Genomic DNA, 99525 nt, shown 5'->3' on the forward strand with positions numbered 1-99525 from the left:
CTGTGTGTTGTGTGTTGTTTTTCAGAGGATGGAACCTTTAACTCCTTCAACAGGTATTTATTTTTGACCTTGGGGAGTTTTGTTTAGGTGCCTCTCTGTTGTTCGTTAATGAGAGCTACAAAGTCAAATCTAATCATTCCGGATTGAACTGAAAATTTTTTGGAAGATGATTTTTTGTACTTTATCTACTCTCAGATTGACCCTCTTGCTTCTTTCTGTTTTAAAGTAATGAGGAGAAATACACACAATACTTTTAACCAAACAATTTCAGTGTAGTCAAGAGCTTGGTTAAAATCTTTGGGCGCTAGATTTTTTTGATGTTAGGATCTACGACTAGAAAGTGAAGCAAAAGTGCTGTAAATGTGAAAAAGGTAAGACCAAGGATTGCTTTTCTACGTGAGAAGGCAGGATTAACCCAATTGGAGTTGTCACGTCTTGTAGGCGTGACGGAAAGCACGATCCAAAATTGGGAGAGTGGCAGAACAGGAACAGAACAAATAGAACGAATTATTAAGTTTTGCAAAGCTTTGAATTGCCAAGTAGAAGATTTGATTGATTCTGAGGACGAATCACCACAAGAGGCAGCCGTAAAGCCTGGTTCCCTAAAAGACATACACAATATTTTGGGAACCGATGAACCTTCATCTACTACTAATACCAACTCAGAAAATTCTCAAAAGCGGCGAGTTAATCATTAGTCATTGGTTAGTGGTTAGTAGGGGAGCCAGTGCGTTGTGGTGAGCCCAGCGCTCTTAGTAGGGTAACACGAGCGCAATTATGGTGTACAAATTTGAGGGTAAAAGTCAACAGTAGGTAAAGGAAATGTAAGGAATTACACTTAAAGAAACACGAAGATAACGGTATATTTTGGCAGAAGGAGAACAAAGAGGACGAGAAATGTAAGCTTGCCAGCTTAATCCTTCGTCTATTAACTCGACGGGTGGGGTAATTACCTCAATAAGTGCGATCGCATGTCGAATCCCTCCCGCTAGTATAATTGGAAAATCTCGGTGTAGACGGGCTTTGCGTGACTTCAAGGTAGAGTAGCGTTGCTTGATTTTACTAGTATGGTCTGGATGCTTGGTTGGAAGCGCTTGAAAGTTAACTGTCACTGATCGCTGACAGGCAAGTATTTAAACAACTCATCCAATATTTGATTTGCTCCTACAATACCCCTTGTGTCCCATCTTTGTGAAGGCACAAGATAAACTCGATTGTTTTTGACTGCCTTTAGGCGACTAAATATGGGATGTTGAAGAAAAAAGCTTAGTGGTTTTCGTTCAACATTAATAATAAATTAAGATGTCAGCATCGTATTCATCGACGGTTTCAATGCTAAAGGTCTTGCCAGCAGGTGGAAGTTTATAGTCTAGCTGCGTATCAACTAAAACATCAGCAGTTGCATCATATTTTCTTGCAGGTGTATAAACAAGACCACTAGCATAATAAATCACGGAAACTTCTATTTGTTCCAACTGGTTTCCTAAGCCTTGCTTCAAGTCTTCAATTCTGTTTTGGTATTGACTTAAAACTTCCTCTGCTTTTGCTTCTTCACCAAGTACTTTGGCTACATAACGAAGATTTTCCTTAAAGAAAGCTTCATTCCTTGGCAGCTCAAGATTCGGAGGAGGCACTGGGACAGTGGGTGCGATCACTGTCAACAACTGATACGGATTGTCTTCTGTTGCTAAAATCAAGTCCGGCTTGAGCAGCAAAACTTTCTCTAACGAAGGCTGCTGTGCATTCCCAATACTGTTAGCTTCTTTAATATCATCAAGTGATACACCATGAATCACTTCTTTTCCATTGATGTGATCAAACGACGCAAAACCAACTGGTTTGATGCCGAGAACAACCAGGGAATCGAGTGTGGCGTGAGGATCTAGTACAACAATACGCTGTGGTTTTAGTGGGACACAGGTTTTGCCAAACTTATGTTTAATTATTCGACATTCTATAGTTGCACCTTGCTGCTGGATTAAAGTAAGATTATTCTCGATGGAAGGTTTGGCACAATTTGTAACCAAAGGCAATATCAAAGCTATTAATAGAAATAGCTTTATCCAACGAGATACTGAGTTGCTCATGATTTTTTAGGTTAATTGCACCCCTGCTACTAACTCTAAAGTGCATTGCGTGTAGTGGCGGGAATTTTCGCAATGGCTACTTCTTTTAATCCTTCAGGAATTTTTTCATAGGGAATGTTGCCTGTTTTGCTGTGGCTATATTGTTGGGCAAATTGTAGGAGTACCAGGGCAGATTCTGGAGAGATGGTGCTAAAGAGGTAGGTGGGTTTACGGGGGGCAGAGAAGGCGACAACGCAGGCACGACCGCAATCCCAGAGGCAACCGACGGGTTGAGTTTGGATGTTGTTAAGTTCGGGATGGGTGGACTGATAGGTTTGGAGTTGTTGGAGGAGAATGGCACCGTCGGCAGGTTGCCCTTCAGGGTGATCTTCAGAAAAACAGCAAGATTGACAGATAAAAAGAGTCGGTTTAGTCATGAGATTAAGGAAGGCTAACGAGATATTTTTCCAAATCATCCAATACTTTATTCGCTCCTAGAATACCTCTTGTATCCCATTTTTCCAAATCCACAAGATAAACTCGGTTGTTTTGGAATACTTTCAGACGACTAAATAGGGGATGTTGAAGAAAAAAGCTGAGTGGTTTTCGTTCAATATTGATGATGAATAAAACATCAGTGTTGTAGTCTTCAATAGTTTCGATACTGGAGGTCTTACCAGGAACTGCACGTCTGTAGCGTAGTCCCGTATCAATTAGAACGTCAGCACTTGCATCACCGTTTTTCATAGGCATATAAACATAACCACTAGCATAATAAATCACGGAAATTGCTATTTGTTCCAACTGGTTTCCTAAGCGTTTCTTAAAGTCTTCAATTCGTCTGTAGTATCGACTTAAAACTTCCTCTGCTTTTGCTTCTTCACCAAGTACTTTGGCTACATATCGAAGATCCTGCTTAAATAATGCTTCATTCACTGACTGATCATGGGGTACTGGAACAGTGGGTGCGATCGCAGATAATAATTTATATGGATGGTGCTTTGTTGCTAAAATCAAATCCGGTTTGAGTACAAAAATTTTTTCTAATGAAGGCTGATCTGACTTCCCAACATTCGTAACTCCTTTAACGTCATCAAGTGAGACGCTACCAATAATTTCTTTTCCCCCCACGTTATCAGCTGTGTAACCGATTGGCTTGATACCGAGAGCGATTAGAGGATCGAGGTTTCTGTCAGGGCTTAATGCAACAATCCGTTGTGGTTTCATTGGGACGCAGGTTTCGCCAAATTCATGCTGAATGACTCGACACTCAACAGAAGGCTTCAAACAGGGATGAGATTTTTGACTGACAAATTGATAGCAAGTTGTCGTTAAAAACATTGCAGCAATTGCAATTGCCAGTAGTAAATGGCGTACCCGAAATCGCATTCTCAGAACTGCCATGACACCGTTCCTCGAACGGTAAACGGCTCTCCTGGAGAAATACCCAGATCGCCATTACCCGTTTCAAAATAGTCCACATTAAATAAGTTATTGAAGTTCAGCGCGGCTCTGAATTGCCCACGCTTGTAAAAGATGGCAGCATCCGTGCGAAGATAGCTGGGTAAAGTAAACGAATTGTCTAAATCTCCTTGGCGATCGCCCACATAGAAAAAGCCCAAACCAAACCCAAGCCCTTGTAGCTCACCTTTCTGAATTTCATAGCTGCTCCAGAGATTGAAACTGTGCTGAGGAACATTATTGATCCGGTTACCCACTGGAAAGGTATTATCTTGCGTAATCTGCGCGTCAGTATAGGCATAGCCTGCAATGATATTCCATCCGGGTAAGATTTCTCCAGAAACAAATAGCTCTACTCCGCGACTATTTTGCTCCCCTGTCTGAATTTCAAAGTTAGGATCATCTGGGTCAGCCGTGTTCACATTCGTGCGGGTGAGATCGTATAGTGCCAACGTGGTCGAGAGTTTGTCGTTAATATCTGCTTTCACCCCTATTTCGTATTGGGTACCGCGTCCTGGCTCAAATGGCTCGTTATTACGGGATCTACCAATGGTGGGAGTAAAGGAGCGACTGTAGCTGGCGTAGAGAGAAATTGGCTTAATGGGTTGATAGACAATGCCCAGACGGGGACTAAAAGCACTTCCTGATTGAGGGGTTTCAGTACCAGCAAGCAGATCTTTGTCAGTTTGCTCAAAGGCATCGAATCGACCGCCCAGTAGCAACTTGAGGTTTTCTGCAATAGTGATTTGATCTTGGATATAAATCCCCAGTGAATCAGTCAATGTAGCGAATTCGCCAGGTGTAAAAAATGGCTCAAACCTTTCCGAACTGTAAACTGGGTCAAAAATATCAATGGGTCTTCCTCGAAAACCCCCATTGCTAGAGAACCTGTCTTCAACTCGTCTCAAATCGGCACCCAGTAGAAGCTGATGCTGAATATCTCCTGTGGAGAACCGACCGACAACATTTGTGACGAGATCGAAGGATTGGCTCCTGGCATCAGAACGCTCGTCAATAAGAGTCTGTGCCGTTCTCAGATCGGGGTCAAGGCTAACAAAACCCCCGCCTCTGATTCGATAGGTGAAGTCTATAAAATTAAAAGCATTTCTCAACGACCAGTTTTCATTAAAGCGATGCTCCAGGTCATATCCAACTGTAAAAACCTCTGGACTGTACTCACTGCCTTCTTGTGCAAAATTACGATTGCGGGGAATTTCTCCATTTGGGTTCGGCAATATTGATCCTCTGAGGGGGAGACCAGAAGAAGTAGGCTGATTGATCCTGACATACTCCGCATTCAACGATAAATCGGTGTTTTCGCCAAGTTCAAAGCTCAAGACACCTGCAACGGCTGACGTTTCAGCCCCAATACGCTCAACAAAGGTGCCAGCATTTTCATAGGCGGCATTCAATCGGTAAAGTATTGTCCTGGAGTCATTCAAGGGACCTGTTAAATCGATCGCCCCTCCGTAAAAGTTATAGCTACCAACAGACGCTTCAACTGAGTAGAAGGGATCGCGGAGGGGTTGCTTAGTGACAATATTAATCGTACCGCCAGGATCGCCCGTACCAAAAAGAACTGAAGCAGGTCCTCTCAGAACTTCGACCCGTTCAATGTTGGAGAAAATTCCTGTCGCTTCATTATACAATCCTAGTGACAATCCATTTCTGGTGATGTTTGTTCCGTTTTCCCCAACCCCAAATCCTCGAATCGTTGCCCCAGTAAATGACGGGGTGGAGTCAGGGTTAGTTTGAACTACACCAGGAGCATTTCGCAGGGCTTCATTTAAGGTGTTAACTTGTTGTTCCTCTAGCACCTGTTGAGGGATGACTTGAATAGAAGCAGGAATATCGCGCAAGGGCGTATCGGTTCTAGTTCCGACTGAGGTATTCGGCACGCGATACCCATCTTGTTCTCCCGTTACTACCAACTCAATCGGCTCATCTTGCTGTGTTGTCGGCTCCTCTTGCGGTGTCTCACCTGGCTTTTCTTCGGTTTGCGGTGTTTCGGGTTGTTGGGGTGGCTGCGTTACTGTTGCCTGTGAAGCTATACCAAAAACTAGCCCGACATTATCATCAAATAGCTCAACCGCGGGCAAAGCCTTTTCACCCACCACTGTCACTCGCACAGTGTTCGCATCAATATTTGTAACTGTGATTTGAGTAATTCCCGCAATTGGTTTTTCTGATTTAAACGTGAACGCTTCACCCGACGGTAAACGTAACTGCGCTCCAGGTATATCTGCAATAAAATTATTCCCCGTACTGCGATTTGTGACTTGCAGTTGAGTCCCAAGGGTTGTTTCTAAAATTACCTCCACACCCTGCTCGGTGGGATTAGCTTTTACTCCCGTAATTAGCACAATACCCTCTTGATTCTGAGTATCGCTTGGTGCGGATTGTTCTACCAACATTTGAGCATTTGTCGCAGGAAGGACAATTTCGTTTAGTTGGGGAATGTTTTTGTTAACTTCTGGAACATCCTCTCCTTTGGCAGCAGTGCTGAACAAAAAAGCGATCGCGCTTGTTAGCAGCAGGCTTTGAAACAATTTATCTAATTTCATTTATCCACCTACACTCCCTCACACCACTTGCAGTATTAAGAAAATTTCTTAACTAATCTGACGGTGTATGTATCATAGGGGATTCAGATTTTCTATTTGAACGCTAGAGGGATTTTTTCTGAACGCTAGAGGGATTTTTGACGATGTTGAAAATATTGTTTGGGATTCAAACCAAATTTTTTACGGAAAGCTGAGGCAAAGTAACTACGACTATCAAAACCTACCCTTAATGCCACTTCTTCAACTTTCATTTCTCCTAATGCTAAAAGTTGTCGTGCTTTTTCTAGGCGATAGTCGTGCAAATATTTGAACGCAGATGTCCCGAAAACTTGGCGAAACCCGCGCTTCAATTTGAATTCATTTAGCCCTACTTCTCGTGCTAACTCTATTAGGCTGGGTGGATTCTCTAAATTACTCAGCAAAATATCCTTAGCTTGGTAAATTCTGTCAACATCTCTCAACTTCCTCCCTGGAAAACCATGATCGTGTATTTCCTGCTCTTGAAATTGCTGGAAATAAAGCGTAATCAATTCCATTGCCTGACTTTCCAGATACATTCGCTTCATCAAGCCTTGATAGGGACATTGTAGAATATTACACAACACTAGCCACATTTGCTGTGTGATTTCCCCTTGACGATAATAAGGCTGCACCTTACTATCAGTTACTGCTTGACGCAGGAAGATTGGTACTTGTTCTAAATCTTCTTCGCCAAAACTTTGAAAAAATTCCTGTGGTTCAATTTCCAAATAAATTCTTGAAAATTTCTCTCCTGCTTTCCACCATTCAGTTTCTTTGATGTCGTAGTGACATTCTGAATAGTACTTTCCTACTGGTTCGTCATCTCATCAGTTAAACCGTGGCGCTGGATTCTCACTTTTCCAGAGAGAAAAAAACTTAACCCAAATAGATAATCATCCGACCTATCGCGAATCCACACAAGATCATCAAATATCTCTATCTCGTATACACAAACAGATAATCCACCGCGCAACTGTACACACCAGTCATAGGAATTGCAAATATCTGGAATCTTCCCTTGATAGATAGCTTCAAAACCCTTTGATTGATAAAAAGTTTGTTGGCACAGTTCATCCCAATGTGCTGGTGTAAAAATGTTTGTCATAGTTTAATGATAATTAATTTCATTATCTAGCTAATATATGGTTAGGACAAAGGCACTTTATTGCAATTATCTAGAATGCAAAGCCCATAATGGGTAGGATGCTCATGGTTGCCTCTTGTATCCTGATTGTGAAAATGTGACAGTCATTAGCGATCGCATAGATGCTAGAAATGGCGACAAGATAAAACGATGTCATCTTTAAATAAGAAAGATTCTTAATTATCTCATGAAGTTGACTGTGATAAAACTCTGCAAAACGGCACTATCCGCCAAAAATATTCTTTTTCCCTGACAAGCACTCACTGGGCGTAATGCCAAATTTTCTTGTGAAAATGGCAGCAAAACTTCCTGGTTGGGAATAATCTATCAGACAATTTTGCTCAAATAGAATATAAATAGTATATTAAATATACCTTTTTAGACTAAAGGCTGTAATGCTCTTGCTCTTATGGATTTGAATTTGATGAGGGAAAAAGTAGCTCAAATAAAGTAAAACACAGTATTGATTTCATTGAGGCACAAGAGCTATGGCTAGATACTAACAGGGTAGAAATTGCTGCTCGTGTTGTTGAGGAGCCTAGATTTCTCGTAATTGGGCAGATAAACCAAAAGCATTGGGCTGCCGTCATCACATATAGATCAGAGCGAATGCGAATTATTTCAGTACGCCGAGCAAGAGATGAAGAGGTAAAATTATATGAAGGCTGAAGAGTTTGATGAAAAATTTGATGCAGGCGAGGACGTTACTGCGTACCTGGATCTGAACACGATTCGTCGTCCAGGTTATGAGCAACGACGGGTAAACGTTGATTTTCCAATATGGATGATTGAAGCACTTGACCGAGAAGCTGCGCGAATAGGTGTAACCCGACAATCAATCATAAAAGTATGGATTGCCGAGCGACTTGAGCAGCACGGCTAAACCTTGGCATTATGCTTGTAAAATATTCTTTTTTCCTGACAAGCATTCACTGGGTGTAATGCCAAACTTCCTTTTAAAAACAGTAGTAAAACTTCCTGGCTGAGAATAACCGCTCAAATTTGCAACTTCAGCTTCCCAAAGCGCAAAAGTTGATTTGCTTGTTCCATGCATTTATCAGTGAGATAACCAAAGACAGTTGTCCCAAATAATTCTGGAAATCCATAACGCAAAGTGCGTAAGCGTTGCTCCTCTGAAAGAGGCTCGCTCACCCCGACAATTTGTGCCAATTCTAGCAATGAGGGCGGAGTCTCCAAATGTGCCAATAAAATTTCCCTGGCATGATGAATACGAGCAATAGTTTGAGCCTTCAGTCGTGGAGATGGTTGCAGTCCGCACAATTGTGGTGCGTTACGGCTAATTCTCCCACATTCTTAAACTCTCAAGTCCTTGCATAGCCGTAACACAACGCCAGGTGACGGCAGTCGCCCCAAGTCAGGGAACCCTTACTTTCGCTTATCTACTACCAACGGATACGCCGTACCTACGCTCTTGCGCGTAGCGACTTGGTGGAAGTAGCTGCTTTGCATCTACCGTGTCTACGTGTCTACGACAGTCGCTACAACGCGCTTAACCCGACGCCAGGTGCTACAACGGGGGGAACCCCCAAGGGCGCACTGCCTCCCCAACGCACTGGCTCCCCTACTGGACTACTGGAATGACATTGTGAATTAGCTAAAGATTTAATAAAGGATAGTGATGACATCAACAAAAGCAGTGCAGTAATTGGAATCAATGCGATCGCTTACTATGCCCAGATGATTTTTACAGAGACTGCTACTAGGTTTCTATTTTTACTTCTAAAAACAATCAGCAAGCAAGCACAAACAATGAGTAAATTTATATAATTTTCAGGGAATTCTCAGACTACAAGCTTATTATCTAAACTATTCGGGAGCAAATTCCTTAACTATGTGCCGTCTACTCGCCTACTTTGGTTCACCCGTATCTTTGGAACCTCTGTTATATAAACCAGAACACTCGCTCATTATCCAGAGCTATCAACCCCGCGAGATGCTTTCTGGGGTAGTAAATGCTGATGGTTTTGGTGTCGGCTGGTATCATCTACAAAAAGATATTGAACCTTTTATTTACAAAAACACATTACCAATTTGGAATGATATTAACCTGCCCAGTCTGAGCCGCTATGTGGAGTCGAAATGCATACTTGCTTATATTCGCAGTGCTACACCAGGTCAAGCTTTAGATTTTAGTAATTCTCAGCCATTTCAGTATCAAAACCTATTGTTCATTCACAATGGTCGTATCAACAAATTTCGGCAAACATTATATCGCCCAATTCGCAATCAGTTAAACGATGAAATTTATCAATGGCTTGGTGGAACCACTGATTCCGAACATATTTTTGCTCTAGTGTTGTCTCAGTGGCAAGCTAACCCTGGCAAAAGCCTGGAACAGGCTTTACACGCAACATTGCTGCAACTGACAGAAATGGCACAAAGTTATCAAACCTATGTTTATGCCAATTTAGTTATCAGCGATGGCGATCGCCTCGTCGCTTCTCGCTTTGGTACAAAGTCACCAGTTCCTTCTCTTTATTGGACAGCTAACGATTCAAATTTCCCCAATGCTGCCATTATTGCATCAGAACCTCTGTTTGCGGGAAATTGGAATTCTTGTCCAGAAAATAGCATTATTAGTATAGGAAAAGACTGTGATATCCGAATTGAACAAATCTGATCTAAAAAAAATATTTACTCGTGCCTTTATTCAGTGCCGCACCAAAACTCTTAGCTTGTTCGAGACAATGGACGAAGCAACCTTCTGTTGTCAGCCCCATCATGACTTTAGCCCTGTTGGTTGGCACTTAGGACATATTGTTTACACAGAGTCTTTATGGATACTAGAACGCAGTGCTGGATTGCCCTGTATGTTTCCACAATATCGGAAGCTATTTGCAGCTGATGGTTTACCGAAATCAGAACGTGTCAAATTACCTAATCTAGAGGAAATTCGTTATTACTTAGACACAGTTAGAGACAAAGTGTTAAATTACCTGGAAATAGCTGATTTAGAAGCAGAAGAAAGTCTTTGGCGATTTTTGCTTCAGCATGAAAGCCAGCATAGTGAGATTATTTGCTTTGTGCTGGAAATGTGCAAGAGGCAACAATCAAGTATCAAACAATTTCCCTACACCCCTACACTCTTATACCCTTGCACCCCTCCCGTTGAGATGATCCAAATTCCCAGTGGTGAATTTGAGATGGGTAACGACTCGCCAGATGCATTAGATAATGAGCGTCCTGCACATCGTGTATATCTCGACACTTATTTAATTGACCGTTACCCTGTGACTTGCGCGCACTATCAAGTATTCATGGAAGCAGGAGGTTACAATAATCCACAATGGTGGTCAAAAGCTGGTTGGGAATGGTTGCAAACACAGAAAGTAATGCAGCCTCTTTATTGGTGTGACAATCCAGCCTTTGATAGTCATCCAGTTTGTGGTGTTAGTTGTTACGAAGCACAAGCCTACTCACAATTTGTCGGTAAGCGTTTACCCACAGAAGCTGAATGGGAGAAAGCTGTAGTTTGGGATGCAAAAGCTAACCATCGTCGCACCTATCCTTGGGGGGATGAAGAACCAAAACCTAAATATTGCAATCATGATACAGAAATTGGTAAAACTACGTCAGTGGATGCTTATCCTAGTGGACAAAGCGCCTATGGTTTGTACGATACTTTAGGTAATGTCTGGGAGTGGACAGCTACCTGGTTTGATGGCTACGAAGGCTTTCAGTATTACCCTTACATTGGTTACTCGCAAGTTTATTTTGACCATCAGCATCACGTTTTAAAAGGTGGTAGTTGGGCAACCCGTCCCTGGGCGCTACGAGGTAGCTTTCGTAACTGGTATCATCCTGGTGTGCGCCAAATTTTGGCAGGGTTTCGCTGTGCCAAAAATGGGGAATAGGGGATAGGGAAGATGGGGAGAACCACTAACTACTGTATGGGCGAGTTTAGAAGATAAATTGTCGGTTTTAACCCAAAGATCATCAATAAAACCCGCACGGCAGTCGCTACAACGCGCTTAACCCGACGCCAGGTGCTACAACGCGCTTAACCCGCAAGGGCGCACTGGCTCCGCAACACACTGGCTCCGCAACACACTGGCTCCGCAACACACTGGCTCCGCAACGCGCTGCCTCCCCTACTAACTACTAACTACTAATCACTAACTATCAATCTACTAACCAGCAGAAATCACAAATCTTTGCCTATTTAATTGGAAGATCCGAAAAGATAAGTATAGCGCTGAATAAATCTAGCTCAGGCGTGATGTTATCAAATATGGCTTTATGTTTCACTATTTCTGGTTTGAGGTTTGCAATCCTTAAGCATCCTGCCAAACCAAGCTAACGGAGGAGTAATGACAAGATCTCAACCTGGCAACAGCGGTATTAGTTCTCAACACAGCATAGAAAACCGCTTACAAATACAACGTTTGCTAGAACCAACTTTGATTATTTCTTCTGGTGTTGGAAGTGATGTGGTTCAAGGATTAGCTCAGACACCTAAAACTATACCACCACGTTATTTCTACGACGATCGCGGTTCTGAGTTATTTGAGCAAATCTGTGAATTACCAGAATATTATCTGACTCGAACAGAGACAAAAATTTTACAAAATTGTGCCTGCGAAATTGCTGCAATAACTGGTGCTTGTGAAATAGTTGAACTAGGTAGTGGTAGCTCAACTAAAACTCGTCTTTTGTTAGATGCTTACCAACAGCAAGGATTACCTCTGCGCTATCTTCCCATTGATGTGAGTGCAGGTATGCTGGAAAGCAGTGCCATACAACTGCTAGGTGATTATCCTTCACTCCAAGTTTATGCATTAGCAGGAACCTATGAGTTGGCGCTTTCTCAACTCGAACCCAGACAATTACCAACTCGGATGATTTGTTTTATCGGTAGTACTTTAGGTAATCTGCATCCTCAAGAGTGTAATGTTTTCTTGTCTCAAATCACAGCAGCCTTGCAGGCAGGAGAGTATTTCCTGTTGGGAATAGACTTGCAAAAGCCAAAACATATTTTAGAGGCTGCTTATAACGACGCTCAAGGAGTGACGGCTGCTTTTAACCTGAATATGCTTGAGCATCTAAATTGGCGATTTGCAGGCAATTTTGATCCGACGCAGTTTACCCACTGGGCATTTTATAACGAAACTGCACATCAAATTGAGATGCATCTAAAAAGTGAGCGATCGCAAACTGTCGAATTAAGTGCTCTCAAACTCAAAGTAAATTTTGAATCAGACGAAACTATCCGTACTGAAATTTCCCGCAAATTCAACCTCAACTCTATTCAACAGGATCTGAAAGCTAAAGGCTTGATTCCACGAAAAGTGTGGACTGACGAAAATCAATGGTTTGGGTTGTTATTGTGTCAATTTCATCCTGCGTAATTGCCTGAGTAGAGACGCGATGTATTGCGTCTCTACATTAGGATTAATACTGAAATTCAGCACAACACCCAAAATTCTGCAAGAATGTCATCATAGTTAAGGTAAGAACATACTGGAGATAAAACCACGGTTTACGCACGTCCTTTAGCACGGTTAATCGAGCAATTGCAACGCTTGCCAGGAGTTGGCCCTAAAACTGCCCAAAGGCTGGCGCTGCACATCTTGAAACGTCCAGAAACAGAAGTACAGGCTTTGGCACAAGCTTTAATAGAAGCCAAAAAACAAATAGGCTTGTGTAAAGAGTGCTTTCATCTTTCTGCTGAACCTGTTTGTGAAATTTGCCGCAACCCCAGCCGTGATAACAAAACTATTTGTGTCGTGGCAGATTCTCGTGATGTAATTGCCTTAGAAAAAACCAGAGAGTACAAAGGCAAGTATCATGTATTAGGTGGAGTAATTTCTCCCATAGATGGCATAGGGCCAGAACAAATCACTGTCCAGCCTCTGATACAACGAGTCAGTCAGCAAAAGCCACAAGAAGTAATTTTGGCAATTAGTCCCAGCGTAGAAGGGGAGACAACAACACTATACATCGGTCAGTTACTCAAGCCATTTACCAAGGTGACGCGGATTGCTTTTGGTTTACCTGTAGGTGGAGATTTGGAGTACGCCGACGAGGTAACGCTAGCACGAGCTTTGGAAGGAAGGCGAGAGTTGGATTAGGTTTTGGTCATTGGTTAAGAATCAAAAACCAATGACTAGAATTGTCTTCGGTAGGATAGGCTTTAATTCATCAGCCACAAGACAAACCATCTTTTGTTTTGGCTAGAACAGGATTTCTCATGTAGCTTCCGGCAAGTATTTAAACAAGTCATCCAATATCTTATTAGCTCCTGATATACCGAAGCCTCGCCAATTTTCTTGACTGACAACATAAGCTCGATTGTTTTTGACTACTTTTAGACTGCTAAACATGGGGTTTTGGAAATAAAAGCTTGGCGATCGCTTGTCAACATCAACAATAAATAGGACATCAGCATCGTATTTGTTGATGGTTTCAATACTGAGATTCCACTCGCCACGAGGTACAAATTTATGACGTAGCCCAATATCAGTTAAAACATGAGAAATGGTATCGCTTTTAGCAATTGTCCAAATATAACCCTCACCATAAAAAATTACGGAAACCTCTATTTGCTGTAACTGGTTTCCTAAACGTTTCTTCAATTCTTCAGTTCGTTTTTGGTATTTATTTAAAACTTCCTCTGCTTTTATTTCTTGACCAATTAATTTGGCAATATATCGAAGATTTTCTTTAAAGTAAGTTTTGTTTTCCCAATCTATAGCTGGGATGTCAGCATCATTCGGGACTGAAACAGTAGGTGCGATCGCTGATAATAACTTATATTTTTGATGAGCGTTGCCGAAATCTGAGGATAAAATCAAATCGGGTTTGAGCATCAAAATTTTTTCTAATGAAGGCTGCAATGAGTCCCCGACATTCTTAGTTCCTTTAACCTCTTCAAAAGATACACCAAAAAGACCTTCTTTTCCTCCGCTATTGTAGGATGCAAAACCGATGGGCTTGATACCGAGAGCGAGCAAGGGATCGAGTGTTTCGCGAGGAGCTAATGCAATAATACGCTGTGGTTTAAGTGGAACACAGGTTTCGCCAAATTTGTGCTGAATGACTCGACACTCAACAGCAGGCTTCAAGGAGAGATGAGATGTTTGGATGACAGGTTGGTAACAAGCTGTAATTACAAGTAAAGAAAAAGCCATTAGTAAAAATGGCTTAATTAGACGGTATGACTGTTTTTTCATTACGCTCGTTTTTCGGTTGCAGATAAAATCAAACTGTTTGGGGCATGATGTGAACTGATGCTTAATCTGACTGCCCAAAAGTTAAAATGTCCAACCAATTGAGCCAATGATTGTAAACGGCGCACCCCTCTGAACGAACCTTCCGGCGGAATAGTTGACATAGTCTATATCAAACAGGTTGCGAATGTTAATCGCTGCATCAAACCCGTCTCGACGATAGTAAAGTGCTGCATCGGTACGTAAGTAACTGGGTAGTTCAAACGAATTTGCCAGATCGCCCTGTCGATCGCCAATATAAAACAATCCTAAACCAAACCCTAAGCCTCTTAAATTGCCTTTCTGAATTTCATAAGTTGTCCAAAGGCTGGCTTGATTAAATGGTACACTCTCCAATTGATTGCCAACAGGAATAGTGTTATCTTCGGTGACTTCTGCATCGGTATAGGCATAAGAGGCAATAATTTTCCAACCGGGCAAAATCTCACCTGCAACATCCAACTCAATTCCTTGACTCCTAACTTCTCCAGTCTGAATAGAGAAGCTAGGATCGTTGGGATCGGGAGTAGTCACATTTGTTTTGGTGATATGATAAGCGGCTAGGGTTGCCGAAAGCTTTCGGTCTAAAAAGTCTGTTTTTACACCAACTTCATATTGAGTTCCCCTGCTTGGTTCAAATCCTCTCCCATCTGGATTTTTTAAATATCCAGGGCTTAGTTTGAAGGAGCGACTGTAGCTAGCGTAGAGAGAAACAGTGTCACTGGGTTGATACACTAAACCAATCCGGGGGCTGAAGGCACCATTATCTTCTACTTGCTCATCAATATCATTACCTAGTATTTCATACTCAGAAGATACCCAATCATAGCGGCCACCAATTAGTAGCTTCAAGTTATCGCTAAAAGCAATTTGATCTTGAAGGTAGAATCCGTAATTTTTACTCCAATCATCAGCTGCAAAACCTGGTAAATATTCAGGTTTCGGAATATCGTAGTTTGGGTTAAAAATATCTAAATCAGGTACTGTGGTGGCACCATCAGATCGAAATCCACCTTCAAGGTAGTTAACATCAAAGCCTGCTAAAAGTTGGTGGGAAATTGATCCAGTATTAAACTTTCCAAGCAAGTCAATCTGCCCAAAATAGTTGTCTGCATAAGAGCTAGATTCTTCAGCAAATGCGTCTGTTAAAATGCGCTCATCAACGACTGTGCCAAAAATGACTCGATTTAGAACCCTCTGATTCAGAACAATTGCCAGATTATTACGAATTTGCCAATTTTCACTAAATCTGTGGTTTAAAGTGTAGCCGATTCTGTTGGTTGTGATATCTGATAAGACTAAATCAGGATAAGCAGGATAAAAATTTCGAGGCGGTAAGCTACCATCGCTAAGTAACGGAACTTCAAATTGTGGTGCATCTGCAAAATATCTAACATATTCATAAGATAAATTCAGATCTGTCCGATCTCCTAATTTCAGGGTAATTGAAGGCGCAATTGTAGTTGTACTTGAGTTAAAGAAATCCTGATAACCTCCAGCACCCCGATAGCTGGCGATAAATCGATACAACACATTGCCATCTGTTGTCAATGGGCCAGAAAAGTCAATACTTGGTTGATAGAATCCATAGTTACCTGCTTCAAATGCGACATTATAAAAAGGTGTACTTAGGGGCTTCTTGGTGACAATATTAATAACTCCACCAGGTTCCTGACTGCTGAATAGAACTGAGGCTGGGCCTTTGAGTACTTCTACCTGCTCAATTGTCCCAATTGATGACACGGAATAGTAATCATAATCTCGAAAACCGTTTCGTAAACTTCCTGAATCAAATGAATTAAATCCTCTGATGATGTTAGCTCCACCAGGCGCGCCATAATTGCTTGAACCATCAAGAACACCACTAACGGTTTCCACTGCCTCAAACACTGTTTGGGCATTGCGATCGCGCAATACTTCCTGGGGTACAATCTGAATCGACTGGGGAATATCTCGAATCGGTGTATCCGTCAGCGTCGCAGTACTCGCATTCGGCACCCGGTACCCATCTTGCTCACCCGTCACCACCAACTCAATTGGCTCATCTTCCTGCGCTGCTTCTGTTGGCGGTGTCTCAGTTGGCTTTTCTTCGGCTTGGGGTGTTTCTGGTTGCTGGGGTGGCTGCGTTGCCGTTGGCTGTGAAGTTATTCCAAAAACCAGCCCGACATTATCATCAAATAACTCAACTGTGGGCAAAGCCGTTTCACCTATCACTGTCACTCGGACAGTATTTGTATCAACATTCGCAACTGTTATCTCAGTAATTCCCGCAATGGGTTTCTCCGAGCGAAACGTGAAAGCCTCTCCCGATGGTAAACGCAATTGCCCGCCAGATATCTCTGCAATAAAATTATTACCTGTACTGCGATTTGTGACTTGTAGTTGCTCTCCAAGAGTTGTCTCTAAAATCACCTCTACACCTTTGTCTGTGGGATTTGCTTTCACTCCCGTGATTGCTATAATTTCAGCCTTTGGTGATTGAGAAAGTAAATCCTTGACGCTAGTAGCAGGAAACTCGGTTTCACTGACTCTTTTAATTCTCGTTACAACTGTGTTCTGCTTTTTTCCTAATTCTAATGCTTGCACAGGTTGAGCAAATATAGCAGTGATGATTCCTACTGTACTCACCACCAACGAAAGATAAGCGTTGAGCGATCGCCAACTTTTCATACCACTCCCCACACAATTAACAATATTATTTATTGCGTATATTTCTTGATTGCATAAACCAGAGTGTAGAAGAGTATAGTTAGTCAAGTCTATCCTCAAACGGCATCACAGTCCCGATACGGACTTTTTACCCAACAAACATTCTCTGGGCGTAATGCCATATCTGCGCTTAAAGGCTGCGGCAAAGTGTCCGAGGTGAGTATAACCTACAAGATTTGCAACCTCGGCAACTGTCATATTAGTTCCGCGCAAAAATTGCTCGGCTTTCTCCATCCGCTTTTGAGTGAGATAACCGAATACAGTTGTGCTAAATAACTCTCGAAATCCTCGGCGGAGAGTTCTATCACTCACCCCCACCAATGCAGCTAATTCTATTAACGAGGGAGGATTTTCTAAGCGAGAAAGAATAATTTGTTTGGCATGATGAATCCGAGCAACAGTATCCGATTTTAATGGTGATGCTTGGGGAAAATCTCCACCCGTGAGGATAGGAGATATTTGTAAAGCGATTAACTCTAGCACTTTCGCTTGTAAATAAATTCGTTTTGTGATTCCTTGATAGGGACAATTAAAGATTTGTTGTGTCAAAAATCGCACTGATGGAGTCATTTCTGGATAAATTAGAGTTTGCCAATCATTATCCTTTGCCAATAACTTTAACTCTGGGGGAATGCCTCCATCTTTGTCAGGGAAAAAAATTGCCAATAAATCGGGTGACATCTCAATGTCAATGCCAACCATCCGGGGAGATTGAAAAGACTTTACCTTCATCTTCCGTTGGATTCCACCCCCAGAAATAAACGTATTTTTTTCCCCAATCCATCCACAATCATCATCTTTAATGATCCCAGAAAGCAATACACCAAGTTGCAAGGGATGATTGGAAGATGGACGTTTGAGTAGATAATCATCACGTAACTCACAATCAACAATCGTCAGCCAAAGTTCAGGATGCAGTTCAATCTCTTTACGATAGCCACTTCCCAAGAAACTAGGCATTTCAGAATAGGATTCAAACGGTTCTATAAATGAAGGTTGCAGACTATTCTGTGCTGCTTCATGCCAAAGTTCCTCATCTTCGCGTAATGTGAGTGCGATCGTCATAGCTGGTGCTTGCTAGCTTTAGACTTAATGATACTATTTCTCAATTAAAAACGGAAGACTGCTTTGATGTATTGATAACTTTTAGGTGATTTCAAGTAACGTATAATTTAAGTTCTCGAATGGAGCGCTTAGGGCTTTAGTTCTGACATTGATACGAGTTTGGTAATAAATGCTAAAGTTGCATGAATGCGATCGCTTCTGAGATAACTTTGCTTATTGTGCCCATAATTTGGAGACGTATACCCTGCCTTTGGTAAGCTACCGTGTATACACAAGTCTATTTTTCTCATCACCATGCTCTGTATGGTGATGAAAATTGGAAGGCTCTGCCTGAAAAGGAGGCGGAGCCTCAATGATGGTTTCCCAGGCTCCAGCCTGGGAAAGAGAAAAATTTTGCCTAACCACTTATATGTTCAGATATAGTTTTAGTGTGTGTTGACCAGATATTTGAAAAGGTCGTCAATTACTGCATCAGTTCCAAGCATATTTGACGCAGCCCATGACATAAAATCAACATAATAAACGTGATTTTCCTGTACAGCTTTCAGGGTTTTCCAAAGAGGCTCTTGTTGTTTTTTTTCAAGGAATTCCTTGCCAATTTTGGAAAAAGTTGTCACAAATAAAATATCGCCATCTGCTTTTTTTAATTCCTCTAGGGAAATAGGGAAAGCTCCATAGGGCGCGTCAACATTTTGTGAGGCTGGACGTTGTAAATGAACATCACTGATAATTGAGCCAGCATAAGAGTTTTTGGCATCAATGTTTATTTGGTTGCGCCCGATATATATAAAAGATATTTTTTTGTCTTGATAGCGATTACCTAATGCTTGTTTTAGTTCTTCTATGCGCTGATAATAGTGTTGCCAAAGTGCTTTTTCAGTTTCTTGCTTTCCTAATACTTCAGCCACAAAACTCAGGTGCTTTTCCCAGGTGGAGTAATCAAGCTCACCTAAGACAGTAGGAGCAATTTTGGATAATAAAGGATAAATTGGTTTGAACCAATCTACACCAATAATTAAATCTGGTTTAAGTAGTAATGTTGCTTCTAAATTCGGTTGAGAAATACCGATGAGTTTTATTCCCTCTGTTTTTTCTTGAAGGTATGTCAAAGAGTTGTTTTCTATCTGAACTTCGTTGGTAGTACCGATGGGTTTAACACCAAGTGCCAATACATTGCCTAAAGTAGCTAAAGATAAAGTGACAACACGCTGAGGGTTAATAGGAACACAAGTTTTCCCCATTGTATGTTTAACCATGCGACATTGTGCGGCTGGTAATCTAGAGGGAGAGGATATATTTTGGGATGTGTGATGACTATAGGCTGTAACTAAAGTAAATCCGAAAATACCCAATATTAGCCAACGCAAAAAATATTGCATGATTTCTCAATTATTAAAACTGCCAGGAAACTGTTCCTAAAACCGTAAAAGGTTGCCCATAGTTAACACGAGTAGCACTAGATCCATTTTCAAAATAGCTTATGTCAAATAGGTTTCTAAAGTTGAGTCCTACTCTAAATCTATCTCGGTTATAGAAAATAGCTGCATCAGTCCGAAGATAGCTAGGTATATCATAAGTATTGTCCAAATCTCCAGCGCGATCGCCGACAAAAAACAAACCTAAACCAAAGCCTAAACCTTGTAATTCACCCATTTGAATTTCGTAGGTTGTCCATAAGTTAAAAGAATGATATGGGGTATTGGGCAATTGGTTTCCAACTTCAAAAGTATTATCTTCAGTAATGCGGGCATCGGTATAGGCGTAGCCTGCAAAAATATTCCATCCTGGCAAAATTTGACCCGTCAAACTCAGTTCAATACCTTGGCTATTTTGCTCACCAGTTTGGATTTGAAACCCTGGATTATCCGGATCTTCTGTTAAGACATTAGTACGAGTTAAATTATAGAATGCCAGTGTTGCTGAAAGGCGATCGCTTAAATCTGCTTTCACCCCAACCTCATACTGTCTACCGCGTTCTGGCTCAATGTTATTGTCCAGACTGCCGCCAAAAAGAAATACACCGCTGCCAGGAGTAAATGAACTGACATAGCTGGCATACAGCGAAATAGCAGGGATAGGTTGATAAACAATTCCAAACCGAGGGCTAAATGCACTATCAGACAAGTTGCTTTCTGTGTTAGCAGAGAAATCTTCCGATTTTTGATCAAAAGCATCAAATCTCACACCCAGTAGCACCTTGAAGTTATCTGTCAATGAAATTTGATCTTGCAAATAAATTCCTAATGAGTTGGTGAGTGTTGTGTTAATAAATTCATCACCAAGCTCACCTGGTAATTGACCGTAAACAGGATTGAAGATATCAAGTGGTGCAGCCGTAGCACTTCTAAAACTTGGCACTTTGTTCTCATAACTATTCAAATCAACCCCAAATAGTAGTTGATGCCCAATTGAACCAGTAGAAAACTTGCCAACAACATTTGTACTTAGATTATAAGACGTGCTTTCAAAGTCGAATTCTCGGTAGGAACGATTCAGGGTACGGCTATCTGCTTGCAATGCTCCGGGAAGCGTTCTTTTGTCACTGTAATCACGAAAATTGTAGAGAAAAGCACTACGTAATGACCAATTATCGCTAAATTTGTGTTCTAGTTGGTATCCCAGCCTTGTCAATGATGCGTTTATTTCATCGGATGGTTCACCAACGTTGCGATGACGGGGAATTTTACCATTGGGGTTAGATAGTACAGAGCCAACGACGGGTACGAAAGGTGTGAATCCAGAATCTCTTGTATAGATATAGTCTCCGTCTAAAGTCAAGTTAGTTCTTTCACTGATCGCCACACTGACGACAGGTGATATATTGAAGTGTTCACTATTGTAGAAATCAATAAAACTACCTGAATTTCTGTAGGCTGTATTGAAGCGATACAATACAGTTTTTGAGTCATTTAACGGCCCTGATAAGTCAATTGCGCCTCTGTAGAAACTATAATTACCAACAGTTGCATCAATAGCATAAAAAGGTTCACTCAAAGGACGTTTAGTAATTATGTTGATGCTTCCGCCTGGATTACCTAAGCCAAATAGCACGGATGCTGGGCCTTTGAGAACTTCAACTCGTTCAACACTGGAAAGTTCAACAGATTCTCCAGCCCCCGCGTCAACTTGTCCATTTCTGAGCAAGTTATTATTCAATGCCTCAAATCCACGAATTCTATAGGTAAGGGAAGGGCCAGAGTTAAAATCTTGAGTGACACCGGGAACGTTTCTCAGGGCATCATCTAAGCGGTTAATTTGTTGATCGCGCAGTACTTGTTGTGGTACTACCTGAATCGATTGGGGAACATCACGCAAAGGTGTATCAGTTCTTGTTCCCGTTGTTGACTCTTGTACGTTATACCCATCTTGTTCTCCTGTCACCACTAACTCAATTGGCTCATCTTCCTGGGCTATTGTTTCCTCTGGTTGTGGTGTTTCTTGCTGTTCTGGTGGCTGCATTGCTGTTGCAGCAGAAGTAATCTCAAAAACCAGCCCTACCTTGTCATCAAATAACTCAACCGTTGGCAAAGCTTTCTCACCTACCACCTTTACGCGAACAGTATTTACATCAGTATTTGTAACTGCTATTTCAGTAATTCCCGTAAGTGGTTTTTCGGAACGAAATGTGAAAGCATCACCCGATGGTAAACGCAACTGTGCGTTAGGAATATCAGCAATAAAATTATTACCAGTACTGCGATTTATGACTTGCAGTTGTTGCCCTTGATCTGTTTCTAAAATTACCTCCACACCCTTGTCGGTAGGATTGGCTTTTACTCCTGTGATTTGGATGATTGCTGGGGTAGTTGTCTGTTGAGCAAACAGATCTACCACACGCTTAGAAACCTTCTCTAAATCTCCCACCCGACGGATGGGAATTTGCTTTTGTTGTAATCGTGCTGGTGTGGCAACAGTTGACGGCTCCGCGCGTTGGCATTCTCCGCTGCAGGCATCGATTGTAACCACACTGGCATTCTCTGCCCATACCGCTTGCACACCTAGAAGACAAAACATACTTGTTAGAAAAAGCGATCGCTGCCACAAATTCAACACTGCTCACACCAAAGTTGATATTAATTGTCAACAAACATACTTAATTTCTTGGTGTGATTTGAAGACTTTTTTATCACTAGAGGGATTTTTTTTTATCGCTGGAAGGATTTTTTCTGCTGCATTTGATATTGCTTTGGACAAAGACCAAATTTTTTCTTAAAGGCTGTGGCAAAGTAGCTATGGCTAACAAACCCAACAATGTTAGCAATTTCTGACACTTTCAAATCTCCAGTTTCTAGGAGTTCACGGGCTTGTTCTAGGCGATAGTGATGTAAATAATTAAAAGCGGTTGTGCCAAATACCTGACGAAATCCTTGTTTAAGCAAATAATCGTTTAAACCCACTGCCCTTGACAGTTCCATAAAAGAAGGCGGATTATTCAATCGTTTTAGCAAAATATCTCTGGCATGGTAAATTCTTTCTACTACATCTGGCTTCAAAGTGTGTAGGTGGTTATTACCATCCTTTATTTCTATCTCCTGTGCAACCAACAACCCCATTAATTCTAAAGCTTTACCCTCCAAATACAGGCGCTTGGCAATTCCCTGATAAGGACACTGAATAATTTGCTTTGCAACAGTTCGCATTGCAGGTGTTGCAGTTCCACAGCGGCAGTAATATGTTTGATGAGATTGCCGAATCCACGGTTGCAGTGCCTGGGGTAATTGTCCTTCTGGATTGGCAGCAAAAGAATATAGTAATTTAGGCTGCATATAGATACTTATCTCCAGAAAGGAGTTTTGATCTGAACAATAACTGGTTTGCTTTGGATCTAGTCCACTCCCTAAGAAACTATATTCACCCCCGCTAACAGTTCTGTATTTATCATGATGCTCCCCAGAAAAATGAAAGTGATACTCTAACAACTCATGTTCCTGTTCTGGCTGTATGATGATCATGCGAGTGCGCATTTGTACATTTCCAATGATCAACTCCAACCCTTGACGCAACTCGATTCTTCGCCAGTAACCTTGTCCCAGCCGTCGCGGATATTTGTATACTACGTCCAACTCATCATTTGGATCTGGGTGTTGGGAAGGTTCCACCATCTCATGAAATAGTTCATCAAAAGCTTGCTGGGAAAGGGTGATTGTCATAGCGATCGCTTGAGAGAGATCAAAAGTTTAACTCTTAATAAGAAATCATCTCATTAAAATTAGTTGGTTTGGGCATTGGCGAAGCCTCTGGGGAGGAGAATCGCTTCTGTGGTTTATGACTTTGCCAAGAGTTGCCCTTGTCTATTAATCTTTTAAGTTAACTTATAGTTAGTCAGCTAATTAAAATGATTCAAGACTGTGGTTACGTTACGCCCCTTTGTCAATCGTCAAGCTTTAGAACAACTTACCAATATTTTTCCAGAGTTAGATCTAGCTTCTGTAGAAAGTTGTCTAGCTTTTCTCTCTACTACTATTGATGTTTACACAGCTTTAGATGTTCACTTTGCTCGCTATGGTCTTTCGATGGGAAAATTTACTTTACTAATGCAGTTGTTTATCACTGACGAAAAAGGGTTAACACCATCCGAATGTGCAGAACGTGCAGGTGTAACAAGAGCTACGATCACAGGACTTTTAGATGGATTAGAACGAGATGGATTAGTTCAACGTCAGCCTTACCCAGATGATCGGCGGATGTTGAGCGTACAGTTAACAGACAAAGGACGGCAATTACTCTCCCAAATGTTACCAGATCACTTTTGCCGTACCACTGGTTTAATGGCGAATCTGACTGACAAAGAGAAAAAGACGCTGATTGAACTATTAGGGAAGTTAAAGTCTGGAACTCCTGCAATGCTTGAACCGTAACTAGTAGAAGGCAGAAAGAAGGCAGAAGGCAGTAGACGCAAAGCGGCTTCTGTAAGTAGGTAAGAAAGTTTCTCATACGTTATGGTGAGGCAGTGCGCCCTTGCAGGTTCCCCGACTTGTAGACGCCCGGTAGACGCGGAGCGGCTACTTAAATTAGCTTATTTATTGCCAAAGAGTCTGGCTTATTGTAATTTTAATTAGTTGCCTAACTATAAGCCAACTAATTACAACTAGCAAAATAAAATCACTATGAAAAAGCTAAGTGTCAAGCAGAAAAACTGGTTGCTGTCCTTTCATGTTGCCTTTGGAGGGATTTGGTTTGGAACAGCTTTATGTATGATTGCGATCGCTTTGAGCAACCGCAACACTCTCAACGGAGATGAGTTGTATGCGATCAACTCAGTTTTAAAACTGCTAGATGACTTTGTGATTATCCCTGCTGCTAATCTGGCATTATTAACAGGTGGGCTGCTCTGCTGGTTGACAATTTGGGGGTTTTTCAAACACTACTGGGTAATTGTGAAGTGGGTGGCGACTGTAACACTCATTATTTTTGGTACATTGTGGTTGGGGCCGTGGACAAATGCAATGACTGCTATTTCAAAAGCACAAAGGTTACAAGCATTGCAAAATCCATTATATGTGTTTGACCAAAAAGCAATACTTGTGGGTGCAGTCATTCAGACATCCTGTCTTTTAGCTATCATTGCTATTTCAGTGATCAAGCCCTGGGGTAGACGAAACGTAAAAAAAGAAGAGCAAAAACAAGCAATTGCCCCTAGTAGTTAGATGGACATAATTAAACTTAAAACTTCTGCCTTCTATTTAATTAGGAGCAGGATAGTTTTCTTCCTACTCCTACCTAAAAGAAGAATCAAAACCAACCACAGTCTGTTCTAGTGTATGGCTTGTACACATTAGGAACGATTTGTTTTTGCCCAGCAAATTCCCTTCCGTAAAACCCATCATCAAAACCACGGGCAAATTCACCTCCGGCAGTACGGGGTTTATAAGCCTTTCCTTGTTTAGCTCTCTGACTTCCTTGACGGTAACCATCAGCGTAGGCTTGAGGATGATAGGCAGGATCTTCATCAACAAACCATTGAGTAACTGGATAGCAGGATCTCAATGGATATAGAGGATATGGGCGATAATAATCGTAACGTCGATGAGCTTGGGCTGGTTGGTTGCCCAGAAGTAATCCGGTAGTAGTAGCTAAAGCCACAACACTAGCCATAATAATTTTTTTCATAAAATTAGCCTCCAGAGTTCCTCAACTCCAGATGCTTTTAAGATATCGTTCAGAAAATATAAACGACATCACCTGAAAGGGTGAGCGATCGCTTCCGTTGGCATAGCTCAACAGAAATCATAGCGATTGCCTGCGAAAATTATGAAAATAACGATGAGTTTCAGGATTAGCTTTTTACAGCAAATTTCATTTATTTGAACCATAATTTTTTGTAGGGGCGGGTTTAGGAGATATCCTTTCGTTTTGATACTAAGTTGCAACTTGGAGGTAGTATTTCTCCCCTACCCCCTGCCCCCCTGCCTGCCAAAACTAATATGTTTGAACGCAACTCGGTATGAGCTAGAGATTGAAACAAAACCCGCTCTTACAGTATTGTCTGGTCTATTCATCTGAAAATAGCTCTAACTACAACCCTGTCCAGAAAATAGTCTACCCTAGTTAGGGAAAATGATTGTAGGGGGTTGATATGAATACAACTCCCAAAACCCTCCGCAAAAGTCGTAGGAGATAATACCGTGAGTAGTCTGGGCAAAAAAAGATTAGAAGTTGCTTTAGCGATTGCCACTTGCGCGATCGGTAGTGGTGGTGCTTCAGCTGCGCCAACCCCTGGGATTGAAGTTCCAAAACAGGTAGTTTTAACAGCCTCTGATATTGCCATGTACACTTCGATCTGGAAAATCTATTTTCAAGAAGATTTATCAGACAAGAATGTCATGGAAATGCTAGCAGAGTTAGGTTTAGTAACAGCAGCAGCAGCAGGTACAGCCTATGTCGTTTCTAAAGTTAGCACAGCTGTATTATGTGAAATTACGGACTGGCTTGGGCCAATGGGATGGGTAGCTGGAGCAGCGATCGCAGGTTCTCTAACTGGTTTATTTGGAGCAGCTTGGGCAGTATATTGCGATTATCTTTTCTGTCAAAAACAGCCTCAACCTGTTTAAGGGTACGTTAAAACAGTATCGATACGGGTACAAAAATCTTATGGCCGGATTGGGATAATACAATCAGTTGTAAATGGCGAACTGAACTGTATAGCTGTTCGCCATGCTCTTTGAGCTCATTGTCAGAGTTAAGTGAGGGCAAATAACCTTTGCAAGCTCACCAAGTTCGTTTGTCAATCTGCTCCAAGTCAGTCTTAGTTTATTGGCGTATGCTTTTTGTTGTGCTGATCTTGCAGGACTTGAGTTAGGCTTGAGGGTGCAATATAGGGAAAACTGATTTTTGGGATCAAAGCAACCTTCAGCTTATCTTATGACAGACTCCAGTTCAAATGACAATCCTGAACTACTCTCTGTAGCCCAAACTGCAAAGCTACTTAGTGTAACCCGTCAGCGAGTTCACGACTTAATTAAGAATGGTCAGATTATAGCTCGCAAACTTGGGCGCTACTACTATATAGAAGCAGCTGAAGTAGAGAGATATAAAACACAGCCTACTGGAAAACCCTATCAACCACGTAGTACAACTTCTCCAAAAAACTCTATTGACAATTGACAATAGACTACGTAGACTCAAGCTATAATAATGTACTAAAGGTTAAATAAATGCTCCCTTTTCAACTGATTGCAACTGATGTTGCAACTCAACAAGGATTGCAACAGGTTTATATAAGTGAGTATGGCATCCTCTATCAGGGAGACTGTCTTAAACTTCTGTCAGCACTGCCCGATGAGTCTGTAGATCTCGTATTTGCCGATCCACCCTTTAATCTTGGTAAAGAATATGGTGAAGGTGTAAGTGATCGGATGGAGGCAGATAAATACCTAATTTGGTCGCAAAAATGGCTTGATCAGAGCATTCGAGTACTTAAACCCGGTGGTAGTTTATTTGTATTCAACTTGCCTAAATGGTGCATAGAGTATGGTGCATACCTCAATCGCCAGGGAATGTGGTTCCGGCACTGGATTGCTTGCAGAATGCCGAAAGCTTTCCCAAGAGGCAAGAAGATGTCTCCTGCTCACTACGGATTACTCTATTACACCAAAGGAGAACCAGCAATCTTCAACAAAGTCTACACACCTATTCAAGTTTGTCGGCATTGCGGTGGAGAAATTCGTGATTATGGGGGGCATCGAAAAAAACTTAATGAAAAGGGTATTAACTTAATGGATGTTTGGGATGCACCAGAAGACGTTTGGGAGGATGCTCCTGAAGCTGATTCTACTGACGTTTTATGGACATTGACAGAAGAAATGTGGACTGATATTCCACCAGTTCGTCATCGCCAGCACAAAAAACGAGTTCCTAATGAACTTGCTCCCATTATGTTAGAGCGGGTGATTGCAATGGCATCGAATCCAGAGCAGATTGTGGTTGATCCATTCGGAGGATCTGGCACTACATTTTATGCGGCAGAAAAGCTACATCGTTACTGGATTGGTTCAGAAATTGGGGATACAGATCCAGCAGTAGAACGATTGACTAATCTGGCTAACGGAATTACAGAACAGTGGGAATCAGCGAGGGGAAGCAAGAGATTAAAGCAGCGAAAAATAACTACATCACAACTTCAACTTCCTTTCTCTACGTAGCTATTCGCACAAAACCACTTTAGATCAGCGCACGACCGTCTGTTCCTTTAGTAATCGTTGGTACATTATTATTTATTTGATCGTGCTCAATTACAAAGATTGCAAGAAAACCCTCTCTAATTCTGACTGCTCGCCAAACATCAAAATATGGCTCTAACTCTTCATAGTTACCGATTCGATCCGTCAGGTAAGGGTAAAGTTTTCTGCTTGGAAGTACCAAGGCACTACCCAAAAAAACACCACGTAGTAACCCAAGAACCATTTTATTGATTGCTCGATGACTTGAAGAGATATTACCAGTTTCCCATTCAAGGGCGAAAAGATAGTTGTCAACGACTTTTGTCGCATCCACTTTTCCTGGTGATTTTGTTGCATAGTTAATTGGGGTTTCGAGCCTCCATCCAAATCTATCTTTTAACGCAATCATGCAAGCTTCTTTAATTGGTTTAACACCATTACCATGCTTTGTTGGATTGATTGTAAAGCTCGATGTACCAGGAGGATGCACGATTAGAGAGATAGCATCACGGATTTCAGCGCGAATGATAGCCCAATCGTTTGATTCCTCAAAATTCCCAATGCTAATTAAAGAAACTTCTTGAACAATCTTCATAGTGCCTACTCACTAGACTTTTGATACGCAAGAGTAGTGCAGTTTTTCTGATTTGCTCAGAGAGTTAAGCTTAGTTTCTACATTGCCCTACAAACAACTTAAAACAATATAGCTAAAAATTATACTAATAATAGGAGCAAAAACCGAAAGGCAAACAAAGATTAGAAGTGGCTTTAGTGATCGCTACTGGGGCTTTTGGTAGTGGTGCCGCTTCAGAAGTGTCGCTCATTTATACTGAATTTCTACAAACCCATACACATCCCCTTTGTTTTCAGTGTGCTAATGATTGGAAGGAAAATTCTTTACGGGTTGGGTGGGGTTGCGATCCCCATCCATACCTAGTCTGTGTCTCCAGTTCAATGACAATTTGATATAAATCTCCGGCTACTCCTATCGAAAGGCTGACGCCTGTGGGCGTCAGCCCAATTTCAGAAAATATCAGCCCAACTGATTCAAATAACAATCAACATCAACGCCTAACTTCTGCCCGAACTTTAACATTTGACGGCATCTAGTTAAATCCTCATTTTTGCCAATTTCCAAGTTGTACTGGGATGGAATTTGATTTTGCAGACAATTCCAATAAAGTTCTTGAGAGCGAGCTAAGGAGATACCGATATTTAGCTGATACGCTACATCTATCAATCTTTCCAACCGCAACAAATCTGCATCAAAGGTACCGTTAGCATCGTATAACAGTTGCCAAAGCAATCGCAAAATGATCTGCTCTAACATCTGCTTGCCTTGGAGATTATTTAACCGACAACGCAAATGTTTCGCCTCGTTTGCGATCGCCTCTAATTCCACTATGTAATTCATGCTCAATTGCAGTTCGGTTAGCTCTTGCTCTAGCGATCGCAATGTTGTCATACAGCGATAACCCAAGGCAATTTCTGCTGCTACCTGCAACTCTTGCGGTGCTTCTAGCCCATCCCGGTGGAACGCCATCAACACACCATAATTGTCTCGATATGTTTGTGTGTAAAGTTGATCTAAACGGGACAGAGTTTCCTGACTGAGCAGTTGCATCAGGCGGTAACGTTCCTCAGCAAAAAGATTTTCTAAGCCAAATGCTTGATCCCCAAATAACTGCATCATGACTGCAATCGTGCGAGCCGCGCTAGCTTGTTGCATTGACGCTAACAGTTTTTCTTTGAGTTGACTGTAAGCACGCCTTCCCTGGAACGGTTGAATGCAACAGTGAAAATCCCACCCACCTAAATGTAGAACTGCAAACACTAAATGTTCACTTTCCCAAGTAATTTCTGACACTAACTTTAAATGACCTATAGCCATTGTTAGTGATCCCAAGCGTTGTAGCTGGTAATCTTGCTCATGAAGATTGTAGCAATAGACGCGCTTTTGATAGAGGTGGTGTTTTGCAGCACTATTTTTCGTGGACGCTCCATTGCGGATTTCGGCTTTATGATTGTTAAACAATGAAGCGATCGCATAGTGGGCTGCAACTTGCTTGAAGGTAATCTGTGAAGTCATCACTAGTTGGCGATATACTTCGCCACCATGTTTGAACAGATCAACATTACTGGGGGCAAGAGTAAGGCGCTTGAGAAAACCTTTTTCTAATTGCACTCCTGCCACATCTCCTGCTAGCTCTAAAGCACGAGCTGCATAACGTAGAATCTGTGTTCCTTCTGGGCGTGAGATTTCTTCAAAAAACCAGCCGCAACTAGTGAACATCAGTAACGCGTGACGCTGCATTTCCAATAAACGTAAAGCATCTACTCGTTCTGCATCCGATAATTTGTGGTTTTGATGGCGACAGAGGAAACGGTGAACATTGGCAGGGGAGCGATCGCGAATTACTTCTATATATTCATCTCTTGCTTGCCAGGGATCGTTAAAAAACAGTTTGCCATGTTCTTCATATACTTCTATGAGTTGATCCCGCAGCCAATTTAAAGTATTTCTTAACGGACGACGCCATAGTTGATGCCACTCGCCGCCGCCACCGCAACCACAGTTATCTTGCCATCTATCAACACCGTGGGCGCAACTCCAAGCAGTAACTGGCTTTAATTCCACCTCCCAAGTGGGAGGATTTAAGCTGAGATAGTGGGCAAAGTTAGTGACTTCCCAGCCTTGACGGGGAAACTCTTCTATAAAAGCGTAAGCTAAAGTTTTTTCGGTTCCTCCCTTATGGTGTCCAAAGGTTTCTCCATCTGTCGCCACAGAAATTAATTGGGCGGGACGATGATCCCCACGTACTGCTGCACCAACCCGCCCCATTAAGTGATGGGAATTGAATAAGACGTCGCTAAATCCCATGTCGCGCGAGATCGGGCCATCATAGAAGAATATATCAATGTAAGGCAGAGATTCGGGATCGCTGGATGCGCACATCCCATCATTTTCCGCGTCTTCCTCTCTGGGAGACAAAGAAACTCCACTCAACGGTGAAGATGCTGTGCTGAGTGTAGGTTTGAGATAGCAACGATAAGGACGTGTGGGATCAATTTGACTACCACCAACTTCGTGCCATTCTGGATGAGGATTTTCATGGGTAGGTAGAAGACGGCAGCGCTGGGCTTGCGAAGGAGCTAGAACAATAAAGCGAATGCCTTCTTTGACTAAAGCTTCTAGAGTTGGGTAGTCTACAGCAGTTTCCGCCAACCACATTCCTTCGGGATCACGTCCAAATCGGGTTCGGAAGTCTGCTTTGCCCCAGCGAATCTGCGTGTATTTGTCACGCTCGTTAGCAAGAGGCATGATGATGTGGTTGTATACTTGCGCGATCGCATTGCCATGTCCATTCAAGCGATCGCAACTTTTGCGATCTGCCTCCAAGATTCGCTGATAAACTTCGACATCGTGGCGTTCTAGCCATGACATCAGTGTTGGCCCAATATTAAAGCTCAAATACTCGTAATTATTTACGATCCCCAGTACTTCTCCTCGGTCATTTAACACTCTAGCAAAGGCATTAGGGCGATAGCACTCGTAGTGAATTCGCTCATTCCAGTCATGAAAGGGTGCTGCTCCTCCTTGGCGCTCAATCGCATCCAAATAAGGATTTTCCCGTGGTGGCTGGTAAAAATGACCGTGGACAGTGACGTAAACACCCGTAGCCAGTTTCCTGTTTTCAGGCATTTTCGTGGGTTTAATATTTTCTTGCGATGTCAAATTTGTGCCAGCACTAGCTGGCAGTTCAGCAGCAGAAGTCATGTAGTGTTATCCAAAATCAAGAATACTTGCAGTTGTGCCGACAAAGAACGATCCATCTACCTTTTATAGCGGCATCCTACAAATGTTAGCTTAGATAAAATCTATAAGGACAGATGCAATTTGGAAAAAAAGCTATCTGAGTATTGGAGATAGTCTAGATTAACAAGCAGCCTTTTTCCCCGAAACTAGGCAGGAACAAGCCATTGAAAAAGTCCATAATTGAATGAGTTTTTCATTGGCAGTGCTACAAAATTTAATTGTCTTTTAATATATTAAGCATATTTGATGGTGTAACGTCTCCGGAAAATTAAAAACTTTTATAACAAAAAGTTACAAATGCTCAGTAAAAAGCAACCTAATTTTATAAACCTTGCTGTCAATACTGAAATAAGAAAAATTTTGAATGACTAAACCCCTATTTAAGAGTATTCTGGAGTCTGCAATCAGACTCACCTATTGAATTTTTGAAATTCTGCGTTAAGGTTGTCCATAGTTAACAGCCAACAGCTTTGGGCTTTTGGTTGTAGGTACATCTGTGACTGATACCCTCAAATTGAAATGGCAAATGTCAGGTAAAAATCTTCTCTTTTTAATTTTGTTACTGTTTATCCCCATTTCCTTGGCGGCTCACTTTTTAGAATGGGGAGATTTAATAGTTTTCATCACAGCTGGGTTAGCAATTCTACCCTTGGCAGCCTGGATGGGTACAGCCACAGAAGAAATAGCTGTAGTAGTTGGCCCTACACTAGGGGGATTCTTAAATGCTACCTTTGGTAATGCAACAGAATTAATTATTGCTCTCATTGCTTTAAAAGCTGGATATGTGAATGTAGTCAAAGCAAGTATTACCGGTTCGATTATAGGTAACTTACTACTAGTAATGGGACTATCGATGCTGTTGGGGGGACTGCGTTACAAAGAACAGACATTTCAGCCGATTGTGGCACGAATGAATGCTGCTGCAATGAATTTGGCTGTGGTTGCTATTTTGTTGCCAACAGCAATGGATTTTACTTCGCCAGGAATTGATGAAAAAACACTGCAAAATTTGTCCTTAGCAGTGGCTGTAGTATTAATTCTCGTCTATGCTTTGACTCTGCTGTTTTCTATGAAAACCCATTCTTATCTTTACGAAGTGGGAGTAGCAGAAACACAGGCTCTAGAAACTTCTCATGAAAAACCCAATGTTTTGTTATGGGTTGGGGTATTGTTAGTATGTACGCTTCTTGTGGCATTCGAGTCAGAATTACTCGTAGATTCTTTGGAAGTTGCCACCTCCCAACTCGGTTTGACAGCATTATTTACTGGGGTGATCCTTGTGCCGATCATTGGTAATGCTGCTGAACACACCACTGCCGTCACCGTAGCAATGAAAGATAAGATGGATCTTTCTCTTTCGGTTGCAGTGGGATCGAGTATGCAGATTGCCTTATTTGTCGCACCTGTGTTAGTGATTGCGGGGCGATTGCTCGGACAACCGATGGATTTGGATTTCAACCCCTTTGAATTAGTAGCTGTGGCTGTCTCGGTTTTGATTGCCAACACCATTAGTTCTGATGGCAAATCAAACTGGCTAGAAGGTACTTTATTGTTAGCTGCCTACACAGTTTTGGGATTTGCTTTTTACTTCCATCCAGTGGTTGATGGCATGGGATAGCAGAAATTAACTAGAAAGTGCTGTAGACGCCCTATGGGCGTCTTTGCGTATATAGAGTGTACTACTGCAAAGATTTTGACAGCCCCGACATCGTTGATGAACTTAATAACTTGAGTTGCAGGATGACATTGTGTCCGCTTAAAGACTTATCATTAAGGTTGACGCGGGGACACGGAGACAAAAAGACGCGGAGAAATTTTAATCGTAATTGATTAGCCGAACTTGATATGATACTAAGATTTGACAGTGGTTATGAGCCTGCCTTTAAATTTTAATGCTGCCGCTGGAGAGAACTTGCATTACACCACAACGAACCAGTAAACTTCTTGCAAAGGTTAGTCAGTTGCTTTCATTACAACTATCACTTTCTGAGGTTTTCAATGTCTATTACCGAAATCACTCCAAAGCTTTTAGCATCTAAAAAAGAAAAAGGACTTTCTTTTGCTGATTTAGAAAAGATTTTAGGACGTGATGAGGTATGGATTGCAGCTGTCATCTACCGTCAAGCAAGCGCTTCACCCGAAGAGGCAAAGTTACTAGTTGAAGCATTAGGGCTAGATGCAAGTTATATTGAGGAGTTGACTGAATATCCTATCAAAGGATTAGGCCCGGTTGTGCCAACCGATCCCCTCATCTATCGATTTTATGAAATTATGCAAGTATATGGAATGCCTTTGAAAGCGGTAATTCACGAAAAATTTGGCGATGGGATCATGAGTGCAATTGATTTTACTTTGGATGTAGAAAAAGAAGAAGATCCAAAAGGCGATCGCGTCAAAGTTATTATGTCTGGCAAATTTTTACCATACAAAAAGTGGTAAAGTTCTAAATTTACTTGTCACACTATAGTGATGGGATTATATGCCAGTTTTCCTACACGAGAAGCTACGAAGATTGCATTATTTGGCATTTGTCGAGGTTGCTTGTCGATGAGAGTACATTTGAAAATAAACTGATGAAGCTAGAAGTAATATGGCATGATTGGCAGTAGAGACGCTATGAAGCATCATGGCTACTTATCAAGAAATCCGCCGCCAAATTGAGAATTTGACACCAGACGAGCAACTCCGCCTGTTGGAGGAGTTAGCTGCGATCGTGCGTCGCCGTGTAACTTCAAAACCCAAACGAAGCATTATGGAACTGGAAGGATTAGGAAAGGAAATTTGGCAGGGCATTGATGCCCAAGAGTATGTCAATCAGGAACGAGCTTCATGGAATGGTTAATCCCCTTACAGGGACAAATAATTGGCTTGGATACCGCCCCACTTATCTACTTTGTTGAACAGAATTTGACATATTTGGAGATGGTTCGTGGCTTTTTTCAAGGTGTAAATCAAGGTGATTTTCAAATTGTTACATCTGTATTGACACTAACAGAGGTACTAGTACACCCACTGAGATTGGGGAATATCGAAGTAGCTCGGCAGTATCGTGATATTCTTTTCAACCAAGATAATCTAATCACTCTGCCTGTTTCTCCTGCAATAGCTGAACTCGCTGCCCAACTTAGAGCAACACAAAGCTTGCAAACTCCAGACGCAATCCAGATTGCGACAGCTATTCAGGGTGGTTGTGCATTCTTTTTAACCAATGATGCTCGTCTACCTGCTATTCCAAAAGTGGAGATATAAGTGCTAGATGAACTGAGTAATTAGCAGTGCGATCGCACATCGTTAGTAGTATGTAAATTAACTTCTGATACGCTAAATTTGCCATCATTTCAGGAATTGAAGCTTGCCCACACAAAAACAGTCATTCCTTTGTCAGTTACTTTCCAATCTGTATCAGTCTATTCAAGTTTTCAGCTTTTGACCATAGCGGAAAACGCTCTATATTCAGGCTGGTACGAATGATGAAATTGCAGTCATAATTGATCCAGATAGAAATTGGAACTTTGTTCTATGATTCAGGACTTAAACCAGATGACTAATACTGAGTTAAAGTGGTTTCTTTCAGAACATAGAAATGACGATGAAGCATTTCGGGCAGCATGCAAGTTTTGATGAGTCGTCGCGATCCCGCTACACAGCAACCTTATCCTTTCGATCTTGAGAATCCAGAGAATGAGGTAGAAACTCTGCTTAGAGAAAAACTTCATCACACTGAGTAAACAAGAGCAATGGAATGATAAACTAAACTGCGATCACCTCAATCCCTCTAGTTCAAAATATATAAATCATCTTTTTTTTCACATCCTTTATACACCTCGGCGAAGACTATATGTCAAAGAGTTTTGTAACCATGCAGCGAATCTAGGAAACGCAATGTTGATTAACATCAACTAAATGCCTATGTGCTTGGCAGACAGCGACAACACTCTCAACCATGAAGGTTGTATGACTTGCTTGAATTGGAAGATGTACAACCATCTAGGAAGTATACACAATTCCTCCAATACTCTATATATTCTTCGGCATGGACACAGTGAAGCTAACGAGCAAAGATTAATTGTCAGTGATATTAAGAATGGCATCACAAATTATGGCCTTTCAGCAAAAGGTATTCAAGAAATTAAAGATAGTATTTACCGATTAATTACAGCTACCCATACTGAAAGTGAATATATCATCTATAGCTCTCCTTTTCTGAGAACAGTTCAAACTTCATCGTTAGTTGCAGAAATTGTCTTAGCTAAAGAAATTTATTACGATAGTCGTTTGCGAGAACGTTTTTTTGGTGAATGGGAACTCACAGAAAACATTAATTACCAAAAAGTTTGGCTAGAAGACTACCAGAATCCGTGTCATAAAAAGTGGTGGGTTGAAAGCACCTATGAAGTTTTAGAACGTGCAACATCTGCGGTGAGAGAAATTGATAGTCTATACAAAGGGAAGCAAATTATTTTTGTCACCCACGGTGATGTGGCTCAAATTCTCATATGTGGATACTTAAATCAGAACCCTCAGAGTCACAGACAACTTAGTTCGATAGAAACCGGGGAGTTGAAAGTATTACACCAATCAATCAACAAGACAAAAAGTGAGTGTTAAATATTATTTTGACTTTTTTGATGAGAAATTACAGTGATCGCTTATATTAAACAATCCAGAGGCGGCAGCCCACAAACCTTCGTCAAAGCCTCGTTAACGAGAAATAGGTATTGCTATTATCAATTAGCGATCGCGGGTTGTATTGCTGCCTTAAAGGAAGATGGCTTGCCTGTGCTAGAGGAGAAATTTGAAACATTCCTGGTAGTCGTGTGAGTAAGCTGCCTAGTTTTTCAGGAACCTAAATCACTCGCCTAGTGTCAGGGTAATTGATGAGTGTTCCTAACACTTGTTGTTTATCTTTGCAAGCAATGTTATCAGTTTAATAATAGATTTCTTGGACGGTAGCTAAATGGCATCAAAGGATGAGCTGCAAAATACTTTAAAAGAAAAATACGGTATTAATAAGAATATTAGCCAGTCACTCGCAAAGGCAGAATGTGAAAGGTTGCTTGATGTTCTCAAGAATGAACCTAGTACAGTAAAGCTTATTGAATCTTTTGCTCAGAAAAATTCTAATTTAGGACGCAATAACGCACATTTCTCAAGGATGCATAGCCAGGCAGAGAAGAATTTAGAATCTTTAAAAAAAGAGCATCAGGATTTAGAGAAATCTATCAAAAATTTAGAAGAATCTAAAAAAGAACTAGAAAACAAGAAAAAAATACTAGAAAATAAAAGGATTAAACTGGAAGCTGACATCAAAAGCTTGTCATCCGAAAATAATTCTTTAGCTTCTAAAGTCCAAAATTTAACTTCTCAAAATGATGAATTAATTGATGCAAATGAGCAGCTTAAAAAAGATAATAAAGACTTGAAAAATATAGTCGATCAAATTAGGCTAAGACTGGCAAGAGATACGAAATTGCTCCTTCAATATGAAGAAAGTGAAATTAAAAAAGTGCTAATTAGATTGTTCAGTTGGACACTGGGTTAAGGAGCTAGAGCAATGGCAAGTAAAAAGTCTACAAAAAGAACTTTTAAAGGATTGAGTTATTGCGAGGTTCAAAGTGCTAACTCTAAGAATCGAAGCAAGCTGCATCAAGAAGACAGGCAGTGGTTAAAAGATAATGGTTACAGAAATGTTGGTTGGGATAATATTATTAATCTCTACCAGAAAGTTGAAGAGATTTCAGATAAATATAAATTTGAGGATTTAACTCTTGAAGAATTATTTATAGAAGCCGATCGCATTGGAAATAAATATCTTACTATTCAAGAAAGGGAAGAGTTTAACCAAAAGTTAGCTCAAGAAGTTAATGAGATTGCACAAGAGATAGATAAGCAATTTCCTGACACCGAAATTGAAGTTATTGACTTCAGTGACAAAATTAATAATAGCTCTCGCAAGAAACGCAATCAAAAGTCATATCGAACTGTTAAATTTTAATGGAAGAGCCTGTGAATCTAGAAGAAAAAGAGCTTAAGGAATTATTTAAGTTAGCAGACAAAATTGGTAAAAAGCGATATCACAAACTAACTCGTCAAGATTTTGAAGATTATCGAAAATTTGACAATTGGCGTTATATAAATGGTGATAGTGAGTGTGGAACAACCCAAGAAAGTAAAGACTGGGTAAGAGAAAATTCAGATTGGTTATGTCCAATCTGCGAGGAAAGATACTCTCAAAGAGATGGCAAAACAATAGATCATAAGTTACCCCGATCGCAATATCCTTGGTTATCAATGGAATTCAAGAACTTATGGGTTATTTGCCAAAGATGTAACAAAGAAAAAGGAGAAATGCATTGGTACGAATATGAGCACTATATGTTCATCCACCATCCAAAGCTTTATCTCAATGTGAGCAATGTACGTCCCATACAGTTACTAAAGTCTCTCAAAAACTAAAATCACAATAATCTCGATTCACTCTTGAAAGTTTGTGCTTCCTTTCCACCAAGTTTTATACAATAATCATCTGCTCTTGATGATCTTGATTAAAAAAGCTGGGGAATTATGGCGCGTCTGGCACTGCTAAGTGTATCTAATAAAACAGGATTAATTGACCTTGCCCGGAGGTTGGTAGAAGAATTTGACTTTGAAATTATCAGCAGTGGAGGCACTGCCCAAACTCTAAAAGATGCAGGATTACCAGTTACGAAAGTTGCCGATTACACAGGTTCTCCCGAAATATTAGGTGGGCGAGTCAAAACGCTGCATCCTCGCATTCACGGCGGTATTTTAGCGCGAAGGGATATACCGCAAGATATGGCAGATTTGGAAAACAACCAAATTCGTCCGCTTGATTTAGTGGTAGTGAATCTCTATCCTTTTGAAGCTACTATCACGAAAGAGGGTGTAACTTTAGCTGAGGCAATTGAACAAATTGATATTGGTGGCCCTGCTATGCTAAGAGCAGCATCGAAAAACTTTGCTCATCTCACAGTATTGTGCGATCCTGCTCAATATGGCGAATATTTAGAAGAATTAAGGCAACATGGCGGCGAAACTTCGCTGGCGTTTCGACAAAAGTGTGCGTTGAAAGGATTTTTGCATACTTCTAGTTACGATCAAGCGATCGCATCTTATTTGAGCGAGCAGTCAGCTTCAGAATCAACCCTACGGTCACAGTTTATTCTTTCTGGACAACAACTGCAATCTCTGCGTTATGGTGAAAACCCCCATCAAAGTGCAGCTTGGTATCAAAGTGGCACAACTGCAAGTGGATGGGCAGCCGCTACCAAACTCCAAGGCAAAGAACTTAGTTATAATAACTTAGTTGATTTAGAAGCAGCCCGTCGGATTATTGCAGAATTCACAGACAATCCCGCAGCAACAATTATCAAACACACTAATCCCTGCGGTACGGCACTAGGAAACACTATTGTAGAAGCTTATCAAAAAGCATTGAATGCCGATCCCGTTTCTGCTTTTGGTGGCATTGTTGCACTTAATTACCCCATCGATAGCGCTACTGCAACTGAATTAACCAAGACATTTTTAGAATGTGTAGTTGCCCCAGGATGCGAAGATGATGCCAAAGAAATTCTGACGGCTAAGTCAAAAGTGCGGGTGTTAATCCTACCAGATTTGAGTAGTGGTTCTAAAGATACCGTGAAGGTGATAGCAGGCGGTTTTCTCGTCCAAGCCTCAGATGACATTGTTGCCGATACTAGTAAATGGCGAGTCGTCACTGAACGTCAACCCACCCCAACCGAATTAGAAGAATTGTTATTTGCATGGAAAGTTTGCAAACACGTCAAATCGAACGCCATTGTTGTGAGTGGCGATCGCACAACCTTAGGTGTGGGCGCAGGGCAAATGAACCGTGTTGGTTCGGTGAAAATAGCACTCGAACAAGCCCAGGAAAAAGCCAAAGGAGCTTTTCTTGCCAGTGATGGATTTTTCCCCTTTGATGATTCTGTCAAAACTGCTGCTGCTGCCGGAATTACTGCAATTGTTCAACCAGGTGGAAGCTTAAGAGATCAAGATTCCATTCAAGCTGCAAACGAACTAGGTTTAGTCATGGTATTTACTGGCGTGCGTCACTTTTTGCATTAAATAGGGGGAGGAAGAGGACATGGAAAGTGGGAGAGCGAGGGAGAATTTTTCTTATCTCCTTGTCCCCGCGTCTTCTTCCCCTAGCCCCTACTTAGTACACTCCCGAAAGTGTCACTAATCTGTAAGTAGAGATTTAGAACCGATGCTACTCTTTGATTGTGTGAGGAGTAAGTTTGAAGTAAAAAGCGCTTGGAGTGGAAACACGGCAACACTCTTAAGCGCTTTTTAATTTTGAGGTTACATAGTTTACACAATCTTCATATTAAATACCTGTAATGGTCTTGAATCTTCATATTAGATACTTGTAATGCTCTTAAAGCAGTGATATTGTTTAGTTGTGTGTGAGGAGCAAGTGTAAATCAAAAAGCGCTAAGGGTGGAAACACGGTAACACTCCTCGGCGCTTTTTGCTTTTTCAGATTGATTTAAAGTTCAGACTTAACTTAAAAAGTACTTCGCTTTAACTATTTCTGATTACTTTTGCGAGCATCAGTTAATAATTAGCCCTTGCTTCAGTCCCTACTTATTTTCTCATCTGGCTTCTACATTAGTCTCCAAAACGAAACAGCAGTCCACGGTTTGAAATGTCTGGGCTGCTGTTTAATAGAGAGTTTAGCCAATACCAAATTGTTGAGTCCTAACTAAAAAATTCCTAACAAAAAAATGAATGTTAAGCCACACAATGCGAGAAGAGAAATAATAATTATGTTACCTACACTGTGGTCTGCTACCGTTGTATTGTGAGTATGTTCAGTCATGTTAATCGACCTTGGTTCATGTATAGTTTATGCATGCAATTATAAATACTTAAACTGAATATTTATGTTGTATAATAAAAAACTTGATTTAAATTTATCTATTTTTAAATTTGTAGTAATAGTCAAATAAGATAAATTAACTTTTGTTGCCATAGGCAGTAATTGAGAATTTATTCATGATTAATTGCAATTAAATCAACAAGAGTTAAAATTCGGAGTTCAGAGGCTACATTTGACAGTTCTAGATTTACTACTTTATATCTTTTGAGAGATGTGATTTTGTTTAAAGAATAAGATAACCTCTCTATGGGAAGATGTTAAAAGTGGGAAATTAAATACCCACTCTGGGGGAAGTCTCAAACCAGCACGACAAGATATTCACGGCATTATGCTCAAAGTATAGATAAGCTCTAATGAAAACATGGAGTTAGAACTTACTGAAAGGGAATTGGCCATTAATTTGAAAATAAACTTTCCAAATATTAATAGAAGGGAAAACTTATAGTAGCAATGGCAAAAATTAATTACACACTGCGCCAGAAACAAAATTGTGCTCAATTTCTTGTAATTGTATTCTTGCCCAATTAGGAGTACTTGAAATGAGCCAAAAGCAAGCAAATTCCCTAGAAGGCATATTTGCTAGTGGTGGACAGATGGGTACCCTAATGCGTTGCTTTGACTGGGCAAGCACTTTTGTTGGTTCTGTGGAAAACTGGCCGCCAAGCTTGCGCACATCTGTCAGTATTTTACTCAATTCCCATTATCCCATAGTTATTGCTTGGGGTTCTGAGTTTCTCCAGTTTTACAACGATGCTTACATACCCTTCCTTGCAGATAAACATCCCCATGCACTTGGGCAAACAATACCCCAAGCGTATCCTGAACTTTGGCTTGCAATTGCACCTGTGCTTCAAAAAGTCATAGAGACAGGGGAAGGGGCAACTTCAGAAAATATACAACTTTTTTTAAATCGCAATGGGTATCTGGAGGAAGCATATCTAAACTTCTCCTACAGTCCAATTCGTGATGAGAACGGCTTGGTAGCAGGTATTTTTATTAGCTGTAGCGAGAAAACCCAAACTGCGATCGCTCAACGTCGCTTGCAAACTATACGAAATTTGGCAGTCAAAGGCAGTAATGCCAACACAGTCAGGGATTCCTGCCGTTTACTCATGGAAAGCTTAGGTAGTAATTCTACTGATATACCTTTTGCCTTACTATATCTCGTAGAACCCAATAATCAAGCACGACTGATAGAAACAGTAGGTTTAGAAGCAAAAAAGATTGGGAATATAGAAGTAATAAATTTGACAGATAACTTAATATGGCGTTTTGCTGAAGTAGTCGAAACCGGACAGCCTACAACTATCGATAATCTGCCTAATCATTGGAATTTTGCACCACCCGGAACTTGGACGGCTCTTGCTTTACCAATAGCACAGCCTGGGCAAAACCAACTAATAGGAATTTTGGTAGTAGGAGTCAATAATAAACGTGTTTTAGCTCAAGATGATTGGGACTTTTTTGACTTAATCGCCACAGAAATCAAAAATGCGATCGCCAATGCTCGTGTTTATGAAGAAGAACAAAAACGCCTCGAAACCTCGACAAAAATAGAAACAGCAGCAAAACTTCGTCAACAAGCCACAGACTACGAGCAACAGTTACGACAACTAAGCGCAGCCACACGTGACAAACTTCACTCAATCCTCGAAAGTATTACAGATTCTTTTGTCGCATTAGATAAAGACTGGCGGATCGTATATATCAATCAAAAAGCTGCGAGGAAAAACGGACAAACGCCTGACGAGATTGTTGGCAAAAATCATTGGAAACATTGGCATTGGCTGGCTGGAACACAAGTAGAACAAGAATACCGTCGTGCTGTAACAGAGCAAGTATCAGTCCATTTTGAAGCTCCTTGTCAACCTCTCAATACTTGGTTGGAAATTCATGCCTATCCATCTGAAGATGGGTTAAATGTTTTTTTGCGTGATATCACTGAACGCAAGCGTATCGAAGTAAAGTTACGAGAAAGTGAAGAGCGATTGCGCTTGGCTGTGGAAGGGGCTGGCTTAATAATGTGGGATTGGGATCTTGTCTCTGGACAAACTGTATGCTCAGAAGGCAGTCAAGCCAAGCTTGGGCTGACTAATGATACCGAGATCACTTATGACGTTTTTCTTAATGCTGTGCATCCAGATGATCGCGAGCGAGTTGCTTGCTCAGTTCAAAATGCGATCGCAGGCGAGAATGACTACAACATTGAGTACCGAAGTCTCTGGGCGGATGGCACAGTTTATTGGTTTGTATCCAAGGCGCGCGTCTATCGCGATGAAAATGGTAAACCGATGCGGATGATAGGCATAGATTTGGATATTACTGCCCAAAAACAAGCACAGGAAGCTCTGCGCCAAAGTGAAGCTCATTTAGCAATGGCTCAAAAAGTTGCCCAAGTCGGTAGTTGGGAATTTGATCTAGCAAGCCAAAAAATTATTTGGTCAGAAACTACATTCCAGCACTGGGGATTCGAGCCAAGTCAAAGCGAACCGAGCTATGCCGAATTACTTGAAAGGGTTTATCCAGATGATCGAGAAATTTTGCAACAATTTGTGGAGCGATCAATCACACAAGGTATTCCTTATGGCTTTGATATGCGAATTTTACGCCCGGATGGTTCAATTCGATATCTCGATTCTCGCGGAGAGCCTGTATTTAACGAGCAGGGGCAAGTTATTAAACTGATTGGAACATCATTTGATATCAGCGATCGCAAGCACCTTGAAGAAGAATTACGTCGTCGAGAGCAGGAACTTGCTGATTTTATTGAAAATGCACCCATTGGCATACATTGTGTATCATCAGATGGAACCATTTTGTGGGCAAATCAAGCTGAATTGGACTTGCTTGGTTACTCTCCCCAAGAGTATATAGGGCAGCACATCGCCAAATTCTACGCCGATCAAAACGTGATAGAAGATATCCTCCAGAGGCTAACAGCAAAGGAAACTTTAATTGACTATGAAGCTAGCTTCAGATGCAAAGACGGCTCGATTAAATATGTTTTAATCAACTCTAATGTATTGTGGGAAGACGATCGCTTCATTTACAGTCGGTGCTTTAACAAGGATATTAGCGATCGCAAACAGGTAGAGGAAGCATTACGTCTTTCTGAGGCAAGATTTCGACTGGCAGTGGAAAATCTCCCAGAACTGTTCATGCTTTATGACGCTCAACGTCGTTTTCAGTTTGTCAACACCAAAGTACTACAACTAAGCGGGAGAACTCTAGAACAATTTATTGGGCATCGGGATGAAGATGTTTTTCCTGCTGAAGTTACCAATGCCTATTTACCCCTGTTGCTAAAAACTGTTAAAACCGGGCAATTGCAGACTGGAGAGTGTACCCTCACCTTCTTTGAATGCCAGAAATGCGAGCCAATCACTTTTATTGTAAAGTATGTACCCCTACTCAACAGCCAAGGAAAGATCCAGCAAATTCTCGCCCTGACTCATGACATCACACAGAGCAAACGTGCAGAAGAAGCGCTTCGGCAACGAGAACAAGAATTCCGAGCACTGGTTGAAAATGCTCCAGATATGATTTCTCGATTTGATCGCAACCTTTGTCTTCGATATGTCAATCCTCGTGTAGGGTTAGAGACGGGTATTCCAGTACCTGAGTGGATTGGTAAAACACTATCGGAACTCGGTTATTCCGAAGCGATCGTCAATCCTTGGCATCAAGCACTACAAGTAGTCTTTGAAACCAAACAGGAACTAATTTGCGATTCGGAGTTTCCCTCTGCTACGGGAATAAAATATTGGTCGAGTCGTCTTGTACCTGAATTTGCTGAGGATGGTTCTGTTGAAACTGTTCTTTGTGTTTGCCGAGATATTACCAATCGCAGACAAGCAGAATTAGAATTACAACAAGCAAAAGAAGCAGCAGAAGCAGCAAGTCGAATCAAGGATGAATTTCTGGCTATTCTCTCCCATGAATTGCGCTCTCCCCTAACACCAATACTTGCCTGGGCGCAAATTTTGCGATTAAAGAATTTTGATGCCACAACAACCGAATATGCTCTAGAAACAATTGAGCGGAACGCTAAGTTACAAACTCAGTTAGTTGACGATTTATTGGATGTATCTTGTATTATCCAGGGCAAAATGAGCTTGAATCTTAGAACGGTCAATTTAGTTTATGTGATTCAAGGCGCACTAGAAACAATTCGTTCCACAGCACAAGCCAAAGCAATTCAAATTCAAACCTTTTTGGACTATACTCCTCACCCCATGAAAGGAGACATTAGCCGTTTACAACAAATAGTTTGGAATTTGCTTTCTAATGCGGTAAAATTCACCCCAGAAGAAGGAACAATTACAGTCAAACTAGAGTATTTTGATTCTTACGCCCAAATTCAAGTTAGCGATACAGGTAAAGGCATCAATCCCGACTTTCTCCCTCATGTTTTTAAACGCTTCTCTCAAGAGAGCAACTCTACAAATAGAAAGTTTGGCGGACTGGGATTAGGATTATCTATAGTTCATTATTTGACAAAGCTACACGGTGGTTCAGTAAAAGCAGAAAGCCCTGGAGAAAATTTAGGGGCAACTTTTACAGTCTGCTTGCCATTTGTGCCAACTGAGTGCGAAGAAAACAGCGAAAAAGAGTCTACTAAAGAACAGATGAGTTTGAGCGGGGTACGCGTTTTAGTTGTAGATGATGAAGTAGATATGCGGGAATTGCTAGCTCGAATCTTAAAGGATGTAGGAGCTTCAGTTACTGTCACACCATCAGCAACTGAAGCGCTTGCAGCTTTGCAGCAACAACTACCTGATATTTTGCTTGCTGATATTGCTATGCCAAAGATAGATGGTTATATGTTAATGCATCAGGTGCGGGCTTTGCCATCACAACAAGCAAGACAAATACCTGCAATTGCCCTGACTGCTTACGCCGGAGAGTATAATCAGCAACAAGCGATCGCTGCCGGATTTCAGATGCATATTGCTAAACCTGTGGAGCCAAAGGTGTTGATTGAAGCGATTGTTAGTCTATTGAAGGAGATAGGGGACAGGGAATAGGGAACAGGGAAAGGCGTTACTGAATAAGGGGATGATTGAGGCTGACGCGGGGACGCAAAGACAACCAGACGCAGAGATTATACTTGATGCAAATTCCAAAATCATCCCGCAATTATGCAACGCCTAGAGAAAAAATTGATAACTGATACCTGATATCCAGTCAACGTATGCCTTTAGTTAGAGTACAAAGAGATAGAAATTAAGATAGGCCTAGAAAGGTAACGATATTAAGAGAAATGAGAATAAATATCTGCTTTTTGGTCAAAATTAAGCATAGATAAGCCAGAAATAATCAATATTCTGACTTCTATGCTTTGAGTCTGAGTTCTTTAATTGCGTTCATCTGCACTTCTTCCATTTCTGATCTCTTGCACCCTGCTCAAGAAGAGCCAGAGGCTCTAGTTATTATTACTAGGTTTAACCTGGTAACGAGAGTTTGTGGGCTGCCGCTTCCAGGCTGTCATGTAGTAGTGCAAGATGTGAAATTTGAGAAACGTTATAGATTAAGAACTTTGTCTTACCAAAACTCATCATTCTCTTCTCGTTCTAAGGTAAATTCAACATCAAAGCTCCAGTCTCTTTTGGTAGATTTCCATGTCTGAATTAATTCAAGCAGTCCTCAATAGTGAAGAAAAACTCGATTTACGTTCATTTTTGAGCGATTTACGCCATCAAGAAAAAAAATATTTGTTACGGAATGACATTCAAAATGTATATCGCGATTATTGCTCTCATTACCAAAAACCAGAGCAATTTTACACCTCATCGCATTTGGGTAAATTACTTTACTACACCCAGGAAATTATTCCAGATGAGTCTAGTTTCTGTTTGATTATCCGCCCCAAAATTGCTAGCCAAGAAGTTTATCGGCTCACGGAAGATTTGAGCGTAGAAGCAATGTCGGTGCAAGAACTTTTAGATTTACGCGATCGCTTGGTAAACAGATTTCATCCCAACGAAGGCGATTTGTTGGAGTTGGATTTTGGCCCATTTTACGACTACTCCCCAATGATTCGCGATCCGAAAAACATTGGTAAAGGAGTACAGTTTCTCAACCGTTACCTTTCTAGCAAACTCCTTCAAGATCCTAAACAATGGCTAGAAAGCTTGTTTGTGTTCTTAAGCCTACATCAATATAATGGTGTCCAGCTTTTAATCAACAATCGCATTAAATCTCAAAAGCAGCTTTCCGAGCAAGTCAAAAGTGCGATCGCTTTCGTGAGCAATCGTCCTAGTGATGAACCCTACGAAGAATTCCGCTTCCAATTGCAAACAATGGGGTTTGAACCTGGTTGGGGTAATACCGCCGCCCGCGTGCAAGAAACCCTAGAAATGCTCGATCAATTAATCGACTCTCCCGATCATCAAACCTTAGAAGCATTTATTTCCCGCATTCCGATCATTTTTAGAATCGTCTTGGTATCTCCCCACGGTTGGTTTGGGCAAGAAGGAGTTTTAGGACGTCCCGATACTGGCGGACAAGTTGTTTACCTGCTCGATCAGGCAAAAAGCTTAGAAAAGCAGCTCCAAGAAGACGCCATCCAAGCAGGTTTAGAAGGACTGAATGTTGAACCAAAGGTGATTATTCTCACCCGCTTGATCCCCAATAGTGATGGCACTCTCTGCAATCAACGTTTAGAAAAAGTCTACGGCACAGAAAATGCCTGGATTTTGCGCGTGCCACTGCGGGAATTCAATCCCAACATGACTCAAAATTGGATCTCGCGGTTTGAAATTTGGCCTTATTTAGAAACTTATGCCATTGATGCAGAAAAAGAACTAATGGCAGAATTTCAGGGTAGACCAGATTTAATTGTTGGTAACTATTCTGATGGGAATTTGGTGGCATTTTTGTTGTCACGTCGTTTGGGTGTAACGCAGTGCAACATTGCCCACGCTTTTGAAAAGACTAAATATTTGTTCAGTAACCTCTACTGGAATGATTTAGAGGATAAATATCACTTTTCATTACAGTTTACTGCTGATTTATTGGCAATGAATGCTGCTAATTTCATCATCAGCAGCACTTACCAAGAAATTGTTGGCACGCCGGATAGTGTAGGGCAGTACGAATCTTATAAATGCTTCACTATGCCGGATTTGTATCATGTCGTGAATGGGATTGAACTATTTAGTCCTAAGTTCAATGTTGTTCCACCAGGGGTGAACGAAAATTACTTCTTTCCCTACACGCGTACTCAAGAACGAGTCGAGAGCGATCGCCAACGCATTGAAGAAATGCTGTTCACATTAGAAGATCCGACTCAAGTATTTGGTAAGCTTGACGATCCCAACAAACGTCCTCTCTTCTCAATGGCGCGTCTTGATCGCATCAAAAATCTCACAGGTTTAGCTGAATGTTTCGGGCAAACTAAAGAATTACAAGAGCATTGCAACTTAATTTTAGTGGCAGGTAAATTACGCGTCGAAGAATCAGGAGATAATGAAGAACGCGAAGAAATAGTCAAACTCTACCGGACTATTGAAGAGTACAATCTTCAAGGCAAAATTCGCTGGTTGGGTGTACGTTTGTCGAAAATAGACTCTGGAGAAATTTACCGCGTCATTGCCGAGCATCAAGGTATTTTTGTACAACCTGCTTTGTTTGAAGCGTTTGGTTTGACTATTCTAGAGGCAATGATTTCCGGATTACCTACTTTTGCTACACAGTTTGGTGGGCCTTTAGAAATTATTCAGGATAGAATCAACGGATTTTACATAAATCCTACCAATTTAGGAGAAACAGGCGCAAAAATTCTAGATTTTGTTCAAAAATGCGAACAACAGCCAGATTACTGGTATGAAATTTCTAGGCGAGCTATTGACCGAGTTTATAGCACTTATACTTGGAAAATTCATACGAATAAGCTGCTATCCTTAGCAAGAATTTATGGCTTCTGGAACTTTACCTCTAAAGAAAATCGAGAGGATTTGTTGCGTTATATTGAGGCTTTGTTCTACTTAATTTATAAGCCAAGAGCGCAACAATTATTAGAGCAACACCAGTATCGGTAGTTAGTTATTCACATCTTGCAGCTCATAAAATGCCTGGAACTAGAAGTTCCAGGCTCATAGCCCAAGTCAGTTAAAACTAACTGAAAATCTTATTTAGTCTGCTTAAGCAGACTTTAGCTTTTAGCCCTCGAAATTTATTTCTTAGCAGACAAGAGCACAGATGTGAGATATAAACCTCTAATATCAATGTTTGCTCGTAGTGAGGACTTTAGTCCTCAAGCCAGGACTGAAGTCCTTACTACAAACTGTATTATTATGGGTGATTTGGCGGACATCATATGAAAGAAATACTTGTGTTGTTTTTCCTACTGCCCTCTACCTTTTACTTTGTTAACTGATTCCAGGTTCTTTGACCAACTATGCCATCTACGGCTAAATTTCGTCGATTTTGAAAAGCTTTGACAGCTGTTTCTGTCAACGCACCAAAAATTCCATCAACTTGAATAGCATAGCCATGAGATGCTAATAGCTTTTGCAGTGCTCTCACACCATTACCTGTGTTACCAAAATGCAAAGTTGGCAAATGTTTACTAGTAGAACTTGAAAGTCTTGCCACTTGAGTCTTTTCTCTGATTGGCTTATTTTTGAAGCGCTGCTGTGGTAGATCACTCGCCACAGTATATTTTTGCTGACGAGAGCGAGAACTTTTGCCAATCGTATCTTTGTTTACAGCTTTTAATTTCTTTACAGAATTAGAAAAACTCTGGGAATGCAACTTTTTTCTAACTCCATCTGTTGAATTGTGGGCGATCGCGATCGGCGCAACAGAAGTTATCCCATCTGCCAATATAAATTCAGGTGGCGTGATTTGAGTTGTGGGAACTATCTCTATTAAATGACTTTGTTTTGACTGTTTGACATCTTTGTCTAGCTGAGGTGGTGACTTTTCCGAGAAATTGGGCAAATAAGGTTGTCCTGTTGTTAATGCGCCCGTCATCAGCAGACCAATATTACTCATTAGTATTTCATTTTACTCAAACCCATGTTTTCTTTCACATAAAAAATAATTAGCATTCCGGAATGATAGATGTTTTTAGTTAAAATATATTTCATATCAATTTAATATCAAGCAATTCTAGACACAGACATCATCACTATAAATAAGTAAAATACACAAAAGATAAGCTAGAGTTCAATACAGCTTGCATAATGATAAATAAAGAAAGTTTGATCAGAGGAGAAAGTTTCTGTCTCTACAATTCATTGAGATTCCTCCAAGAACAGGGGAAGCACCTGAGGGATTAATCGTAACTTTGCATGGCTGGGGCGCAAATGCTGAAGATGTGGCGTCTTTTGCACCGTTTTTAAACTTACCTAATTACCAGTTTGTGTTTCCCAATGCACCTTATCCTTATCCTTATTCTCCTGGCGGTAGGGCTTGGTATGACTTGAGTATGGAAAATATGTATGAAGGATTATCACAAAGTCGCCAACTACTCATCGATTGGTTGCAATCTTTAGAAAGCATCACCAGTGTGCCTTTATCGCGGACGATTTTGAGTGGCTTTTCCCAAGGTGGTGCAATGACTTTGGATGTAGGCTCAAAGTTGCCTCTAGCTGGTTTAGTTGTCATGAGTGGATATCTACACCCCGGCGCGATCGCAGATGTAGAAACCCAAAATTTAACCGCTTTGCCTCCAGTTTTAATTATGCATGGCAAATATGATCAAGTTGTGCCTTTACAAGCAGCAGTAAGAGCAAGAGATACTCTAGAATTGTTAGGAACTAGAGTGCATTATCATGAATTTGACATAGGTCATGAAATTCGACCGGATATGCTGGAGTTAATACGGAATTTTGTGATTAATATTTAAAAAATCACCAGGATGCTCTTTTCGATATATCTACTAGGTTTGGTTAAAAAAGTTTTACAAATTCCGGTATAAATCCGGAAAAATTTTATGAAATTACCGTCCTCGAATGAGTAAGATATATTGGGTGGCTGCGTCGAGTGCGACGAAACCCACGCTGGATGCAAGTGCTGCTAACGGGAGAGGCGAGCAAAATGGAAACTCTAAGCATTTCTAAAACAGACATCGCTACCATGACTCCACAAGATGTAGAAGATTTAGCTACACGTTTGGAGCAAGATAATTACAGTAATGCTTTTGAAGGTTTGAATGATTGGCACCTATTGCGCGCGATCGCATTTCAGCGCCCAGAGCTAGTTGAACCTTATATCTACCTCTTAGATTTAGAGCCTTACGATGAAGCTTAAATAGAGCTAATGGCTGATAGTTAATGGCTAATAGGTAAAAGCAGAAGGCAGTAGACGCGGAGCGGCTTCCGTAGGTAGGCAGAAGAGAAGAAAGTTTTTTTCATCCCTTCTGGTACACGCAGTACATGATCGCTAATGATCAGAAAACAATTAGCTATTAGCTATTAGCAATAAAATTATGTTAACTCCACAACCAAGACGAGTTTTAATTGGTATCGGTGGCGGAATTGCTGCTTATAAAGTTTGCGAAGTGGTTTCTACACTGTTTAAAAATGGTGTAGAAGTGCGAATAATTCTTACTAATTCTGCACAGAAATTTATCACGCCCTTAACTCTCGCCACTTTATCTCGCCATCCTGCTTATACAGATGAAAATTTCTGGCAACCAATTTATTCTCGCCCTTTGCACATAGAATTGGGTGAATGGGCAGAAGTTTTTGCGATCGCGCCATTGACAGCTAATACGTTAGCCAAGTTAGCCTTTGGGATGGCTGATAATTTACTTACTAATACGGTGTTAGCTTCCACTTGCCCGGTATTGTTAGCACCAGCAATGAATACTGATATGTGGGAACAGCAAGTAGTGCAGCGAAATTGGCAGCAGTTAGCAACAAATAGCCGATTTCATAGTTTGCAAACAGCATCGGGATTATTGGCGTGTGATCGCGTTGGTGCTGGCAGGATGGTAGAACCGCTGGAAATTTTAGCTTACATCCAATCATTGCTGTATACCGCAGGTAAGCGAGATTTAGTAGATAAGCGAGTGTTAATCAGTGCTGGGGGAACACGAGAGCATTTTGATCCAGTCAGATTTATTGGTAATCCTTCTACGGGAAAAATGGGGTTAGCTTTAGCACAGGCAGCATTGCACCGAGGAGCAAAAGTAACGCTAGTACATGGCCCGGCAAGTTTGGATATACCATTGGAAGTAGAAGCAATTGCTGTTGTCAGTGCGAAGGAAATGCAAGAAGCAATGCTGCGAAAATTACATAGTTCTGATGTGATAATTATGTCGGCAGCTGTAGCAGATGTGCAGCCACGGGAGTATGCTCGCGAAAAATTACCAAAGCGATCGCTTCCAGAAGCTTTAGCTTTAGAATCGGTACCAGACATCATTACAGAATTAGCCAAGCACAAACAACCACATCAAACTTTAATTGGTTTTGCCGCACAGACGGGAGATATTGTTACCCCTGCGCTAGAAAAGTTACAGAGAAAAAATTTAGACGCAATTGTTGCAAATCCCGTAGATCAGCCGGATAGTGGTTTTGGCAGTGACAACAATCAAGCCGTATTTTTAGATCAACAAGGTCGTCAAGTCAAGATTCCACCTTGTAGCAAATTGCAGCTAGCTCACCATTTGTTTGATTTTGTTAGTGGTTAGTCATTTGTCATTTGTTAGTGGTTTTTTATTACTCCCCTCTGCCTTTCTTCCTCCTATCTTGACTACACGTAAAAAATCTAGGATAAAAAATTACGTACCACCCTCCAATGTACGATTACCTCTGAGAGGGAGAAGAACTAGAAGGCGAAATGCCAGCATACACTGACAAGCAAAAACCGTTAAAAAAACAACTAGGATGGTGTTTGGATCAGCGAGATCCGAAATTTATCCAATCTTTAATGCCGATTTGGGAATGGCTTTACCACCACTATTTTCGTGTCCAAACTAGTGGTTGGGAGCACATCCCATCTCACAAAAAAGTTTTATTCGTCGGTTCTCATAATGGTGGACTCGCTGCCCCTGATATGTTTATGATGATGTACGACTGGTTTCGACGCTATGGTGTGGAAAAACCAGTCTATGGTTTGATGCATCCGACAATGTGGCAAGTAGTACCCCCAGTAGCCGAAGCCGCTGCTAAGGTAGGGGCAGTTGTGGCGCATCCAAAAATGGCGATCGCTGCCTTACGTTCTGGAGCTACTGTACTTGTCTATCCAGGTGGGGCACAAGATGTTTTCCGTCCCCATTCTTTGCGAAACAAAATTTACTTTGCTAATCGTCACGGATTTATTAAGTTAGCACTACGAGAACAAGTGCCAATAGTACCGGTAATATCTACTGGTGCTCACGATACATTGATTGTGCTTGCTGAGTGTTATAAAATTGTCCAGCAACTCCATAACTGGGGAATGCCCTGGCTATTTGGAATTGATCCAGAAGTCTTCCCTATTTATTTGGGGTTACCCTGGGGATTAGCATTAGGCCCTTTGCCCAACATCCCTTTACCAACGTCTATTCATACACGCGTTTGTCCACCGATTGTATTTGAACGCTACGGTCGTCAAGCCGCGTCTGATCGCGAATATGTTCATGCCTGCTATGAGCTTGTCCGCAGCCAAATGCAGCAAGAGTTGGATAATTTGGTTAAGGTGAGCTAAACCAAAGCAAAAACGCAAAGATGCTTTGAAAAATGCTAAGTCTTTGCGCTTTGTTTCAAACTCATCTCAATTGAGGGTGTTGCTGAATTTAATGTATGAAACTAATTTTCGTAATGCCAAAACCTGTGTAGAGAGGGAATGTATCACATCTGGGCATCCGGATTCGTACTATGATTTAGCAACACCCAATTGAGTTTGCAAGGGAAATTGTTGATAAATATTTTTATTTAAAAGTACACGTAATTCCCCAGTATAAAATCAATATATCCTGAATGCACCCAGCTAGTCAAAGGATTAAAAATATTTTCCAAATTAGTTGTAAAAAAAATATGTATATATATAGTTATGAATATTAATTATGTCTTAAAACATAATTGGCACTCCCGAAGCGATCGCTGTATAGAGTGCCAATTAAATTACTCAACCCGCGATGTAGAAACGCTCTCAGTAGATTGGGGTGTGCTAGGCAACTCTAAACAGTAACCTGCACCATACACCGTTTTGATATAACGGGGATGACGAGGATCTGGTTCTAGCTTAGTTCGCAAGTGGCGAATATGAACTCGAATTGTCTCAATATCATCATCTGGGTCATAACCCCAGACTTCCCTAAGAATTTCACTCGGAGAGACGGTTTGTCCATGCCGTTGTAGTAAGCAGTGGAGTAGCTCAAATTCCAAGTGAGTCAGCTTTACTGTTTGAGCAAACCATATAGCTTCAAACCTTTCAGGAACCAGAGTTAATGGCCCGTAATTAAGGATTTCACTATGCTTGGCTGCTTGAGGAATCCTGTCAGTACGCCGCAACAGTGCTCTTACCCGTGCCAGCATCTCCTCCACTTCAAACGGCTTGGTGAGGTAGTCATCCGCGCCCGCGTTAAAGCCTTCTACCTTATCCTGAGTTTGACTCAGAGCGGTTAACATCAACACAGGTATTTCAGCAGTCCGTTCATCACGTCGCAAGCGCTGACAAATAGTAAATCCGTCTACTCTGGGCAACATCAGATCTAGCATGATTAGATCTGGCTGTAGTTGGAGAGCCAGGGCTTGACCTTTGATGCCATCTTCAGCTTGGCTGACATCATAACCAGCCATTTCCAAATTGACGGCAACTAACTCTGAAATCGCTGGGTCATCGTCTATGACTAGAATCCTCGGCATTATTAAAAATTTATTACTACTTATTAAGGATAAATAAGAACCTTTGGGGGATACAAAGATTGCTTTATTGATTATAAAAAATATTTTAAATTTCACATAAAACTTAAAATAAAGTATTGTAATGATGAAATTTAAATTAAATTCCCGATTTAATGTGTGATTGATACAAAATTCATCTCGTTCTGTGCAAAACAGTCTAACGATGATGACGAATTTTTAAGTAGGGTAAAATTACCAAAGGCATAATGAACACTTAATACACAGTACTTTTGGAATTTTTACTCTACTTGTATCTGATTTTGGATTCTCGGCGATCGCTGCTATTAAGTCAAGTATCCTCCTGCTACAGATTTAAAGAAAGCGATCGCGTAAAATGTAAATTTATATATTTAAGTGTTATATCAAACATACTCAGTCAGTGTTTGCAATGGCAAATTTTCGCTAGTATCCCAAAGCAATGAGCATCCACGAGCGCAATCGGCTCATTCGTTGTGGTAAATTTTGTCAGTTGAGTTGAACAGATGAAACCCAACATTTATAGTGTGTTGGGTTTCCGACATTAAACGCCACTCGCCACAAGCTAGAAAAACTTCTACAGTCAAATCATGCTTCAGACAGCACAGTTGCTCCTTCTTGCTGTCGTGCCTAAGTTTGCTTTGTAGGCAAATGATGTTGATCAATGCCCTTTTACCTCATTACTTCTGGCGATCACATCCACTTTTGCAAAACTGTACTTGTCAGATGTTGCCGCTCATCAATCAATGGCAGCGTGCATTCTCAGCTTTTTCATCAGTTCTTGAGTTAACTGAGAAAAAGCTTTTGATCCTGCTGATTGAGGTGCATTTAACACAGCCGGCACAAAGCTATCAACTGCCTTGGCAACATTTACATCTACTGGAATTTGTGTTTGACAAATTTTCTCTTGATCAAAATCTTGATGAACACGCTGCATTACTTGTTTGTAATATCTGCCAGTTAACAAATTGGCATTAGACATTGTAAAGACGATTCCCAGCATTTGGATATCAATTTTTGCTTCTTGCTCATGGCTATCTTTTAATTGAGCAATACGTCTTTCCAACAATTGAATTCCCACTACAGAAAGAGGTTCTGGTTTAGCAGGAAGTATATAAAAATTACTAGTTGCTAAAGCACTACGAGTCAGCAAATTATAGCCGGGAGCACAGTCTAGGATAATAAAATCATATTCTTGACGTACTGGTTCTATAATTTTAGCCAACAAGACTCTTTCAAAACGATTCCAAATGGTTTCAAAGTCCTTTTCTGCCAAATTAACTGCTTGTCTGTGCAGCATTTCTGAAATCACAAATTCATCGTATAAGTCAATATCTCCTGGCAATAAATCCAGCCCTTCGAGCTTACAAACTTGTGATTCAATTACTTCTGGAACTGTATGTTTAGGTTGAGGCTCCGGATTAATAATTTGATCTATTAGATACCTGAATGTCTTTCGTTGTTTGCGGCGTCTGGCAAAGTCTACAGGCGACATTAAACTGAGTGTGGCACTAATTTGAGTATCTAAATCTAGGACTAGCACCCGCTTGCCATGTTCTTTCGCTAAACAAGTGGCTAGATTGACGCTGAGAGTCGTTTTGCCGACACCACCCTTCATATTTGCAGTTGCAATTACATATCCCATTGCTTAATTCCTCTGATGACGCATCCCATCTAGGTAGCTTACACGTCCTGTTATCCTGCGAAAATTTTCGGTAAATTTAACATTTTTGACACTTAAAAATTTAGTGTCGTGGTAGTGCCTTGGTTAAGCAGTCAGATTATACCAGGCAAGGGATGTTTTTGTTCTCATAAAATGAAAACTCATAATTTACACTTTACAGATCTAGCCAGCAAATATTGAACATGACTGTACTTTAAGCAATATCTATATAAGTTGTCGAAAAAATATTTAGTCAGTATCATTTTTTTACTTTTTTAAAAGTAATTTATACTACACAAAATCGTTTTTATACAATAAAATATAATGTATTAAATAACACCTTAACTCAAGGCTTATCCTTACCTTTACTTAACTAAAATATAAGAGAATTTACTCTCTCTAGAATTTAATCGAGATAGGGAGTCCAAGAAAAACATTAAATAACCGAGAAGCATTCAGTTATCAGTACTTACTAATGGTTCCTATTTTTTAGAGGTAGAACGAGATTGTCTTTTAATCCTGAACTTTGCCGTAACGAAAGCGAAGTTGAAAGTAAACTTATCGTCCAATACTTGCTACCACAACTGGGTTATACTCCCGATACCTGGCATCAAGAGATTACATTTGGCAAGATTCGTTTAGATTTTTTAGCTTTTGCCGCGCAGGCTATTCCCTTTGTGTTGGATGTTAACTCACCTTTGAGTTTGGTAATGGAGGCAAAAAATCCCAAGCAGAATTTAAATAATCATGTTCATCGACTTAAGAATTATTTAATCAGCTTGAATGTAGAATATGGGTTGCTCACAAATGGTAAAGAAATTAGAATTTATCAAAAATCTCAAGATGATATTCAGCTAGTATTTCAGTGTGCTGGCAAAGAAGTAGACAACAGAATAGAAGCAATAAAAGCTTTAATTGGCAGAGATAGCTTAAAAGAGAAAAAATCCACAGACAATTCAGAGACTCAAACTACTGAGAATAATCAACCAAATACTCAAACAATTTCTCATCATAGTTCTGAAACCAAGAGGCAACATTCAATGAAAGTAATTGCTGTTTATCATAATAAAGGTGGCGTTGGTAAGACGACAACTGCGGTTAATCTTGCAGCAGCTTTAAGCAAAAAAGGTAAAAAAGTACTTTTAATAGATTTAGATGCTCAAGCTAATACTACCTTTGCTACTGGATTAATTAAATTTCAATTTGAAGAAGAAGATGATTTAAAAGACAAAAATGTTGTTCATTTATTAGAATCAAAAGATTTTAATTTTATTCCAGACATAGTTCGGCAATCACAATTCTTTAACGATCCAGAAATTGATATCATACCCTCACACATTACATTAATCGAGAAACAAGACATTCTAACTAGAATAGCAGCTATTAAAAACAGGCTTATTACCAAGCTAAAAAAAGTTGAAGATATATATGATATTATAATTATTGATACTCCTCCAGCCAGAGATTTATATGCTCAAGTGGCACTAATTACAGCTGATTATTTAATCATACCTTCAGATTTAAAACCATTTGCTAATCAAGGTCTACCTACAGTTAAATTATTTGTGAATGAAATCAATGAATATAAAGAATCTATAGGTAGACCTCCTATAAAGTTGCTTGGTGTTCTTGCTTCAAAAATTTCAACTAATTCTAGATTTTTACAATATACTTTTCCAAAACAAAGAGATGTAATATCAAAAAAATACAATTTACATCTGATAGAAACAGTAATCTATGATAGAACAGCTTTATCAGAGTGTTTAAACCAAACTATACAAATAGGTGATTTAGAATATCCAGATCCAAAATCTATATTCAAATTTGCAGAATTAAAATCTTCTGTCCAGACTTCAGCAGCAGAATTTGATATTTTAGCATTAGAAATAATTCAAAAAATAGGGATTTAATAATGATTAATTTTTCACTAGTAGATATTGATAATATTAAATCTGATGTACCTAGATCAGAATTTTCAGAGTCTGATTTAGAAAATCTTGCCAGTATAATTTTAGAAAGTGGAGGTATTGTTAGACCATTGATATTGAAAGAAACTGAAGCAGAGACTTATACCGTAATTGATGGTTATTTGGAATACTATGCCGCTGTTAAAGCAAGAGAAAAAAATCCTCGGAAAGGTGAAATGGTAAATGCCTTTGTAATTTCACCTAAAATTGAAGATTTAGTGTTGAAACAAACTGCAATTCTTAAGGAAGTAGAGTCTCTCAATCAGGCAGTACGACCATTACCAGAAACAACAAAATTAGAACCTCGATTAGCAAATATTGAACTACGCTTTGAACAACAGCTTAATCAATTCAAGTCGGAACTCCTACAAGAAAAACAAAGAGTAGACGACAAATTTAAGGAATTTGCTAACCTAATTCCAAAAAAGATTCAACCATTAGAAGTATTTAATAATTTAAATGTTTCTGAACTAGTATCAAGATTAATAAACGCTGGTTTTGCTAGTAAAACAGCAACTAGAATAGCTGAAAGTATTGAAAAAGAACGTAAAAAGAAAAAGTTTACCTCTTTAAGTGATGTAGTGATGAGAGTAAAAATAACGAGCGGCAAAAAGTTTGTTAAAGCTATAACTAGTGAGAAAATGATAGAGATAGTTGATAATTGGTCACTACTTTTATTTCGTTAGAAATTAAGTGCATTAATTTAGGGTCATATACCGTCTTCTTCCTCCACATCTTTTTGGAAAAAGTTAGGACAGTATTTGGGGGCTAAAATGAATGAAATGGAAGCCAAAATCATTGAAATCTTGAAACGAGGCACTCCGCTAAGAGCAATAGAACTTGCTAACCTCCTGAAGGTAGAAAAGCGATAAGTAAACCACTACCTCTATTCTTCATTGAAGCATCTGGTTATTCAAGATAATGATTACAGATGGTCATTAAAAACAAATAAAAAAGAGACGCGAAATTACCCTCCGGGAACGCCTGGGGCGTACGCGTCTCTACATCTAGATTTATACTGTGATTCAGCAACTCCGTCTAAAACGCTATATTTTTCGTTTACCTAATCCTACCTCTGCACCATCTTCGCTAACTCAAACGCCTTACCCCTTACCCCTGTTGGCAACAAAGATAGCCCTAACCCAGTCCACGCTTTCATCGGAGAAAAAGACTTACCTGCTAAAATAAACTCTCTTCCTTTGTGTGTTTCTCCCTTTTCAAGTAAGCGTAACCCCAACAGTAACCGCGTTTCTGCAAGCCGCTGTCGCCTAATACACTCCAATTTTTCAGACTCAAATTTATAACTATCCAAATACCGCAACTTATCAGTTAAATAAGCAATTGCTCGATCCAGTCCTTTTTGTTCTGAATGTACGCGGTATTCCATTAATAATTCTGGTAAATAATAACCATTTTTACCTGCCAAAGCTAGTCTTATAAATAAATCATTATCTTCACAATTTTGCCAATTAGAACGCATAAATCCTACTTCTTCAAGGCTGCTACGACGAAATAAAGTTGCACCTATTTGGAAACTTTGCTGAATAAATACAACTTCTAATAAGTTATTCACCACACCTTCTGGTAAATTAAATCTACCCCAACGTCGAGAATTTTCTTGAGTTTTCACATCATCTCGAACGTTATTAATATCTATAATCCAGTGATCGGTACTGACAAAATCAACGTTAGAATCGCACTCCATAACAACGGCAGTACGCTCAAGAAAATCTGGAGTTAACCTATCATCGTCATCAAATTTAATAAAATATTCACCTGTTGCCACCTTAAAGCCAGAGCGCATATTATTACTTTTACCAATATGTTGCGAATGACGAATATATCGAATGCGCTTGTCTGTATATTGCGATATAAGTTTAGGTGTGCCATCCTGTGATCTATCATCACAAATAATTATTTCAAAATCTTGATATGACTGTTGCAATACACTTTTAATAGCTTCAGAAAGTAGTTTAATTCGATTAAAGGTAGGAATGCAAACACTGATTTTTGGCATATCAATAACTTAAAAAAATGGTGTAAATATTAAAAAAACTGTTGAATATGCGATTATAAATATCTCAAATTATTACTAGATAGATAGTTACTGGCGTATATTGTAGCAACATGTCATTGTATATACATCATTGTACTTAATTATTATTATTCCCAAGTTATTGCGTTTATGAACATTTTGATGCTGTCTTCTACCTTTCCCTACCCGCCTACGCAGGGGGGAACGCAAGTGCGAACATTTAATTTACTTAAATACCTTAGTCAGCGCCATGCAATCACTCTTGTAACTCAACGGGAAGCTCATGTTACAAACACAGAAATCGCTGAGTTGCAAAATTGGGTAGATCGTCTAGTTATTTTTCAGCGCCCTCCAGACTTGGGAACTCGTAAGGGAATGCTCAAAAAACTCCAGCGCTTCAGTTTATTTTTGCAAGATGGGGTGCCGCCTAATGTCTTAAATCGTTACTCAGTCGAAATGCAAAACTGGATTGATAATTTTGTACAGACAGGAAAATGCGATGTAATTACTTGCGAACACAGCGTTAATGAAATTTACGTTAAACCTTATTTCCAAAAACAAGTACGGACATTAGTTAATGTGCATAGTTCTATCTACTGTACTTGTCGCAATCAACTAGAAACAGGCACTTCCACCAATCCTGTTAGGGATCAAGTTAATTTACCGCTTCTGCGACGCTACGAGCAAAACTACTGCTCGAAATTTTCGGCGATCGCCGTGACAACACAAGAGGACAAAATTCAACTGCAAGAATTCAATCCCCACAAGCAAATTACTGTTATTCCCAATGGGGTAGATTTAGAATCATTTCCCTATCGCAGCAAAGATCCGGGGGGACATCGCTTAATTTTTATCGGTGCAATGGATAACTTGGCAAATATTGATGCTGTGTGCTTTTTCTGCAATGAAGTTTTGCCAAAAATTCAAGCACGTTATCCAGATGCAAATTTCGAGATTGTGGGTTCTCGCCCAGCACCAGAAGTTTTAGCACTACAACAAAAACCAGGAGTGATCGTCACTGGTAAAGTTCCTTCCATAGCAGAGTATCTGCACAAAGCAACTGTTTGCGTTGTACCGATGCGAACAGGATTTGGGATTAAAAATAAAACTTTAGAGGCAATGGCAGCTGGTGTGCCAATAGTAGCAAGCGATCGCGGCTTAGAAGGATTAGCAGTAGATGGTGCAAATGTATTACTTACAGCCTTACGAGCGAATTATCCAACGGAGTATGTTAATGCCATTAACCACCTATTTACTAACGCACAGTTACGAGAAGAGTTATCTCGCAATGGCAGACAATTGATAGAAGCTGAGTTTACTTGGGATATTGCTGGCAAACGCTATGAACAATTGTGTTTACAGTAAATTTTCTACTTCGGGCATACAACTAGGAATATAACTGCTATTCACCCTAGTAACAAGCCAATACAAGCAATTCCGCATCTGTACTGACTTCTCTAGCAAATGGGTAGCGTAGGCTAGTCACCCCATAACAGAATCGCTCAAATTTGCTGTTGTAAGTGGGCGGCACTTGCATACTGGGCAGAAATTCCCAAATTGCCTATTTATTGCCGAGAGCTATAGTTGGTAGCTGTGAAGATTGATTTAAGCGATCGCAAGCAAAAAAGTATTAAAAAATTTTAAAATATAGGAAAATTTTCTTTGGTTTGTGGCTTTTGCTATCAAACAAATTTAGAAATCCAACATAAAATAAACTTTTTTGAAAATTTTATTTTTGGAGTTGTTTGCAACCGATCACGATTACAAATCACTTTATACCCCCGGCTCGATCCAGCCTCATGGCGTATTAATGGCACTGAGCGAGCCGGAACTGCAAATCCTGCAAGTTAGCAATAATACCCAAACCTATTTAGGTAGAAAGCCTCAGGATTTGTTAGCTCAACCTTTGAGCCTTCTGTTGGATACTACACAACTTGAAGCGATCAGACAGCTTTTGCTGGAAGATGTTGGTGGTGTCAATTACCTGAAATTGTTCATCCACACAGATGAAAATGAGCAATACTTTGACGGATTTATACATCGAACCCAAAATAGCATAATTCTGGAGTTAGAACCAACAAACTCTTCTGTAGCACTAGGTTTTGGGAATATCCATAACTTAGTCAGAGAGGCGATCACTAAACTTAAACGCACATCAAATCTGAAAGAATTTTTACAGCTAACGGCACAAAATATCAGAAAAATTACTACCTTTGGTCGAGTCATGGTCTATCAATTCGATCAGTATGGGGCAGGAGAAGTAATTGCCGAAGCTAAACAAGAGGAGCTATCACCGTATTTAGGACTCCACTATCCGGCAACAGACATTCCAGAACAGGCAAGGGAGTTATACAAACGCAGCTTAGTCAGGGTAGTTCCCAATTTAAAAGCTCAAGCGAGCGAGTTGGTTTCAATTGAGAATGACAAAAATCATACTTTTGGACTCGATTTAAGTTTATCTGTACTTAGAAGTGTTCATCCCTGTTGTGTTGAGTTTCATCAGAATATGGGTACGGCAGCGTTTGTGGTGATTTCACTCATCAAAGATGAAAAGCTTTGGGGATTAATTTCTTGTCATCATCAAACACCAAAACCGATCACTAGTGAGGTGCGGAGTGCTTGCGAATTTTTGGGACAGTTCATATCGTCAGAGTTAACCAATAAAGTAATTCAAGAACAGGTGGATTATCAAGCCAAGCTTGAATCACTGCGTTCTGAGGTAATAGAATCTATCTCCCAAGCAGACGAATTCATAGATGCACTAATTCAGCCTGAACCTCGTTTACTAGATCTGGTTGGTGCAAAAGGAGCAGCAATTTGCCTGGATGGTGAAATTACACTGGTTGGTTCTACACCTGAGGTGGATGATGTTTGGGAGTTGATTAATTGGGCAAACACCCAGGTTAGGGAAAACATATTTTACACAGATTCTCTGCCAAAGCTCTACCCAAAGGCTGAAAAATTCAAAGATACAGCTAGTGGCTTACTGCTACTGCAAATTTCTAAAGTCAAGCAGTATTATATTCTTTGGTTTCGTCCCGAAGTTTTGCGTACAGTAAACTGGGCAGGAAACCCAAACGAATCCATCAAACTTGAGGCAGATGGCAGTATAACCCTTTGTCCTCGTCAATCTTTTGAAAAGTGGCAGCAAACAGTTAGGTTCACTTCAGAACCTTGGAAATCATCTGAAATTGACAGTGCCTTCGCTTTAAGGAATGCAATCGTTGGTATTGTCCTCAAAAAAGCAGAAGAGTTAGCCAAGCTCAATCAAGATTTAGAGCGAAGCAATCAGGAACTAGCGTCCTTTGCCTATGCTTCTTCCCATGATCTCAAGGAACCATTACGAGGAATCTATAACTACTCAACAATCCTACTAGAAGACTACGCCTGTGTGCTAGATGAAGATGGAATTGAGTATGTGCAGACTGTTGTATCCTTATCAGTGCGGATGGAAGCTCTCATTAATACTTTGCTGCGGTTGTCGCAGTTAGGAAAAGCCGAACTACATTTGCAAGTGACTAACCTTACTCAGTTACTCAACGAAGTTATCAATGTTTTTGATGCTAGTCACCAGCAAGCTAATTTCGATATTCGTATTCCTCGACCTTTGCCAACAGTTCAATGTGATCCAGTTCTCGTCAGCGAAGTTTTTAGCAACTTGATCGGCAATGCATTTAAATACAATGATAGGGCAGAAAAATGGGTTGAGATTGGCTACGTTGATGGAGAGGACGCGGGGAGGTGGAGACACGGGGACACGGGGAATTTCTCAATCCAATCTCTTTGCGTCCTTGAAGTCGCCTCTTCTTCCCATGCCCCAATTACTTTCTATGTAAAAGATAACGGCATTGGCATTCAAAAACATCACCTAGAAACCATTTTCAAACTTTTCAAACGACTCCACTCCCAGGAAAAGTACGGTGGTGGCACCGGTGCGGGGCTTGCCATTACCAAGAAGATTATAGAGCGTCACGGTGGTCAAATCTGGGTTGAATCTATAGTAGGTCAAGGCTCAACATTTTACTTTACGCTGGAATAGTTTAATATACATAAAAAACCTTTTTACTTAACAAAATTTAAGACTGAAGACAACTAATGGCAACAAAACTTAAAGATTCACTGCTTGTTGTTGAGGACAGCCATGAGGATTTTAAGATGCTGCAACGCCTGATGCGGCGGATGGCTGTTCAAAACCCAATTTATCGTTGCAGTAGTGGAGATGAAGTTTTCGACTTCCTTTATCAAGAGGGGAATTATCAGAACCCTGATTTAGCACCACGACCTTCAGTAATTCTACTAGATCTAAATTTGCCAGGAATTGACGGTCGTAATGTTCTAGAGAGGTTAAAGCAAGATACTACTTTTAGGGAAATTCCCATTGTTGTCTTTACTACATCTGCTCATCCCAAAGATGTGGAATTCTGCTATGAAAAAGGCGCGAATGGCTATTTAATTAAACCAATGGATGCTCAAGAGCTTCGGAAGATTATTCAGGCATTTGTAGACTACTGGCTGGAAGTTAATACTCCTCCAGCGTAAAGGGGAGTGGAGACTAAATAAAAAGAACAAGGGGACAAGGAGAATCGTACTTAACGTTTTTGCCCTTGTGCTCCCTTGCTCCTGGTACTTCTTTCCTAGTCCCCAATACCAAGTACCCAGTACCGAGTAATAATATGAATTTAATTTGGTTTCTTTTGCGCTCATCTTGGCTAAATGTAGCGATCGCAGGAGTAGCAGGCTCAATCAGTGGTGTGTGCAGTGCTGCTTTGATTGCATCAATCAATACTGCTATTCGCGCCAGCAATCCTGAGTTGAGTCAACTTTTTCTGAGGTTTCTGGGGCTAGTAGTCGCTGCTCTTGCCACCAACTTAATCTCTCAGTTTCTGCTCTCAGGTTTATCTTACGAAGCAGTATATAAACTGCGCTTGCAACTGAGTAATTGGATTCTTGCTTGTCCTTTACGACATCTGGAAGAGCAAGGCTCGAATCGAATTCTTGCCACCTTAACCGAAGATACCAACGCGATCGCTGACACAATTGCTGTCGTTCCTTTCCTATGCATTGACTTCGCAATCGTTGTCAGTTGCCTGGTGTATCTTTGCTGGCTTTCTTGGAGTGTTTTTTTAGTAACTGCGGGATTGCTGGTAGGAGCAATGATTTGCATTCAGCTTTTAGTGGCAACAGCTTATGGATTGCTCGAACGTGCCCGTGAAGAGCAGGATCGTCTGTTTAAACACTTTCGTGCTATTACAGACGGAATCAAAGAGCTAAAATTGAATGTCCAACGCCGCCAAGCATTTGTGGCTGAGAACCTGCAAAGAACAGCAGCTGCATCGCGTCGCTACGATACTACAAGTATGAGAATTTTGGGTGTTTCTCTTGGCGTTAGTCAACTGCTGTTTTTTGTAATTGCTGGTTTTCTAGTTTTCGGATTGCCGAGGTTTACATCTGTTGACGTTACAGTTTTGTCAGCATATATCCTAGTCGTAACTTACTTAACCGATCCACTGCAAAGAATTTTACAAATACTACCGGGTTTAAGTCGTGGTAGTGTAGCGTTGCAGAAGATAGAAAAATTAGGCTTGGCGATCGCAAGCCGCTCTGAGGAGATTCTTGCTCAACCTACTACACTCAACTTCCGAAAACAAATTTGCCTTGTGGACGTTTGTTACACTTACCAGCAGGAATCAGGAGAAAATTTTACTCTCGGCCCTATCAACTTAATATTTCACCCTGGTGAACTCATCTTTATTATCGGCGGTAATGGCAGTGGAAAATCAACGCTTGCAAAGTTGATTACAGGCTTATATGTTCCACAAGCAGGAGAAATTTTATGGGATGAGCAGCCAGTAACGGATAAAAACAGGGAACAATATCGCCAATTGTTTTCTACTGTATTTTCCGACTTTTACCTGTTTGAGCAGCTTCTGGGCATTGCCCCGGATCTTCTAGATACAAAAGCTCAGAATTATCTTGAGCAGTTTCAGCTCAATCAAAAAGTCAAAATTGATGGCGATCGCTTTTCTACAATTGAATTATCGCAAGGTCAGAGAAAGCGATTAGCATTGCTGACAGCATATTTGGAAGATCGTCCAATTTATCTATTCGATGAATGGGCAGCCGATCAAGATCCATCCTTTCGGGAGAAATTCTACAATCACCTTCTTTTGGAACTGAAATGTCAGGGAAAAACAGTACTGACAATTACTCATGATGATCGCTACTTTCATTTAGCTGACCGAGTTATTAAACTAGATTACGGAAAATTAGTTTGAGAGTCTAAAGTTGCTGTGAGACTGCACGCATTAGTATAGCCTCAATAGGCTGAATTCCAACCTCAAGAATTTGCTGCCCAAAGCATGGAAACGTCGTACTGATTAAACATGGAATCAGCGCTCAAAATCACCATATCCTCTAGTTGAGCTTGTGCAATCAACATCCGATCAAAGGGATCTCGATGGTGTAAGGGTAGTGTAGCCGCTTGTAATGCATGGGGCGCTCTAATCTCTAGCGATGTCTTCCGGTAAGGGAGCGTTAAAGTCTTCTGGTACTGTGAACCGCCCTCGATCTTGCCCTAAACTATTTCGTCGATTTGATGAGGAGCGAAACGGAACTAACTTTGCGATTGGAATACCTTGGTTTGAAATAATGATTTCTTCTCCAAGTTCAACGCGCGACAAAAGTCGCGAGAAATTCGTTTTAGCCTGATGGATGTTTACGGTTTCCATAATAAAACTAAGTCTGTAAACTAAGTTTGTTTTAATTATAGTTGCAATATAGAAGCAAGTTTATGAGCGATCGCCTTTGCAACTGTGAGTTATTAGTGGAGGCGTAGTTTTGAGGCGATCGATGGAGCGATCGGCTATGCTTGAAAGTGCAACAACACATAGTTAGTGCGGAGTTGTCTGTATGCCCCAAGCTCTCAAGGCAATTTACCGAAACGGCACATTTATTTTACAATCAGCTTGCAACTTACCAGAAGGGGCTGAGGTTGAGCTATTCATTCAAAGCCCTCAAGTTGTATCACCTTCAATCACCGATCCTGAAACTAAACAGCGTTTTCTTAAAGCACTAGTTGAAAGGATGCAGCAAAACCCCATTCCCCTGAATGCTCCTTATTTCACGCGGGATATGCTGCATGAACGCTGTTGATACCAACATCTTGATTTACGGCATAACAACCTTATTGCGGCGGGCGATCGCTCTACAGTTAAACTATGAATAAAACTAAAGCGATCGAGGTTTAACAAATGAGAGTTAGATCTGCTAATCCTGATGACGTGTCGCTGATTTTTTCGTTGATCAAGAAGAAAGCAGACTTTGATCGCAAGATTGGTGCTTTTTCTGGCGAGTTGGGGGTATCTGAGGAAAAAATACGCAAAACTCTTTTTGGAGCAGTTCCTTTTTCTTACGTATTGTTTGCAGAGATGTCAGGGCGTGAAGTTGGATTTGCTTTGTATGGATTTAGGTACTCATCATTCGCAGGGCAACCGAGCCTTTGGCTGGATGACTTATATGTGGATGAACAGATGAGAAGCCAGGGAGCCGGAGCAGCATTAATGAGTCATCTTGCTGAAGTTGCCAAGGAAAATGACTGTACCCATCTAGCGTGGAATGCTGATGCTCGCAACCTTCGCGGATTGAGTTTTTATCATCGCTTGGGCGCAAAGATTACAGAACAAAAAGGTAATCGATGTTTTTTGATGTGGATACCTCAGGTGAGATAGGAAATTTTATATTTTATTTAGATTTTCTTCCAAATGTTGCCATTTATGACAATCTAAGAAAAAGAGCTTTCAATCTCTCTCTTAAACTTCTATGCCAGATGCCTGGACGATACTCATTATTGATGATAGTGCAGCGGATCGGAAGATCTATCGTCGATATCTTTTGAAAGACGCTCAACAGTCTTATCAAATTTTAGAGGCAGACTGTGGAGAGGATGGACTTGTTTTATGTCAAAAAACGCGATGCAATTTGATTCTGCTGGATTTTTGTCTGCCTGATATGAGCGGGCTAGAATTTCTCGATCGCCTCAAGCAGCAAGGACTAGAGATTTTCATCCCTGTGATTATGCTTACAGGGCGCGGCGATGAAGAGATCGCTGTGCAAGCGATGAAAAAAGGAGTTCAAGATTATTTAGTCAAGCAAAACTTGACACAAGATGTACTGCAACTTGCTGTTCGCAACACGATCAAGCAATCGTACTTGCAAGCGCAATTGCAAAAAACTCAGGAGCGGCAGCGCTTGATTGCTATGACTGCTCTGAGAATTCGTCAGTCTCTCGATTTAGAGCAAATTTTACATACAGCTGTAACAGAGGTACAGCAACTTTTGAAGTGCGATCGCGTAATGGTATATCAGTTCTTGCCAGATCAAAGTATTGAGATGATCGCCTGCTCAAGTCAGCCACTAATGGCAGCAGATGTTAAAAATATCGAAAATACTTACTTTGAAGTTGAGCGATCATGGGATGATTTAGCCGTCAATGCTAGCAAGCCTCATTCTCAATCATCTAAAAATTGCCATCAGATGGAATCGGACTCAACAATTTGTTGCATCTGTCAATATGCAATCATCAAAATGAATGAGGTGAGCTGGAATCATGACTGTTCCAACCTGCTAGAACCATCAAATAGTAGAGCAAATCAGGTAGTTCCCATCACTCTAAGTAACAACGAACAGCTAAAATGCAAACCTTGGGGCTTTTTAATGGCTTGCCAATGTTCTGGCAACCAACATTGGCAAAGCGATGAATTAGAGATTCTCCATCAAGTATCAGTGCAATTGGCGATCGCGATCCAGCAGGCGGAATTACTTGCCAAAACTCAAGCAGCTCTTGTCAAAGAAAAGCAACTCAATACATTTAAGTCCCAAATTATCACCACCATTTCCCACGAATATCGAACGCCGTTAGCTTCTATCTTGGCTTCGGCATCAACACTTAAGCACAATAAAGATAAACTAGACGAATTTAAACAACAACGATTCTTAGAAATTATCGAGCAAAAAACACGTCATCTGTCCAAACTAGTAGATGATATGCTCGTCATCGACCAATTAGAATTGGACAAAGCCAAATTTCAGCCAATTTTGCTAGATTTACGGCAACTTTTCTCTGACTTATTAGAAGAACAACGTCAAACAGCAAGCGATCGCCACGAATTGATTTTTAGAAATACAGGCAATCATCAAGGTTTCTGGGGCGATCGAGGACTTTTACGGCTAATTTTTTCTAACTTAATATCTAACGCAATTAAATACTCACCGCAAGGAGGCAACGTAGAATTCCATCTCATTAACAAAAACTCACAAGTGATTTTTTACGTCCAAGACGAGGGAATTGGCATACCCATACAAGATTTGGCAAATTTGTTTCAATCTTTTAGCCGGGGAAGCAATGTTGACACTATTCCTGGAACTGGTTTAGGGTTAGCTATTACTAAAGCTTGTGTAGAGCTACATGGCGGCAGTATCACGTTAGAAAGTCAAATCGGGCAAGGAACCAAAGTTATAGTTAGCCTACCAAACCAACTTAGTAAAAATATTGCGGCATTAGACGATAGAAGTTGCTCGTGACACTCCTCTAGTGAGTAAATCGGCTATCCACTCCGAATCTAATACATCTATAATTTACGTCTTAGGCACATTTTGCATATGCTTGCCATTCACTACCAACACTTTGGAGTTCGCTTCTAAGATTTTATACACAGGTTTCCACTATTTGCCCATGTCTAGCTTTCATACTGATTTGCATTATTAAACACCTCAACTTTATTTCCAGCCTAAGATTATAGTGATTGCATTTCTAACTTACTTATATTATTTATTACGTTAAATTTTAAATGAAGAATAAAACCGCTCTAGGTATGATGAACACCAAGAAGAGCTAGAGAGGTATTTTGCATAAGTCCTGTTTAAAAACAGGCGAATATAGGTATGAGTAAGATTTTTCATCCATCCGGACGTGAAAAGGTCTGAAACATTGTTAATTATTTTACTTGTATTAAAATTATTTAAGTATTAACACTAAATTATATTTCGCATAGAACAATAGTATTGCAGGAATAAAAGTAACAAATTTAACTATGTGTTCTAGCCAAAGCAATTATTTTGCACGAAATTAACTTTCAGAAATTTTCAGGTTAGTTGCTGTAGGAAAAGATGTAACTACACAAAATCTATTTTTAGAAATTTTCAGATTAACCGCTGAGGAGAAAGCGTGAAATGAAATTACAAGATTTTCTTGGGACGGATACTAAATATGGCTTGGAAGCGATCGCTGATGATGTAGAGTTAGCTCGTCAGATTCAGGTGATATTAATAGGTTTAAGTTTACTTGAACCTCCAGCCGATGGCAAATTTGGGCCAATTTCTGTTGCCGCACTCAAAAAATTTCAATCACTGACAAATACCACAGAAACAGACTTTCTTGGAGCAGCCACAACCAAGAAACTAATTGAAACTAAAAGGGAGGATCTTCCTCAACCTCCCTTAAAGCTAGGTAACGATCTTGCCAGCAGGATTGTGAAATATATGCAGGCAATGAATTATCAAGTTTTCACTGGACTAAAAGAATACAACATTGTTTATGTAGAGGGAATGAACGCAGATGGAAGCCTCAATAATGACAATAGAAATGAATTTAACGACCGACGGATTGTAATTGAAATAGTTGATGGTGTACCCAAAATCGTAGATCATTGGCAAGCCACCACAGAACCAGGCGCTCATTACACATACAATCCAATGAATCCGGCTGGTGCTGCCAGAATTCAATTTGGACAATACAAAGCTTGGGCAGTTGGATATCATGGCAGTGCAGAGCGTCACGAAGCCCTAGTACAGGTAATGCCAATTACCGTTTGCCGCGATTTCAACAAAGACTTTAAACGAAATAGCGATAAACTTGATACTGGTCTTTTTGCAATTAACCAGCACTGGGGCTACGATTTTCCAACCAACAACATCAAGAATGCTAGTGCAGGTTGTTTAGTAGGACGTATGCGCCAAGGACATCGAGAGTTTATGGGAATGATCAAACAAGACCGACGCTACGTAGCTAACAATAACTATGTTTTCTATACTACTGTTATTCCTGGAGATGATTTAGTGAAAAAGTTTCCAGCTACAGCCCGTTAAGTAACTTTATTTAAATTATTACTAATTCATAATTCGTAATTCACAATTCTTTAGATTGAATTACGAATTAAAGTCTTATTAAACAGATGAAACCGATTCTGGGATCGATACTTCTAACTTCAAGCAGTTTCCACCATTTACCTGCAACTGATACTCCACCTTGTCCATCAGACGATGCATAATCAACCAACCATAACCACCTTCTTGTTTATCTGTCGGATCGGGAGCTAAATAATCAGATAAATCGAAACCTTCACCACGATCCCAAATTTCTACAGCAATATCGCGATCCTTGAGTTCCAAACGAATTAAAACTGGTAAACAGGGCTGATCTCTATGGGCATGACGTACCACATTAGAATAGGCTTCTACTAAAGCTAACCTTAATCGACTCGATTGCCTCGGCCAATCAATAGATTCTTTGAGTTTAACTTCCAAGCATCCTAACAACCAGTTTTCTACGATGCTTAGAAACTTTAAGTCACTTGGTACATTCAGCTCACTTTTCATTACTTATAAAACCTCTAGTGAGAGTATAGTTTGATCGTCTTCTTGAACGTGGTTGTCAGCTTGGATGCGAGCTAGTAAACTGTTGAGAGAAAGTGGTTGGGTTTCCTGTTGCAAAAGTTGCCAAAGTCCATCTAAATTCAGCATTGAACGTTGAGTTGATTTGACACCATTGTTCAATTGTTCTGATGAATTTATATTTTTGAAAACAGTTGCTTCAGTAATACCATCACTAGTTAGTAATAGAGTTTCTCCAGAAGTGAGAAACAATTGCCCGAAGGCTGCTTGCCACTTAGGTAAAATCCCCAAAGGAATACCACGAATCTTGAGGTAATTAGGGTTTTGGGTTAAGGTTTTGCGAGACCATAGTAGAGGATATATATGCCCAGCATTTGCATAAACTAATTCTCCAGTGGCAGGAGTATATCGAGCTAGGAAGAGGGTAATAAAATAATTGTTACTAATTAAATCTTCAGCTAGGGCATGGTTGAGATTTTCCATCACTGCATTTGGCATCGCTGGCGTTTGTTGAGATAATTCACGGCGCAATACCGAAATTACACTCGCCATAAACAAAGCAGCTGGCACACCTTTACCAGAAACATCACCCACTGCTATCCACAAATCGCCTTGGGGATGAACAAATACTTCAAAAAAATCTCCTCCTACTTCACGAGCGGGATAACAACAGGCTTGTACCTTTGCACCTTGAATCTCAGGTAAGCTTTGATGCAGTAGGTTGTTTTGAATTTGGCGAGCAACCTCCAATTCTGCCCGAATCTGTTCTTGCTTTTCCTGAAGGCTCTGGTAGAGTTTTGCTTGAGATAGAGCTAAAGCTGCTTGTTCGGCAACTCTTGCTACAAGCTCAATATCTTCATCTTGCCAAGGGCGATCGCGTTCCCACTCAAATAGAGCAATAACTGCAAGTAGGTGTTGCTGGTAAGTAAGTGGTACGGCTAGCTGATAACAAAGTCCATGTTCATGAGTGCATTGATTGTGTTGGTAATGATGGCTTTCTAGAACTTGTTCAATTAAATTATTAGGAGCGAGCGAAAAGTTACATAAAGGAGTTTTAGAACTAAGATAAGAAAACTCCGCAGATGTCAGACAATTATTTTCTATTGGTCTAAGTAAACAATAACTAGTTTCAAAAGTTTGACCGATGATGGTAACAATCTTTTGCAGCATACTAGAGTAGTCTAATGACTCTTGAATTGCTGTTGTCACTGCATTAAATAAAGATTCTCGCCGCAAAGCACGACTTAACTCTTGAGTGCGTTTTTTGACTACGCGATATGTATCTACTGCTTGCTGAACAATTATCCGTAACTGATCAGGTTTCCAAGGTTTGGTGATATATTTGAAAACTTGACCGGAGTTAATCGCATCTACCAAATCTTCAACATCGGTAAATCCCGTTAGTAAAATGCGAATCGTATCAGGAAATCGCTCCACTGTCAGCCTCAGAAACTCCGTACCATTCATGTTTGGCATTCTTTGGTCAGAGATAATTATGGCCATTTCGCCTTCTTGATTTAAAATCTCAAAAGCACTCAGAGCATTACTTGCTTTATATACTTGAAAATCTCGTCTAAAGGTGCGGTAGAGCAACTCTAAATTATCCGGCTCGTCATCTACCACCATAAGTTTAAGTTTTGCTACATCTGTCTCGGTCATAGGTGGCTTTAATTTCCGGATATTTAGATCGCAAATTTGTGTAATTTAAATTACATTTGACCATCAATAAACAACTAGATAGATCTAATTCAAAATAACCGATTCTTTTTTAACACATATTTTGCTTGTAGTGATAAATTTACGTATATTTTCCTCAACAGCAACCACACCATAAAATCCAGTCTATCCAACTAATCCAGAGCGCAATGCCCGGACTGCCGCCTGGGTACGGTCATCGGCACAGAGCTTGTTTAAAATATTACGAACATGAGTTTTGACTGTACCAACTGTGATATAAAGCCTTTCCGCAATGACAGCGTTGCTGCAACCTTCAACAATCAATTGCAATACTTCTAATTCCCTCTCTGTTAAGGTATAGGGATCGATCATCTCTTCATTATTTTCTACTGCTTCCGAAGTTGGAACAGTCGTTGTGGTTTTAGAATCTGTTGCTAATACTTCTGGCTTGTGTTGATTTTGTCGAGCCTGTTGCAAAACAATGCGAGCGATCGCTGGATCGATCCAGGCATTACCGTTGTAAGTTACACGCACAGCTTCCAGTAAATTATCAAATTTGATATCCTTCATGCAGTAAGAATCTGCACCCGCGGCAAAAGCTGCTAGTACTGCCTCTTTATTATCTCTTAGTGTCAAAATCAAAACCTTCGTCAGTGATTCTTCTCCTGTCAGAAAAGATTTGACCTCTCGTGTCAGTTCTATACCATCTTTGTCTGGTAAACCAATATCTATAATTGCAATGTCAGGTTGTACCATTTTTAACAGCCTAAGTCCATCAGCAGCGTTGGCAGCTTCTCCTACAACTTCAATTTCTTCTTTTTGCTGTAGTGCTGTTCTAATACCTACACGAGTGAGGTCATGGTCTTCAATTAGTGCCACACGAATTTTGCTCATTGTTTATTTCTGCCCGTCGTACTCTTCACTGTAAAATTGAGTTTACTAAAAAGTTTTAGGATGTGTAGTTTAAAGATATTGGGTTCTTTGTAAAAAAGATATAGGGGTGTTTGAGAGACAACATCATTTTTGACCTTGTTGTCAGTGATAGAGATCACTGTCTGAGTATGATTTTTTATCTATAACAATGCCCCATATCAATACATTTATTCTGGGTTTTTATGAAATTAATGAACTCACAATGCAAAATAACATAAGCTCTATCCAATATACTGCTGGGCAGGGGATAGTAAATAGATCCTGCTTTCTATATAATTTGACGCTTTATGTCCTCTACCCTTTTTGAATACTTTATATTTTAGTCTGAATATGTTTACTAAATCTTTGTATTATTTTTAACTAATATATTTGTTTTACTACTTCAGTATACTGAAGTAATAATCTACTTAAAATCTATGTTAAATCTAGACAGCTTATAGATTTATGCATTTTTATAGAGTATTTTTTTATGCTAAAATTTAAACAAATAAGATTGTTTAAAAAAATTTGTTAAACTATCGTTCAATAAACTTTATGGTGTGAGGCTACTAAAGAATAGACTATGTCTAAACCGCCTAAAGTATTTTCAGTGTTAGGGCTACCAGTTCATGTCATGACTGATTATCCAGGCTGGCTGCTAGAACGCCTGCAAAAAGGAATGGGAACTCATGTAGTAACCTTGAATGCAGAAATGACTATGCAGGCAGAGCAAAATCCATCCTTAGCTCAAGCAATTAAAAGTGCGGAGCTAGTAATTCCAGATGGAGCAGGGGTAGTTCTATTTTTGCAGTGGCTGCGGCGGCAACAAGTGCAACGCACTCCAGGAATTGAACTAGCAGAAACGCTACTGCGAGAAATTGGAAAGCAAAGAACAGATGCAAAAGTATTTTTCTATGGCGGAGCGCCTGGGGTAGCTGCCAAGGCAGCAGAGTATTGGCTGGCTCAAATCCCTAGTTTAGTCGTAGCAGGAACTCATTCGGGTTTCCATTCCCCAGCAGAAGTAGAACAATTGCGACAAACTCTTGCCCAAATTCAACCACAAGTGATTTTTGTAGGCTTGGGCGTGCCGCGTCAAGAATTATGGATCGCCCAGAACCGTCATTTGTGTCCCCAGGCAATTTGGGTAGGAGTTGGTGGTAGTTTCGATATTTGGTCTGGTACAAAAAATCGTGCTCCAGCTTGGTTGGGGAATAATCACTTGGAATGGTTGTATCGGCTGTATAAAGAGCCTTGGCGTTGGCGGCGAATGTTGGCTTTACCCAAGTTCGCACTAAAATCTTTAGTTTATGGTTTGACAGCAAAAGAAGTGATCAGCTAGTAACTAGCCTGAAAACTTTAAAACCGATTAATCTTTGAGGTGCGTTAAGGTGTACTTAACGCACCATTTTGCTTTCTATCATCTCTTTCTTTACCTTTTATAAGTAACTACGCATAAACAACTTAGCCATTTCTCAATACGGTGAAATCGCTGTATTCATTTGCTGTTCTCTGTTCCCTTGCCTAACCCAATAATTTATTTGGCACGGCTACTTACATAAAATCTACGAGTAATCATAAATCTGACATTGATGAAGATACCCACCGCTAAATTTTGTAAACAATTTTGAGTATGAAGTAAGATTCCTGGTTTGTAATTGGGAATCCTTATTTTGTAACTAATTTCAGGGTATGAGGAAGTATCAGCAATGCCAGCAGTAGAATCAAAGGCAGCGACTGAAAAATCTGTTCATTTTCAAGACAGTGACACGCAACAGTCCAGTAATAGCGCTGCGGCAATGGTGCAATTGCGTTCTGTTACCAAAACATATTCCCAGGGAAATAGTGTCCTCTTAAATGTGAATTTGTACCTCAAACTGGGAGAATTTTTGTTTATTACAGGGGCAAGTGGTTCTGGTAAATCTACGCTCTTGAAACTGCTCTACGGACAGGAGATACCAACACAAGGAGAAGTAATAGTTGATCAATGTAATACCAAAGTTTTGCGAGGCGATCGCCTATCGTTATTGCGACGACGCATTGGCATTGTCTTTCAAGATTACAAATTAATGCCTCAGCGGACAGTCGCAGAAAATGTGATTGTTGTATTACAAGCACAAGGGTATACTCGCAAAGAAATTCAAAGGCGTTTAGAACCAACTTTAAAGTTGGTAGGTTTGCTCAATAAAGCTGATTGCTTTCCCGATCAACTTTCTGGAGGAGAACAGCAACGAGTAGGCATAGCCAGAGCGATCATCGGAACGCCACCACTAATTTTAGCTGATGAACCAACCGGAAATCTCGATCCTGATAATTCCTGGCAAGTGATGCAGATTTTCCAAAAGTTGAACACCTTCGGAGCAACTGTAATTGTTACAACTCACGATGAACAGTTAGTGCGGCGCTGCAATCATCGTGTGATCCAAGTCCGAAATGGACAGTTACATCAAATATAGTCAAGAGTAATTAGTCATTGGTCGGTAGGGGCGGGTTTTATTGATAATCTTTGGGTTGAAACAGACGATTTATCCTTTAAACCCACCCGTACAGTGGTTAGTACAGAGGCGATTAATTGCGTCTATACAATTGTTCTCACACTTAACAACTAACCCGACTCTTACTTTTAGTATGGGTTGGTATTTTTATTGCAGTTGTAGTTGGTGAAAGGATTTGTAGTTGTTCTAAAGCTTGCAAACTCTGAAAAATTGCCTCTCTAATAGCTGGTTCTTCTTCCTGACGTAGAAGAAGTTGTAAACATTCGGTGATGTTTTGCTGTTCACAGAAGTCAACGCGTTTACGAGTGAATAATTTAGTAATCTGCCGTACTGCTACTAAACGCTTGAGCGGGTCTTTTTCTGTTAAGTTTTCTACTAACCGATCTAATTGGTTTTCCTCTTGAAAACCATAGAAATTAACTATCTGCCACAGCACTAAAATTAGAGTTAATAGTGTCCCTAAACCTTGCACAATCAAACCAGTAGCAATCCAAGGACTTTTGGCGTCAAACCAAATAGCAGCTGCCATATAGGTACTAACACAAGCAATTCCACCACTGGAGACTGCGATCGCTAACCTATGACTGGGACTATTTAAAAATTTCCGAATCTCAGACCAGCGCAACTGCCAGTTCCAACCCTGGATCGAATAAGTTAATATCATTATCCCGACACCTACACTGCTAGCTAATAGCAGCTTCCAATTCCACAACAGCATAGCGATCGCTATTGTCAGAAATCCAAGCACGCCTCCTGGCTCTTGGAAGCGTTTTAGAGCTATATTTTTTGTGGCTCTTAACTTGAACTCCGGAAGCTTCCCGTTAAAAATTTGGTCAATTACTTGCTGCCAAGAAGACGAAGCCTGTGCCACGGTTATTTACCCACTTGATTGTAAATTTATTATTTGTAGTATTTTTTACATCTACTGGTAGATGTAATCGATTAAGCAATAGCCTCTACCTAGAATACATGAGCTAGAGGTTGTGCCACAGATTTTATCACTGAGTTTTTTAAGTTTTAAGCTTAAAACAGAAATTAAGCTCATTTCATCCCTACTTTTTAGCGCTTCTGTTTACACTACCAGTTCAGAATTAGTAAAAAAGTGAATTTCTCTCTATCGAGATAGGTAGGAAGGCAGAAAGCGTGGGAAAGTGGGGACGGAAGGGGAAACAGGGACGCGGAAGGAGACAAAAAGAGTAATGAAACAACCACTAACCACTGTACGGACGGGTTTAGAAGATAAATTATCTGTTTAAACCCAAAGATTATCAACAAAACCCGCTCCTACCACTGACTAATGACTAATGACCAATGACTAATAACTAATGCCTATGTTTCAAGCACTGGGATTTGAACAACGCTCCGTAATTACCTCACTTGGTAGAGTGGTTTACTATACTGCTGTCGGTTCACCTTGGCAAGATGAAATGACTGCCAGCCAAGACAAGGATACTTTGGTATTCCTACATGGATTCGGTGGTGGGTCTTCTGCGTATGAATGGTCAAAAGTTTATCCAGCCTTTGCTGCGGAATACCGTATTCTCGCACCAGATTTACTCGGTTGGGGGTTCTCCTCACATCCAGCACGCAGTTACACAATAGAAGATTATTTGACAACGATCCGTGAGTTTTTGCAGCAGACTTGTAATCGTGCAGTAACGGTAATTGCTTCTTCTTTAACAGCAGCTTTTACGATTCGATTAGCGATCGCCTCGCCCGAATTATTCAAATCCTTAATTCTCACCACACCTGCCGGATTAGCTGATTTTGGGCAAGATTACTCTCGTAGCTTGTTTGCTCAATTAGTTGCGATTCCTATTCTTGATCGTGTAATTTACAGTACTGGGATTGCCACTGAAGCAGGTATTCGCAATTTCTTGGAGCAACGACAATTTGCTAACCCGAATCGAGTCTACGAGGAAATTCTTCAAGCCTATCTAGAATCTGCTAGACAACCAAATGCGGAATATGCAGCACTATCTTTTGTACGTGGCGACTTGAGCTTTGATTTGTCACTTTATATTCAGCAGTTAACTATTCCCACTGCAATGATTTGGGGACAACAGTCACAATTCACCGGGCTAGAAGTTGGTCGCCGCCTTGCTCAGATGAATCCACAAGCGATAAGATTTTTTCAAGCATTAGAGGACGTGGGCTTAACACCCCAGTTAGAAGTGCCGGGAGTTACAATTGGCTTGATCAGAAAATATTTACCGTTGCTGAGTGAATCGCCAACAGCACTGACTTACTGAACGCTCAATTCATCACTAGAGCGTCAAATTGATATGGGGTGATATAACTCCGAAATACCCACACAGTCTATGATGTAGGACGCGTTATGAACTCTGCTCTAACGCACCAAAGCCTTTGGAAGGTGCGTTACGCTTCGCTCACACACCCTACCTAAATTATTCCAAAAATAAAATATGAGTCCTATATAACTCTGAAATGCCCACACAGTCTGCTTATAACAGCAGATTGGAAAGCAGCTACTAAAAAGTAACTAATACCTGATAATTTATTAGTAATATCGCTGGGTTTGTTAAGTGTTGCATCGCTGACAAAGCCAGCTTTTTGTCATGTTAGAATCGGACTATTCTTCCTTATTCCGACCGGGTTACTGGGATTAATTAAGCCGAATGGATGCTTTATAAATCCAGGCTTCGGCAGTTATTGATGCTTTGTTGAGAATACTATACAACTGCAATGGTTAAATCTGCTCCTCCACCGATCACCAGCCGTAAGCCTTCTAAAGTAGAAGGACTCAAGGAACGCAGTAATTTTCTGCGCGAACCTGTCGCTACAGAAATACTTGAGGATACAACACATTTTAGTGAAGATGCGGTGCAAATTCTCAAGTTTCACGGCTCTTATCAGCAGGATAACCGGGATAATCGGGTCAAAGGACAGGAGAAAGATTATCAGTTCATGCTGCGGACGAAAAATCCAGGAGGCTATGTGCCGCCGCAGCTTTATCTAGTTTTAGACAGGCTGGCTGATGAGTATGGCAATCATACATTGCGTGCCACTACTCGCCAAGGATTTCAGTTACATGGCATTTTAAAGAAAAACCTTAAGCCAGCGATCGCTGCCATCATTCAAAGCATGGGTTCAACGCTAGGAGCTTGTGGCGACTTGAACCGCAATGTCATGGCACCTCCGGCTCCCTTCAAAAACAAGCTTGAATATCAGTTTGCCTGGGAATACGCCAATAATATTGCGGAATTACTAACACCGCAAACAGGTGCCTACTACGAGATTTGGCTAGATGGAGAAAAGGCAATTAGCGCCGAAGAAAACCCAGAAGTCAAGGCAGCAAGACAACGTAATGGAACCGGGACTATATTCCACGACGCAGAAGAACCAATCTACGGTACTTACTATATGCCGCGCAAGTTTAAAGCTTGCGTGACAGTTCCGGGGGATAATTCGATTGATTTATATACCCAAGATCTCACCTTGGTAGTAATTACTAACGACAAGGGAGAATTAGCAGGATTTGATGTTTTTGCTGGTGGTGGTTTAGGACGAACCCACAATAAAGAAGAAACCTTTGCTAGAACAGCAGATCCCATTTGCTATGTAGCGAAGGAAGATGTTTACGATCTTGTGAAAGCCATAGTTGCTACTCAAAGAGATTATGGCGATCGCACAGACCGCCGCCATGCCAGGCTAAAATATCTTATCCACGATTGGGGCGTTGATAAGTTTCGGTTGGTAGTCGAAGAATATTTCGGCAAGCCAGTGGAACCCTTTAAACCACTGCCAGAGTGGAAATACCGTGATTTTCTGGGTTGGAACGAACAAGGCGATGGCAAGCTGTTTTTAGGCATTTCTATCGATAATGGGCGCATCAAGGATGAAGGAAACTTCCAATTGAAAACTGCTTTACGAGAAATAGTTGAGCAGTATAACTTGCCAATCCGCCTTACAGGAAACCACGACGCGATTCTCTATGATATTGAACCTGCCAATAAGCAAGCCATAGAAGACATTCTTAACCGTCGCGGCGTTATCACCAATCCCGGACAAATCGATCAATTAGCACGTTACTCAATGGCTTGTCCTGCTTTGCCTACTTGTGGGTTGGCAATTACTGAATCGGAAAGAGCAATACCAGGCATTTTGGAACGCATCCACGCTTTGTTAGATCAAGTTGGTTTGAAAAATGAACATTTTGTGGTGCGGATGACTGGATGTCCGAACGGTTGCGCTCGTCCGTATATGGCAGAACTTGGTTTTGTCGGTAGTGCTCCCGAAAGCTACCAAGTGTGGTTGGGCGGTTCGCCCGATCAAACGAGGCTGGCAGAAGCTTACATCGACAGGCTACATATTAATGATTTGGAAACTTTCCTAGAGCCAATTTTTGTTTTCTTCAAAAAGTCACGTAAAAAGGGTGAAAGCTTTGGGGATTTTTGCAACCGTGTTGGTTTTGAAGCGATTCGGGAGTTTTCTGACTCTTACAAACCCCGAACTGTCAACTATGTAGGTAAAGCACGTCACCGCATCACTGTGCGAGATGATGTTTATGATGTGCTTAAGGAAGCTGCCGATCGCCAAGGCAAGTCGATGACAGATTTGGTAGATGAAGCGCTCAAACTGTACTTGAAGGTAGAAGAAACGACTTCTAGTTAAGATTCAATTCTCTCTTTAAGAAATAAGGCAGCAGGAGGTAGGGGGTAGGGTAGAAGGGAAGCCGCCTGTCGCCCTCTTTCAAGAGAGATTGACGCTAAAAAATAGATTAAAAAATCAAAAATTGCTGCACCATATTACTGGTGCAGCTTTTTTATTCAAATCTAAATGTGCGGGTAATTCTGACGCTTGACGCTACTTCCGGAACTTATACCAATTCTCTAAATTTTGCTACACATCAATCTCCGCGTCTGTGTGTCCCCGCGTCTTTGCGTCATTATCTTTAACAGCTTTTTGGAGAATTAGTATTAAATTAACATGGCTCAATTACAAAGAATCGCGATCGCATCTTCCCAACTCCAGCAAGAACAAATAATACTGACATCCGAGCAACAGCATTATCTTTACAGAGTCTTACGCCTGCGCGAAGGCGATCGCTTTATCGCTATGGATGGAATGGGTAAATGGTGGTTGGCACAGTTAGCAGGGGTGCAAGCAAAAATTTTAGAAACTCTCTACGTCGATACTGAATTACCTATAGCAATTACTCTGATCGTAGCTTTACCAAAGGGTAATGCCTTTGACGAAGTAGTCAGAATTTGTACTGAACTGGGAGTAGCTACTATTGCTCCAGTGGTGAGCGATCGCACTTTACTTCATCCTAGCCCCCAAAAACTAGAACGCTGGCGGCGCATAGCCAAAGAAGCTGCTGAACAATCAGAGCGTGCTGTTGTGCCTGCAATTTTAGAACCAGTTGCCTTTAACTGTGCGATCGCATCTACTACAGCTACTCATCGTTATATTTGCGAAGCACGAGGCAGTTATCCTCATTTAAAAACAGCTATTAATGAAATTTCGCCAACATCCGAGATTGTGATCGCGATCGGCCCTGAGGGAGGATGGACACAAACAGAAATTGAAAATGCAGCTCACGCCGGATTTCAACCTGTTTCTTTGGGAAAACGTATCTTACGAGCTTTTACAGCCCCAATTGTGGCTTTGTCCTTAATTACCGCAACTTATGAAGTATAAAGGATATATCTTCTCAAAATCAAAGATAAGGTGAATTACACGTTATTAAAGCATCCTACAGTAAAAAACCATATAAAACACTGATACATGATTGATTTAGTTGCCACTGCTTTCGAGCAAAAAGACTATCGCACTGCCGCTAAATTACTCAAACAACTTTTAAAAGAATCACCAGATAATCCTTGGGTGCAATTTTATGTTGGGCGTTTGCATGAAGTGTCAGCAAAGCGGCAAGAAGCGGAAAAAATCTATCGACAACTATTGCGCGATACAACCAACGGCAAGATAGTGACGCAAGCAAGACATGGTTTACAACGCTTGCAAGAACTTGAACAAGAAGAAAGAAAACACGCTATCACCCAAGCAACCGCTAATGCCGACAACAGTGAACTTGGTGTATTGATCTTAGAACCCATCACGAATGAACTGAGAACTCAAGCTGCACAAAAACTAGCCCAAATTATGCAACTAGACGCCTACAGTGCCAGGTTGCTGCTACCCAGTCGAGGCTGGCGATTATATCGTAGTGGTGCAATCGGAGAATTAAAATTTTATGGCAAGCAGTTAAAAAAAGCTGGTATTTCCTGCTTCTGGGTGAAGTTAGCAGATATAAAAAGAATTCAAGTTTTTCAAGTCAACTATTTTGAAGAATATACTTCAAAAGTCACCGTTGTTTGTCGCAATCAAGATAACCAACTTGGAACTCTCTGCTTTGATTGGTTAGAAGTAAAAGGGCGAGTGCAGGGATTATTGCCAATTTTTGAAGAGGTTGTGGATCGAGATGTACGGGGTAAATTAGAACGCAAAACCCAAACTCAAGATTACTTCCAATTTTGCGATTTGCATATTCCTGGGAGGAATTGTATTTTAAGACTTTACGACAAAGGTTATAAGTTTCAACAAGGAGTAGAAATAGCTCCCCAAACTAGCGAAAACACAATCAGAATGAATTGGAATAATCTACTCGCCTTTATTGATAAACAATTACCTCAAGTCAAAATTTGGTCAGATTTCCCAACTTTTGTAGAAACAGCCCTAGATCAAACAGAAGTGCTAGATAATATTGAGCCTCATATTCACTTATTTCGGAGGGAAAAAACTAATTGGGATACGGCATTTCATTTGTATAGTGGGTTGGCATTTTTGACTTTTTTAAAAGCTAAAGTATAACAATCTTTTGTTTATGAGGATTTCTATTTTTAGTCTATTCAAAAGACACACTCTGGCAATTGTTCAGAATCCGAGGCATTAACAGAAGTTACGCATGAGTTATAGAATAATAAACCACAGAGAACGCAGAGAAAACAGAGTCAAGAGAATTTTAGAGGTATTTTGCGGAAGTCCTAATTAAGTAAATTAGCTTGCTTAACCCAGTTAATAATAGTGTTATGATTAACGCCTGTTTCCCGTTCTATGGCACGAAAACCCATGCCGTTCAGGTGTAGCAGTAGACATTGCTTTCTAATTTCGTCAGAATAACCTTTGGGTGAGTAATATTCTACAAATTGACGACTACATTGACGACATATATAGTTTTGCTTACCACGTTTGCGACCGTTCTTACTAAAGTTTCTAGATTCACAGTAAGGGCATTGCATCCTTTGATTATGCAATTCTTGAGAATCATTAATATTGTTTAAGGGATGGATAAAGTCAATCAGACTCTCAATCAGGTGTTCTTGCTCTATCGGCATAAGATTGCTGCGATAGAGGATATTTTGAGCGATCGCGAAATATATTAATGTTCCCATCAAAACTTTGGCTGCTGCTTCTGGATTACGAAATTGACATCCAAAGCCAGACTGGAGGTATTGATTTAGATTCTCAATTAATACTTTTTCGACATTGCTAACAAGCAACCGTGCTAAATTTGGAAAGTGCTTAGATTCTGTAATAGTTAATACAACAAATCTAACAAGCTGCTGGTCATCCATGATACGATCTAGCAAATTTATTGCTAAACGACACACGTTAAGACTAGGCTCTGTTTCAAGCGAGTGAAAGTCTTGAAAATTAAATAACTTTTCTTGAGTAAATCGTTGGAGCGCAGCAGTGAATAATCTTTCTTTATCCTGAAAGTATTTGTAGACTGTCGCTTTAGAAACCCCCACTGCAACTGCAACTCTATTTATGCTTGTGGAAGCATAGCCATGTTCTAAAAATTCTTGCATAGCAACCTCCAAAATCGCTTCTGCTGTCTGTGGTGGTTCCCAATGTTCTAGTTGATTCTCCATTTTCCTCTAAGTACGCAACTACATAGATGTATGAACTCACCTTTCATACCTCAAGGCACCCTTAACTTTTTGTTACAGAATCAATAGTTGTTTTCACTCAATATCAATCACATATCAATCAAATATTAATCTTGTAATGCTAAGTTTTTAAGGGGGTAAAGTTAAGAAAAGCTGACAAAGTGATCGCTCTGTTAAAAAGAGGACACGCAGACAAAGAGAAGAATTTCCCCTTGCTTGTACAAATTTAAATTTGATTACTGCTGTAGCAATTTCTTTTTCTCAACACCAAAACAAAGTAGAGACACAAAAACTTGCGTCTCTACAATCACTAAATAATTAGCGGAATAGTAGGTTGTGATGTCACCCACCTATTATTCTGTTGTTATCAAACTTGTTGTCAAACTTACTTATTGGGATTGGGAGTTTTTACCTGACGCGCCATCTCCAGGAAAGAATTCATATTAGCTCCTGGGCGCCGACGACCATTAGTACTGTTAGGTATTAAATATTTTGGTGCGAAGGTAGTTTCTTTTGGCTGCGACTTAACTACTTTGGCTGCTTCTGCCGAAGCTTTTTCAGACTTAGGTTGTACTGTGACACCCTCAGCAGTTTGCACTAACTCCACTTTGGCTTTAGCTGGTTGAGCAGGAGATTTTGCCCCATTTTTTGCCTCTGGCGCAGCAGCTACTGGTTGCGCTGGTTTTTTGCCGTTGGCTGTAGCTGCACCTTTGGAAGCAACTTCTTTTTGTGCATCAGCTTTAGTCGAAGTAGCGCCTTTAGAAGCCACTGCTTTTTGTGCATCAGCTTTAGTCGTAGCAGTGACTTTTTCAGCAGCAGCTTTTGCCGTATCAGTGACTTTCTCAGCAGCCGCTTTTGCTGCATCAGAAACTTTCTCAGTAGCTGCCTTTGCTGTATCAGCTACTTTCTCAACAGCAGTCTCAGCCTCTTCCTTCAGTTCGAGATAGTAACCATTGTTTTTTTTCTTGCCAGGGAGAAGCCCAGTAATAAATTTCATAATCCCAGTGATTAAGTTTTTGATAAAACCGAACATTACTATTGCTCCTGTCTTTTATACCTGAAATTTGAGTAAATTGATTAAAAATTAGGGAAATTTCTTACATCTATTCAAGATACTGTTAGCATATCCCTTGTTTGCACCATGCGATTTGGTTTTCAGTCGCAAGCTTGTGAATGACAGACAAATTTTGTCACTGCTTTGTCACTGCAAACAGCAAATACTATCAACTATTTGATCTTAAATGCTTGGAATATTGTTAATACTCACAATTAATTATTAAATTTTTCTGGATCTAAGAGCAATATTCTAAAAGCTTGTTTAACAAAAGTTAACATTAACTTTCAGTAAACGTATTTAGAGAGGGTCTGGCTGAGAGTGTAACCAGTAGATTTAGTGTCATAGTCGATATTGTAGATACTAATAATACTTAGTTAGATTTTTTCCAGATTGTATTAATACTTATTAAAACTTTACACATGAAGAAACAGACTTCTCAGCGCAATCCGGTGTTGTTGGTACATGGCATTTTTGATACAGGTCGAGTTTTTGAAAGAATGGTACCGTACCTGACACAAAGGGGCTGGGTTGTATACGACTTCGACCTTACACCCAATAATGGGAATGAGAGTCTTGATAAACTAGCGCAACAAATTGCCAACTACGTAGAGTGTAATTTTCCACGAGAGCAACCACTTGATTTAGTGGGCTTTAGTATGGGTGGAATTGTGAGCCGTTACTATGTGCAGCGGCTGGGAGGAATTAACCGTGTACAAAGGTTTATCACTATTTCCGCACCGCATCGTGGCACTTGGATTGCTTATAGCCATCAAGGTGTAGGCTGTGTACAAATGCGTCCTGATAGTGCTTTTCTACAAGATTTGAATCGGGATGTTCTCGTGCTCAAGCAGCTAAATTTCACTTCTATGTGGACACCTTATGATTTGATGATTGTCCCAGCCAATAGTTCACAAATGCCTTTGGGTCGAGAAGTGATAATACCAGCATTAGTTCATGGTTGGATGATCACAGATACTAGATGTCTGGCGGCTGTAGCCGATGCCTTGGCAGAACCTATTCAACATATTAGTGAGGATCGCCAATTTGAACATATTCCGCACTTCCGAAAATCGCCTCAGAGTAACGGTAATACTTGAATTCCATCAGATTGTAGAACGGATCTTCTAAAAAGAAAGTGCGATGTTCTAGTGGAGTATCGACATAACGATGCTTAGGTTCTTCTCTAAACAATAATTGTCGCTCTTGTGCTCTAGTTAGTAAATATTCCCAGTCCCCTTCTGAGGTAAAAATTAATCCAAAATGTCTGGGATAGATACCGCGTTGCGATGTAAGGTTTTCCTTTGTAACGTGAGCCACTAGCTGATGACCGTAAAGGCTGAGAATTAGAGCATGGCGATTTTCGCGACCGGGAATACAGCCTAATCCTTGAACGTAATATGCTTTTGCTTGGGCAATATCTGTAACTGGAAAGGCAAGATGAAATATAGTTGGATTCATTGCTTTTTACCTATAAATGTTAACAAGAGATAAAACTCCAGATTTAATACTAATTCTCCAAAAAGCAGTTACAGATAATGACGCGGGGACAAAGAGACACTGAGATTGATGTGTAGCAAAATTTTAGAGAATTGGTATAAGTAGTTGGGCAAAATTAAATGTGGAACGCTTAACAGAGTTGGGGAAAAAATGTGTGTAATTAATTCTGTCTAGGTATTTATCTGTGGAGTCAATCCAAAATCTAAAATCAAATGAGCAGTAACATTCTATTTCCTTGGCAGCAGGAAGCTGTAATTTGCCATAGTCAGCGTTTACTCAAAAGTTTTCACTACTGGTTGGGATATTCTTTATTAGATGTTAATGGCTCACCAAAAGAAATAGCCCAAGCATTATTCCAAGCGCCTTTTGTCTTAGCCTCTCATGATACACAAGCAGATCCGATTTTAAACTATGGTAATCGTAAAGCTTTGGAATTATGGGAACTGTCGTGGGAGGAATTTACCCGTATGCCCTCACGGAAAACAGCTCAACAGATGTTACAACAAGAGCGCGATCGCCGATTAACTGATACCGTAACCAAAGGATACAGTAAGTTTCCTGCTATTCGTATCACTAGTACTGGTAGGCGTTTCCAAATAGAAGAAGTTATTCTTTGGAATGTACTAGACGAACATGAGCGCTATTGCGGTCAAGCAGCTATGTTTTCTAACTACAAATTTATGACATAACTACTTCAATTTTGCCTGCTTCAAACCGATAGTTCAGCGTGTGGTTCTTCTTGAATTTCTAATTCTCCCCCAGACAAAGCAACCAAAACCGTAGGTTGAGCTAAAGGAACTGTGATCTCGGCACCATTGATAATAGCTCCAACTAACCCTAGTTCAGATTCTACTAATTCATCTATTGTTTCACCTAAAATGTTTTCTTGTGTATGATTTGGTCGCGTTACCAGTACTATGCCATCGCTGTAATGTTGAATTAATAGAGCATCATTAGAGAAATTGATAGAATTAGTATCCAAAATTACAAAATCATAACGTTCGCGAGCATCTGCGATTAAACGCCGCAATTCGCTAGACTCAAGAATAGCAGCAGGTTGACGTACTGGGCCAGGGCTAGGAACAATGTATAAATTTTCTACATTTGGAACTAAGTGAATGCATTCACTCAAACTGCCGTAATAGTGCAAGGGTTCAAGATTAGCATCGGCATCAAGAGTAACTTTAAGGGATTGACTACGAGAAGGCGATCGCAAATCTGTTTCTATAATCAAAGTACGTTTACCAGCACGAGCGGAAGCTATGCCCAAGTTATATGCACTCACTGTTTTCCCTTCAAGACTGCTGGTACTAGCAATCATTACAACTTTTAAATTTTTCCCACCAATACGGCGTAAATTACTGCGGAACTTTTCATAAAACTCTAAATAGGGAGAATCTAAAGAAAGCACTAGCGACAGATCATCTGGTGATAAATTCTCGAAAGCCATCAAAGGCAACTCACCCAAGACAGTAACTTCCCGTTGCTTGAGACTGTTGCGGATATCCTCTTTCGTTTTGAACGTGCCTTCTAGTGATCCTAATAAAAATATAACTCCACCACCTACTATTAATCCTAAGAAACCACCGACAGCAATGGTAGCGAACACACTCTTTGGAGGTTTGACATTGGCAATCACTAAAGGCGCTCTAGCAATGCTAAGACTACTGACAGTTTCTGCTTCTGCTGTTTGAGCATCACTGAGCTTCGCTTGCATTTTGTCATAAACGGCTTTCTTGAGTAATACTTCTTGTTCTAAACGCGATCGCTCCAGTTGCTTATTAGGTATCAAAGCATATTCTTGTCGCAATTGCGCTTCTTCTTTAATCAACGACGATAATTGTTGCTGTAATGTCTCGCGTTGAGTTTGCAAAGTTACTAGTTGGTTTGCTAATAGCTGTCGAGATGGATCTAAGTTTATTTGAGTACGGATATCTGTTGTACCACCCAGAGGGGCAGCCCTACCGCCTCCACCGACTACCTCAGTTGCACGTTGTTGTAACAATTTTTCATAGGCTTCCTTTTGGCGTCGCAACTGAATCATTGTTGGATGTTGAGGACGAAAATCTCTTCTGTACACCTCAATTTGAGTTTCAACTTGATAAATTTGCGATCGCAAGCTAGCAATAATTGGATCGGCACTCAAAGCAGAAGAAACATAAGCTTGGTTGACCGTCAATCCCAACTTTGCTTGTAAACTACGAATTTGAGCATCGATTCCAGCCAGCGTAAGTTGAATTTGCCGTTGCTGGGTTTGGCTACTAGTGATTCCGGCTAATAAACTACCATTCTCAGCAGCGAGAATTGCCGGGCCTTGAATGCGATCGTACTGTTCCAGTCTCTTTTCAGCAACTTCTAATTCTCGTTTAGTAGGTGGTAGGCGATCGTTAATTTTTTTAATAATTGCTTTTAATCGTCCAGTATTAATCTCACCGCTCAATTTAACCATTGTCTCCATCAATAGCTGCACTATTTCTTGAGCGCGCTTTTTATCAGAATCTTTGTACTTTAGCTCAAGAATTGTAGATTCTAATTCTCCCGTTTTGCTTTTTTTCGGTAGACTCAAAGCAACATTCAAACCAACTTTTTGTGGTTTGACATTGACTTGTGCTGCCACAGTTTCGATGATTTGATCAGATAGTAAAACTTCTTGAGAAAGTTCTTGCCCTTGTTGGAGAATTTCACTACCAGTCGTAGAGAAAAAAACAGGTGGACTAGTGTAAGTCAAAGCACCATTTGCTACATAACTAGCAGGTGGTTCTGGTTGCATAGCTACCACCATTGAACCAGCTACAACCAAAGTAAAACTGGTTAATCCAATCCACTTGTACTTCTCGAAAGCAATCAAATAGCGTTTAACAATCGGTGGGGTCATTGGTTAGTGGTTAGTAGTTAGTAGGGGCGGGTTTTGTTGATTAACTTTCGGTTCAAACCGATAACTTATCTTCTAAACCCGCCCGTACAGTAGTTGGTTGTTTATTACTCCTCTGCTCCTGGTGCTCCTCCGCTCCCCCTCCCCTTGTCCTCTTCTCTCGCCTACTTGCTACTACCACCGCCACCGAAAGTTTCAAAAAAGCGGATAAAGGACTGAACATCAAAAAAGGGCCGGGTAATAGTAGATACCAGGTTAGTAATTCTACCGACAAGATTACGACCAACAACGATAACATCATTATCTTGAAGTGGCACGTTTTGAGATGCATCTCCAGAAAGCGCTTTTTTCCCATCCAATCTCTGAGTGACAGGCTTACCTCTTTCCGGATCAAAACGAACTAAAGCAATTTCCCGTAAGTTAGCAGTGTCAGGATTGAGTCCTGCTAAAGCATCAACAAAACTACTGCCATTCGGTAGCATTTGCGTCACAAGACCTCCAGCAGCATAATTTAATACCCGAATTTTAATCTGCGGTTGAGCTAAGGACGAACGAGCCACTAAATTGCGGTCATAAGTATCATCATTAATAAGTTCGCGACGCGGCACAATGATTGCATCTCCATCTTGCAAGCGCAAATTAGGTACTGTACCACCATTTTGTAAAGGAGTGTATAAATCAATAGTTTGTGCAACTACAGAACCATCAATCAAATGTCGTCGTACTTGTACTTGTCGCAAATCTGCCATCATAGTAGAACCACCTGATAAAAGCAGAGCATCAGCAACACGAGGCATTGGCGAACCCATAGGATAAATACCAGGGCGGAATACTTCACCGCTAACCGTGATTTGTACCGGTCGTGGTGACACCAGTGATAAGTTCACAACTGGATCGACAACAATGCGATCGAGCAACAAGCGGACTTTTTCTTGAGCTTCTGCCATAGTTAACCCTTTGAGGGAAACTGTTCCCACTTGTGGCAAAACAACATTACCTTCTGGATTAATCGCAACCGAAAAATTTAGATCTGGCCGTTGTGACATCAGTGATAAAGTGACAATCGGCTCCACCAAATAAAGATTTAGTAACGAGCGAGTTTTAACTTGTGCTTGTTCCAAAGTTAAATTTTGTAGTGATACTGTTCCCAATAGAGGAACAATGATATTTCCTTCTGGGTTAATTGCTGCTTGAAAGCTTGCATCGGGAAAACGCTGCACTACAACACTAATTACATCTCCCGCTCCCAAGCGATATTGACCTGGAGGGCGTTGAACTTGGATATTAATTAAATCTCCCGGCCCTAAAATGTAGCGACTGAGTTGTGGTGATATTTGCTCGTTGTTAACACCAGAAGGTACAAATTCAGTGCTTGTTGGGGGGGCAGGAAGTTGCACTGGCGCTGTGACTGGGGATGGCAGAGTAGGTACAGTCTGCTGGGCAACAACAGGTTGAGCAGCATTGCCAAGGAAAACACTGACCTGAAGACTAAAAAAATACAGGGCGGTGAATAAACGCATATCACAACTGGGAGCTATGAAGATGCTATCTTAGCCTGTAAATATACTAAGTGCTAGTTTTATAAGGAATATTTTTATACAAAAATTATCTTGTTTTTTATCAATAAATGGTAAATTTTTTTACAAAAAATCAGCAATTAAGGTATCTTGTACTGTTTCACCAATAGACTTAACCTCAGCCCAAACTGTTTCGATTTGTCCCAAAGGTTCCATTGGCATAAGAATACTAACAGCTACCCAAGCAGCGCGTTGCTTGTGGAGTTGTGCGACTTGATCTGCTAACAACCATTGCAAAGGTGATGAATCTCCACCGTTTCGCCAAGCATACCATTGCAGAACGGCAAAAGTTTGCTCTCTTGTGGCAGCACGAAAGAAGCTAGCTTTTACCTTAGTTTCAGTAGTTAAAGCATTTTTCTGGGGCTGCTTAAGCGTGAACTCAACTGAACGATTTTGAGCTAGATTCCACTGTCCCCAACGCAGTCTTCCCCAACTGTTAACGTCTGTCCACTCTACTTGAGGCTGGTTTTTAGGGCCATTTTGGGGTAATAGAAGTAACACAGCTTGAGTGTTGGCACCTTGTTTCTGGAGTAATTGTGATGACCATTTGTGCTCGCCGATTTGTTGTTGAGCTTGTTCAATCGTTTGCCAATCAGGAAGAGTTAATCCTGTCTGGCGGATCTGTCTCAACTGTTTAAGATTTGTGACAGGAAGTGGTTGTTGCCATTGCCAGCGCCCTGTTAGGTATCCTGGAACTGCTCCTAACGCTAATAATAGTAGTAATAACAACAAAGCTACTCCATGAGAAAAGTAGCGCTGCTTGAAAAACTTAGAGTAATTCATCAGTGAATATCGCAGTGTCTAGGTAAGATTTTGCATCTAGAACTGCCATGGTGAGTTCAGTAATATCTACAGTTAGTTCATTAAAATATTCCTCATAAAACTTGATTTCACTGGTTTTATTCTTATAAATTGCTTTAGGCAACACCTCTAGTTTCAAAAAAATGCTGGAGACAAATTCTGGATTGGAATCTTCAAGAATTGCTAACGCTCTTTCAGCAATAGCTCCCTCGCCTCGTGCTGCAACAATCAGTACACCTGAGTCGATAAATGTACGAATCATTCTGTATCTTATTGATATCCACCTCTACGTTCAGCTTTTTCACGCTCCACTTCTTCCCAATTCAGTAATGGTACGCCAGAGGCAACTATTTCCTCACGAATTTCCCGTAATCGTTTACCTAGCGAAGGCTTAAACTTAGATTTGACTTCATGCTGATTGGCAGAGTTTGTCTTGAATTCCAAAAACTCAACAAAATCAATAACCTCCTGTTGCTTATCTGGAGGTAGCGATCGCCATTTTTCCAATAGCAATTGTTCAATACTCATACGCTCTTCTGGTTAACGTGCAGTAATACCCTTCTCTGACAATGTACAACTATAGAGTTTGGGTTGTGGGCGATCGCACTCAACTAGAGGGGTTTTTGACAATGATGAGACGAGAATCACATAGATTTTTGATCTAAATCACAATTTTATATTTGGAGAATTGCCATAAGAGATGGAAGTGATTTATAGAAATTGAAATTTGAGGTAACGACAATGACTTTTAATTTAAGTGATGCTATCCAAGTGATTCTGATTGCTGCTGTTGCTAGTGCAGTCTTGTCTTCCGGTATTTGCTGGAGATTGCCCAAACCTTAAACAGGCAATCGTGAGCTTTCTTTATCATCCCACAAAAGCGATCGCTTCTCCCACCTTACAGTTAGCTGCTCATCCTCACAAAAGCCAGTTTCATTATCAGTGAAAAGTCAAAGCCCCTCCTACCTGAGACAGTCTTATTCTTTAGCAGTAATTACTAAACTAGAGATAGGACAGTCATGTCTTTGACGCTTTGCGTGGCTAAGGTAACGCAAAGAGCTAGGAGGTTTAATTATGGTTGAAGTTGCACAACAGAGCGTAAAACAAGCGACCTTGGATTCTAGCAATTCCGAATCCCATAGCCGCAAACTTTCTGTACTGGCGGGAACATCCAAAGGGTTGTGGGTACTTGAATCCCAGCAACGAATTGAACTTGAAGGCTTAGATATTACCGCGATCGCTCCAAGCAATAATGGATTATGGGCGATCACCAATCATAATTCAGTTTGGCAGCGCAACTTGAACGGCGAATGGCGCAAAGTCGCTTCGAGCGAAAACCTACGTTTGCATTGCCTTTTACCTATTGATGACACCGTTTTAGTTGGCACCTCTGAGGCTCATTTGATGCGAGTTGTCGAAGGGAATATGCAAATTATCGACAGCTTTGAGCAGGCAGAGGGACGAGATGAATGGTATACTCCCTGGGGCGGATTGCCAGATGTGCGATCGCTGGCACAAGGTACATCGGGTGAACTCTACGCAAATATTCATGTGGGTGGAATCTTGCGTTCTCGTGATCGGGGAAAATCGTGGCAACCAACCCTTGATATTCATGCCGATGTCCACGAAGTCCGAACCGCAGCAGATCGCCCTGGTTTGGTTTTAGCAGCGACGGCTCAAGGACTAGCGATGAGCCAAGATGGAGGAGACGATTGGAGCTTTGATCGAAAGAACCTCCATGCAATCTATGCACGGGCGATCAACCTCAGTGGAGACACCATTTTAATGAGTGTTTCGATGGGGCCTAGTGGTAGTAAAGCAGCCCTCTATCGGCGATCGCTTGACCAGATGGGAAGGTTTGAGAAGTGCGAGCAAGGACTGCCAGAATGGTTTTCAGACAATATCAATACGGGATGTATTGCTACCTCAGGAAATATAACAGGATTTGCAACTCGTGATGGGCAAATTTTTCTCTCCAATGATGCTGGCTTGACGTGGGAGGGGATTGCCTCAGGTTTAGGACTTATTAACTGTCTGACTCTCATCTAATCTCGACATTACTGTCGCTCACATACCAAGACTGTTCCCCGTTCCCCACGAGTAATCCGAAGTTCATCATCAAGATAGAGAATTTCTAGACGACCTTTAGGCGATCGCTGCATAGTGAAACAAACTTCTCCAGTTGCTGGATTCATTGCTTGTGGAGGAACTAAACCAAACATGAGCCAGAATAAAGCGGACTTGAATTTTTCTTGCCAACTTTTTTGTGAAGGCTGCTGCTGTCCAAAAACCGCTTGCCAATCGTTCATTTGATTTGGGTTTTGCGGCGCTAGAGTTCCTCCAGTAAATTTTACTTGTAGCAGGCGATCACTAACGGGGTGACAGACGCCTTGATTGCGAACAATTCCAGCCAGCTTGGGAACAGACTCGTCAATTGTCGTAAATTCCACAACAATATCGTGGCTGCGCTGTTCTCCTTCCAATAACAAGACAGGTTGTAGAACTCGGTCAATCACCAATTTTAGTCCTGTCGGTTGAAACATATTGAAGGCGAGCCGACCGAGGGTATAGGCAAACTTTCCATCTTCAAGTTGTTCCCCTCCCGGAAAATTCGGTGCGCTAATCAACAACCAATTACTATCCAGTAGGGTGCCACTATAGGCTGGTGCTTTCGTCGGGTTGAGAGGCTGGAGATTCTCAATCGCGTCAAGTACGGCTTTGTCCTTGGTGCTGCCACCACAAGCAGCAAGTGCCTGACGTAAAGCTGTTTTAGCCGCTGCATATTTTCCCGTAACTGCCATAGCGCCATCAATTTTTACTTCAACTGATGTTACTTTAGACCATTTCTAAGATTGAATGCGACTCACCAGTACCGTTCAAAAATTGTTACATTTTTTGTGGATAGGAAAATAAAAAGATTTTTTACACCTCCCACCATGTCCAACAGCGTTTTATCTCAACAGGATTCTCAACAAGTACTTACATCCCAAACCATAGCACCACAAGAGTTTCCTGCGGGTGGACTCGATCCAGATCGCTTTGAGTGGCAAGAAGTTTGGTATCCTGTCGCTTACGTTGAAGACCTAGACAAATCTCAGCCAACTCGCTTCACTTTGCTAGAGCAGGACATTGTTTTGTGGTGGGACAAAATTGAACAGACGTGGCGAGCGTTTGTAGACCAATGCCCACACCGTTTAGCCCCGCTTTCAGAAGGCAGAATTAACGAGTTAGGACAGCTAGAATGTCCTTATCATGGCTGGTCTTTTTCAGGAACTGGTCGGTGTGAACGTATCCCCCAACAAGCGGAAGGAACAAAGGCAGAAGTTTCTGGGCGTGCCTGCGTGACTTCTATGCCCACCACAGTTTGTCAAGGGCTGTTGTTCGTTTATCCCGGTCGAGTAGAGAATGCGTCTAAAACTAAAGTTCCGATCGTCGAACCCCTCGAAGAAGATCCTGAAGGCTGGATTTGCCTCAATACCTTTCGAGACTTGCCCTATGATGCCCTGACATTGATGGAAAACGTTCTCGATCCCAGCCACGTCCCTTACACGCACCACCGCACCGTTGGCAATCGGGCTAACGTGTCTGCTGTTGAATTGGAAGTCGTAGAATCAGGGAAGTGGGGGTTTAAAGGGACTTGGGCAGAAGGGCCTCGCAAAGGAACTCTAGGGCGTCAGGATACTACCTTCATTGCTCCTGGACTGATGTGGCACGACCTCACCTCCAAGCAGTTTGGCAGAACTTTGACAGTAGTTTATGCAACTCCGATTCGTAAGGGAGAATGTCGGTTATTTGCCCGCTTTCCCTTCAAGTTCTCCTCTAAATTACCAGGACTGTTTCTCAAGCTGACTCCGCGCTGGTACTCACACATTGGACAAAATAGCGTCCTGGAAGACGATCAGATTTTTCTGCATTACCAACAACGGTGTCTCGAAAAACGAGGCGGCAGTGCCAACTTTACTAAGGCGTTTTATTTGCCGACCAAAGCTGACCTTTTCGTATTCCAGTTACGTTCCTGGGTGAAGCAATATCATGCTGAACCATTTCCAGGAGAGACTCTACCACCGCCATTGCCTAAAGAAGCTCTACTAGACAGGTATCATTCTCACACGAAAAAATGCGCCAGTTGCCGCACTGCCTTAACTAACTTACAACGATTGAAGGTAGGAGTCGCTGTAGTGGCAGCACTGGTTTGGGGGCTGCTTCCCCTATTGGTGTTGATTCAGGGTCAGGCGTCTGTTGTCACCGCTACCATTTCTACCTTGGCTGTTGTTAGTGGTGCTTTGATTTGGTTTGGCTTAGGCAAGTTGGAGCGAAAGTTTTACCAAGGACGAGAAGTCCCGCCTAGAAATTTGCCAGAGAAAAAATAGAAGAATTTTTGTCAAAATCTTTGTGGTGGCAACTGATTGAAGTAGATTGAAAATCTCAAATATCTAGGACTTACGCAAAATCTCTCTAAAATCCTCTTGACTCTGTTGTCTTTGCGTTCTCTGCGGTTCATTATTCCATAACTCGTACGTAAGTCCTGATATTGTAAGTATATCCGTCCGCCATGTTGGAAGATGATTAAAGGTGCCTATGACTTCTGGCAAAATGCATGTTGACGAAGTAGACACCAACACATCACTCGTGAGCCGATTGCTCGCATCCCAGTTCCCGCAATGGGCCGACCTTCCCATCGAGCCAGTTCAGTCCGCTGGCACAGACAATGCGGTCTATCGTCTCGGTAATGATATGGCTGTGCGGCTACCCCGTATCCATTGGGCTATCGCTCAGGTGGAGAAGGAGCACCATTGGTTGCCGAGACTTGCCTCTTTCCTACCGCTTACTATCCCCATTCCGCTCGCGAAGGGCGAACCTAGTGAGGGCTACCCCTGGCAGTGGTCAGTCTATCGGTGGCTCGAAGGTGAGAGCGCGACGATGGAGTCCATTGCCAATCCACGCCAGGCGGCAACCGATCTGGCGCAATTCATCGCAGATCTGCAAAGGATCGATACCACAGGCGGCCCGCTCGCTGTGGACAATAACTTGCGCGGCATTCCTCTAGCGATGCGAGACACGTACACCCGCGAGGCGATCACAGCCCTAGATGGCACGATCGATACCGATGCAGCAATTATAGTGTGGGAAGACGCCCTTCAGGCACCCGAATGGGATCGCGCACCTGTCTGGTTTCACGGAGACTTGCTACCTGGAAACCTGCTGGTCGAAGGAGGACGCTTAAGTGCCGTAATCGACTTTGGAGGTCTGGGTGTGGGAGATCCCGCCTGCGACTTGATGATCGCATGGGGATTGTTCTCAGGTGAGAGCCGGGACGTGTTCCGCGTAGCACTAGGGATCGATGACGCGACGTGGGCGCGAGGTCGTGGCCACGCACTGTCCCAAGCGGTAATCTTCATCCCATACTACTTGAACACCAACCCTGTGGGAGTCAGCAACGCCCGACGCACGATCAATGCAGTTCTTGCTGACTATAGGGCGAGCAATTGAGGAAACCTGCAAAGCAGATGTCTTTGAGTAGTCTGAATTCACATAACAATGGCTTGCATCGGATGCTTTTCCGGACGGGGCTTGCGAGGGCAATCACTCTCACAGGCTCTTGATAGGTTTAAAAGCTTTATTAAAGCTAACAATCTAATTCACCAAACTTAGGACTCCACCAGCCTTTTTGCGTACTAAAGTAAGCCACATCCTTATGTTTTTTATCCTGACGGGACTCTTGAGCAGAACACCGTAGCATTGTCTTGTTCTGTCCCTCTTTGACGTAACTGTACTCTTCTAAAGGCTTTTTACACACTGGGCAGGGATATGAAGTTAGCTTCACTGGAGGTGTTTGCGGATTTTTATCTCTGCTTTCTTTTGTTCGAGGTAGTTCCCACTTTTTATTGAGTTCGTTCCAAAAGAGGACTGTATTTTCACACCCACTGACACATTTGAGGAAGTATTTCTTTTTAACTTTAGTACTCTTAATTTTGGCTAGAAAGTTGTTGCAATGAGGGCAGCGAGTTCTAGAAGTTTCATATTTGCGTTCCACTGGAGAAGCTTTAGCTTTATCTGATGTGAAAACCACGGTTTTTGCTTTTTTTAAAGCTGGTGCAAAGTAATTCTGATTCCAGGTTGTTAAGTAGTGCTGCCACCCCTGTTTGCCAAGAGCGATCGCATCGAGGGCGTCTTCCATCTTGGCTGTGAATTCTGCTTCCAGCAAATCAGGTAATGCCTTCTGCAAAAAAGCATCGACTTCTAATCCTAAATCTGTCGGCTGTAAATTGTCTTTTGCTAACTGCACGTAACCCCGCTTCTTGAGGGTTGCAACAGTTGGAGCATAGGTACTAGGACGTCCTATTCCTTTGCGCTCCATTAGTTGCACCAGTTTCGGCTCACTGTAACGGGGTGGAGGTTGTGTCTGTTTTTTCTCATGGGCTGCATTTTCTAAGGTTAGGGCTTGTCCCTGCTGCAATACTGGTAAAACAGTATCCTGACTGAGGTTGTTCCAGTAACGAGCGTAACCGTAGAATTCTACTACTTGACCTCTCGCTTGCCACAATAGTTGTCCAGATTGAGTTATAACTTGAGTTTTACGCAGTCGAGCAGAGCAGCATTGAGAGGCGATCGCTCGTTTCCAAATCATGACGTACAAATTGAATTCATCAGCGGGCAATTCTTGCCGCAATTGGACTGAGGGACGAAAAACATCTGTAGGACGGATCGCCTCATGGGCTTCTTGAGCGCTTTTAGGACTGCGATGCTTGGCAAGCTTTTGCGGTACGTTCTGCGGATCGTGTTGTTCTAACCACTGCCGCGCACTCTTGACAAACTCCGGACTCAACATGACTGAGTCTGTGCGCATATATGTAATTAACCCTGCCTCATATAGCTTTTGGGCGAGAAGCATAGTTTTGTCTGGAGTGAATTTG

87 protein-coding genes and 4 pseudogenes are annotated in these 99525 nt (G+C 41.0%); 52 read left to right on the forward strand and 39 right to left on the reverse strand.

What is annotated here, in order from left to right:
- Positions 1–362: 362 nt before the first annotated feature.
- A complete protein-coding gene (locus U2718_RS27605) occupies positions 363–698 on the forward strand; it encodes a helix-turn-helix transcriptional regulator (RefSeq protein WP_341997868.1) in 336 nt (111 codons plus the stop codon).
- A 105-nt stretch (positions 699–803) separates the two neighbouring features.
- Here the strand turns inward: U2718_RS27605 and U2718_RS27610 are convergent, their stop codons facing one another.
- The 8 genes from U2718_RS27610 to U2718_RS27645 all read right to left on the reverse strand — a co-directional run bounded on the left by U2718_RS27610 (position 804) and on the right by U2718_RS27645 (position 7413).
- Positions 804–1112: a hypothetical protein gene (locus tag U2718_RS27610; RefSeq protein ID WP_341997870.1), complete on the reverse strand. Its 309-nt coding sequence runs from the start codon at positions 1110–1112 to the stop codon at positions 804–806.
- 174 nt (positions 1113–1286) lie between these two features.
- Positions 1287–2087, reverse strand: coding sequence for an ABC transporter substrate-binding protein (locus U2718_RS27615; protein ID WP_341997872.1), 801 nt, complete (start codon positions 2085–2087; stop codon positions 1287–1289).
- A 35-nt stretch (positions 2088–2122) separates the two neighbouring features.
- Entirely contained in the window at positions 2123–2503 is a 381-nt protein-coding gene (locus tag U2718_RS27620; protein ID WP_341997874.1) for a DUF1636 domain-containing protein, read from the reverse strand.
- A gap of 4 nt (positions 2504–2507) precedes the next feature.
- The gene (locus U2718_RS27625; RefSeq protein ID WP_341997876.1) at positions 2508–3470 is read right to left on the reverse strand and encodes an iron-siderophore ABC transporter substrate-binding protein; all 963 of its coding nucleotides are present in this window, start codon (positions 3468–3470) and stop codon (positions 2508–2510) included.
- Complete coding sequence (locus U2718_RS27630; RefSeq protein ID WP_341997878.1) at positions 3458–6091, reverse strand: TonB-dependent siderophore receptor; 2634 nt, start codon at positions 6089–6091, stop codon at positions 3458–3460. The genes U2718_RS27625 and U2718_RS27630 overlap by 13 nt, the downstream gene beginning before the upstream one ends.
- Before the next feature lie 125 nt (positions 6092–6216).
- A complete protein-coding gene (locus tag U2718_RS27635) occupies positions 6217–6840 on the reverse strand; it encodes an AraC family transcriptional regulator (RefSeq protein WP_341997880.1) in 624 nt (207 codons plus the stop codon).
- An 80-nt stretch (positions 6841–6920) separates the two neighbouring features.
- On the reverse strand, positions 6921–7217 hold the full coding sequence (locus tag U2718_RS27640; protein ID WP_341997882.1) for a hypothetical protein: 297 nt from the start codon (positions 7215–7217) through the stop codon (positions 6921–6923).
- Between the two features lie 70 nt (positions 7218–7287).
- Complete coding sequence (locus U2718_RS27645) at positions 7288–7413, reverse strand: hypothetical protein (RefSeq protein ID WP_341997884.1); 126 nt, start codon at positions 7411–7413, stop codon at positions 7288–7290.
- Positions 7414–7688: 275 nt separating this feature from the next.
- Here U2718_RS27645 and U2718_RS27650 point away from each other — a divergent pair.
- Together U2718_RS27650 and brnA are read left to right on the forward strand one after the other, a co-directional pair.
- A pseudogene (locus U2718_RS27650) lies at positions 7689–7925 on the forward strand (BrnT family toxin); the annotation flags it as partial.
- On the forward strand, positions 7915–8139 hold the full coding sequence (gene brnA / locus U2718_RS27655) for a type II toxin-antitoxin system BrnA family antitoxin (RefSeq protein ID WP_341997886.1): 225 nt from the start codon (positions 7915–7917) through the stop codon (positions 8137–8139). The pseudogene U2718_RS27650 and the gene brnA, both read left to right, overlap by 11 nt.
- A 9-nt stretch (positions 8140–8148) precedes the next feature.
- Here brnA and U2718_RS27660 read toward each other — a convergent pair.
- Positions 8149–8525 (reverse strand): annotated as a pseudogene (locus tag U2718_RS27660) (helix-turn-helix transcriptional regulator); the annotation flags it as partial.
- Positions 8526–8705: 180 nt separating this feature from the next.
- Here U2718_RS27660 and U2718_RS27665 point away from each other — a divergent pair.
- From U2718_RS27665 to recR, 5 genes are all read left to right on the forward strand, one after another.
- The gene (locus tag U2718_RS27665; protein ID WP_341997888.1) at positions 8706–8858 is read left to right on the forward strand and encodes a hypothetical protein; all 153 of its coding nucleotides are present in this window, start codon (positions 8706–8708) and stop codon (positions 8856–8858) included.
- A 250-nt stretch (positions 8859–9108) separates the two neighbouring features.
- The gene (gene egtC / locus U2718_RS27670) at positions 9109–9897 is read left to right on the forward strand and encodes an ergothioneine biosynthesis protein EgtC (protein ID WP_341997890.1); all 789 of its coding nucleotides are present in this window, start codon (positions 9109–9111) and stop codon (positions 9895–9897) included.
- Positions 9872–11131 (forward strand): ergothioneine biosynthesis protein EgtB, encoded by a 1260-nt coding sequence (locus U2718_RS27675; protein WP_341997892.1) that lies wholly within the window; start codon positions 9872–9874, stop codon positions 11129–11131. Before egtC ends, U2718_RS27675 begins: the two co-directional genes overlap by 26 nt.
- Positions 11132–11587: 456 nt before the next feature.
- A complete protein-coding gene (egtD, locus tag U2718_RS27680; RefSeq protein WP_341997894.1) occupies positions 11588–12625 on the forward strand; it encodes an L-histidine N(alpha)-methyltransferase in 1038 nt (345 codons plus the stop codon).
- A 165-nt stretch (positions 12626–12790) separates the two neighbouring features.
- On the forward strand, positions 12791–13348 hold the full coding sequence (gene recR, locus U2718_RS27685; RefSeq protein WP_289788142.1) for a recombination mediator RecR: 558 nt from the start codon (positions 12791–12793) through the stop codon (positions 13346–13348).
- Between the two features lie 117 nt (positions 13349–13465).
- On the opposite strand, the gene U2718_RS27690 is transcribed toward recR, so the two are convergent.
- From U2718_RS27690 to U2718_RS27715, 6 genes are all read right to left on the reverse strand, one after another.
- Complete coding sequence (locus U2718_RS27690; RefSeq protein ID WP_341997897.1) at positions 13466–14449, reverse strand: iron-siderophore ABC transporter substrate-binding protein; 984 nt, start codon at positions 14447–14449, stop codon at positions 13466–13468.
- Between the two features lie 81 nt (positions 14450–14530).
- Complete coding sequence (locus U2718_RS27695; protein WP_341997899.1) at positions 14531–17155, reverse strand: TonB-dependent siderophore receptor; 2625 nt, start codon at positions 17153–17155, stop codon at positions 14531–14533.
- A gap of 105 nt (positions 17156–17260) precedes the next feature.
- Positions 17261–18259: an AraC family transcriptional regulator gene (locus U2718_RS27700; protein ID WP_341997901.1), complete on the reverse strand. Its 999-nt coding sequence runs from the start codon at positions 18257–18259 to the stop codon at positions 17261–17263.
- Between the two features lie 425 nt (positions 18260–18684).
- Positions 18685–19638, reverse strand: a complete 954-nt coding sequence (locus tag U2718_RS27705) for an iron-siderophore ABC transporter substrate-binding protein (protein WP_341997903.1) — start codon at positions 19636–19638, stop codon at positions 18685–18687.
- A 13-nt stretch (positions 19639–19651) separates the two neighbouring features.
- Entirely contained in the window at positions 19652–22273 is a 2622-nt protein-coding gene (locus tag U2718_RS27710; protein WP_411813379.1) for a TonB-dependent siderophore receptor, read from the reverse strand.
- Positions 22274–22404: 131 nt separating this feature from the next.
- Positions 22405–23409: an AraC family transcriptional regulator gene (locus tag U2718_RS27715; protein WP_341997907.1), complete on the reverse strand. Its 1005-nt coding sequence runs from the start codon at positions 23407–23409 to the stop codon at positions 22405–22407.
- Positions 23410–23607: 198 nt separating this feature from the next.
- On the opposite strand from U2718_RS27715, the gene U2718_RS27720 reads away from it, so the two are divergent.
- Both U2718_RS27720 and U2718_RS27725 read left to right on the forward strand, forming a co-directional pair.
- On the forward strand, positions 23608–24117 hold the full coding sequence (locus tag U2718_RS27720; protein WP_341997909.1) for a MarR family transcriptional regulator: 510 nt from the start codon (positions 23608–23610) through the stop codon (positions 24115–24117).
- Positions 24118–24366: 249 nt separating this feature from the next.
- Positions 24367–24906 carry a hypothetical protein gene (locus U2718_RS27725; RefSeq protein WP_341997911.1) on the forward strand — a complete coding sequence of 180 codons (540 nt, stop codon included), beginning with the start codon at positions 24367–24369 and terminating at the stop codon, positions 24904–24906.
- Between the two features lie 85 nt (positions 24907–24991).
- On the opposite strand, the gene U2718_RS27730 is transcribed toward U2718_RS27725, so the two are convergent.
- Positions 24992–25369 (reverse strand): hypothetical protein, encoded by a 378-nt coding sequence (locus U2718_RS27730; protein ID WP_341997913.1) that lies wholly within the window; start codon positions 25367–25369, stop codon positions 24992–24994.
- A gap of 515 nt (positions 25370–25884) precedes the next feature.
- Here U2718_RS27730 and U2718_RS27735 point away from each other — a divergent pair.
- The 3 genes from U2718_RS27735 (at position 25885) to U2718_RS27745 (ending at position 27900) form a co-directional block, all read left to right on the forward strand.
- Positions 25885–26310 carry a hypothetical protein gene (locus tag U2718_RS27735; protein WP_341997915.1) on the forward strand — a complete coding sequence of 142 codons (426 nt, stop codon included), beginning with the start codon at positions 25885–25887 and terminating at the stop codon, positions 26308–26310.
- A gap of 310 nt (positions 26311–26620) precedes the next feature.
- Positions 26621–26863 (forward strand): helix-turn-helix domain-containing protein, encoded by a 243-nt coding sequence (locus U2718_RS27740; RefSeq protein WP_341997917.1) that lies wholly within the window; start codon positions 26621–26623, stop codon positions 26861–26863.
- A gap of 50 nt (positions 26864–26913) precedes the next feature.
- A complete protein-coding gene (locus U2718_RS27745; protein ID WP_341997919.1) occupies positions 26914–27900 on the forward strand; it encodes a site-specific DNA-methyltransferase in 987 nt (328 codons plus the stop codon).
- Positions 27901–27919: 19 nt separating this feature from the next.
- On the opposite strand, the gene U2718_RS27750 is transcribed toward U2718_RS27745, so the two are convergent.
- A complete protein-coding gene (locus U2718_RS27750; RefSeq protein ID WP_341997921.1) occupies positions 27920–28513 on the reverse strand; it encodes a restriction endonuclease in 594 nt (197 codons plus the stop codon).
- 167 nt (positions 28514–28680) lie between these two features.
- Here U2718_RS27750 and U2718_RS27755 point away from each other — a divergent pair, with 167 nt between their 5' ends.
- Positions 28681–28884, forward strand: coding sequence for a hypothetical protein (locus U2718_RS27755; RefSeq protein WP_341997923.1), 204 nt, complete (start codon positions 28681–28683; stop codon positions 28882–28884).
- A gap of 67 nt (positions 28885–28951) precedes the next feature.
- On the opposite strand, the gene U2718_RS27760 is transcribed toward U2718_RS27755, so the two are convergent.
- Complete coding sequence (locus tag U2718_RS27760) at positions 28952–31696, reverse strand: DUF3536 domain-containing protein (RefSeq protein WP_341997925.1); 2745 nt, start codon at positions 31694–31696, stop codon at positions 28952–28954.
- Positions 31697–32261: 565 nt separating this feature from the next.
- On the opposite strand from U2718_RS27760, the gene cax reads away from it, so the two are divergent.
- The 13 genes from cax (at position 32262) to U2718_RS27825 (ending at position 48703) form a co-directional block, all read left to right on the forward strand.
- Positions 32262–33353: a calcium/proton exchanger gene (gene cax / locus U2718_RS27765; RefSeq protein ID WP_341998105.1), complete on the forward strand. Its 1092-nt coding sequence runs from the start codon at positions 32262–32264 to the stop codon at positions 33351–33353.
- 380 nt (positions 33354–33733) lie between these two features.
- Positions 33734–34174 carry a cyanase gene (cynS, locus tag U2718_RS27770; protein ID WP_341997927.1) on the forward strand — a complete coding sequence of 147 codons (441 nt, stop codon included), beginning with the start codon at positions 33734–33736 and terminating at the stop codon, positions 34172–34174.
- A 187-nt stretch (positions 34175–34361) separates the two neighbouring features.
- Positions 34362–34577 (forward strand): hypothetical protein, encoded by a 216-nt coding sequence (locus U2718_RS27775; protein ID WP_341997929.1) that lies wholly within the window; start codon positions 34362–34364, stop codon positions 34575–34577.
- A complete protein-coding gene (locus U2718_RS27780; protein WP_341997930.1) occupies positions 34565–34984 on the forward strand; it encodes a type II toxin-antitoxin system VapC family toxin in 420 nt (139 codons plus the stop codon). Before U2718_RS27775 ends, U2718_RS27780 begins: the two co-directional genes overlap by 13 nt.
- Positions 34985–35275: 291 nt before the next feature.
- Entirely contained in the window at positions 35276–35356 is an 81-nt protein-coding gene (locus tag U2718_RS27785) for a DUF6887 family protein (protein WP_411813380.1), read from the forward strand.
- Between the two features lie 288 nt (positions 35357–35644).
- Positions 35645–36343, forward strand: a complete 699-nt coding sequence (locus U2718_RS27790) for a histidine phosphatase family protein (RefSeq protein WP_411813377.1) — start codon at positions 35645–35647, stop codon at positions 36341–36343.
- A gap of 33 nt (positions 36344–36376) precedes the next feature.
- Entirely contained in the window at positions 36377–36556 is a 180-nt protein-coding gene (locus U2718_RS27795) for a hypothetical protein (RefSeq protein ID WP_341997934.1), read from the forward strand.
- Between the two features lie 136 nt (positions 36557–36692).
- A complete protein-coding gene (locus U2718_RS27800; protein ID WP_341997936.1) occupies positions 36693–37277 on the forward strand; it encodes a hypothetical protein in 585 nt (194 codons plus the stop codon).
- 12 nt (positions 37278–37289) lie between these two features.
- Positions 37290–37730 carry a hypothetical protein gene (locus U2718_RS27805; protein ID WP_341997938.1) on the forward strand — a complete coding sequence of 147 codons (441 nt, stop codon included), beginning with the start codon at positions 37290–37292 and terminating at the stop codon, positions 37728–37730.
- Complete coding sequence (locus U2718_RS27810) at positions 37730–38191, forward strand: HNH endonuclease signature motif containing protein (RefSeq protein ID WP_341997939.1); 462 nt, start codon at positions 37730–37732, stop codon at positions 38189–38191. Before U2718_RS27805 ends, U2718_RS27810 begins: the two co-directional genes overlap by 1 nt.
- 108 nt (positions 38192–38299) lie before the next feature.
- On the forward strand, positions 38300–39844 hold the full coding sequence (gene purH / locus U2718_RS27815) for a bifunctional phosphoribosylaminoimidazolecarboxamide formyltransferase/IMP cyclohydrolase (protein ID WP_341997941.1): 1545 nt from the start codon (positions 38300–38302) through the stop codon (positions 39842–39844).
- A 1356-nt stretch (positions 39845–41200) separates the two neighbouring features.
- Positions 41201–45688, forward strand: coding sequence for a PAS domain S-box protein (locus U2718_RS27820; RefSeq protein ID WP_341997943.1), 4488 nt, complete (start codon positions 41201–41203; stop codon positions 45686–45688).
- Between the two features lie 594 nt (positions 45689–46282).
- Complete coding sequence (locus U2718_RS27825) at positions 46283–48703, forward strand: sucrose synthase (protein WP_341997945.1); 2421 nt, start codon at positions 46283–46285, stop codon at positions 48701–48703.
- A gap of 322 nt (positions 48704–49025) precedes the next feature.
- On the opposite strand, the gene U2718_RS27830 is transcribed toward U2718_RS27825, so the two are convergent.
- Positions 49026–49661, reverse strand: a complete 636-nt coding sequence (locus tag U2718_RS27830; RefSeq protein WP_341997947.1) for a peptidoglycan-binding domain-containing protein — start codon at positions 49659–49661, stop codon at positions 49026–49028.
- 244 nt (positions 49662–49905) lie between these two features.
- Between U2718_RS27830 and U2718_RS27835 the strand changes: the two genes are divergently transcribed.
- The 4 genes from U2718_RS27835 to U2718_RS27850 all read left to right on the forward strand — a co-directional run bounded on the left by U2718_RS27835 (position 49906) and on the right by U2718_RS27850 (position 53303).
- Positions 49906–50517, forward strand: a complete 612-nt coding sequence (locus U2718_RS27835) for an alpha/beta hydrolase (protein ID WP_341998107.1) — start codon at positions 49906–49908, stop codon at positions 50515–50517.
- A 191-nt stretch (positions 50518–50708) separates the two neighbouring features.
- Positions 50709–50921, forward strand: coding sequence for a DUF2555 domain-containing protein (locus U2718_RS27840; RefSeq protein ID WP_341997949.1), 213 nt, complete (start codon positions 50709–50711; stop codon positions 50919–50921).
- Positions 50922–51099: 178 nt separating this feature from the next.
- On the forward strand, positions 51100–52305 hold the full coding sequence (gene coaBC, locus U2718_RS27845; protein WP_341997951.1) for a bifunctional phosphopantothenoylcysteine decarboxylase/phosphopantothenate--cysteine ligase CoaBC: 1206 nt from the start codon (positions 51100–51102) through the stop codon (positions 52303–52305).
- Between the two features lie 149 nt (positions 52306–52454).
- Positions 52455–53303: a lysophospholipid acyltransferase family protein gene (locus U2718_RS27850; protein WP_341997953.1), complete on the forward strand. Its 849-nt coding sequence runs from the start codon at positions 52455–52457 to the stop codon at positions 53301–53303.
- A gap of 416 nt (positions 53304–53719) precedes the next feature.
- On the opposite strand, the gene U2718_RS27855 is transcribed toward U2718_RS27850, so the two are convergent.
- Positions 53720–54463 carry a response regulator transcription factor gene (locus U2718_RS27855; RefSeq protein WP_341997954.1) on the reverse strand — a complete coding sequence of 248 codons (744 nt, stop codon included), beginning with the start codon at positions 54461–54463 and terminating at the stop codon, positions 53720–53722.
- Between the two features lie 754 nt (positions 54464–55217).
- Positions 55218–56123 (reverse strand): ParA family protein, encoded by a 906-nt coding sequence (locus U2718_RS27860; RefSeq protein WP_341997956.1) that lies wholly within the window; start codon positions 56121–56123, stop codon positions 55218–55220.
- Positions 56124–56647: 524 nt separating this feature from the next.
- Between U2718_RS27860 and U2718_RS27865 the strand changes: the two genes are divergently transcribed.
- Together U2718_RS27865 and U2718_RS27870 are read left to right on the forward strand one after the other, a co-directional pair.
- On the forward strand, positions 56648–58051 hold the full coding sequence (locus U2718_RS27865) for an AAA family ATPase (protein WP_341997958.1): 1404 nt from the start codon (positions 56648–56650) through the stop codon (positions 58049–58051).
- Between the two features lie 2 nt (positions 58052–58053).
- On the forward strand, positions 58054–58794 hold the full coding sequence (locus tag U2718_RS27870; RefSeq protein WP_341997959.1) for a chromosome partitioning protein ParB: 741 nt from the start codon (positions 58054–58056) through the stop codon (positions 58792–58794).
- 383 nt (positions 58795–59177) lie between these two features.
- Here the strand turns inward: U2718_RS27870 and U2718_RS27875 are convergent, their stop codons facing one another.
- Complete coding sequence (locus U2718_RS27875) at positions 59178–60125, reverse strand: glycosyltransferase family 2 protein (protein WP_341997961.1); 948 nt, start codon at positions 60123–60125, stop codon at positions 59178–59180.
- Between the two features lie 168 nt (positions 60126–60293).
- Between U2718_RS27875 and U2718_RS27880 the strand changes: the two genes are divergently transcribed.
- The 4 genes from U2718_RS27880 (at position 60294) to U2718_RS27895 (ending at position 66418) form a co-directional block, all read left to right on the forward strand.
- Positions 60294–61508 carry a glycosyltransferase family 4 protein gene (locus U2718_RS27880; RefSeq protein ID WP_341997962.1) on the forward strand — a complete coding sequence of 405 codons (1215 nt, stop codon included), beginning with the start codon at positions 60294–60296 and terminating at the stop codon, positions 61506–61508.
- Positions 61509–61878: 370 nt separating this feature from the next.
- Positions 61879–64182, forward strand: a complete 2304-nt coding sequence (locus U2718_RS27885) for an ATP-binding protein (protein ID WP_341998109.1) — start codon at positions 61879–61881, stop codon at positions 64180–64182.
- A 56-nt stretch (positions 64183–64238) separates the two neighbouring features.
- Complete coding sequence (locus tag U2718_RS27890) at positions 64239–64682, forward strand: response regulator (RefSeq protein ID WP_341997963.1); 444 nt, start codon at positions 64239–64241, stop codon at positions 64680–64682.
- A gap of 134 nt (positions 64683–64816) precedes the next feature.
- Positions 64817–66418, forward strand: coding sequence for a cyclic peptide export ABC transporter (locus tag U2718_RS27895; RefSeq protein ID WP_341997964.1), 1602 nt, complete (start codon positions 64817–64819; stop codon positions 66416–66418).
- A gap of 62 nt (positions 66419–66480) precedes the next feature.
- On the opposite strand, the gene U2718_RS27900 is transcribed toward U2718_RS27895, so the two are convergent.
- Both U2718_RS27900 and U2718_RS27905 read right to left on the reverse strand, forming a co-directional pair.
- Complete coding sequence (locus U2718_RS27900; RefSeq protein ID WP_127011293.1) at positions 66481–66711, reverse strand: type II toxin-antitoxin system VapC family toxin; 231 nt, start codon at positions 66709–66711, stop codon at positions 66481–66483.
- Positions 66644–66871: a type II toxin-antitoxin system Phd/YefM family antitoxin gene (locus U2718_RS27905; protein WP_341997966.1), complete on the reverse strand. Its 228-nt coding sequence runs from the start codon at positions 66869–66871 to the stop codon at positions 66644–66646. The genes U2718_RS27900 and U2718_RS27905 overlap by 68 nt, the downstream gene beginning before the upstream one ends.
- Positions 66872–67052: 181 nt before the next feature.
- On the opposite strand from U2718_RS27905, the gene U2718_RS27910 reads away from it, so the two are divergent.
- The 4 genes from U2718_RS27910 to U2718_RS27925 all read left to right on the forward strand — a co-directional run bounded on the left by U2718_RS27910 (position 67053) and on the right by U2718_RS27925 (position 71285).
- Positions 67053–67295: an antitoxin family protein gene (locus U2718_RS27910; RefSeq protein ID WP_341997968.1), complete on the forward strand. Its 243-nt coding sequence runs from the start codon at positions 67053–67055 to the stop codon at positions 67293–67295.
- A 98-nt stretch (positions 67296–67393) separates the two neighbouring features.
- On the forward strand, positions 67394–67870 hold the full coding sequence (locus U2718_RS27915) for a GNAT family N-acetyltransferase (RefSeq protein ID WP_341997970.1): 477 nt from the start codon (positions 67394–67396) through the stop codon (positions 67868–67870).
- A gap of 91 nt (positions 67871–67961) precedes the next feature.
- Positions 67962–69722 (forward strand): ATP-binding protein, encoded by a 1761-nt coding sequence (locus U2718_RS27920; protein WP_341997972.1) that lies wholly within the window; start codon positions 67962–67964, stop codon positions 69720–69722.
- 648 nt (positions 69723–70370) lie between these two features.
- Complete coding sequence (locus tag U2718_RS27925; RefSeq protein WP_341997974.1) at positions 70371–71285, forward strand: peptidoglycan-binding domain-containing protein; 915 nt, start codon at positions 70371–70373, stop codon at positions 71283–71285.
- A gap of 78 nt (positions 71286–71363) precedes the next feature.
- On the opposite strand, the gene U2718_RS27930 is transcribed toward U2718_RS27925, so the two are convergent.
- The 3 genes from U2718_RS27930 to U2718_RS27940 all read right to left on the reverse strand — a co-directional run bounded on the left by U2718_RS27930 (position 71364) and on the right by U2718_RS27940 (position 74381).
- Complete coding sequence (locus U2718_RS27930) at positions 71364–71795, reverse strand: anti-sigma regulatory factor (protein WP_341997976.1); 432 nt, start codon at positions 71793–71795, stop codon at positions 71364–71366.
- Positions 71796–71798: 3 nt separating this feature from the next.
- The gene (locus U2718_RS27935) at positions 71799–73469 is read right to left on the reverse strand and encodes a SpoIIE family protein phosphatase (RefSeq protein ID WP_341997978.1); all 1671 of its coding nucleotides are present in this window, start codon (positions 73467–73469) and stop codon (positions 71799–71801) included.
- A gap of 183 nt (positions 73470–73652) precedes the next feature.
- On the reverse strand, positions 73653–74381 hold the full coding sequence (locus tag U2718_RS27940; protein ID WP_341997979.1) for a response regulator transcription factor: 729 nt from the start codon (positions 74379–74381) through the stop codon (positions 73653–73655).
- Positions 74382–74982: 601 nt separating this feature from the next.
- Here U2718_RS27940 and U2718_RS27945 point away from each other — a divergent pair.
- The gene (locus U2718_RS27945; protein ID WP_341997981.1) at positions 74983–75738 is read left to right on the forward strand and encodes a WecB/TagA/CpsF family glycosyltransferase; all 756 of its coding nucleotides are present in this window, start codon (positions 74983–74985) and stop codon (positions 75736–75738) included.
- Between the two features lie 367 nt (positions 75739–76105).
- Positions 76106–76852: a cell division ATP-binding protein FtsE gene (ftsE, locus tag U2718_RS27950; RefSeq protein WP_341997983.1), complete on the forward strand. Its 747-nt coding sequence runs from the start codon at positions 76106–76108 to the stop codon at positions 76850–76852.
- A 142-nt stretch (positions 76853–76994) separates the two neighbouring features.
- Here the strand turns inward: ftsE and U2718_RS27955 are convergent, their stop codons facing one another.
- Complete coding sequence (locus U2718_RS27955) at positions 76995–77762, reverse strand: armadillo-type fold-containing protein (RefSeq protein ID WP_341997985.1); 768 nt, start codon at positions 77760–77762, stop codon at positions 76995–76997.
- A gap of 460 nt (positions 77763–78222) precedes the next feature.
- Here U2718_RS27955 and U2718_RS27960 point away from each other — a divergent pair, with 460 nt between their 5' ends.
- The 4 genes from U2718_RS27960 to U2718_RS27975 all read left to right on the forward strand — a co-directional run bounded on the left by U2718_RS27960 (position 78223) and on the right by U2718_RS27975 (position 83725).
- Entirely contained in the window at positions 78223–79143 is a 921-nt protein-coding gene (locus U2718_RS27960) for an alpha/beta hydrolase (RefSeq protein WP_341998111.1), read from the forward strand.
- Between the two features lie 454 nt (positions 79144–79597).
- On the forward strand, positions 79598–81526 hold the full coding sequence (gene sir, locus U2718_RS27965) for a sulfite reductase, ferredoxin dependent (protein WP_341997987.1): 1929 nt from the start codon (positions 79598–79600) through the stop codon (positions 81524–81526).
- A gap of 315 nt (positions 81527–81841) precedes the next feature.
- The gene (locus U2718_RS27970) at positions 81842–82555 is read left to right on the forward strand and encodes a 16S rRNA (uracil(1498)-N(3))-methyltransferase (RefSeq protein WP_341997989.1); all 714 of its coding nucleotides are present in this window, start codon (positions 81842–81844) and stop codon (positions 82553–82555) included.
- 87 nt (positions 82556–82642) lie between these two features.
- On the forward strand, positions 82643–83725 hold the full coding sequence (locus U2718_RS27975) for a tetratricopeptide repeat protein (RefSeq protein WP_341997991.1): 1083 nt from the start codon (positions 82643–82645) through the stop codon (positions 83723–83725).
- Between the two features lie 191 nt (positions 83726–83916).
- Here U2718_RS27975 and U2718_RS27980 read toward each other — a convergent pair.
- The 3 genes and pseudogenes from U2718_RS27980 to U2718_RS27990 all read right to left on the reverse strand — a co-directional run.
- Positions 83917–84153 (reverse strand): annotated as a pseudogene (locus tag U2718_RS27980) (IS1 family transposase); the annotation flags it as partial.
- Between the two features lie 459 nt (positions 84154–84612).
- Positions 84613–84789, reverse strand: a pseudogene (locus U2718_RS27985) (TetR/AcrR family transcriptional regulator); the annotation flags it as partial.
- A 403-nt stretch (positions 84790–85192) separates the two neighbouring features.
- Entirely contained in the window at positions 85193–85840 is a 648-nt protein-coding gene (locus U2718_RS27990) for a hypothetical protein (RefSeq protein ID WP_341997993.1), read from the reverse strand.
- Between the two features lie 443 nt (positions 85841–86283).
- On the opposite strand from U2718_RS27990, the gene U2718_RS27995 reads away from it, so the two are divergent.
- Positions 86284–86961 carry a triacylglycerol lipase gene (locus U2718_RS27995; protein WP_341997995.1) on the forward strand — a complete coding sequence of 226 codons (678 nt, stop codon included), beginning with the start codon at positions 86284–86286 and terminating at the stop codon, positions 86959–86961.
- Here the strand turns inward: U2718_RS27995 and U2718_RS28000 are convergent.
- Positions 86891–87322: a VOC family protein gene (locus U2718_RS28000; RefSeq protein WP_341997997.1), complete on the reverse strand. Its 432-nt coding sequence runs from the start codon at positions 87320–87322 to the stop codon at positions 86891–86893. The genes U2718_RS27995 and U2718_RS28000 overlap by 71 nt on opposite strands.
- Positions 87323–87573: 251 nt before the next feature.
- Between U2718_RS28000 and U2718_RS28005 the strand changes: the two genes are divergently transcribed.
- Positions 87574–88050, forward strand: a complete 477-nt coding sequence (locus U2718_RS28005) for an MEKHLA domain-containing protein (protein ID WP_341997999.1) — start codon at positions 87574–87576, stop codon at positions 88048–88050.
- A gap of 20 nt (positions 88051–88070) precedes the next feature.
- On the opposite strand, the gene U2718_RS28010 is transcribed toward U2718_RS28005, so the two are convergent.
- The 5 genes from U2718_RS28010 to U2718_RS28030 form a co-directional block, all read right to left on the reverse strand.
- Positions 88071–90236 (reverse strand): polysaccharide biosynthesis tyrosine autokinase, encoded by a 2166-nt coding sequence (locus tag U2718_RS28010; protein ID WP_341998001.1) that lies wholly within the window; start codon positions 90234–90236, stop codon positions 88071–88073.
- A gap of 161 nt (positions 90237–90397) precedes the next feature.
- Positions 90398–91753, reverse strand: coding sequence for a polysaccharide biosynthesis/export family protein (locus U2718_RS28015; RefSeq protein WP_341998003.1), 1356 nt, complete (start codon positions 91751–91753; stop codon positions 90398–90400).
- Between the two features lie 120 nt (positions 91754–91873).
- Positions 91874–92593, reverse strand: coding sequence for a cyanoexosortase B system-associated protein (locus tag U2718_RS28020; protein ID WP_341998005.1), 720 nt, complete (start codon positions 92591–92593; stop codon positions 91874–91876).
- Complete coding sequence (locus U2718_RS28025) at positions 92580–92873, reverse strand: hypothetical protein (RefSeq protein WP_341998007.1); 294 nt, start codon at positions 92871–92873, stop codon at positions 92580–92582. The genes U2718_RS28020 and U2718_RS28025 overlap by 14 nt, the downstream gene beginning before the upstream one ends.
- 8 nt (positions 92874–92881) lie before the next feature.
- Complete coding sequence (locus U2718_RS28030) at positions 92882–93139, reverse strand: DUF2281 domain-containing protein (RefSeq protein WP_341998009.1); 258 nt, start codon at positions 93137–93139, stop codon at positions 92882–92884.
- Between the two features lie 546 nt (positions 93140–93685).
- On the opposite strand from U2718_RS28030, the gene U2718_RS28035 reads away from it, so the two are divergent.
- Positions 93686–94660 carry a hypothetical protein gene (locus tag U2718_RS28035; RefSeq protein WP_341998011.1) on the forward strand — a complete coding sequence of 325 codons (975 nt, stop codon included), beginning with the start codon at positions 93686–93688 and terminating at the stop codon, positions 94658–94660.
- Positions 94661–94668: 8 nt separating this feature from the next.
- Here the strand turns inward: U2718_RS28035 and U2718_RS28040 are convergent, their stop codons facing one another.
- Positions 94669–95412: a PAP/fibrillin family protein gene (locus tag U2718_RS28040; RefSeq protein ID WP_341998013.1), complete on the reverse strand. Its 744-nt coding sequence runs from the start codon at positions 95410–95412 to the stop codon at positions 94669–94671.
- Between the two features lie 135 nt (positions 95413–95547).
- On the opposite strand from U2718_RS28040, the gene U2718_RS28045 reads away from it, so the two are divergent.
- Both U2718_RS28045 and U2718_RS28050 read left to right on the forward strand, forming a co-directional pair.
- Positions 95548–96981 (forward strand): Rieske 2Fe-2S domain-containing protein, encoded by a 1434-nt coding sequence (locus tag U2718_RS28045; RefSeq protein ID WP_341998015.1) that lies wholly within the window; start codon positions 95548–95550, stop codon positions 96979–96981.
- Between the two features lie 208 nt (positions 96982–97189).
- Positions 97190–98101, forward strand: coding sequence for an aminoglycoside phosphotransferase family protein (locus tag U2718_RS28050; RefSeq protein WP_341998016.1), 912 nt, complete (start codon positions 97190–97192; stop codon positions 98099–98101).
- Positions 98102–98237: 136 nt separating this feature from the next.
- Here U2718_RS28050 and U2718_RS28055 read toward each other — a convergent pair.
- The coding region (locus tag U2718_RS28055; RefSeq protein ID WP_411813378.1) for a type IA DNA topoisomerase at positions 98238–99525 on the reverse strand (1288 nt) is incomplete at its 5' end.

Source organism: Chlorogloeopsis sp. ULAP02, from assembly GCF_038404745.2.
GTDB lineage: Bacteria > Cyanobacteriota > Cyanobacteriia > Cyanobacteriales > Nostocaceae > Chlorogloeopsis.

Bases quoted from the DNA above. Each gene is read 5' to 3' on its own strand.
- U2718_RS27615 (WP_341997872.1), bottom strand. From the start codon at position 2,087: ATGAGCAACTCAGTATCTCGTTGGATAAAGCTATTTCTATTAATAGCT.
- U2718_RS27620 (WP_341997874.1), bottom strand. From the start codon at position 2,503: ATGACTAAACCGACTCTTTTTATCTGTCAATCTTGCTGTTTTTCTGAA.
- U2718_RS27625 (WP_341997876.1), bottom strand. From the start codon at position 3,470: ATGGCAGTTCTGAGAATGCGATTTCGGGTACGCCATTTACTACTGGCA.
- U2718_RS27630 (WP_341997878.1), bottom strand. From the start codon at position 6,091: ATGAAATTAGATAAATTGTTTCAAAGCCTGCTGCTAACAAGCGCGATC.
- U2718_RS27640 (WP_341997882.1), bottom strand. From the start codon at position 7,217: ATGACAAACATTTTTACACCAGCACATTGGGATGAACTGTGCCAACAA.
- U2718_RS27645 (WP_341997884.1), bottom strand. From the start codon at position 7,413: ATGACATCGTTTTATCTTGTCGCCATTTCTAGCATCTATGCGATCGCT.
- brnA (WP_341997886.1), top strand. From the start codon at position 7,915: ATGAAGGCTGAAGAGTTTGATGAAAAATTTGATGCAGGCGAGGACGTT.
- egtC (WP_341997890.1), top strand. From the start codon at position 9,109: ATGTGCCGTCTACTCGCCTACTTTGGTTCACCCGTATCTTTGGAACCT.
- egtD (WP_341997894.1), top strand. From the start codon at position 11,588: ATGACAAGATCTCAACCTGGCAACAGCGGTATTAGTTCTCAACACAGC.
- U2718_RS27690 (WP_341997897.1), bottom strand. From the start codon at position 14,449: ATGAAAAAACAGTCATACCGTCTAATTAAGCCATTTTTACTAATGGCT.
- U2718_RS27695 (WP_341997899.1), bottom strand. From the start codon at position 17,155: ATGAAAAGTTGGCGATCGCTCAACGCTTATCTTTCGTTGGTGGTGAGT.
- U2718_RS27700 (WP_341997901.1), bottom strand. From the start codon at position 18,259: ATGACGATCGCACTCACATTACGCGAAGATGAGGAACTTTGGCATGAA.
- U2718_RS27705 (WP_341997903.1), bottom strand. From the start codon at position 19,638: ATGCAATATTTTTTGCGTTGGCTAATATTGGGTATTTTCGGATTTACT.
- U2718_RS27710 (WP_411813379.1), bottom strand. From the start codon at position 22,273: ATGTTTTGTCTTCTAGGTGTGCAAGCGGTATGGGCAGAGAATGCCAGT.
- U2718_RS27715 (WP_341997907.1), bottom strand. From the start codon at position 23,409: ATGACAATCACCCTTTCCCAGCAAGCTTTTGATGAACTATTTCATGAG.
- U2718_RS27725 (WP_341997911.1), top strand. From the start codon at position 24,367: ATGAAAAAGCTAAGTGTCAAGCAGAAAAACTGGTTGCTGTCCTTTCAT.
- U2718_RS27730 (WP_341997913.1), bottom strand. From the start codon at position 25,369: ATGAAAAAAATTATTATGGCTAGTGTTGTGGCTTTAGCTACTACTACC.
- U2718_RS27740 (WP_341997917.1), top strand. From the start codon at position 26,621: ATGACAGACTCCAGTTCAAATGACAATCCTGAACTACTCTCTGTAGCC.
- U2718_RS27745 (WP_341997919.1), top strand. From the start codon at position 26,914: ATGCTCCCTTTTCAACTGATTGCAACTGATGTTGCAACTCAACAAGGA.
- U2718_RS27750 (WP_341997921.1), bottom strand. From the start codon at position 28,513: ATGAAGATTGTTCAAGAAGTTTCTTTAATTAGCATTGGGAATTTTGAG.
- U2718_RS27760 (WP_341997925.1), bottom strand. From the start codon at position 31,696: ATGACTTCTGCTGCTGAACTGCCAGCTAGTGCTGGCACAAATTTGACA.
- cax (WP_341998105.1), top strand. From the start codon at position 32,262: ATGTCAGGTAAAAATCTTCTCTTTTTAATTTTGTTACTGTTTATCCCC.
- cynS (WP_341997927.1), top strand. From the start codon at position 33,734: ATGTCTATTACCGAAATCACTCCAAAGCTTTTAGCATCTAAAAAAGAA.
- U2718_RS27775 (WP_341997929.1), top strand. From the start codon at position 34,362: ATGGCTACTTATCAAGAAATCCGCCGCCAAATTGAGAATTTGACACCA.
- U2718_RS27780 (WP_341997930.1), top strand. From the start codon at position 34,565: ATGGAATGGTTAATCCCCTTACAGGGACAAATAATTGGCTTGGATACC.
- U2718_RS27785 (WP_411813380.1), top strand. From the start codon at position 35,276: ATGACTAATACTGAGTTAAAGTGGTTTCTTTCAGAACATAGAAATGAC.
- U2718_RS27790 (WP_411813377.1), top strand. From the start codon at position 35,645: ATGTGCTTGGCAGACAGCGACAACACTCTCAACCATGAAGGTTGTATG.
- U2718_RS27800 (WP_341997936.1), top strand. From the start codon at position 36,693: ATGGCATCAAAGGATGAGCTGCAAAATACTTTAAAAGAAAAATACGGT.
- U2718_RS27805 (WP_341997938.1), top strand. From the start codon at position 37,290: ATGGCAAGTAAAAAGTCTACAAAAAGAACTTTTAAAGGATTGAGTTAT.
- U2718_RS27810 (WP_341997939.1), top strand. From the start codon at position 37,730: ATGGAAGAGCCTGTGAATCTAGAAGAAAAAGAGCTTAAGGAATTATTT.
- purH (WP_341997941.1), top strand. From the start codon at position 38,300: ATGGCGCGTCTGGCACTGCTAAGTGTATCTAATAAAACAGGATTAATT.
- U2718_RS27820 (WP_341997943.1), top strand. From the start codon at position 41,201: ATGAGCCAAAAGCAAGCAAATTCCCTAGAAGGCATATTTGCTAGTGGT.
- U2718_RS27825 (WP_341997945.1), top strand. From the start codon at position 46,283: ATGTCTGAATTAATTCAAGCAGTCCTCAATAGTGAAGAAAAACTCGAT.
- U2718_RS27830 (WP_341997947.1), bottom strand. From the start codon at position 49,661: ATGAGTAATATTGGTCTGCTGATGACGGGCGCATTAACAACAGGACAA.
- U2718_RS27840 (WP_341997949.1), top strand. From the start codon at position 50,709: ATGGAAACTCTAAGCATTTCTAAAACAGACATCGCTACCATGACTCCA.
- coaBC (WP_341997951.1), top strand. From the start codon at position 51,100: ATGTTAACTCCACAACCAAGACGAGTTTTAATTGGTATCGGTGGCGGA.
- U2718_RS27850 (WP_341997953.1), top strand. From the start codon at position 52,455: ATGCCAGCATACACTGACAAGCAAAAACCGTTAAAAAAACAACTAGGA.
- U2718_RS27855 (WP_341997954.1), bottom strand. From the start codon at position 54,463: ATGCCGAGGATTCTAGTCATAGACGATGACCCAGCGATTTCAGAGTTA.
- U2718_RS27860 (WP_341997956.1), bottom strand. From the start codon at position 56,123: ATGGGATATGTAATTGCAACTGCAAATATGAAGGGTGGTGTCGGCAAA.
- U2718_RS27870 (WP_341997959.1), top strand. From the start codon at position 58,054: ATGATTAATTTTTCACTAGTAGATATTGATAATATTAAATCTGATGTA.
- U2718_RS27875 (WP_341997961.1), bottom strand. From the start codon at position 60,125: ATGCCAAAAATCAGTGTTTGCATTCCTACCTTTAATCGAATTAAACTA.
- U2718_RS27880 (WP_341997962.1), top strand. From the start codon at position 60,294: ATGAACATTTTGATGCTGTCTTCTACCTTTCCCTACCCGCCTACGCAG.
- U2718_RS27890 (WP_341997963.1), top strand. From the start codon at position 64,239: ATGGCAACAAAACTTAAAGATTCACTGCTTGTTGTTGAGGACAGCCAT.
- U2718_RS27895 (WP_341997964.1), top strand. From the start codon at position 64,817: ATGAATTTAATTTGGTTTCTTTTGCGCTCATCTTGGCTAAATGTAGCG.
- U2718_RS27905 (WP_341997966.1), bottom strand. From the start codon at position 66,871: ATGGAAACCGTAAACATCCATCAGGCTAAAACGAATTTCTCGCGACTT.
- U2718_RS27910 (WP_341997968.1), top strand. From the start codon at position 67,053: ATGCCCCAAGCTCTCAAGGCAATTTACCGAAACGGCACATTTATTTTA.
- U2718_RS27915 (WP_341997970.1), top strand. From the start codon at position 67,394: ATGAGAGTTAGATCTGCTAATCCTGATGACGTGTCGCTGATTTTTTCG.
- U2718_RS27920 (WP_341997972.1), top strand. From the start codon at position 67,962: ATGCCAGATGCCTGGACGATACTCATTATTGATGATAGTGCAGCGGAT.
- U2718_RS27925 (WP_341997974.1), top strand. From the start codon at position 70,371: ATGAAATTACAAGATTTTCTTGGGACGGATACTAAATATGGCTTGGAA.
- U2718_RS27930 (WP_341997976.1), bottom strand. From the start codon at position 71,795: ATGAAAAGTGAGCTGAATGTACCAAGTGACTTAAAGTTTCTAAGCATC.
- U2718_RS27935 (WP_341997978.1), bottom strand. From the start codon at position 73,469: ATGACCGAGACAGATGTAGCAAAACTTAAACTTATGGTGGTAGATGAC.
- U2718_RS27940 (WP_341997979.1), bottom strand. From the start codon at position 74,381: ATGAGCAAAATTCGTGTGGCACTAATTGAAGACCATGACCTCACTCGT.
- U2718_RS27945 (WP_341997981.1), top strand. From the start codon at position 74,983: ATGTCTAAACCGCCTAAAGTATTTTCAGTGTTAGGGCTACCAGTTCAT.
- ftsE (WP_341997983.1), top strand. From the start codon at position 76,106: ATGCCAGCAGTAGAATCAAAGGCAGCGACTGAAAAATCTGTTCATTTT.
- U2718_RS27960 (WP_341998111.1), top strand. From the start codon at position 78,223: ATGTTTCAAGCACTGGGATTTGAACAACGCTCCGTAATTACCTCACTT.
- sir (WP_341997987.1), top strand. From the start codon at position 79,598: ATGGTTAAATCTGCTCCTCCACCGATCACCAGCCGTAAGCCTTCTAAA.
- U2718_RS27970 (WP_341997989.1), top strand. From the start codon at position 81,842: ATGGCTCAATTACAAAGAATCGCGATCGCATCTTCCCAACTCCAGCAA.
- U2718_RS27975 (WP_341997991.1), top strand. From the start codon at position 82,643: ATGATTGATTTAGTTGCCACTGCTTTCGAGCAAAAAGACTATCGCACT.
- U2718_RS27990 (WP_341997993.1), bottom strand. From the start codon at position 85,840: ATGTTCGGTTTTATCAAAAACTTAATCACTGGGATTATGAAATTTATT.
- U2718_RS27995 (WP_341997995.1), top strand. From the start codon at position 86,284: ATGAAGAAACAGACTTCTCAGCGCAATCCGGTGTTGTTGGTACATGGC.
- U2718_RS28000 (WP_341997997.1), bottom strand. From the start codon at position 87,322: ATGAATCCAACTATATTTCATCTTGCCTTTCCAGTTACAGATATTGCC.
- U2718_RS28005 (WP_341997999.1), top strand. From the start codon at position 87,574: ATGAGCAGTAACATTCTATTTCCTTGGCAGCAGGAAGCTGTAATTTGC.
- U2718_RS28010 (WP_341998001.1), bottom strand. From the start codon at position 90,236: ATGACCCCACCGATTGTTAAACGCTATTTGATTGCTTTCGAGAAGTAC.
- U2718_RS28015 (WP_341998003.1), bottom strand. From the start codon at position 91,753: ATGCGTTTATTCACCGCCCTGTATTTTTTTAGTCTTCAGGTCAGTGTT.
- U2718_RS28020 (WP_341998005.1), bottom strand. From the start codon at position 92,593: ATGAATTACTCTAAGTTTTTCAAGCAGCGCTACTTTTCTCATGGAGTA.
- U2718_RS28025 (WP_341998007.1), bottom strand. From the start codon at position 92,873: ATGATTCGTACATTTATCGACTCAGGTGTACTGATTGTTGCAGCACGA.
- U2718_RS28030 (WP_341998009.1), bottom strand. From the start codon at position 93,139: ATGAGTATTGAACAATTGCTATTGGAAAAATGGCGATCGCTACCTCCA.
- U2718_RS28035 (WP_341998011.1), top strand. From the start codon at position 93,686: ATGGTTGAAGTTGCACAACAGAGCGTAAAACAAGCGACCTTGGATTCT.
- U2718_RS28040 (WP_341998013.1), bottom strand. From the start codon at position 95,412: ATGGCAGTTACGGGAAAATATGCAGCGGCTAAAACAGCTTTACGTCAG.
- U2718_RS28045 (WP_341998015.1), top strand. From the start codon at position 95,548: ATGTCCAACAGCGTTTTATCTCAACAGGATTCTCAACAAGTACTTACA.
- U2718_RS28050 (WP_341998016.1), top strand. From the start codon at position 97,190: ATGACTTCTGGCAAAATGCATGTTGACGAAGTAGACACCAACACATCA.